The sequence below is a fragment of the Arthrobacter sp. QXT-31 genome, from assembly GCF_001969265.1.
Lineage (GTDB): Bacteria > Actinomycetota > Actinomycetes > Actinomycetales > Micrococcaceae > Arthrobacter.
The window spans coordinates 1423150-1537016 of the sequence record NZ_CP019304.1; the positions used below are offsets into that span (position 1 = coordinate 1423150).

The window sequence follows — 113867 nt, forward strand, 5'->3', positions numbered from 1 at the left end:
GGAGTGGCCATGAGCGAGCATCTGACAAACCGCGGCGTGCCGCACATCGTGCTGGAGCGGGACCGGATCGCTGAGCGGTGGCGCACGGGACGGTGGGACTCCCTGGTGGCCAACGGCCCTGCCTGGCACGACCGCTTTCCGGGTATGGAATTTGACGATCTCGAGCCAGATGAGTTCGCCCCGAAGGAGCGGGTCGCGGATTACTTCGAAGCCTACGCGGCCAGGTTCAACGCCCCCATCCGGTGCGGTGTTGAGGTGAAGTCCGTGCGAAAGAAGGCGGGCGCAACCGGTTTTCAGGTGGACACGTCAGAAGGAGTTTTCGACGCCCGTTACGTCGTGGCGGCGACCGGGCCGTTCCAGCGGCCGGTCATTCCCGCGGTCGTCCCGGAGAGCGCAGCACTACAGCAAATCCACTCCAGTTCCTACCGGAATCCGCAGCAGCTGCCGGCCGGCAAGGTTTTGGTCGTGGGTGCCGGCTCGTCCGGTGTTCAAATCGCCGAAGAGCTTCAGCGGTCGGGCCGCGAGGTCTTCCTGTCCGTCGGCCCGCACGACCGGCCCCCGCGGCAGTACCGCGGCAAGGACTTCTGCTGGTGGCTCGGAGTCCTCGGCAAATGGGAAATGTCGGCTCCGCCGAAGGGGGCCGAGCACGTCACGATCGCCGTCAGCGGGGCAAACGGCGGCCATACCGTAGACTTCCGCGCCCTCGCTGCCGTGGGCGTCACGCTGGTCGGCCGGACTGCTTCCTATGACAACGGCATCATGCGCTTCGCAACGGATCTTGCCGTGAATGTCGCGGCAGGTGACGCCAACTATTTATCAGTGCTTGACGAAGCCGACGAGTACGTTGCCCGCAACGGCCTGGACTTCCCGGAAGAGCCTGAAGCGCGTGTTCTCGGAGATGCCCCGGACAGCGTGACCAACCCGCTTCTCGAGCTCAATCTCAGCGCTGCAGGCGTCACCTCAATCATCTGGGCGACAGGGTTCGCGGTCGATTACAGCTGGCTGAAGGTTGACAACGCCGTCGACGCCAGCGGAAAGCCAAAGCACCAGCGCGGTGTGTCTGCTGAGCCAGGTGTGTACTTCCTCGGACTGCCCTGGCAATCCCGCCGCGGCTCAAGCTTCATTTGGGGAGTATGGCACGATGCTGGTTACGTGGCTGACCAGATCATGATCCAGCGGGGCTACGCAGCCCACGTGAACGACAAGCCGCTCGAGCGGGCACAGACATCGACCGACGACTCTCCTGCCAGCATCCTGGCTGAGAAAGCGGCGGTCTAAGGCGTTCCGGACGCGAGCGGGCGCTCCAAGCCCTAAGCCAGTGAACGAATGGGCAGGGCACTACAACCTTCCGGACGGCCACCACATGTCTTAGGTTTAGTGCCCTGCCCTTTTACGCGGGTCGCTCCTGCTGAACCCGGCCGCCTGGGCGGCTCGAGTGAGCCGCCTCGATCTGCTGCCTCACGACCTGTCCAACAGCACGCAGGCGGGCAGTGGGACGCTGCGTCTCAAGACGCGCCACAACGGTCTTCAAATGTGGAACATCGTCCTTGATTTCCACAGTGGCGATCTGCCCGCCGTCGTACGTCATGCCGTGATGGGGTCTCTGGTGCAGGATGGAATATCCGTGTCCGTGGGCGACGAAGGTCCGCACGGTCTCATAACTGCCGGACCGGAACTTGACGTTCGGTTCGTGGCCGCCCTTGCGCACCAGCGAGAGCATCACGTCCCGCGTGTAGGGCAGGTCCAGGAGAACAAACGGTTCGTCCTTGAGGTCGGTCAGGGCCAGCGCTCCCGCGCCGGCCAGCGGGTGATCCGGGGGAAGCGCCAAATACGGCCTGGAGCGGTCAACGACCGTGGTGGCGATGCCCTCGGGCAGGCCCATGTCGTAGCACAGCGCCAACTCGACCTGCCCATTGAGCAGCGCGTTGGCGCATCCTGCGGTGTCGGCCTCCATGACCTCCAACTCCAAGGCGGGGTGCTCATCGTTGAGGCGCGTCAGCAGTCCGGGCAGCAGGAAGGGGGCGAGGGTGCTGAAGCAGGCCATTCGGATGCGGCCTGTGACACTTTTTTGCTCACCCCGCGCATGATCAAGGCTCTCCTCGACGTGGGCCAAAATCGACTGGGCATCCCGGAGAAACAACTCCCCTGCCGACGTCAGCACCAGCCCCTTGGAACGCTGGCGAATGAAGAACTGGGCACCCACCGATCGCTCAAGCTGGGCTATCGCCGCTGATACCGCCGACTGGGCGACGTTAAGCCTTCCGGCGGCCGCTGTCATCGAAAGCTGCGCCGCCGCTTCCGTGAAGTACCTGAGCTGAGTAAGGGTCACATCCATCCGTTCAATGTAGGCCACTAGATCGAAAAAATCGATACGAAAGAGCGGAAATGACTGTTGGACAGATGAGTTGCACGGCCGTGAAGCTTGAAGAACCCCCTTAGCCACCCCTCCACGAGTTAGGAAGCACAATGAAGCACCAGCGTCTGCGCACCTTCAACACCAAAGAAACTTATCCAGAGCAGAACCTGGACAACGATCTGTGCCAGGCAGTGGTTGCCAACGGCGTTGTCTACCTCCGCGGACAAATCGGCCAAGACCTGGACACCCGGGAATCTGTCGGTATCGGGGACGTGGAGGCCCAGACCGAAAAGGCCATGGCAAACATCGACATGCTACTGAAGGAAGCCGGCAGCAGCCTTGAGGACATCGTCAAGGTCACCGTCTACATCATCGACCCGCGGTACCGCGAAACCGTCTACAGGACCATGGGCCGGTGGCTCAGGGGCGTCTTTCCGGTTTCGACCGGCATCGTCGTCCAGGCCCTCGCCCGCCCAGAATGGCTCGTCGAGATCGATGCCACAGCCGTGCTGTCGACGGGAGCGTCACAGTGACTTTCAGTATTGCCGCCACAGATGGCCACGGTCGCTTCGGCATCGCTGTCAGCTCCTCCTCACCAGCCGTGGCAGCGCGCTGCGCCCACTTAAGGGACAACATCGGAGCCGTCAGCTCTCAAAACATCACCGATCCGCGCCTCGGCAAACTCCTGCTGGACCGGCTCCAGTCGGGTGCATCCGCCCGGGAAGCCGTCGACACCGTCGCACTGGAGGCACCCTCGGTTGATTACCGTCAGCTTGTGGTTCTCGACGCTCATGGCGGTTCTGCAGTGTTCAGCGGTGCACATACTCTCGGGGTCTATGCAGAAGGGCGGGGCAGCTACAGCGTCGCGGCCGGCAACATGCTTGCCAACCGGGAAGTCCCGCAAGCAATGTGCGATGCCTTTGAGGCCTCGGTCGGGGAACTTGAAGTCAGGCTCCTGCGCGCACTCCGGGCAGCGCTGGAGGCCGGCGGGGAGAAAGGTCCCGTCCGTTCAGCCGGCATCTCCATCGTCTCCGGCCACGGCTGGCGTGACACCGACCTGCGGGTCGACTGGCACGAAGAACCCATCAACGAGCTGGACAGGCTGCTGCAGGTGTGGCTTCCCCAGCGTGAGGACTACGTGGTGCGCGGGCTGGATCCTGCATCATCCGTCGGATACGGGGTGCCCGGCGATGACCGCTGAACCTGTAACGGCAACAGCGATGCCGGATTCCACCGGAGAACAGGCACGGGTGCTGGCGGCGGTGGCCGCCGCCCACCCGGCACTCGTGCACCTCTCCGAGCAGCTCCATGCAAATCCGGAATTGGGCTGGCAGGAACACCAGGCCGCCGGATGGACCGCAGACTACCTTGAGGCGAACGGCTTCACCGTCGAGCGTGGGTACCTCGGCTTTCCCACCGCCATCCGGGCCTTCTACGGCACAGGGAAGCGCAGGGTTGGCCTGATGGCCGAATACGACGCCCTTCCCGGGCTCGGCCATGCCTGCGGCCACAACATCATCACGGCCACCTCCTGTGGTGCGGCGTTGGCGCTGAAGGACTTCGCTGCCGAACGGAACCTCACGGTGGAGCTCTACGGAACCCCTGCAGAGGAAGGTGGCGGCGGCAAGATCGAGTTGCTCAAGCGTGGCGCCTTCGCCGGTCTGGACCTGGCCATGATGACCCACCCGAGTCCGGTGGACTCCGCGGAGGCGCGTCCCTACGCCGTTGCCCACAGCCACGTGGAATACCACGGCAAGTCAGCTCACGCGGCTGCCTACCCCGAGCAGGGCGTGAACGCCAACGACGCCTTTGTCGTAGCCCAGGTCGCGCTCGGCCTGCTTCGCCAGCAACTGCCCGCCGGTACCCGTGTCCACGGCATCCAGACCAGGGGCGGGGAAGCGCCCAACGCCATACCCGAAAAGACGGAGGGCCGCTGGTACGTACGGGCAGAGACATTGGCTGATCTCGAGCCTCTGGAAAAGCGCGTTTACCAGTGCTTCGAAGCCGGCGCACTGGCCACCGGATGCGAACTTTCGATAACCCCGGAATCCGAGCCGTACTCCGAGTTCCGCACCGACGTCCGGGCACTCGAGCTCTACGTGCGGCACGCCAAGGCGCTGGGCCGGGACTTCAATGCCCCCGCTCAGCAGGCCACCATGAACCGGGCGTCAACAGACATGGGAAACGTGTCCCAGATTGTCCCGGCCATCCACCCGTACATCGGCCTCGGGTGTTTCCCCGCCGCGAACCACCAGCCCGAGTTCGCAGCGTTCTGTGTAGGCGACGCCGCCAACCGCGCCATTAAGGATGGCGCGACGGCCCTGGCCCTAACCGCCCTTGACTATCTGGGAACCCCTCAGTAAACCACCGACCTAGGAAGCCACACCATGACGCATGAAACGACTCCCACAGGCTCCGGACCAGTTGGCCGGCTGGAGCGCGACAGCCTGGGGGAAAAAGTTGTTCCCGCTGACGCCTACTGGGGCATCAGCACCCTCCGCGCTGTCGATAATTTTCCGGTCAGCGGCCGCAGCATCGGCAGTTTCCGTTCCCTGGTGTGGGCGATGGGGGCGGTGAAATACGCGGCCGCACGGGCCAACGAATCCCTCGGCCTGCTCCCGGCCGACAAGTCAGAAGCGATCCAGACAGCTGCCCTCGAGGTGATGGAAGGCCAGTTCGATTCCTCCTTCGTCGTCGACAGGATCCAAGGCGGCGCGGGAACCAGCACCAACATGAACGCCAACGAGGTCATCGCCAACCGTGCCCTGGAGATTCTGGGCCACAGCAAGGGTGACTATGCGCAGCTGCACCCCATCGATCACGTAAATCGCAGCCAAAGCACCAACGATGTCTACCCCACCGCGGTCAAACTTGCACTGCAGCGGGACCTGATAGAACTGTGCTCCGAACACGGCAGGCTCAGCGAAGCCTTCGACGCCAAAGCAGAAGAATTCGCCGCCATCGTCAAAGTCGGACGGACCCAGCTTCAGGACGCAGTACCCATGACCCTGGGGCAGGAATTCGGGGCGTTCGCCGAGACACTGCGCGAGGACAGGTACCGGCTTGAGGAGCTGCTGCCCCACCTGCGCGAATCCAACCTCGGCGCCACAGCCATCGGCACAGGGATCACCGCTCCCCCCGAATACCGGGACGTTGTTGTCGCCGAGCTGGCCCAAGTCGCCGGGTTGGACGTCGTCTCGGCGGCGAATCTCGTGGAAGCCACCGGCGATACCGGGGTATTCCTCCTGGCCTCGGGGGTGCTGAAGCGGGCTGCGGTGAAGCTATCCAAGGTCTGCAACGACCTGCGTCTGCTGTCCTCCGGGCCACAGTCCGGATTCGGCGAGATCCTCCTTCCCCCCGTCCAAGCCGGATCCTCCATCATGCCCGGCAAGGTGAACCCAGTCATCCCGGAAATGGTCAATCAGGTAGCGTTCCGCGTCGTCGGCGCGGACGCGACGGTGACCATGGCAGTCGAAGCGGGCCAGCTGCAGCTCAATGCCTTCGAGCCCGTTATGGCTGACGCGCTGCTGGAATCAATAGCCTGGCTAACGGCGGCGTGCCGGCAGCTACGTACTCACTGCGTCGACGGCATCACGGCGAACAGGCCTCTGCTTGCAGAGCGAATGGCGGAGTCCATCAGCGTCGTCACCGGCCTCGCGCCCCTGCTCGGCTACACGACAGCCGCGGAGTTGGCCAAGGAAGCGTTGACTTGCACCCGCAATATTGCAGAGCTCGTCCTATCCCGCGGCCTCCTCGACGAACAGGAACTCGAAAAGGCTCTTTCGCCGGCCGTCCTCGCCGGACTCAAGTGACCGCAACGGACGTGGTCGCTCCGTTTTCGCGGGGCGGCTCATCCGGCATATGCCAACAGCTCTTCGCTGCCTCTCCCCCGGACGCCGCTAGGGCGGCCATCCACCCATCCGTTCCAAGAAATACCAAGCTTTTTACAAGTTGCCTGAGCGAATATGTTTCGAGGGTATACGCGAAGTTGCCAGAACTGCAGCAGCACGGGCTTTGATTTCTCGTATCCAGTAGGGAACGTCGCTGGGGACTGGCATAGGCAAACAACTCCAATACGAGTGGTGAGGCTGGTGGCCATCCCTATGCAAAACGACGTGAACTACAGATTTTTCCCCACGGTCGGGCGTGGTAGAGGCCACTGGGCTTCCTGGCTCAATGTACGGCGGGCAGGCGGCCCCCCACCTGTTCTTCGTCTGCACGGGTCGCGACATCTGAGGCTCCCCGCACTGCTGGCCGCGCTGTCGCTTGCGCTGGGCGTCCTGGTGGTGCCCGTTACGGCGTCAGCCGCCGAAGGTGATGTTGGGGTGGAGGGTTTGTCGCATTCGGGGACGGGCACGCCGACGGGTACGAAGCGGCAGACGAATGCGTTGTGGTTCAATGACGGGTTGTGGTGGGGGAACCTGTGGGATACCGCGAGCTCGGATTTTCATATCTTCCGGTTCAATGCCGCGACGAGTTCGTGGGTGGATACGGAGGTCGCGACGGATACCCGTGCGAACACCCATCATGACGTGTTGTGGGACGGGTCGACGTTGTATGTGGCCAGTTACCGGTTCGTCAATGACGGCCTGCCGGCCGAGCCGAATTTCCCGTCGACGATGCGCCGGTACAGCTACAACTCCAGCGCCAAGACGTACACGCTGCTGGGTTCGTCCAACATCAACAACCACCGGGTGGAGACCCTGTCGATCGATAAGGACTCGACCGGGCGGCTGTGGGCCACGTGGCAGCAGGGCAACCGGATCTATCTGAACGTCACCGGCACCAACGGCGCGACCTGGGGGACCCCGTTCGCCCATCCTGCGTCGCTGGCCAACGTGTCGGTGGATGACAACTCGGCGCTGATCGCCTTCGGGCCCGGCAAGATGGGCCTGATGTGGAGCCGGCAGGTCGGGGACGCCAGTGACGGCATGTACTGGAGCTCGCACGTGGATGGAGCGGGCAATACCTCCTGGACTACGCCGGTTGCGGCGGTCAAGGGCCAGCGCACCGGTGATGACCATATGAACCTGAAGTGGCTGGACTCCTCCAGCAGCCGGGTGTTCGCCGCGATCAAGACCTCGTTCACCTCGGCATCCCAGCCGCTGATCCAGCTGTTGGCGTTCAACGGCACGGCGTGGTCCGCGACCACGATCGCGACCGTGGCCGAGTGCCCGAACCGGGTGATCGTGATGATCGATGAGAGCGCGCAGAGGGTCCGGACCTTCGCCACCTACCCCAAACCGTCCGGCACGACGAACGCCGGGGTCTGCACCAGCTCGGGAGGTGCGATCTATGAGAAGTCCACGCCCCTGGACAACATCAGCTTCACCACCACGAAAACGGCCCGGATCGTGGACGCCGACCAGTACGTCCACAACGTGACCTCGACCAAGCAGAACCTCAACAGCACCGCACGGGGCACCGCCAACAGCGGCCTGCTGCTGCTCGCCGACGTCAACGCCACCAGCCGCTACTGGCACTACTACGACCCCACCGGCGGCGCCGGCGGCGCTATCAGTCCGTCCATCCGCAGCGCGGCGGACGTCGTCGCGTCCGGTCCCGACGGAGTGCTGTGGAACTACCCGGCCACCGGCCGGGGTGGGTTCCAGGCCCGGCAGAAGATCGGCGTCGGCTGGTCCGCCCTGAACAAGGGGTTGGTGACGGACTGGAACAGCGACGGCGTCTTCGACCTCATCGCCCAGTGGAAGAACGGCCGGCTGAGCCTCTACCCCGGAAGGCCCGGCGGCGGGTTCGCCGCCGCCCGGTCCATCGGCACTGGCTGGGGCGGGTACCACGTCACCGTCGGCCGCTGGCGCACAAACGACAGGTATCCGGGAATCCTCGCGTACGACGCCGCAGGGACCCTCTGGTACTACGGCAACAGCACCGGATCATTGCTGTCGCCCCGGATCACAACCGGGACCGGGTGGGGCGGCCTGTACCTCACCATGACCGACTTCGATCAGGACGGGGAGCAAGACCTGCTGGCCAAGCGCAGCGACGGGAGGCTGCTGCTGTATCGCTCCACCGGAACCGGAGGCTTCGTCTCAGAAGCAAGGCCCACGGTAGGCACCGGCTGGAACAGTATCAACAGCATCACCGCAGTCGACGGTTTCACCACAGGTGGTCACGGACTCATGAGCCGGCTCAGCGACGGCCGCCTCGCCCGCTACCCCTTCAGCAAAGGTACTTGGGCTGCCCGCACCATCGTCGGCTCCGGCTGGGGTAACTACAACATCTTCCGCTAGAACCAGCAGGGCGGGGACGGTCACCGGACCCGGCGGCACTTACGCCGTCGGGGTCCGTCAATTGAATCTAAGGGGAGAAATGAATACTTCTCGGATTGCCGCCGGAACTGCCGTCTTGGCGCTGTTGCTCACTGCGTGCTCCGGCCCGGCGCCCCAGGCGGCACCCACAGCCTCAGTTGCCCCGGCATCGACGCCTAGCGCAACACCGACCCCGGCTCCGGCCGCTACCGGTACCGGTACTGAGAACGAACGCGGCCAGCTGGTCACGAAGATCGGTGAAGAGGCCATACTCGTTACCGACGGCTACGACGCCCCTCCCACCCTTACCTTCAAGGTGACGTCCATAAAGCCGATCAAATGCGACGCGCCCAACGCGCCCCGGCCAAATGGGACTGCCATCGCGGTGGCCCTGGAAATCGTTGCCTCCCCAAGGTTCTCGGGACCGCTGAAAGTGGATGGCCAGTCAGGGATGATCAGCTTCGGCCCGCACTACTGGAAGGGCTACGCCTCCGGCGGCACCCGGATGACTACCGTTCAATCCGCCGTCGAGCATGGCTGCCTTGCCGACAAAACCAAGCTTTTGCCCCGCTATTTCGGCAAAGGCGAAAAGCTGACCGGTCTGGTCATCCTTGACGTGACGACGCCGGCTGGCGAAGTTTCGTTCGTCCCGAACGGCATAGGGGGCTGGGTCTGGAAGTACCCCGCAACATAATCAGCGACCCGGGTCGTACGTTTGAATTTCAATGCGGGGTCGAATGCGCGCTGGGGGCGTCGTCACGACGGCTGGTATTCGCGGTGGAGCATGCGCATGTGTTCCTCGGCCAGTTTGATCATGGCCTGGGTGGCCGGGGAGAGGCTGGCGGGGTCCCGGCTGATGATGGCGAAGGTTTCGATCAGGGGTGGGTCGAGGCTGACCCAGTTGAGTTTTTTTGTGTAGCCGAGGGCTTCGGCAACTGGAACGGAGACCACTGCGCCGGCCGTGCCGCTGGCAGCCACCGATAGGGCGGCGGAGCCCGTTTCGACTTCGATGTCGGGCGTGAACGGAATGCCGAGGGTTTGGGCCCGCTCGCTGAGTTGGCGCCGTGTGGGGTCGTTCTGCGCCCATCCCGAGTCAGGGAGCACGAGCGGGCGCTGCAGCAGCCCTTCGATGGTGACCGGTTCGGTTAAGGCCGGCTTGGTGTGGAAGTAGGCTGCTTCACAGGACCACAGGACGTCACTGATGGTGAGCCCGCGGGCGTCGATCGGCAATGCGACAACACCGGCTTCAAGCCGCCCGGCCCGGACCTGGTCAGCGACTTGGGCGGAATTCCAGCCCACTACCCGCACATGGATATTCGGGTGCAGTGTTCGGAAGGCCGGGATTAGCCCGGACAGGACGTATTGGCCGCTGTTGAACATTCCGAATGCGACGGTGCCTTCTTCGCGGTCCCGGATTCCGGTGACCGACTCCATGGCCGCCTCGTAGTCGCGTGCGACTTTACGGGCGTGGGGCAGGAATCGTTGGCCGGCTTCGGTTAGCGTAAGTCCCTGCTTGGCGCGGGTGAAGAGGGCGACGCCGAGGCCCTGCTCAAGTTTCCGAATCTGCTCGGACAGTGTTGGCTGGGAAACCCCCAACTCTTCGGCGGCCTGCGTCAAAGACCCCGCAGCAGTCGCTGCCAGGAAGTAGTTAACCTGAAGGATGGTCACCAATGGCCCCTTTCATTGCGTGCTGCCAGTCTATAGGCGTCCTCTCTGCATGGCATAGACGCGACCTATAGGTAACCGAGCCCCATGCGTCATTAGAGCAACTTAAGCCGGAAACTTGCGTCAAGTCCCTTGTAATCTAAAGGTGAACTTGGTTACATCTTCTCTATCCCCAGAAAAAACCTATGGATAGCCGGGAGGCCATGTCATGGAAACCGCAACAGTGCCCGCCACGTCACCGCCCAGTTTGGGTGCCGTGCAGGTGGCGGGGCTCCACAAGTCCTATGGCAAGCACACTGTGCTTACCGACGTAAACCTGCAGATGACCGAAGGCGAGGTGGTCTCAATCATCGGCCCCTCAGGGGCCGGCAAGAGCACCTTCCTTCGTTGCCTGAACTACCTGGAAGTCCCGACGGCGGGAACGATCACCATCGGCGGAACAACAGTGGACGCAAGTGCCAAGCGCCCGGACCGTGCCAGTCTGGACAGGCTCCGGCGGGTCACGGGAATGGTCTTCCAGGGATTCAACCTGTTTCCCCACCTGACCGTGATGGAGAACATCACCCTTCCCCAGATGAAGGTCCTGGGCCGCAACCGCGAAGAGGCCCGCGCCGTCGCCGACTCACTGCTGGCCAGGGTAGGCCTGACAGCCAAGAGCGACCAGCACCCCTCCCGCCTTTCAGGCGGGCAGCAGCAGCGCATTGCCATTGCCCGCGCCCTGGCTCTGACTCCCAAAGTAATGCTGTTCGATGAGCCCACCTCCGCGCTTGACCCGGAGCTGGGACTGGAGGTCCTCGCCGTCATGCGCGACCTCGCCGACGAAGGCATGACCATGATCGTGGTCACCCACGAAATGCAGTTCGCCCGCGACGTCTCAGACCGGGTGATGGTCATGGCCGACGGACGGGTACTGGAGCTCGGGCCAAGCCAACAGGTGATGACCGCCCCTACGCACGAACGAACAAAGAAGTTCCTTCGCGCCGTACTGGACCGGTGATCGGCATGCTCACGCAGATCGCCTCCGGCATCGGCCTCACCGCCTACATCACGCTGGCTTCCCTGGGCATCGGCGGAGTGGCCGCCTTGCCGCTGGTCGCCGCCCGCCGCTCCACCTGGCTCCCCCTCCGGGCCGCAGCAACCGTCTACATTGACGTCGTCCGGTCCATTCCGCCCATCACTTGGCTGTTCCTCATCTACTTCGGGCTTCCCCAGTACGCCCTCCGGCTGGACTCTGTAACCGCCTCCATCCTGGGCTTCTCCGTGATCGCTTCGGCCTACATGGCAGAGACCTACCGGTCCGGCCTGCTCGGCATTCACCGTGGCCAGTGGGAAGCCGCCACAGCCTTGGGCATGGGCTTCTTCGCCACCGCTCGAAGCATCATCACCCCGCAGGCCTTCCGGGTTACACTCCCGGCAGTCGCCGCCTACGCCATCGCCCTGCTCAAGGACTCGGCTTTGGCCTCCACCATCGGCGTCCACGAAATCACCTACCAGGCCGGAGCGGCGTCACGCGCCACCTACGAGGGCCTGCTCGCCTTCTGCATTGCCGGAGCTCTCTACATCGCCATGAGCGCGCCCCTGGCCCTCGCCGCCCGCCGGGTGGACCGCACCCTTCGCCAGAAAGTGGAGGTGGCCTGATGACCATTCTTGACCAATGGATCGCATGGCTTCCCGCCCTGTCCCCCGGACTCGGCGTCAGCCTGAGCCTGACTGGCCTCTGCCTTCTGCTCGGCATGCCTTTTGGCCTGCTGCTGGCACTGGCCGTTGAAAGCAAGGCCACGCCCCTGCGCATCGCAGCCCTGATTTTGGTTGAAATCGGCCGGGGCGCCCCCGCCCTGGTGCTGCTGTACCTGCTGTACTTCGGACTGCCCGAAAACGGCATCACGCTCCCGGCCTTCGCCACAGCGGTGGTCTCCCTGTCCTGGACCACCGGAGCGTACTCCAGCGAACTGTTCCGTTCCGGGCTCGCCTCGGTGCCCAAGGGGCAGCGTGAAGCCGCAATGACCTCGGGGCTGCACGGCTGGACCGGATTCCGCTACATCATCCTCCCCCAGGCCATCCGGATATCCACACCACCGCTTGCCAGCCTGGCCGTCACCATCTTCCAGACCAGTTCACTGGCCTTCGTCATTGCCGTGCCCGAGCTGATGTCAAAGGCCTACGCACTCGGCTCGATCACCTTCGAATACCTCAGTATTTTCTGCTTCACCTCCGTGCTGTACGGCTCGATCACCCTGATCGCCCTCGCTTTCGTCCGGCTCGGCGAACGCCGCCTCAACCACTACCTCTAACCCCACACCCCCAACAAGAAGGACCCACCGTGAAGACATCCCCCGCATGGATCCGCAGGACCGCTCCCCTCAGCGCAGCAGCCGGCCTGCTCGCACTCGCCCTCTCAGGCTGCAGCCCCACCGCAGGTGCCGCCGTCGACCCCTCCTGCACACCGAAGCACCAGTTCAGCACCATCACCAAGGGCACGCTGACGGTATCCACGTATGATTTCGCCCCGCACATGAAACTCGACGGCACCAAGCTCTCAGGCGTCGAAGGAGACCTCCTCAATGAGATTGCCAAGAGGGAATGCCTCACCGTGACCGTCGAAGCCTCCGGGGGCGCCGGCGCCGCCATCCCGGCCGTGCAGGCCAGCCGGTCTGACCTGGCCGCCGGCGACTGGTGGCGCACCAAGGCCAGGGCAAAGCTTGTGGCCCTGAGCAACCCTGTCTATCTCGACCAGGGAGCCCTGGTATCGGTCGCCGGCTACAAGACAGTCGCGGAACTCGACGGGAAGAAGATCGGCTCCGTGTCAGGAAACCTCTGGAACGACGAGTTCGCCCAGGTCTTTGGCGACAAGTTCTCCGTCTACCAGGACCCGGAAGCCGTCTTCAACGACCTCGCTGCAGGCCGCATTGACGCCGTCATCGACAGCGTCGGCGCCACCACAGCCCGCTTCGAAGCCAACCCCATCAAAGACGCGAAGATCGTCCCGCTCCAGCCCGATTCCCGTATCCCCGTGACGGCACACCCGGGCCAGCTGAACTGGCCCACCAAGCTGGACAACACCGAACTCACCAAAGCCCTCAACGAAAACATTGAGGAGCTGCGCAAGGACGGAACCATCGCCGAACTGCTGAAGAAGTACGGCATGGACCCCAGCGCCGCCGAAGTCGGCGAACCGAACATGCTCTAAACCAGAACCCCGCACAAGATTAAGGAACAGCCTAATGACTGAACTCACGGAACGGGTCGCGCTCGTTACAGGAGGTGCCCGGGGACAGGGCGCCGCACACGCTGAAGCTCTCGCCTCGTCGGGGCTTCGGGTGGTGATAGCCGACGTCCTGGACGAGGCCGGCGAAAAGACAGCGGCCGCTCTGGCGGAGAAGGGCCACGCCGTACGTTACATCCACCTTGACGTCACTGACGAGGCGGCCTGGGCGGCCGCCGTCGAAAACATCGAAAAGCACGACGGCGGACTGGACACCCTGGTCAATAACGCCGGCATCATCCGGGTCACCCCGTTGAACGAGCTGAGCCTGGCCGAGTGGGACCTGGTGCAGAAGGTAAACACCAGCTCTGTGCTGCTCGGCATGAAAGCCGCATTCCCCGCCATCGCCCGGCGCGGCGGGGGCACGATCATCAATGTCGCCTCCACCGCCGCCCACCGCGGCGCGGAAGCGTACGGCGCCTACTCCGCGTCAAAGGCGGCTGTCCTGGCCCTCACCCGCGCAGCTGCCTTGGAATACGCACCGCACAACATCAGGGTCAACTCGATCAGCCCCGGCGGCGTTGAAACACCCATGAACGATGACGAACCCGCCGGCGGCACTTCCTCCAGCACCCCGCTTGGCCGCCGGGCACGGCCGGAAGAAATCTCGCCGCTGGTGGTGTACCTGGCCACAGACGCGTCCTCCTTTGCCACCGGGGCGGACTTCCTGATCGACGGCGGGGTGACCGTACGGTGACGGCCGTCCGGCAGTTTCACCAGAACGCCAAAGCGGCATGACACCCAGGCGCCGGCCCGGCAATCCCGGCCGGCGCCTGGTTGCCGGCAGGACCGGCCGCCGTTACCGGCCCTTCTGTTCCCCGGGCCTGCTGTTCTGCAGAAGCGAAATATGCCGGTGCGCATGCTTAATGAACTCGCGGGTTGCGGGCGACAATGAGCCGTTGGTCCGGGTGATGAAGGCAAAGTGCTCGTGGAAGGCCGGCTCGAGCGGGACATACCCGAGCCCGTGCTGCTGGAGCATGGATTTGGCCACGTGGTAGGACACCAGCGAGTCCCCTACGCCCTGGGCCGCCAGCTCCACGGCGTGCGTTTGGAACTCCACCTCGGCGATGGGATCCAGCGTGACCCCTGCATGCTGGGCGCGTTCGGTCACGGACAGCCGCAGGGGATCCGAATCGGACCACCGCGCCTCCGACAGGATCAGGGGCGCTGTCGCCAGCTTTTCGATCGACATGGGACCTTGCAGGCGTCCCGGGTCGGCGCTGACGTAGACCACCTCGTCGCGAAGCACCGGAGGCCCGACCGAAAGACCCCTGTCGTCCACCGGAAGCTGCACGAGTCCGGCTTCGAGCTCGCCGGAGCGGACGGCGTCCGCGACTTCAGAGGAGTTCAGGCCCACCACACGGATCTTGACCAGCGGATACTGCTCGTGGAAGTCGCGGATCAGGCCCGTCAGCAGGTAGAGGTGTGCGCTGTTGAAGGTGCCGAAAGACACCGTGCCGCCCTGCAGGGTGCGCACTTCGCGGACCAGGTCTGCCAGGCTGTCCACCTCTGCGAGCGCCCGCTGGGCGCTCGGCAGGAGCAGCCGCGCGGCTTCGGTGAGTTGCAGCTCCCTGTTGGTGCGGGTGAACAGCTTCACGCCGAGGCTCTGTTCCAGCCGGCGGATCTGCTCGGAGAGGCTCGGCTGGGCGATGTGCTCGGCCTCCGCGGCCGCCGACAACGTCTTGTGCTTAGCGGCGGAGAGAAAGTAGCGAAGCTGCTGCAGCGTCAGATTAGACATAGGCATTTCCTTGAGGAAGGGTCGTGAATTGAGTCTACACCTCGGGCAAAAGCGTACGTACTGTTGATTTCACAGCCGGTGACGGCAATCACATACCCAGCCGACTCCGGCTTATTTTCCACTGACTTAGGACCATTCATGACTGCGATTACTGCTCCGTCCGGGCATCTCATCGACGACGGGCCGCTCACCAGGTACCACCGCCGGCTCATCGCCGCCTGTTCGGGTGGCCCCTTCCTCGACGGTTACCTGCTCAGCATCGTGGGCGTGGCCCTGGCCGGTGCCAGCGCCGAACTCGGCCTCGGGTCGGCCGAACTTGGCCTTGCCGGAGCGGCATCGCTGGTGGGCCTGTTCCTTGGAAGCCTGCTGCTGGGCCCGATCACGGACCGCATCGGCCGCAAGATGATGTACACCGTGGACCTGCTGGCGATGGTCGTTGCCTCGGCCGCCTGCCTGTTCATCAGTGACGGTTTCCAGCTCATCCTCCTCCGCTTTGTCGTCGGCCTCGCTGTCGGCGCCGACTACCCCATCGCCACCGCGCTCCTGACCGAATGGATGCCCAAGAGGCGCCGGGGCGCCATTATCGGATGGCTTTCAACCATCTGGCTTGTAGGGGCAATCGTCGCCTACCTCGTAGGCTTCCTGCTCTCCACAGTGTTCGGGCCCGAGTCCTGGCGCTGGATGCTCGCCAGCGGCGCCGTGTTCGGCCTCATCGTGATGCTCCTGCGTTTCGGCGCCCACGAGTCCCCGCGCTGGCTGGTCGCCAAGGGCCGGTTCGACGAAGCCCGCGACGCCCTCTCCAAAGCGCTCGAACGCAACGTCACCATCGAGGAAGTGCACGCCCTCGTCAGGACGGATGAACCCGAGTCCAAGGCAGGCTTCGGTTCACTGCTCAAGGCCCCCTTCCTTAAACGAACCCTGTTCTGTGGCCTGACCTGGATGTGCATCGCACTCCCGCAATTCGCCCTCTTCACCTACGGGCCCATCATCCTGGCCCAGTTCGGCCTGGCCCACGGCGGCGCCGAAGAAACCCTCGGCCAGATTGTCCTGAATCTGGGTTTCCTCATCGGCACCCTCCCGGCCCTCCGGTGGGTTGAGACCCTTGGCCGCCGTCCCCTGATGATCTGGACATTCGTGGCAGCAGCAGTCTTCCTGCTCCCGCTCGGGCTGTGGCCGGAAGGACCCAGCTGGTTCGTGATGGTGTTCTTCTTCCTGTTCACCGTGGCCAGCGGCGCCGGAACCATCCTCGTCTTCATCTACCCCAACGAGCTGTTCCCCACCAGCGTCCGCGCGTCCGCCGTCGGGCTCGCCACCGCTATCAGCCGCATTGGTGCAGCCATCGGCACCTACATGGTCCCCCTGTCGCTCAGCGGTCTGGGCACCGGCCCCACCATGATGATCGGCGTCGGGCTGACCCTCCTGGGCCTGGCCATCAGCATCGCCTGGGCCGAAGAGACCCGCAACAAGTCCCTCACCTCACTGACCACCAAAATCCTGACCACGGTCAAGGGTTAAGAAATCCAAGGAACAGTCACCATGAACAAGACATCCCCGCGCGTCGCCCTCGTCACCGGAGCCGGCAGCGGCATGGGCCGCAGCACCGCCGAAGCCTTCCTGAACGAAGGCTGGCACGTGATCGCCGTCGACGTTACCGCCCCCGAATTCAACGGCCACTCCGCACATGTCACACCCGTGATCGCCGACGTACGGGACCGCGCTTCGCTCGAGGAAAAGCTCGACGACGTCCTCCCGGACTTGGGCGGCGCGATCCACGCCGTCGCCAACATCGCCGGCGTCTACCCGCCGTCCACCTTGGACACCTACACCGAAGAGCTTTACCGCCTGGTCTTCGACGTCAACGTCCTGGGCATCCTCAACGTCATGGCAGCCGCCAAGCGGTCCATGCCTGAAGGGTCCGCAATCGTGAACTTCGCCTCCGTGGACGGCTACCACGTCTCCCCCGGCCAGCTGGTCTACGGAGCTTCCAAGGCCGCCGTCATCATGATCACCAAGGCCACCGCACTGGAACTCGCGGACCGCAAGATCCGCGTCAACGCCATCGCCCCGGGCTGGGTGGACACCCCCGGAAACCGCGCCACCGGACGCATGGAAGCCGCCGCCGCCTCCATCCCGGTAGGCCGGGTCGCGCAGCCGGAAGAAATTGCCCGCTGGGCCTGGCTCCTCACCGGCAGCGACGCGGCCGGCTTCATGACCGGCGAGACCGTCACCCTCTCCGGCGGCGATGTCATCCGCTAAACCGCGGCCACTTTCCACCTGCAAACTTCTACCTGAACGGAATTCACCATGACCCGCTACTGCATCATCGGCGCCGGCGCCGCAGGCATCTCAGCACTCCAGCAACTGCGCCAGGCCGGCTACGACGTCGACTGCTTCGAAAAGAGCGGCCGCGTTGGCGGCCACTGGCACACCGACTACGAGGCGCTGCACCTCATTACCGCCCGGGACATGACCCACTTCGAAGACTTCCCGATGCCGGCGCACTACCCGCACTTCCCGCGCCGGGACCAGGTCCGCGACTACATCGAGTCCTACGCCCACCACCACGGCCTCTACGACATCATCCAGTTCAACACCGAGGTCCTCTCCGTCACCCCCGTCCCCACAGAAGGGCCCGTCGGTTCAGCAGGGTGGACCGTCACCACCTCCAACGGCTCGAACGTCTACGACGGCGTCATCGTCGCCAACGGACACCTCTGGGACAAGAAAGTTCCCCGGTTCCCCGGCGAATTCACCGGAAAGCAGCTCCACTCCAGCGAGTACAACAACGTCAAAGACATCGACGGCAACCGCGTCCTGGTGGTCGGAGCTGGCAACTCCGGCTGCGACCTCGCCGTGGACGTCGCCCAGCACCGCCTCGAGGCAGACATCGTCATCCGCGAAGGGACCTACTTCCAGCCCAAAGCCTACTTCGGCAAACCCCGCCAGGAACTGGACTTCCTCAAGCAATTCGCTCCGGACGAAGTAGACCTCATCAGCCGCCTCCTGGCCCGGGTATCCATCGGCGAATGGAGCGACTACCCCGGCATGCCCGAACCCAAGCACCGCACCTTGGCCGAAGGCAGCACCGTCGTCAACAGTCTCCTGCCGTATTGGGTTCAGCACGGCCGCGTCGGCATCGTTCCGGGCATCGAACGCTTCGAGGGCAAGACCGTCCACTTCACGGACGGCACGGCCCGGGAATACGACACGATCCTCTGGGCCACCGGCTTCCACTCGAGCGTCCCCTTCCTTGACGCCAACCTGGTCCCCCGCCGGAAGGGTGCGCCCATCCGTTACGGCGCAGGGATCATCCCCGAAGGACTGGAAAAGCTGTACTACGTGGGCATGATTGCACCCCGTGGCCCGCAGATCCCCGTTTACGGCATGCAAACCAAACTCGTGGCCAGGATGATCGGCCTGCACGAGAACGCCGGCGAGCACGGCGCCAATATTGGCGCCTATATCTCCGGACTGCAGGACTCCGAAGACCGCATCGATATCGTCCGCGCCATCTGGGAGGACCAAATGAAGGACACTGAACGGCTCCTGGCCGCCTTCGCGGCCGCCCATTCCCCCGCCGTTCCGGCGGCTTCAAACGCCTAAGCCGCCAACCGCCGTCGTACGTCATCCAGCCCCAGCCAGACAGAAAGAGCTCCCCGATCACCATGACAGCGCAGTTGACGGATACGGAAACAGTTCAAACCGCCGACGCTCCCACCACCAAATCTGCCGGCCACGTCATTGTCGATTCGCTCGTGGCCCACGGCGTGAAGCGGAGCTACGTGGTTCCCGGGGAGAGCTTCCTCGATGTCCTGGACGGGCTGCACGGCTCGCCGATCCAGACGGTCGTGTGCCGCCATGAAGGCGGCGCGGCGTACATGGCCGAGGCGGACGGGAAGATGAACCAGGTGCCCGGCGTCGCGATGGTCACGCGCGGGCCGGTGCCGCCAACGCCCACGTCGGGTTGCACACAGCCTGGCAGGATTCGACGCCGATGGTCCTGTTCGTGGGCCTCATCCCGTTCGGGCACAGGGACCGGGAAGCGTTCCAGGAGTTCGATATCAAGGCCTGGTTCGATACTGGCGCCAAGCGGGTCATGGTCCTTGACCATCCGGAGCGGGCGTCCGAGATCGTGGCGGAAGCGATGTTCGCGGCCATGAGCGGACGTCCCGGTCCTGTGGTGGTGGGCCTGCCCGAGGACATCATCCGCCAGCAGATCGAGCCCGCCCTGCACCCCACCATTCCGGTGGCGACGGGCGGGATGACCAGCTTTGATGCCAAGGCTGTGGAAGCGGCCCTGGTGTACTCCTCCAAACCCCTGTTCGTCACCGGAGGCAATGACTGGTCCCAGGCCGCAGCGGACCAGCTGACCGCATGGCTGGAAAAGCACCACATCCCCTCGGCTGCCGAATGGCGCACCCAGGGAACCGTTCCCTTCGATTCACCCTCCTACGTGGGGCCAATCGGCTACGGCCGCCCGCGTCCCACCTACGACCTTCTGGAAGAAACAGACCTGCTCGTCTTCGTTGGCACCGTTCCCGGGGACGTCATCACCGACGGTTTCGTGTGCCGGCAGGACTGGAACAAGAAAAACTTCCTGGTCACCATCGATCCGGCCCTCCGTGGCCGCTCAGGCCCCGTCTCCTGGCAGATCGTGGCCAAACCCGACGTATTCGTCCGCGACCTCGTGGAAATCGAACTGCCCTTCCGCGAAGACTGGAAAGTGTGGACGCACCGGATGCGGGGCGAGCAAATGGCATTCGCATCGCTCCCCTCTTCAGAGCCACGCCCGGGCCCAGCCCGGATGGACACCCTCATGGCCCACCTGGTTCCAGGCCTTCCCGAGGACGCGATGGTGAGCTTCGGAGCCGGCGAACACACCAACTGGGCACACCGGTATTTCCCCACCCGACGCTACGCCTCCATGCTCAGTGCAAGGAATGGCTCCATGGGCTACTCCATCCCCGCAGCGATCGCCGCATCCTTGGCTCATCCTGGCCGCAGGATAGTCACCGTTGCCGGCGACGGCGAATTCCTGATGAACGGCCAGGAACTGGCCACCGCGGCGCAATACGGAGCCACTCCCCTGGTTATCGTCATGGACAACCAGGAATACGGCACCATCCGCACGCACCAGGAACGCCACTATCCCGGCCGCGTCTCCGGAACCCAACTCCGGAACCCTGACTTCGCGATGATGGCTTGCGCGTTCGGCGGGTTCGGCATCCGCGTCGAAGAGGACAAGGACGTCCCTGCAGCACTGCAAGCGGCACTCAACGCCATCGAGAAAAACCACGTTTTCGCCCTGATCCATCTCGTGGTGGAACAGCGCGTCAAGGCCTACTAGCATCGTTCACCGCCCAAGGAGTCCCCCATGAAATCCCGAACCGCCCTGCTGGACCGCAAGCCTTTACTGGCTGCCTCTTCGCCTGCACGCCTCCGTTCGCTCGTCGTCATCAACGCGGTACCGATGGGTCCGGACTGCGACGACGACTGTCCCTTCTGCCAAGGTCCCGAAACCGACTGACCCTCAGGCCCTTCGCACCACGTAGATGGCCCCGGTGGAGATGTCCTCTTCGAGTTCCTCGAGGGAGCGTCCATGGGTCTCGGGGACCTGGGTTGCGATGAAGATGATGGCCAGCACCCCGACCCCCGCGAAGAGGAAGAAGGTGGTGGAGATCCCAAGAGCGGTGACGACGGAGGGAAAGTAGAGACTGATGACGGCGTTGGCGATCCAGAGGAAGAACACTGCGATGCCCATGCCGAAGGTGCGGATTTTCAGCGGGAAGATTTCGGAGAGTGTCACCCATACCGCGATATTGAGGAAGGTCTGCATGGAGCCAACAAAGCCCACGACAAGGAGCAGGATCACCCAGGGCCGGTAACCGGCATCCGCCGGGATGGCGAACGAACATGTGCCAATGAGCAGGTGCATCGTGGTTGTCAGGATGAAGCCGGTCAGCAGGAGCTTGCGGCGTGCAATACGCCCCATCATGGCCAGTCCGGCGATGCTTCCGACGACGGAGATGACGCCGGGGGCGATGTTGGCCACGAGCGCTCCGCTTGCGTCAAAGCCGGACTGCGTGAGGACCGTTTGGCCGTAGTACATGATCGAATTGATGCCCGTCAGCTGCTGTGCGACGGCCAGCCCGATGCCGATGAGGATGATTCGCAGGATCCATGGGTTCCGCAGGGCACCGATTCCGTCGCCCTCGGTGTTTTTCTCCTCTTCGGTGAGCTGGCGGACCTCCGCGAGTTCAGCTTCGGCGCGGGATTCCGGCCGTACCTGCTTGAGGACGGCGAGCGCTTCAGCCTCCCGTCCCTTGGACAAGAGCCAGCGCGGACTTTCAGGTACGCCCAACATGCCGATGAAGAGGGCGGCAGCAGGAAGTGCCGCAACCGAGAGCATGATGCGCCAAACACCCTCATGCTGGCCCCAAAGGCTGCCGATAATGGCATTCGCAATGAAGGCGGCCAGTGCCCCCACCACGATCATGAGTTCATTCCTGCCGGCCAGCGTGCTCCTTTGTTCGGCCGGCGCGATTTCCGCGAGGAACACGGGAACCACAACCGACGCTCCGCCCACGGCCAGGCCGAGAATAAACCGTGCGACGGCCATCACCTCGAAATTTGGCGAGAACACGCAGGCCAGCGTTCCGGCAAAGAACATCATCGCCAGTGCAAGGATCGTGATTCGGCGGCCCAGGACGTCCGCGAGACGGCCACCTGACACGGCCCCGATCGCTGCCCCGACAAGCAGGGAACTTGTCACCACTCCCTCGGTGAACGAGCTGAGCCCCAGCTCCGCCTTCATGGGCTCCAAGGCGCCGTTGATGACACCGGTGTCGTACCCGAACAGAAGGCCGCCCAGGGTGGCGATAACGGTGACAAGGCCCAGGCGCTTCGTATGTAAGCCAGAAGCGGGTGCCGGCCGCGCCTGTGAGATCTGCGTGTCTAGCATGAGACTCCTTTGTCGTCGCCCGGCATCTACAGCGCTCTAGATAGAACGGACCTGACAGGCTGTTAATGGGACGAGGGTGAATAACAGAATAACCAAAAACTTTGCCGGGACGTGACCTCGGCCACGTGCCCAGGGGGCCAAGGGGCTGTGCCACCGCCGTGTTGCAGCGCTTTTTACCGCTACCGGATGAAGGTGCCTGCCTGGCGCCGGCGGGTGAGCAAGCCCTTTCGTTCCAGGTAGGTCCATGCGCTGCGCACGGTGGCGACGGCGAGGTTCAGCTCCCTGGCCATGTCTGAGTCCGGCAGCAGTTTTGTTCCGTGGCTGATGGATCCATCCGCAACTGCGCGTTCCAGGCTCTGGGCGAGTTGGTAGTAAAGGGGTTCCGGACCGCTGCGTTTCAGCTGCAGCAGCTGTGAGTAGGGTGCTCCCGCCCCGGGCGCCCCCATGCTGAGGGCACCCGAGGCAGCGTTGCCGGTGTTGTCAGCGCGCATCAGCAGCGGCCGGCGCGGGTTCGGCGAACCGGAGGCTGTGGACTCCGCAGCCCCCGAGGTAGTTGCGGGTCCGCTGGGCGATGGGCAGGGGCGCGTCGGGCGGGCATGGGAACATGTCCTGTTCGACGATGGCGAAGACATCCACTCCGCGTTTGGCGACGGCTTCGAGCAGCGGCGGGAATTCCGGCACGCCGAGGGGCGGTTCGGTCATGGCGCCGAGGGTTACGGCTTCGCTGAATGAGAGGTTCCCGGCCTGGACCCTGGCGACAACCTCGGGGTTGACCTGCTTGAGGTGCAGGTAGCCGATGCGCTCCGGGTGGCGGTTGATGATAGCGAGGTTGTCTCCCCCGCAGTAGGAGACGTGGCCGGTGTCCAGGCAGAGGTTCACGTATTCCGGGTTGGTGTTCTCCAGAAACCGGATGATGTTCTCCTCGGTGTCCACGTGGCTGTCCGCGTGCGGGTGGTACTGGAGGTGAACCCCGTATTCCTCGAACATTGCCTTGCCGAGCCGGTCCGCGCCGGAGGTTTTCGCTGCCCACTGTTCGGCGGTCAGCTCGCCGGGCTCAAGTTCTTCACCCGTGAACAGGTCGCGCCACATTTCGGGAAGGACGACGACGTGTTCCCCGCCGAGCGCGGCTGTGAGGGCGGCGACGTCGGTCACCTGGTTCCACACGGCGTCCCAGGAGCCGGGCTGGTGGAGCCGTTCCGAGACCGTGCCGGCGGAGAGCCGCAGGCCGCGGGATCCGAGTTCGTCCTTCAGCTGGGCCGGATCGGTGGGCAGGTATCCGTAGGGGCCCAGTTCGATCCACTGGTAGCCTGCGGCGGCGACTTCGTCGAGGAAGCGGGTATAGGGGACCTGGTTGGGGTTGTCCGGGTACCAGACGCCCCAGGAATCGGGGGCAGTGCCGACGCGGATGGTGGCCATAGGTGTTCTCCTGTCTAAAAGTCCGTTGTCGGGGTTAGGCCGGCTGGGGGTGGTTGATGTCCGCGGTGGTGTTGGTCTCGGCTGCTTCCAGGGCTGCTCCGACGACGCCCATCATGGCCAGTGCGGTGTTGAAGTTGGTGTCCATGGTGCGGTTGTCGCGGACACAGCGGAGGAACTCCTGGATCTCAGCGACGAAGGCTTCGGCGTAGCCGGTGCCGACCCCGGCGCCGGGCATGGCGGCGACGTCGTTGAAGTAGGGGTGTTCGGGTCCGGTGAAGATCCGGCGGGGGCCGTTGACGGCTGCGGCGGCGGTGCCGTTCTGGAAGAGGTGGAACTCGCCGGCGCTGATCGAATCGAAGAGCGCGTGCCCTTCGGACCCGAACACTTCCACGCCCAGGGAGTTGGGGATGCCGCTGGCGATCCGGCTGAGGCTGATTTGGCCGACGGCGCCGCCGTCGAATTCGACGGTGACCAGGGCGACGTCGTCATTGGTGACGGGACCGCGTTCGCTGGTGGTGGTTCCGCCGTGGCCGATCGCACCGGCTGCGGGCTTGGGGCGTTCGGTGATGACGGTCCGCAGCGTGGAGTTCAGAACCCGGCTGACGGGCCCGACGACGAACTGGGCAGCGTCGATGGCATGGGCTCCGATGTCCAGGAGGGCTCCGCCGCCGGACTGTTCCTGGGAGTAGCGCCAGGACAGGGCGCCGGAGGGGTCAGCGGCGTAGTCAGCGTTGTACCAGGCACGCACGGTGTGGATCTGGCCGACGGCGCCGTTCTCCACGGCCTGGGCGAGCGCGGCCAGGCCGGGCAGGCGGCGGAAGGAGAACCCGACGCCGGTGACGGCGGTGGAGGCCTGGGCGAGGTCGGCGAGCCAGGCAGCTTCCTCACGGGTGCGGCCGATGGGCTTCTCGGCGAAGAGGTGCTTGCCGGAGGCGATGACCTTGGGCAGGATCTGGGCGTGCAGGTGGTTGGGCAGGGCGACGCTGACGGCATCGATTTCCGGGTTGGCCAGGAACGCGTCGATGTCGGCGACGGCGTTGGCGAAGCCGTAGCGCTTGGCGACGGACTGGGCGAGTTCGAGGTTGGGGTCGGCGATGGTGTGCAGCTGGACGTCGACGTCGGCGAGGTCGCGGGCCATCATGGCGTTGCGGTAGCCGAAGGCGTGGGCCTGGCCGGCCATGCCTGCGCCGATGATGCCGATGCGGAGCGTGGTAGTCATGTGTTCTTCTCTTTCTGGCCTAGCGGCCGGTTCTTTCTGGCCTAGCGGCCGATGCTGTGGAGTTCGTGCTGGAGGGCTTCGAGTTCGGCGCCGCCGGACATCTGCTGGGCGAGGTCGGCGATGGTGATCTGGTCTTTGGAGTAGTCCCCGATGGTCCGGCCGCGCTGGAGGAGGACGAAGTGGTCGCTCACCGGGTAGGCGTGGTTGGGGTTGTGGGTGATGAAGATGACCCCGAGGCCGCGGTCCCGGGCCTGGACGATGTACTTCAGGACGACGCCGGACTGCTTGACGCCCAGCGCGGCGGTGGGTTCGTCCAGGATCAGCACCCGCGCCCCGAAGTACACTGCCCGGGCGATGGCCACGCACTGGCGTTCGCCGCCGGACATGGTGCCGATCGCCTGCTCGGGGTCGCGGATGGTGATGCCCATCTTGGCCAGTTCCTCGACCACGATGTCCTTGCTCTTGCGGGGTGTGAGGAAGCCCCGCCGGGTGGGCTCGGATCCGAGGAAGAAGTTCCGCCAGATCGGCATGAGCGGTGAGAGTGCGAGGTCCTGGTAGACGGTGGCGATGCCGCGCTGCAGGGCGTCCCGGGGTGAAGCGAACCGCACCTCTTCGCCGTCGACCATGAACTGGCCGCTGTCGGGGGCGTGGACGCCGGAGAGGGTCTTGATGAAGGTCGACTTGCCGGCGCCGTTGTCGCCGAGCACGGCGGTAACTTCGCCGGCGCGGACGGCGCAGGTGACGTCCTGGAGGGCGCGCACGTGGCCGAAGTTTTTGCTGATGTTGCGGACTTCGAGAATGGGGGTTGTCATGATCCCACCGCCTGTGACTTCTTCTTGAGGTAGAGGTTGATGAAGACGGCGACCAGGAGGATGGCGCCGAGGAAGAACTTGAACAGTTCGCTGGGGAACCCGGCCAGGGGCATGCCCTGCTGGACCATGCCGAAGATCAGGGCGCCGATGGATGCGCCGAGGATGGAGCCGGCGCCGCCGGTGAGGAGGCACCCGCCGATGACGGCGGCGATGATGAAGTTGAATTCGGCCCCGATACCGGTGGTGACGGTCGCTGAGGAATAGCGGACGACGGTGAGCTGGCCGACGAGCCAGGCTGCTGCTGCGGTGCCCATGAAGAGTCCGATGCGGACCTTGGCGACCGGGACGCCGACGGCCAGTGCGCCGGTGGCGTTTCCGCCGACGGCGGCGATCCAGTTGCCGATTTTGGTGCGGTTGAGGAGCACGATGCCGACGATGGTCAGGGCGATCCACCAGATCAGGGAGACCTGGAAGCCGCCGACCGAGGAGCCGAAGAGGGCCTTGGCGCTGTCGAAGCCGTTGTACTCCGAGATGCCGGAAACGGTGACCTGCTTAGTGAGGTTGGTGGTGACGGCGTAGTTCAGGCCCCAGAGCATGAACATGGTGCCGAGGGTGATGATGAAGCTGGGGAGCTTGGTTTTCTGCACCAGGAAGCCGTTGAAGAAGCCGATGGCGAGGGCGAAGACCAGCGAGGCGGCCATACCGAACCAGATGTTGGTGTTCAGCTGCGTGGTCACCAGGGCGGTGACAAGGGCGGTGGAGCCGGTCATCACGCCGGTTGAGAGGTCGAATTCTCCGCCGATCATGAGCAGTGCGACGGCAACTGCCATGATGCCGAGGGTCGCTGCTGGGTCCAGGAAGTTGCCGATGCCGGCCTGGCTGGCGAAGGCCGGGGAGATAATGGCGAAACCGGCAAAGACGACGACGGCCGCGAAGGCGGAGCCGAACTCAGGAGACATGAAGATCCGCCGGAACCGGCCGACGGTCAACTGCCGGTCGTCGGCGTCGTGAGATGCCTTCGAGGGCGCAGGTTGGGGCGCATCCACACCGGACAGGGGCGTGCTGTGTGCGTTGAGGTTTTGTGCCATGGTCATCGCGTTCCCTTGCTGACGAGGTCGGTGACGGTGTCTACGTTGTCCTTCGTGATGAAGGCCGGGCCGGTCAGTACCGGCTGGCCACCGCCGACGGTGTTGGCATTGTCGTGGTTGAGCACCAGGAAGGCGATCGGGAGATAGCCCTGCAGGTACTGCTGCTGGTCCACCGTGAACAGGATGTCCCCGGCCTTGACGGCGTTCAGCACATCGCTGCTGATGTCGAAGGTGCCAAGCTTTGCGGCGCTTCCGGCGTCCTTCATGCCGGCCAGTGCCGCTGTGGCCACCGACGGCTCCAGGGCCAGGATCGAGTCGAAGGACTTGTCACCCAGCAGCTTGGACTTCACTGTGGCCTGGATGCCCTGCGGGTTGTTCAGGTCTACCTGGAGCTTTTCAATCTGGCCGCCGAAAGCCTTGGCGGCTCCTTCGCAACGCTGCTCGAGGCCGATGTTGCCGGCCTCGTGGATGATGCAGAGCCCCTTCTTGCCCCCGGCCTCGGCGAGTTTCTGCCCGGCTCCGGTACCGGCCGCCGTCTCCGTCTGCCCCACATGCTCCAAGGCGCCGAGCTTGGCCGCGACCTCGGCGCCGGAGTTGATCGTGACAATGGGAACGTTTTTGGACTTGGCCTCCCCCAAGGCAGATCCCAGGGCGTCGGGGTTGGCCAGGGAGACGACAACGCCATTGGGGTTCTTTGCCAAGGCAGCCTGAAGAAGTGTTGCCTGCTTGGAGCCCTCCACGTCTCCCGTAATGCTGACGTTGACACCATATTGTGCGGCCGCGTCCTCGGCGCCGCGCTTGACGACATTCCAGAAAGAACCGTCCGGGTTGCCATGGATAACGACGGCGTAGGACAGGTCGCGCTTGGCGCCGCCGGCGGCGGCGTTCGCCGCACCGCCGGTCTCAGACGCCTTGCCGCCGGTGCCGCAGGCGCTCAGCCCTAATGCGAGTGTGGCCACACCAACAGCTGCCACAGACTTCCAACTCTTCATCGAGTTCCTCGTTTCAAATAACGGCCGATGTGGACGGCCGAACAGCGCCCCTGAATCAGGATTCGCGCCGGCGAACCGGCTTTTCCGCTTGCTATCGTCTGATTATCTAGAGCGCACTAGATGTGATGGTGCTAACAATCTAGAGCGCACTAGAAATGTTTGTCAAGACAACACTAGAATGAGCTTGAAGGAGGGTCCGTGAACGTAACGATGTCCGATGTTGCCCGCGCTGCGGGAGTCTCGCCCGCACTGGTTTCCCTGGCATTCCGGGATGCCTACGGCGTCAGCAAGAAGTCCCGCGAGCACATCCTGAAAACGGCTGCGAGCATGGGGTATGAACCCAACCGGGTCGCGTCAAGGCTCGCGAGCAAGTCAGACGGCACCATAGGCGTCTTCCTCCTCGACCTCCACAACGAGGTCTTCGCCGACATGTTTGATGGCATGCGGGAAGCGGCGCAGCCGCACGATCGCGAATTGGTTCTGTCCGTGGGCTCCGTTGGGGGCGCTCTCGACCGTCCGGCGCTCGATTCCCTTGTCAGGACCCGAGTGGATGTTGCAATTGCTGCGGGCCTTCTCCTGCCGGACAAGGAACTGGCTTCGTATCTGGGGCGGCTTCGCCTCGTCAGCGTGGCCCGAACCGTCCCTGGCTTCGACGCGGTCGCATCGGATAACAAGCTGGGCGCCACGATGGCGGTGGAGCATCTGCTCGAGCTCGGCCACCGACGCATCGTGCACCTGGCTTCGCCACCCACAGACGGTTATCTGGAGCGCCGCCACGGGTACATCCGGGCGATGGAAAAAGCGGGGCTCAAACCCCAGACCATCACATGCGACTACAGCAGGAGTGCCGCCGCAGCCATCGCAGCACCGCTGTTGGACTCGGCAGAGCGCCCCACAGCCATCTTCACCCACAATGACCAGACAGCGCTGGGCGTCCTCGACGCCGCCCATGCGCTGGGACTGAAAGTGCCCGAAGACATCACGGTCGTCGGCTACGACAACACTTCCGCGAGCCAGTTGCCCGGCGTCGACCTGACAACCGTGGACCTTCACCCCGTCGACCTAGGGCGACGGGCCGCCGAGGTGGCAATTCTGAGATCAATGAACCCGACTATGGAGCCCATGGTCGAAGTATTCAGCCCGTCTTTGATCGTGCGGGCCTCCTCGGCGCCCCCTCCGGCGTGAGCCCGGAGAGGGTGCGCGGATGGGGGTGTGGCGCGCCCGCTAAATCGGCTGCGTCGTCAAGAGAGTGAGCCCGACTTCCTGAACGGTGGTGATTCCGCCGAGCAGGGAAAGGGAGCCCACAGTGGCCTGATGTGCTTCCGGGCTGGCGGCCGAGCAGGCGTCCTCGACCAGAAATACTTTGTATCCGAGATCAACTGCCGCACGGGCGGTGCTTTCGACGCTCAGGTTGGTTGCCACTCCGGCGAATAGCAAGGTGTCGATGTTCCGTTCGGAGAGCAGCTTATGCAGTTCCGCGTTCATGCCACCCACCGAGGCGTGCGTGATGACAGTGTCATTCGCCGTCGGCGCGAGAGGTTCAACGATCTGGGCAAGGGCGCTGCCGTCCTTGAGGGAGCCGCCCTGCCGCACCTCCTGCAGCAGCGGTGAGTTCGGTACGAGGTTGCTGTAGTCAGGAGCGAAGGCAACCCGAGTGTAGATTACGTGGATTCCGGCCTTACGGGCCGCGCCCAGCAGGTTACCGATTTTCTCGATGACACCGCGGCGCCTGACCTCCTCGTGGAAAAACGATGCAAAGGCCCCCTCCTGCGCAACAATGTCTCCCTGGCAGTGGACAGCGATAACAGCTGTTCTTTCGGCAATGAGTTCCATTGGTTTTCCTCCCAGCTTCCCGGCACCACAACGACTCGTGTTCATAGACTGACAGATGAGGGTGCCTGCGGCAGGCATCTCTGCCGTGTCTTGGCTTACCGGGATCTAGTCCAGCCGCACGCCCCGGAGCAGCGCGAGCGTTCCGCCCACTACAAGGGCTGAGGCGAGGAAGACTCCGGCGGCACCGAGCCCTGCTGCCACCACACCGATGGTACTGGGCAGCACCACCTGCCCCACCCGGTTCCCGGCCAGTCGGAGGGCAAGCGCCCGGCCACGCTGGCCTTCTGGAGCCTGGGACGAGAGCCAGGACATGGTGAGGGGCTGGCCGATGCCAAGGCCCAGCCCGAGAACGGCCATGACAACAAATAACAGCCAGGCCGGCATCGGAATGGCCGCCGCCGCCAACGCGACCGTGGACAGGGCAAGGCTCAACACCAGCAACCTCATGCGGCCGATCCTTCGCGAGACCCGTCCCAGGAGGAGCCGGGAGACCATGGAAAACACCGCGCGGACTGTGAGCATGGCGCCGACAGTTGCGGCCGTCAGGCCGCGGTCGGTACCCAGGGCAGGGAGGTAGACCATGATCAGGTCCACCACGGCCAGGACAGTGGCACTGGTGGCCAAAGCCCGGGCAACACCGGGAGCCTTGAGCAAGGAAACAGCACTGGCTTTGCCGCCATCTGCCGCGGTAGCCCTTCTCTTGCCTCCGTTGACCTCCACGGAGAGCACGAAAGTAGTCACAAATAGCACCAGGCTCATGCAGACGGACAGGAGGAAGATCGCCTGGGTGTCGGGGCGGACGGAGGCGCCGCCCACCAGGGCAATGGCCATGGGTCCCAGCGCCTGCCCAAGTGATGCGGCGAATGTCAGGTACCCGAAAGCTGAGTCCATTCGGGAGGAGGCCGCGTTATTGGCTATCACCGCTTGCTGTCCCACCACACAGGCCAGCTGGCCGGCGCCAAGCAGTGCAGTTCCGATGACCAGCGCGACGATCGATGATCCTGCCAGCAGGAGGAAGGACGAGCAGGCAAGGACGACGCCGGACCCGATCGCCATCAGCCGGCGTTCACCCAGGCGGTCCACCAGACCGCCGGTGGGGACGGCGAGCAGCAGGGGAAAGACTGCGTAGCTGGCTGCCAGAAGCCCCAAGGCAAAGTCGGGAACGTCCAACTCGAGGGCCCGGTAGGTGGCGGCCGGGCGCACGAGGAACGTGACGGCCTGGATCAGCGCGGAGTGCGTGAGAAGGGCGGCAGCCGAGCGGCGTCCAAGTTCACCAATCATGAGATGCCAAGACCGCTGCCGGAAATCACCCGCAGTGCCGCATCCCGGGCGGCGATGACATGCTCGAAGGCGGTTTTGGCGGCCTGCTCCGGGTCACCGCCCGCCACGGCGTCCACCAGCGTCCGGTGCTGGGTGAGGGCCTGGTCCCGCCGTTCCTGGGTGCTGTTGGTGAAGTGCCGGTACCGCTCCATCTGGCTGGAAATCTGGTCATGGAACCGTCGGGCCCACGAGTTTCCGGCAATTTCGGCAATCTTCGCGTGCAGCGCCATGCCTTGCTGCATCGCGTCGTCGGCGAACTCCACCATGGCGGCATTCCGGGCAAGGATGCCATGGAGCGCTTCAATGTCGGCCGCCGTCGCTTTCAGGCAGGCATTCCGCGCCATCAGGGATTCCATTGCGGCTCGAACCTCATACAGTTCGGAGATCACTGCTTCGTCGAGTTCCGGAACCAGCACACCGCCGGTGGCCTGCTGCTCCAGCAGGCTCTCGGAAATCAGGCGCCTGATCGCTTCCCGCAGGGGCGTGCGGCTGACCCCGAGCGCCGCCGCCATCGCAGGTTCGTATATCCGTTCCCCGGGTTTCAGCTCAAGCGTCAGGATCTGCCGCTTCAGTTCGGCATAAGCGACATGGGCGCCGGTATTCCGGGCAGGGGTATCAGGCACGAACTCGACCTCCACAAAGAAACGTACTTGTATACAGTTATACAGCAATGCCTATAAGGCTGGGGGTGGCGAGTAGCCCGGAAGTGCCGTCCCGCCCCTCCTTTATTCAGGCCAGCGGTTATTCAGGCCAGCGGTGGACCCGCATCCCCGTGGTCGGCGGGGCGATCGCAAGCAGGACCCGGGGCGGCGACGCCGTCTGGACCGGCTCCAGGTCCCCGAGGAATCATGTCAAGATGCCCGCCTGGGTTGATTCGTGGAATCATTTGATTTTGCCCGGATGGCGGGCTGCTTCTTGGGGGCTTGCTTGGCGGTGGTCAGGGTCAGGAGCTCTGTGCAGAGGGCCTGGATCTGGCGTTGGATGGCGGCCGGGTTCAGTGGCCGGTTTTCACGTTTCAGGCGGGCTTTGGTGGCTTTGGTGACGGTGCCGGTGTCGGCCAGGACGCGCTGGAACGGGGTGGCGGGCGCGTCGTAGGTCTTGGTGACCTTCGCGCCGGTCCGGACTTTCGCGACGAGTTTTTGCTGGGGTCCGAAGTGGTTGGTCAGCAGCCGCTGGAGCGCCCAGATCCGGTTCAGCAGTTCCAGCTCGCCGGGTGTGTCGTAGCGGTGGTAGCCGACGGTCTGACGGATGACGTGCCAGTTCTTCTGCTCGACATGGGCGCCGTCGTTCTTGTTCCCGGACCGGGACCGGGTGAAGGTCAGTTTCTCCTGCTCACACCAGCGGAAGAGTTCCCAGTTGATGAACTCCGAACCGTTGTCCGAATCGATCCCCAGGATCGGAAACGGGAACGCGGCGGTGGCGTCCTTGATCGCCGCGAAGACCCATTTCTGCGCCTTGTTCCGCACCGACCGGGTCTCCGTCCAACCGGTCGCGATGTCAGTGATATCAAGGGTGAAGCAGAACTCGCCCTGGTTATTGCCGCCCTCGTGGCCGACCAGATCGATCTCCACGAACCCGGGCACCGCATCATCCCACTCGGCCCAGGTCCTCACCGGAATCGAGTCCTTCAGCAGCGTTCCAGGTTTGGTGTGGGACCGGCCGCGGGGCTCCAGTTTCGCCCGGTCGGCCTTGAGCCGGCGGTCGATGGTCGCCGGTGAGATCGTCAGCAGCTGGGCCGCCGTGGCGGCGTCAATGCGGAGCTCTTTAAACCGCCGCAGCCGCGGGACCAGGTCCGGCAGCGCTGCTGCGAGGAGCCGCCCGCAGGGCGTTCCCTGGACCGCCCAGCAGAACCGCAGCGCCTCGATCACCGGTTCCCCGTACAGAGGCGGCCGAGTCGGCCTGGGCAGCACGGCCCTCAGTACCAGCGCCTGCCGCAGGGCCTTGCGGGCGTGGTCGCGGTGCCATCCCGTCGTCGCGCACAGCTCATCGAGAATCTGCTTCTTCACGGCCCGGTCCGAGCGGGCGTAGCGGGTGGCGATGACCTTCGTGACAGCCCTGCGTTCACTCATCGAAAGCTCCATGGCTCACAGTGCCGACACGGCAAACGCCACCCCGGCGGACACGCCGCTACGCGGGCATTCTCAAATGATTCTTCGAATACCGCTACGCGGGCATCTTTCATGAGTCAACGCGAGGTCTTGCTGCCAGCGGCCGGGACGCGCACGATGAGTGCATGCGTACATGGGCCGGTCCCAGCATGCTTGGGGGGAGAGAGATGGGCACGGACGCTGACGCCCGGACACGGACGCTGAGCGGAGACCGTCGATTTTTCCCGTTGCCGGTGTATCAGTCATGGGCTGATGTGGTTTTCCTTCATTGGAGGATTCCGGTGGCAGTAGCGGGCCCTTACATGCCCCCGGGTGTGGAGCCTGACGTGCATGCCGGGTCGACCTGGGTCGGCCTGATCGGCTTCCGGGTTACGGGTACCTGCCTGGGGCCCCGCCTAGGTCTCCCCTATGCCGGAGCGTTCACCGAGGTCAATGTCCGGCTGTACTCCCGTGACGCTGCGGGGCGGCACGGGGTGGTGTTCCTGTCCTTGGACGCGGACAGGCTCGCGTTCGTTCTGGCCGCCCGTGCCGCCGGAGTGCCATACGTATGGTCCCGCTGCCGCCCCACGGCGATGCGCGGCACCTCCCGGGGATACGGATACGAAGTGGAGCGCTTCCGCGGGCAGGCAAAGTCTTCTTTCGGCGCCTATCCGGACATGGACCACCCGGCCCTGGACGGATTGTCATTCTGGCTCACAGCCCGGTTCGGACTCCATACCCGTGCGGGGCGGCGGGTCTTTTACCTGCCCATTGCCCACCGGCCCTGGCCGCTGTACTGCGCTGCGGCAGCCGCATGGGAAGACGCACTGGTCTGCGCCGCCGGAATCACGGTCCACGGCCCGCCTGACTCAGTGCTGTACTCCCCCGGCGTCCGGACGCAGTTCGGGCAGCCCCGGCAGGTTCTCGGCTGACCCTGGCAGCGCCAACCCGACGTAACGGATTCCTCGCAACGAGTGTCGGATGGCGCACTCACGTTGCTCCCCCGCCGGAACGGGCCGCCAGGCGGTCGGCTACTGCTTGAATAAACCCTTCGGTAGTGACGGCTTCGGCGTGAGTGGGGACTAACCGGGCCAGGTCGGCAGTCATCGTTCCCTCCTCAACGGTTTTGACCGTGGCAAGCTCAAGATCGGCGGCGAAGCCGGCCAGTGCAGTGTTGCCGTCCAGGGCCGCGCGGTGTGCGAGTGCGCGGGTCCAGGCGTAGATGGTGGCGGTGGGGTTGGTGGAGGTGGTTTCGCCGGCTTCCCGGCGGCGGTGGTGCCGGGCGATGGTCCCGTGGGCGGCCTCGGTGAGCTGGATGCTGCCGTCCGGGGAAGTGAGGACGGAGGTCATGAGTCCTGGGGAGCCGAAACCCTGGGCGACGATGTCCGACTGGACGTCGCCGTCGTAGTTCTTGCAGGCCCAGACGTAGCCCCCTTCCCATTTAAGGGCGGAGGCCACCATGTCATCAATGAGCCGGTGCTCGTAAAAGAGTGCGGCTGCTTCGAAGCTGGACTGGAACTCGTCGGCGTAGACGCTCTCAAAGACGTCCTTGAAGTGTCCGTCGTAGGCCTTGAGCACGGTGTTCTTGGATGAGAAGTACACCGGGTAGCCGCGTGTGAGCGCGTAGGCGAAGCAGGCCCGGGCGAAGTCGCGGATGGAATCGGTGTAGTTGTACATGCCCATAGCCACTCCTCCACCCTTCGGGAAGGCGGCGACCTCGTGGCTGGTGGCCGGGGACCCGTCGTCGGGCGTGTAAGTCAGCGTGAGCCGCCCGGCGCCGGGGACCGCGAAGTTCACCGCCTTGTACTGATCGGCGTGGGCATGGCGGGCGATGACGATCGGCTTAACCCACCCTGGGACGAGCCGGGGCACGGAATCGATGATGACGGGTTCGCGGAAGATGACCCCGTTCAGCTCATTTCGCAGGGTGCCGTTGGGCGAGGGCCAGAGCTTGGTGAGCCGGTACTCCGCCGCACGCGCGGCATCCGGCGTGATGGTGGAGCATTTCACTCCCACCTGGTGCTCGGCGACAGCCTTCGCGGCCTGGAGCGTGACGCTGTCCCCGGTCCGCTCGCGGTTGCGGAGCGAGAGGTCAAAGCGCAGGATGGGCACCTCGACGTTCGGGGTGATGAGTCTGTCCTTGACGAGGGTCCACATGGTGTGGGCCATCTCGTCGCCGTCGATTTCAACGATGGGCTGGTTGACGCTGACCTTGTTCATGCTGTTTCGGGTTCCTTTGCAGGTGAGGCTTCGATGGTGGTGCGCAGCAGGGAGGGGATGACGCCGCCGACGCGGAGCAGGGCAACGTCGAGTTCGGTTTCGACGGCGGCGCTTGCGTTGAACTCCTCGGTCCGGCCGTCTGCGAGGTGCAGGACAACACGGATCCGGGTGCGCGGGGCAAGTGCGCCGGCGGGTGCAACGATCTCGATCCGGTCCCCGGGCCGCAGATCCTGAAGCCTGCCGCGGACATTCTCGGGGGCGATAAGCGGCAGCACACCCATTCCGATGAGGTTGGAGCGGTGGATCCGCTCGAAGCTGCCTGCGATGACCGCCCGCACACCGAGGAGCCTCTGGACTTTGGCTGCCCAGTCGCGGGAGGAACCGGTGCCGAACCTTTCGCCGGCGATGATGACCGTGGAGTTCCCTTCCCGGCGGTATCGGTCGGCAGCCTCTGGCAGTGGCAAGACCTCGCCGCTGGGGCCGTGCACGGTGTGGGCAACCGGCAGGCCGCCGGGGATTGCGGTCCCGAGGTGGTTGTTGACGGTCTTGTTGTGGAACCCGCCGCGGAGCATCACTTCCCAGTTGCCGCGCCGCGAGGCAAAGACGTTGAGATCGGCCCGGTCTTCGCCGCGTTCCACCAGGAAGTCTGCCACGAGGCTGTCTGCCGGGATCGCGCTGGCCGGGGAGATGTGGTCTGTGGTGATGTCATCGCCAAGGACCAGCAGGGGGTGGGCGATGTAGTGGCCCAGCTGGCTTCCCTGGTCTGGCGAGGCAAACGGTGGCCGGCGCAGGATTGTGGAGCCGGGGTCCCAGGGGAAGAGCGGCGTGTCGGGTGCTTCGAGCCGGGACCACATGGGATTCCGCACGGCCACCGAGAAGTCCCTGGCGAAGTCCAGCGGGTCTTGTCCCGCTTCCCACGCCACATCTATTTCCGCCTGTGTCGGCAGCAGGTCAGCGAGCCTGACCGGTGCACCTTCCGCGCCGCTCCCGGCACGGAAATCGTAGGAGGCCAGGTCGACGTCCGCCCGGCCGGCCAGGGCGTAGGCCACGACGAGGGGCGGGGACATGATGAAGCCGAGGTCAAGGTCCGGATGTACCCGGCCAGGGAAGTTGCGGTTGCCGGAGAGGATGGCCACCGGGCGGATCCTGCCTTCGTCCAGGCTTGCCCTGATGCGGTCGGGAAGGGGGCCAGGGTTGCCAATGCAGGTAGTGCAGCCAAAACCAACGATGTCGAAACCGACCGCACCGAGGTCTTCCAGCAGGCCGGAGCGCTTGAGGTAACTGGCCGCCGCGGGCGACCCCGGGGCGAGTGAGGTTTTGACCCATGATGGCAGGCCCAGTCCCAGCTTTCGGGCCTTGGCGGCAACCAGGCCGGCAGCGATCAGCAGCTTGGGGTCCGTGGTGTTGGTGCAGCTGGTGATCGCGGCCAGCGCAACGGGGAACAGCGGCAGGTCCCCGGCATGTTCCCGGAGGGGATTTTCGGTGTGCAGGACCGCCGGTATCTCTGCCAGCGCGAGCAGGTCCTGCGGGCGGCGCGGCCCCGCAGCGCGCAGTTCGATGGCTGCCAGATCAACCGTGATGGTGGAGGTGTAGTCGGGCTCAGCATCCGGGTCGAACCAGAAGCCGCAGGCCCGGGCGTAGGTTTCCACGAGGGTGCGTTGGAATTCGCTGCGGCCTGTTTCACGCAGGTAGTCCAGGACGTTTGCGTCGATCGGGAAGTAGCCGGTGGTGGCCCCGTATTCGGGCGCCATGTTGGACACCACTGCCCGCTGCCCCACCGTCAGACCGGCCACACCGGGACCGTAGAACTCCACGAATTCACCCGATACCCCCATGGCACGCAGGCGCTGGGTGACGGTCAGGGCCAGGTCAGTTGCAGTAGCACCGGGAGGGAGGGCGCCCGTCAGCCTGACACCGATGACGTCCGGAATCCGGAGGGTGGTGGGCATGCCGAACATAACAGTCTGGGCTTCAAGGCCGCCGACGCCCCAGCCAAGTACGCCAAGGCCATTGATCATGGGCGTGTGGCTGTCCGTGCCGATCATCATGTCCGGGACTGCCCACGGCAGGCCGCCGTCGTGATCTTCAACCGTGGTGACTACCGTGGCCAGCTGCTCGAGGTTGATGGTGTGCATGATGCCGGTGCCCGGCGGGTTGATGTGGACTGTTTCCATCGCCTGGGATGCCCACTTCAGGAAACGGTAGCGCTCCCGGTTCCGCCGGTATTCGTGGACCAGGTTGCGGCCGGCTGCGTCCGGACGGCCGTACTCCTCAACGGCCAGCGAATGGTCGATCGAAACGTCCACTCGGAGCATGGGGTTCAGCGTGGACGGATCCACGCCGGCTTCCGCGAGCGAGTCCCGCATTGCCGCCACGTCCACCAGGGCTGGGGTGCTGGTGGTGTCATGCATCAGCACCCGCTGCGGCCAGAACTCCAGTTCCTCTTCAGAGCTGCGGGCCCGGAGCCAATTGCGCAGGTTCCCGACCGTCCGGGCGGCTTCCGCCGGCACTGACCTGCGGAGGGTGTTTTCCGCCAGCAGGCGAAGCACCATGGGCAACCGGTGGAAGTCCGGGCCCAGCGCGGCCCGGACGTCGGTAATGCGGAACCTGCGTCCCCCTACCGCAATGGCCTGATGACCAATGGTGGTTCCGGTTTGGAGCGTCATTGCAACACCTTCTCTTCGCTTTCCTGCCCCGACCGGGTAGCAGGACGTGCCGTTTGGAGTACCCAAACCGACGCTTGCTGCTTGCACTTGGGATGTTGTCCCACCGCCCCTCGTCAAGCGGACCGGTGGACAGATATAGATCATAGCTTATAAGCTACAGCGGTGGCGCTAATCACATAAAGGGCCGCTGCTGTACTCCCCGAAAGGAAGGAAGGGCGATGGAGCCCCATCCGACGTCTGTTAAGAAAACCTCCCGCATGAAGCAGGTGGCACGCGCCGCCTTCGCCGTCCTGGGCATCACCGCCGTCGCCCTGGCCTCCGTGAACGCGTCGGCAAGCGGCTCCGGAGATGACGCCCGCAACCGGCTCACCCTGATCGCGCCCGCAGGTGCGGGAGGCGGCTGGGACGGAGCAGCACGTGAAGCTCAGCAGGCAATGCGCGCGCAGGGCCTTGTCAACAACGCGCAGGTGGTGAACATCCCCGGAGCCGGAGGAACCATCGGCCTGACGAAATTCGCGGGGATGGAAGGCGAGAGCAGCACGCTGATGCTGATGGGCATCACCATGCTGGGCGCGATCAACATCAATGGCTCCGACACCACCCTGGAGGATGTCACGCCCATCGCCCGGATCACGGAGGACTACGACGTCCTGGTGGTTCCCGCCAACTCGCCCTACAACTCGGTGGATGAGTTGGTATCCGCCTGGAAGCGGAACCCCGGTTCCTTCGCTTTCGGCGGCGGTTCGCTCGGCAGCGTCGACCAGATGATCATTACGCAACTCGCCCAAGCCGGCGGCATCGAACCCACTGCGGTCAACTACATCGCATACTCCGGCGGCGGTGAACTGGCCACCTCGCTCATGTCCGGAACCATCAAAGCCTCAGTAAGCGGCTACGTGGACTTCGCGGACCAGATCGAAGCCGGACGCCTGAAGGCCCTCGCGGTCTCGGCCCCGGAACCGGTGGAGTCGATCGACGTGCCCACACTGAAGGAGCTCGGCTACGACATCAGCTTGACCAACTGGCGCGGGATGGTTGCCGCCCCCGGCATCACGCCCGAACAGAAGCAGGTACTGCAGGACATCGTGACCGAAGTGGTGCAGACCCCTGAGTGGAAAGACGCCATAGAGCGGAACCAGTGGACTGACAGATTCCTCGCCGGAGAGGAATTCGAACGGTTCATCGCCGACGAGAGTGAAGCCGTGAACAACATCTGGAACGAACTCGGCTACTGACCTCCCTGCCATCACACACAACGCTGGAGAAGACATGACAATCCTGGTCGGATACACAAAAACCCCCGAGGGCAACGCCGCCCTCAGCCACGGTCTGCAGGCGGCTGAACTTGCCGGTAAGCCCTTGGCCATCTTCCCTCTCGGGGAAATTCATCAGACTGCCACCCGCGAGGCCGGGGACGCCGCCGTGCACGAGGCGGTCGAAGCCGGTGCCACACTCCTGCACCGGGACCCGCAGGGACGGCACCCCGCTGAAGAACTCCTGGACAGCGCCATGGAAACCGGTGCCACCCTTGTGGTGATCGGCGTCCGCAACCGCTCCCGGGTCAGCAAAGTCATCCTCGGCTCCGATGCCCAGAGCATCATCCTCGGCTCGACCGTTCCCGTCCTGACTGTAAAGGCGGCCTCCGATGATCACTGAAGCAGGCAACAACGCCGAAGCTGCCAGGGAACTCCTTCCCTCTGACGGTCCGGCAAACAGCAGGCACGGATTCTGGGCGGGCCGCAGCGGCCTGGCGGTAGCGGGGATCCTCGCTGCGATCGGCGCCTACCTCACTGCGGGCATCGTGACCATGGACGTGCCGGAAGGGGCCAAAGCTCCGGGGCCGACGTTCTTTCCCATCCTCATCGTCATCGCCATTTTCGTTCTGGCCGTTCTGCTGACAGTACAGACTCTGCGGAAGCCCGAGCACGTCGCGGAAGCCGACACGGGACACCGCTTCCATACTGACTGGAAATCCCTCGGGCTCGTCTTCGGCGCTTTCCTGGCATTCGCGTTGCTGCTCATCCCGGTCGGCTGGCTCCTCTCCGCGGCAGTGCTGTTCTGGGGGGTATCCCGCGCATTGGGAAGCAGGCGCCCTTTGTTCGACGTCGGCCTGTCTCTGGTCTTCTCCTCGTGCATCCAGCTGGCATTCGGCGCCGGCCTGGGCCTTAACCTGCCCGGCGGCATCCTGGAAGGAATCTACGGCTGATGGAATCCCTTAACCTGCTCCTGGAGGGCTTCTCACAGGCCTTCACACCCATGAACCTGCTCTGGGTCTTTGTCGGCGCTTTCCTGGGCACCGCCGTCGGCGTCATCCCGGGCCTGGGCTCCTCGATGGCCGTCGCGCTCCTGCTTCCGGTGACATTCAGCCTTGACCCCGTGGGCGCTTTCATCATGTTCGCCGGCGTCTACTTCGGCGGGCTCTTTGGCGACTCCACCATGGGCATTCTGATGAACACCCCGGGCGGCTCAACCGCCATCGCCACCACCTTTGAAGGCCACCGGATGGCCAAACTCGGTCGGGCACCTCAGGCGCTGGCAACCTCCGCGATCGGTGCCTTCATCGGCGGCCTCATCGCCACCACGCTGGTGGTGTTCTTTGCTCCCAAGCTTGCCGACATCGCCGTGATGTTCGGCCCTGCCGAATACTTTGCGCTTGCCGTCTTCGCATTCATCGCCACCGCCTCCGTGGTATCAGACTCAGCCATCAAAGGCCTGTCCGCCCTCGCCATCGGCCTGGCCCTCGCAATCGTGGGTATCGACGGCATCTCCGGAGCGTCCCGCTTCACCGCCGACGTGCCCCAGCTCTTTGACGGAATCAGCATCATCGTCATCACGGTCGGCATCCTGGCCCTGGGCGAAGTCTTCCACGTTGCTGCTCGCATCCACCGCGATCCGAAGCTCTCAGCAATCGCCGTGTCCGGCCGCCCCTACCTTTCAAAGCGGGAATTCCGTGAGGCATTACCCGCGTGGCTCCGGGGTACGGCCTTCGGCGTGCCCTTTGGTGTCATTCCGGTGGGCGGCGCCGAAGTGCCCACTTTTATGGCCTACGGAACTGAGCGCCAGCTGGACCGCAAGCGCCGCGAACCGCAGTTCGGCAAGGGGGCGATCCGCGGCGTCGCAGCACCGGAGGCAGCCGGCAACGCCACCTCCGGCACCGCGATGGGCGCCCTCCTGGCACTCGGCCTGCCCACGTCAGCCACGGCAGCAATCATGCTGGCAGCGTTCCAGCAGTACGGGCTGCAGCCCGGACCGCTCCTGTTCGAACGCAACGCCGACCTGGTGTGGGCCTTGCTGGCGAGCCTCTTTATCGGTCTGGTGGTCCTGCTGGTCCTTAACCTTCCCTTCGCCCCGCTGTGGGCCAAGCTGCTGCTGATCCCCAAGCACTACCTGTATGCCGGCATCACAGTCTTTTGCGGCCTCGGCGTCTACGCCACCAGCGCAGCTGTTGCCGACCTTTACATCGTGCTGGCCATCGGAGTCCTTGGTTTTGTTCTGCGCCGGTACGGCTTCCCGCTGGCTCCCATCATGATTGGCGTCGTCCTCGGCCCCCTGGCCGAGACCAGCCTGCGCAACGCCATGATGTCCAGCGGCGGCCAGGTTTCAGTCCTGATCGACAGCCCCGTCACATGGACGCTCTACGGGATTCTGGCCATGGTGCTCGCCTACACACTCTGGCGCCGGATCACTGCCCGCGCCCGCCAGGACGTCTAGCAACTCCCGACGCTCACCGAGTTCCGGGGTGGAGCGCGCCACGGCGCCTCCACCCCGGTCTCAACCAGGTAGGGCGGGGAACCGCGAGGCGGTAATGTAGCCCATAGCCTATGAAGTAGGAAGGCGCGTAAGGAGCACACCGTGTCAATCCCTCCCATTGCACTGACGAAAAGCGCCTACGCCTACGACGAATTGCGCCGCCGCATACTTACCGGCCAGATCAAGCCGGGCTCAGTCTTCAGCCAGACAATGCTCGCCCAGGAACTCGGAGTCAGCACCACTCCCCTGCGCGAAGCCCTCCGCAGGCTCGCCGCCGAAGGCATGGTGCAACTTGACTCGCACAGGGATGCCAGAGTCACCCCCCTCACCGCAGACGAAGCGCGCAACCTCTACGTCATCCGGGAAAACCTCGACCCGCTGGCCGCAGCGCTGGCCGCCACAAGCCGAACACCGGATGACGTCTCGAGTATCGAAGCGGCATTAAAGCGGCTCACTCCGCTGAGTGATTCCAGCGATTTGGATGCACTGACAGCACACCGCAACTTCCACCGTGCCATCTACGTGGCATCCCACAACCCTCTCCTCATCGGAATCCTCGAGGGTCTGTGGGATAAAGCAGACCAGTACCGCCAGATTGGATTGCAAAACCAGCAGGACTCCTCAGCGGACCAGGACCGCGTCCAGCAGGAACACGTCCAGATAGCCGAAGCCGTTATTGCCGGTCAGGCCGATCGTGCCCGTGAAGTCATGCAGCGGCACGTCCTTGGAAGCCTGGGCCGGAGGGCAATCGATGTCCTCGAAGGGCCCAAATAGCTGGAAGAGCCAGCTCACGCGCCGCGCCATCTAGCGGTTTTGAGAACCATGACAGCCGGTGGGTCTGTGTCGTTGGGAGCATCCGCTTGTTGTCCGCACCGGGGGCCGGGCGCTCCTGTTACCAACGCGTACTGTGCCTCCCCCAGCCGGGTCGCCGTGACCGTTGGGGGCCGGGCGCAGGGCGTCCGACGGCGGCACCCGGCATGCTTCCGAATGTTTCCAGCATGTTAACTGGGGCGGGAATTTGTGCCTCCGAATTTCTCACGTAAATGTTTATGGATCCCTCGCGTAAACGAATTCCCTCACGTAGTTTTGCTTGTGAAAGGAACGCAGGTGACCGGCATCACACCGGATGACCTGCACCGGAGACGAACAGTTCCGGCAGCGACGCCGGCACCGAGAATCCAGGGACCTTTCGGCCTTGTGGCCCCCACGGAAACACCACCACCGCCCGTACCGGGTGTGCGCGGTCTTTTCGTGCCTCGGGCATCCTCATTTTCGTTCTATCTAGGAGATAAGCATGACTCTTGATATTGAATCTTCGACTGTTGTTGGGGTGGCGCATCCGTTGGATCCGTTGTCGCGGGAGGAGATTTCGCGTGCGGTGGGGATTTTGAAGGCTGGTCCTGCTGCGGCGGAGTCGTTCCGTTTTATCAGTGTTGAGCTGCGTGAGCCGTCCAAGGCTGATCTGCGCAATGGTGTGCAGGTGGTCCGTGAGGCGGACGCGGTGCTGGTGGACCGGGCGGTCGCGCGGTCGTACGAGGCGGTCGTGAACCTGGAGACGGGCACGGTGGATGCGTGGAAGCAGCTGGCGGAGAATGTCCAGCCGCCGTTCATGCTTGATGAGTTCGCCGAGTGCGAGGAAGCGTGCCGGAAGGACCCGAACGTTATCGCCGCGTTGGCCAAGCGGGGCCTGACGGACCTGGACCTGGTCTGCTTCGAGCCGTGGAGCGTGGGGTATTTCGGTGAGGACAACGAGGGCCGGCGCCTGATGCGTGCCCTGGTCTTCGTCCGGGACGAGGCCGATGACAGCCCGTACGCGCACCCGATCGAGAACTTCATTGTTTTCTATGACCTGAACGCCGGGGAGGTCGTCAAGCTCGAGGACGACCAGAAGATCCCCGTCCCTCCGCCCGGGGCAACTACCTGCCCAAGTACGTCGGCCCGGCCCGCACGGACCTGAAGCCGATCGAGATCACCCAGCCCGAGGGCGCCTCCTTCCAGGTCACCGGCAACCACGTGCGCTGGGCCGACTGGTCCTTCCGGGTCGGTTTCACCCCCCGTGAAGGCCTGGTGCTGCACCAGCTGAAATTCCGTGACCAGGACGTGGACCGCCCGGTCATCAACCGCGCCTCCCTCTCGGAAATGGTGGTCCCGTACGGTGACACCGCCCCGGTGCAGGCGAAGAAGAACGCGTTCGATTCCGGTGAGTACAACATCGGCAACATGGCCAACTCCCTGACCCTGGGCTGTGACTGCCTGGGCGAGATCAAGTACTTCGACGGTCACTCCGTCGATTCCCTGGGCAACCCGTGGACGATCGAGAACGCGATCTGCATGCACGAAGAAGACGACTCGATCCTGTGGAAGCACTTCGACTTCCGTGAAGGACCGCCGAGACCCGCCGCAACCGCAAGCTCGTGATCTCCTTCATCGCCACGGTCGCGAACTACGAATACGCCTTCTACTGGCACCTGTTCCTGGACGGGTCCATCGAGTTCCTGGTCAAGGCCACCGGCATCCTCTCCACCGCCGGCCAGCAGCCCGGGGAGAAGAGCCCGTACGGCCAGTCCCTGAACAACGACGGCCTCTACGCCCCGATCCACCAGCACATGTTCAACGTCCGCATGGACTTCGAAGTCGACGGGCCCAACAACGCCGTCTACGAAGTGGACATGGCCTACCCCGAACACAACCCCACCCACACCGCGTTCATGGCCGTGGACCGGCTCCTGGAAACCGAGAAGGCCGCGATCCGCAAAACCGACGAGGCCAAGCACCGGTTCTGGAAGATCGTCAACCACGACTCCAAGAACATCGTCAACGAACCGTCGCCTACCGCCTGATCCCCACCAACGGGATCCAGCTCGCCGCCGGAGACGAGTCCTACGTCTCCCAACGCGCCCAGTTCGCCCGGAACAACCTCTGGGTCACCGCCTACGACCGGACCGAACGCTTCGCCGCCGGCGAGTACCCCAACCAGGCCACCGGCGCCGAGGACGGCCTGCACATCTGGACCCAGAAAGACCGCAACATCGTCGATCAGGACCTCGTGGTCTGGTACACCTTCGGCATGCACCACGTCGTCCGCCTCGAAGACTGGCCCGTCATGCCCCGCCAGAACATCGGCTTCATGCTCGAACCCCACGGCTTCTTCAACCAAAACCCCACCCTCAACCTCCCCACCGAAACCCGCACCACCAACGGCGGCCACTGCTCCACCGGCAACAACCACTAACCACCAGCACCAAAAACCAGCAACACAGCACTAACCACCACACAGACGGTCCCCGGGCGCTGCCCCACGGCGGCACCCGGGGACTGCGCACATGCTTCGCAGTTCCCTGCGGAAAGGAACAACATCATGAAACTGCAAGTTGCCATCGACCTCCTGACCACCGAAGCTGCCCTCGACCTGGCCGGCAAGGTTGCCGAGCACGTCGACATCATCGAACTGGGCACCCCGCTGATCAAGGCCGAAGGCCTCTCCGTCATCACCGCAATGAAGAACGCCCACCCGGAGAAGATCGTCTTCGCCGACCTGAAGACCATGGACGCCGGTGAACTCGAAGCCGACATCGCCTTCAAGGCCGGCGCCGACCTGGTCACCGTTCTCGGCTCCGCCGACGACTCCACCATCGCCGGTGCGGTCAAGGCAGCCCAGGCCCACAACAAGGGCGTCGTCGTCGACCTCATTTGCGTGACAGACAAGGTCACCCGCGCCCGGGAAGTCCACGCCCTGGGTGCCAAGTTCGTTGAGATGCACGCCGGCCTGGACGAGCAGGCCAAGCCCGGCTTCGACCTGAACGGCCTGCTGCGCGCCGGAGTAAAAGCCGGCGTTCCGTTCTCCGTGGCAGGCGGCGTGAAGCCCAGCACCATCGATGCTGTCCAGCAGGCCGGCGCCGATGTCGCCGTCGTCGGCGGTGCCATCTACAGTGCAGCTGACCCCGCACAGGCAGCAAAGGAACTCCGGGGCGCTGTTATGTGGCGTCCCGCCGGTTAGGCCGGAGTGAGCCGCCGTTCGTGAGACCCTCGCACAGCTTCAGAAGCTGTGTCCCGACATGTCGCATCAGGACTAGGCAAAGAGCTGCGCGCTGATGCTCCTCCTTGTTCGACGTGTCGGGCCGCTGATTTGTCCGCCTGAATTACACCCCAACCTGACAATAGAAGCCGCAAAGCACGCGGGAGGGCGGATTAGCGGCGTCCTGTGGATCCCCGAACACATCAAATGCGGCTCAGAACCGTATAGCCGCAGGCAACGTCCGAGGCGGTTTCGACGGTGAATTGTCCGGGTCCGGTTCTGGTCACCCTGATGCCGTGATTTATTGCAAGGGCACCAGGAATGAGGCTTGCAACGGGTCGGGCGGGTGCCGCCTGTAGTAGCTCCCTCACGAAGGCCGGTGTGGCTGGTTTATTTACTGCGTGAACACCGTTCATGCAGTAAGGGACGGGAAAAGAAGCTGCTCGTTGCTTCGTCATGACCCGCAGTTTGTGCTGGAGAGCCAGCGGACTGACCTCGTCCTGAGTCGTCCGCTGGCTCTCACCTTGCCTAGCTAGCGCCCTAGCTATGGCTGGTGGAGATTTGTTCTACGTTCCGGTCAGGGGCCTCTGTTACTTCGCTATTTGTATGGCCTGCGAGGATCGAGTCCACCTCAGCTTTTTCTTTGGTACCCCACGTTTCGCGCGTCGTTAGTACGCCGAGCAGCCCGATGATGCCTACAAGAACGTACAGGGACGCGCCGCCGGCCCATCCGAAGTTCGCTGCCAGGAGTACTGCCAGGAAGGGGGCAAGCCCTGAGATTGAGGCTGCTACCTGGTAGCCGATGGAGGCGCCGGAGGTCCGTGTGTTGGTCCGGAAGAGTTCTGCGAACCAGGCTCCTTGCGTTCCGGTGAAGGTGGCGTGGATGATGCCGATGCCGATGACGAAGGCGAGCACGATCAGGACGGGGTTACCGGTGTTGCTGAGCATGAACATCGGGAAGCCGAAGACAATCACGGCGATTGCGCCGCCGAGGTAGAGCTTGCGGCGGCCGATGTGATCGGTCAGGCTGCCTGCGAGCAGGGTAACGGGGATCGCGATGAGGCTGGCGACGACGATGCCGGTAAGGCCTACGGCGCGGTCTGCGGGGTTGTTTTGGGTGATGTAGGAGAGCAGGAACGTTGCGGTGACGTAGTAGGCGCAGCTTTCGACGATACGCAGGGAGATCACGCGCAGGATGTTGCGCCAGTCGTTCTTGAAGACTGTTGCCAGGGGATTCTTCACAATCGCGCCGTGGTGCTTGGCGTTGACGAATTCCGGGGATTCTTCGAGTTTCATCCGTACGACGAGCCCGACCACGATGAGGACGGCGCTTGCCAGGAAGGGCAGCCGCCACGCCCAGTCGGTCTGCAGGGACGCGGAGAGCAGGAAGGCAGCGTTGGCCAACGTGATGCCGAGCGGGTTTCCGGCTTGAGGGATGGCGGCGAAGCGCCCCCTCTTCTTCCAGGGCGCGTGCTCGAATGTCATCATGACTGCTCCGCCCCACTCCGCGCCGAAGGCCAGCCCTTGGATCATTCGAATGATAATGAGCAGGATGGGAGCGAGAATGCCGACTTGGTCGTATGTGGGAAGGCAGCCGATGAGCACGGTGGCGATTCCCATGGTCAGGAGCGCTCCTACGAGCACGGGCTTGCGTCCGTGTTTGTCACCGAGGTAGCCGCCGATGGCGCCGCCCAGGGGTCGCATGAAGAAGCCCACTGCGAGAGTGGCGAAGGCGAGCAGTGTCCCGACGACAGGGTCGGTGTTGGGGAAGAAGACCTTGCCAAAGTACAGTGCGGCAGCGGTGCCGTACGCGACGAAGTCGTAGTTCTCGACGCAGGTGCCGGCGGCGGACGCGAGGGCCGTCTTGAATTTTCCTGGGGACCCATGGGCGGCTTGCTGGGAGCGGTCGGAAAGTTGTGCCGTCATCGTGATATCTCCTTTGATATTTTCATTGTGTCTTTTGGGTTTGGGTGGTGCAGGTTTAGATGTCGTGCGCCAGCTTCCTGGCTCCCATAAGTTCGAGTTCCCGCAGTTTTGCTACCCGCCGTCTGGTGTCTTCGTCGTCGTCGAACTTCGCGACGAGGAAAGCCTCGAGGACTTCTTTGGCTGTGGCGCGGCCGACGAGCCAGGCCCCCATGGCGATGACGTTCGCGTCGTCGTGCTCCACGGACTGATGCGCTGAGTAGACGTCGTGGCCCAACGCGCAACGTATGCCCGGGATCTTGTTGGCTGCCATCACGGCCCCAACGCCTGTTCCGCAAACCAAGACGGCTTTGTCGGCTTCGCCGGTGAGGACAAGTTCGCAGGTGGCGCTGGTGATGTCAGGAAAGTCAACGGGCGACTCGTCGGGCGCGCCGCGATCGATGACCTCGTGGCCGAGGCCTTCCAGGACTGAGCGGACGAAGTCCTTCAGCGGGAAGCCGGCGTGGTCATTTCCAAGAACGATTTTCATGTGACTCCTAGTGGTGGGAAAGGAAAGGGGCTGGCGACTTGTGATCGTGGTCACGCAGGCTTGGTAGTTCACGGCGCCAGGGAATGGATTCCACGGCGCCGGCGCGGGTCACTGCGATCGATGCCGCCCGGCCGGCAATGGCCATCGCGGCAGGGAGTTCGCAGTCAGCAGCCAGGGATGCGGCGAGGTATCCGACGAACGTGTCGCCCGCGGCGGTCGTGTCCACGACGGATACTTCAGGTGCCGGTATGTGAACATGCCGGCCGCCGAGGAAAGTGACGGCGCCTTGCGCTCCCGCAGTGCACAGCACTGCCGGTCCCAGGACGGGCGGGAGGATCTCCGTCAGGTCGGCGAGGTCGCCCGATGCATCGGCCAGACGGGCGAGGTCCTGAATTTCCTGCTCATTGACTACGAGTAGGTCAATGTCATCGAATAGCCCTTCAATCTCGTGTGGAGATGGAGCAGCGTTGAGGATGACGAAGGCGCCGCGGAGCTTGGCTGCACGCGCGGCGTGCCGAACGATGTCCCGGGGAATTTCCAGTTGGAGAACCAGCACATCATTGGGAGTCATAGTCGCCAGCCCTGCGTCCACATCGGCGAATGACAGTGCAGCGTTCGCTCCGGGGCTGAGGATGATCTGGTTTTCACCCAGGTCATCTACGGCGATGACTGCTGTTCCAGTGGCAGCGGAATCCACCAGCTTCACGTGGCTGCCGTCGACATTGGACTCGGCCAGCACCTGCAGGATGGCCGCCCCGTGGGCATCATGCCCAACACAGCCCACGAGCTTTACGCCGGCCCCCGCCTGGGAGGCGGCCACCGCCTGGTTGGCTCCCTTGCCGCCCGGGCTGAACGTAGCGTCCGATCCCTGGATTGTTTCACCGGCGCGGGGAAAGGACGGGACCCGGATGTTTTGATCGATGTTCAGGCTTCCGACCACGAAGACCGTGTTCATAGCTTTGCTCCTTGGTGACTTCCGGCAATACACGATCAATATCCCTAAGGCTTGGTCGTGGCCTTATGGAAAGGTTTCCATGGAAAGGTTTCCATGAGTATGCCCATGCGTTTTTTGGATGTCAACAGGGACCCCGCCCCCAACTGCCTGACACGCCCCAGGCCCCGCTTGGCTCCTTGCCAGGGCGCCGCCCTCGCACTACTGTTGAAACGTTTCCACGGGGAGGGGTGAGCCAAGTAGCTACCATCAAGGACGTCGCAGAGCGCGCAGGCGTTGCCTTGGGCACGGCTTCGCGGGTATTGAGCGGAAGTAGCCACACGTCGCAGGATTCCCGGGCGAGGGTCTTGGCAGCAGCTGCCGAACTTAACTACATCGCGAATGGGCCGGCACGGTCCCTGCGTCGATCGAAGACGGACGTTATCGGCCTTCTTGTGTCCGACATCCGCAATCCGTTCTTCTCCGAACTTGCTCATGCCGCGGAACAGGAGGCGAGGAAGCATGGATACACAGTGCTTCTTGCCAATGCCAATGAAGACGCCGCCCAGGCCGACGAGTACCTTCGAACCTTCGCCGCTCAACGCATTGACGGTCTTCTCTTGGCCCCGCAGGGAGGCCGGTCTGGGCAGTTGGACGGCCTGTTGGCCTCGGGGCTTCCTGTTGTTCTTCTCAACAGAAAAATGGAGGGTATCGACGCGCCGCTTTTTGCAACAGACAATGCCGGAGGCGTTGCCAGCGTCTTGACATGGCTCCAATCCCGAGGGCATCGTGACGTGGCATTCGTGGGCGGACCGCAGTGGATCTCCACCGGTTCCGAACGAAGGGCCGCCTACCTGGCTGGCCGCGAGGCTCACGGTATCAGCCTGGACGACGCATTGGTCGATGCCGGCGACTTCCTTGCTGACGGCTCAGAGGAGGCCATGTACCGGATTCTGGATCGAGGTGCCCGCCCGACAGCCGTATTCGGGGCTAATGGACCCACAACACTTGGCGCAATGCGCGCGCTCAGGCGAAGGCTCGGGGCCAAACAGGCATCCCTGATAGATATCGTCTCATTTGACGATCTCGATTGGTTCGAGTTTGTCGTTCCCGCCGTCAGCGGGGTGCGCAACGATGCTGCAGCCATCGGAAGGCTAGGCGTCCAGGGACTTCTGGGCCTGCTGGCCGGGCGCACCGTCGCCTCCCAGCGGGTAGCTACGTCGTTCGTTGACAGGGCAGGACCCGGCGCGGGGCTGTTCGAATCCGGAGAAACGCGATCCAGAGCCCTACCCGCGAGCTAACACGAAATCCAACCGGGAGAACTATTTCGGCTTCCAAACAAGCCACACTCCAACCTGACGTCAGGAATGTAAGAAAAGAACGTCAGGACAGAATCCCAAACGGATCTCCCGACACCCCTTATTGAAACTCAGAGAGCCCACCTGACACTTTAAACCGTCTTGGTTCACACCGGCAGTGCTATGCGCTGACCGGGCCCCCTGGCGCAGCGGCTCGGGCTGCATGTCCACGACTGACGCTTCGCCACATGAGCACAGCCATGACGAACGCCCAGCCAGCAGTGAGTACCAAGGCGGCACCCCTGGCTGGTGAATCAAACAGGCCAACATACGGCACCATCAGGCCGTGGATAATCCACGAGACTCCCGCCGCTGCGGCGAGCCAACCCGGCCAGCGGTAATACGCGCCGCTCAGCACTATGGCCAAACCGAAGAAGATGAGCGTAAGTCCGAGCAGAATGTTGGAATAGCTCTGGAGGGCATACTCGGTCCACCTCAAGGCCATGGCTGCCGAAAGGATGGATTGTTCCTGATCGGCAGGCGCATCGACCCACGTGTCCACGGCCCATTTGAGACCAATCCCGTCCACTGCCTGAAGCATGGTGATGGCTGCCGCGGTCAGGACCACTCCTATCAGTCCGAAGCGGGCTAGCGCAGTCGGGCCTTCACGCTGGGCAGTCATGGCAGAATGCAGTGCGACGAGACCGCCGAAAAACGCTAAAGCGGCTACCCACTGGATAAAGTGGATGGCGATCCAGCCGTCGGTCAGCGCATACTCCCTAAAGACCGCCTCGTGGTTCATGGGGTTTTCCCTGGACGGATGCACTGCCGTGGCTGCCAGCAACAGGATGACGCCGAGGGGAAGCGCCACTGCTCCGGTCCTCGCCCACAGTGCTTTTGATTCCGACCGCGTTTCCATCGCTTCTCCTCTCCGAACTGGCGGCATCCAGGCCATGACCGCGGTCCACAGGACGCATCGCCAGGCTTTTCATCTGTTCCATCCGGGTGGAGCGGGTGAGAGCTCTTCACCCGTAGCAACAGGTTACGAGCTTCGAGGGAGAAGGTATACGAAGTACGTTTCGGGTCAGTCGCCTCAAACGAATGTCGACATCTCAAGGCGGAACTCGACCCGGAAGGGATAGTGGTCGGTGAGGTGCCAGGAGATACAGGCCGGCGTCAGGATCGCCTCGCAATCCGCAGGCGAAAGGCAGACTAAGAGCCCCCTGTCGGATTCGAACCGACGACCCCCGCTTTACAAGAGCGGTGCTCTGGCCAACTGAGCTAAGGAGGCGTGCCCGTCAGGGCAGGCGCCGCAACGGCGCGCTACATAAGGGTAGCCCAAGGACCGCCCGCCCGTAAAAACAGGAAGGTGGCCCGGCCCCGGGAAAAATCCGGGAGCCGGGCCACCACCGTGTTAAGGCAGGAACGTTTAGGCCTTGGCCTTGATGGCCGCCTCGACGAAGGCCGGGAATTCGGTCTGGGCGCTGTCGCCCTTGCCCCACTGCTTGCCGTCAACGATGACCGTCGGCGTGCCGGTCACGCCAATGGCCGCGGCTTCCTGGGTGGTGTACTTGACCCACGGACGGTACGTCTTGTTCTCGACGCAGGAGTCGATGCTCTTGGCGCCGACCTCCGTGGCCAGCTTCTTCAGTTCGTCGTCGGAGAGGCCGGCGCCGCCTTCGGCCGGCTGCTTGTCGAACAGCGCGTCCACAAACGCCGAGTACTTCTCCGGGGATTCGTTCACCACGCAGGCAGCGGCGTTGGCTGCACGGGAGGAGTAGTTGGTGGTGGAGCGGCTGTCCAGGAAGCCCAGGGCACGGTATTCCACGGTGATCTTGCCTTCGTCGCGGAGCTTCGTCAGGGTCTCGTTGTACGTCGCCTCGAAGTTCTTGCAGACGGGGCAGATGAAGTCGATATAGAGGACCACCTTGACCGGCTTGCCGGCCTCGGCTTCCGCGCCCGGCGCCGTGATGGTTGCCGGCGCCGAGGCGGCCGGGGACGGAATGTCCGCCACGTTCACGGTTGCGGGCTCGGACTTGGCCACCTCAGTGCCTTTGAGCAGCGTGATGCCGCCGTGCACGTTGCCGTTGGCCGGCGTCGGGCCCTGGTCAGCCACGGGGGCGTTGTTCCGGATGTTGCTGGTCACCACCAGCGCGATGACGGCGAGGATGGCCACGACGGCGACCACGATGCCCCAGCCAATGAGCAGTTTGTTCCGCTTATCCTTCTTAAGCTGCGCCTCGCGGATTTCGCGGGCCTTTTCGCGGGCCTCAGCCGTGCGTTCTGCTTTGGACTTGCGGGGTTCGTTTGCGGGGCTCATCAGTTCCTCGTGTCGTGCGGACAGGTGCGACCACTTCGGGGCAACTCCCCCAGTTTAGGGGAGAACACCGGAGCTTGCGCCTTCAAGCATTCCTTTTCAGCCTGACCAACGGACGAATGGCCGGGAAGATTCCAGCCCGTTAAGGTTGATAAGAGCCATAAGCAACCTTAGGGAGCCCCCATGCACGGAGCTGTAAGCGACAAATCCGACACAAATACGGAAAGCGCGGCCGTGCCCGGCAGCAGCCCGGACGCCATCAAGGACGCCGGCCAGGACACCACCAAGTACGACTTCATGGTGGTCTCCAACCGACTGCCCGTGGACCGCTGTGCGCCCGGCGAGCCCGGCGATGACGGCTCCGGGTGGCGGCGGTCGCCCGGCGGCCTAGTCACCGCCCTCGCCCCCATGATGACCAGGACGGACGGCGCCTGGGTGGGATGGCACGGCGCCGCCGATGAAACCGTCGAGCCGTTCAGCCACGGCGGCATGGACCTGGTCCCCGTCCAGCTCAGCAGCGACGATGTTGAGCTGTATTACGAGGGTTTCTCCAACGCGACCCTCTGGCCCCTGTACCACGACGTCATCGCGCCTCCTGAGTTCCACAGAACCTGGTGGGACGCCTACCGCACGGTGAACAGAAGGTTCGCCGACGCCGTCGTCCGTACCGCCGATGAAGGCGCAACTGTCTGGGTGCAGGACTACCAGCTCCAGCTGGTGCCGCGGATGCTGCGGCAGGCGCGGCCGGACCTCAGGATCGGGTTCTTCAACCACATCCCCTTCCCGCCGCCGGAAATCTTCGCCCAGCTCCCCTGGCGCCACGCCATCATTGACGGGCTGCTGGGAGCGGACCTGGTGGGCTTCCAGCGCAGCAGCGACGCCGGCAACTTCATGCGTTCCGCCCGGCGCTTCCTCGGCGCGAGCGTCAAGCAGCAGCAGGTTCACGTCAAGGACGGCAACGGCGACCTCACCCACATCGCGCGGGCCCAGGCCTTCCCCATCTCCATCGACGTCCAGCACATTACTGAACTGGCGCAGAAGCCCGAGATCATCGAGCGCTCCCGCCAGATCCGGCAGGACCTCGGCAACCCCAAGACCATCCTCCTGGGCGTGGACCGGTTGGACTACACCAAGGGCATCGGACACCGCCTCAAGGCCTACGAGGAACTCCTGAACGAAGGCAAGCTCAAGGTGGGCGACGCGACGCTGATCCAGGTTGCCAGCCCCAGCCGCGAGCGCGTGGAACAGTACCGCCTACTGCGCGAGGAGGTCGAAGGCACCGTGGGCCACATCAACGGCACCTACGACACCATCGAAAACACGGCCGTCCGCTACCTGCACCACAGCTACCCGGTGGAAGAGATGGTGGCGCTGTACCTGGCGGCGGACGTCATGCTGGTCACCGCCCTCCGCGACGGCATGAACCTCGTGGCCAAGGAATACGTCACCGCCCGCACCAACAACGACGGCGCCCTCGTCCTCAGCGAGTTCGCCGGCGCCGCCGACCAGCTCAAGCAGGCACTGCTGATGAACCCGCACGACATCGACGGGCTCAAGGACGCCGTGATGCGGGCCGTCAACATGGCCCCCAGGGAGGCCGCACGCCGCATGCGCTCCATGCGCAAGCAGATCCTGGACCACGACGTCGACCACTGGTCGGCCGACTTCCTGAACGCACTCAACGAGAAGGTGGTCCGCGATGACTCCTGAGGCAGAGCACACCGAGGCCGGCAGCACCCGGCTGACCCTGTCCCCCGAACTGCTGGAGGCGGTGCGCCGCATCGCCGGGACCGAGCAGCTGCTGGTGGCCATGGACTTCGACGGCACCATCTCACCCATTGTGGACCACGCCGGGGATGCGCGCCCGCTCCCCCGCTCGGCTGCCGCCTTCGCCGAACTGACCGCACTGCCGCGCACGACGACGGCACTCATCTCGGGGCGGGCACTGGACAGTTTGCGTGCGGTCGCCTCCCCGCCGGAGGAGACCCTGCTGATCGGAAGCCACGGTGCCGAGGCGTGGCTGGGTCCCGGCTCCGCCCCGCTGACCCTCGACCCCGAGCAACTGGCCCTCCTCGACGAGGTCAGGGCTGTCCTGGCCGAGATCGTGGCGGTGGCACCCGGCACTCTGCTGGAGGAGAAGCCAGCCGGCGTCGTCCTGCACACCCGACTGGCGGCGGACGACGTCGCGGAGGATGCCGTCGCTGCCGCCCGCTCCGCGCTTCAGGACCGCCCCGGCGTCTACCTCAAGAACGGCAAGCGGGTCCTCGAAACCTCCGTGGTGCACGCGTCCAAGGGCGAGGGCGTCGACTTCCTCCGCCAGGCGACCGGGGCCACAGCCGTGCTCTTCGCGGGGGACGACACTACCGACGAGGACGCCCTGGGCCGCCTCGGGCAGGACGACGTCGGCGTGAAGGTGGGCCTCGACTTCACCCAGGCGCAGTTCCGGGTGGAGGCTCCGGTGCACATCGCCGAACTCCTCGAGGCCCTGCTGCGGGAACGCCGGAAGGCCGTCACCGCCAGTTAGGAAGCACCAGTGGGGTATGTCATATGTGACGTCCGTAACATTTTGTCCGATTCAAGATAAACCTGACATACTCTTCTTTGTGATGTGGCGCACAGGAACCGTGCGGCGTCACTCGATGCTCCTCGGCCCCGGCCGGGGAGTCATCATGTAGGGCACAACTGAATTACATGAACCATTCACAACGGATCGTCCGGCACGTACCTGCCGGTGAAGGGATTGATAACTGTGGCAACAGTTACTTTTGACAACGCTACGCGTCTGTACCCGGGCACAGAAAAGCCCGCTGTTGACAAGCTCAACATCGAAATCGCCGACGGCGAATTCCTGGTCCTCGTGGGACCCTCCGGTTGCGGTAAGTCCACCTCGCTGCGCATGCTCGCCGGCCTTGAGGACGTCAACGCCGGCCGCATCCTCATTGGCGATCGCGATGTCACCGACGTTCCGCCGAAGGACCGCGACATCGCGATGGTTTTCCAGAACTATGCGCTGTACCCGCACATGACCGTGGCGGACAACATGGGCTTCGCCCTCAAGATCGCCGGCGTCAGCAAGGAAGAGCGCGCCGAGCGCGTCCGCGAAGCAGCAAAGCTCCTGGACCTCGAACAGTACCTGGACCGCAAGCCCAAGGCCCTCTCCGGCGGTCAGCGTCAGCGTGTTGCCATGGGCCGCGCCATCGTGCGTAACCCGCAGGTCTTCCTCATGGACGAGCCGCTCTCCAACCTGGACGCCAAGCTCCGCGTCCAGACCCGCACCCAGATCGCTTCCCTTACCCGCCGCCTTGGCGTCACCACCGTTTACGTGACGCACGACCAGGTCGAGGCCATGACCATGGGCGACCGCGTCGCAGTCCTCAAGGACGGCCTGCTGATGCAGGTGGACACCCCGCGCAACCTGTACGACCGCCCCAAGAACGTCTTCGTTGCAGGCTTCATCGGCTCCCCCGCCATGAACCTGCTGGAACTCCCCGTGGTCGACGGCGGCGTCCAGTTCGGCGGCACTGTTTACCCCGTGCCGCACGAGATCCTCGACGAGGCCCACGGCCGCACCGTCACCCTGGGCACCCGCCCCGAAGACCTCGAGACCGCTGCCCAGGGCGAAGGCCTCCAGGTTGAGGTCGACGTCGTCGAAGAACTTGGTGCCGACGCGTACGTTTACGGTCACACCACGCTGGACGGCAAGAGCCACGACATCGTAGCCCGCGTCGACGGCCGCCGTCCCCCGATGAAGGGCGAGTCCATCTGGGTCCGTCCGCAGTCCGGCCACGTGCACCTGTTCGACACCAAGACCGGTGAGCGCCTGGGCGACTAATCCCCACCGGCACCCTAACCTCGCTCCGCATCGGCCAGGGAACCCTGCCGGCGTGGGCCCAACGCAAACGGCGGCGGTCCTCCCCAACTGGAGGGCCGCCGTCGGGCTTTAACCGCCGCCCTTTTAGGCACCCCCTGCAAAATACGGAAGAATTGACCCATGACCGAGGAACGCAACGCGCAGTGGCACGACGAACCCACCGACTACGGGCAGATCGGCAAACTGCCGCGCTTCGAGGCGGCCAGTGCCAACGATGACAAGGCAGCCTCGGTCGCCAGCAACCTCAACATCACCGCCGCTGCCGCCGATCCGGAGCTCCTGGACCTGCCCTGGCACATCGCGCTTGAAGACTGGCCCGCGGAGCACCTGGCCGCGCTCCCCCGCGGTATTTCCCGGCACATCGTGCGGTTCGCCCACCTCGGCGGCTCCGTCATCGCCATCAAGGAAACGTCCGAGCACGTGGCCCGCCACGAGTACCACATGCTCCGCAAGCTCGCGCGGCTGGACGTGCCCTGCGTGGAGCCCGTCGCCGTGATCACCGGCCGCACCACGCCCGACGGGCGCCCCCTGAACCCCGTCCTGGTGACCCGCCACCTGAAGTTCTCCATGCCGTACCGGGCGCTGTTCTCGCAGATGCTGCGCAAAGACACGCTCACCCGGCTCATCGACGCCCAGGCGCTGCTGCTGGTCCGGCTGCACCTCATCGGCTTCTACTGGGGCGACGTCTCGCTCTCCAACACCCTGTTCCGCCGGGACGCCGGCGCCTTCGCCGCCTACCTGGTGGACGCCGAAACCGGCGAACTGTACCCGGACCTCTCCACCGGCCAGCGCGAGTACGATCTGGAGATCGCCCGCGTCAACATCGCCGGGGAGCTCATGGATCTGCTCGACGGCGGCCTGATCGAGGAGAAGGTGGACCCGGTGGCCACCAGCGAACTCATCATGGAAAGCTACCGGCGCCTGTGGAGCGAGCTGACGGCCAAGGAATCCTTCGAGCTGGGCGAGCGGTGGCGCGTCGGCGCACGCATCCGCCGGCTCAACGAACTCGGCTTCGACGTCGAAGAGTACGCGATCAAGACCACCCAGAACGGCTCCACCATCCAGCTGCAGCCGAAGGTTGTCGACGCCGGCCACCACATGCGCCGCCTGCTGCGCCTGACGGGGCTGGACGCCCAGGAGAACCAGGCCCGCCGCCTGCTCAACGACATGGACTCGTTCCGGGCGGACAATAACCCGGACATGGACGAGGAATACAGCGCGCACCTGTGGGTCAGCCAGATCTTCGAGCCGATCGTCCGGTCCATCCCCCGCGACCTGTCCGGAAAGCTGGAACCCGCCGAGGCCGTCCACGAGGTCCTGGAGCACCGCTGGTACATGTCCGAGAAGCAGGAACGGCACATCCCGCTGGCCGAGGCCGTGCAGTCCTACATCGACTCCATCCTGCGCCACCGCCGTGACGAGGCCGCCATCATGCTCAACCCGGACACGGAACTGCTGAAGATCCTCTCCGTCGAGACCGAGGAGTCCCGGTACGGCGGCGACGAGTCAATCGACGAATACCCCGACGCCGACGACTGAATTCCCTTGCCCCGGGTTTCCGGGCCTGTGTTTTCCGGGTCTGGGTCAGATGGCCTTGCCGGGGTTCAGGATGCCGGCAGGGTCGAAGAGGTTCTTGATCCGGCGCTGCAGCTCCCTGAGCGGCTCGGGCTGTTCCAGGCCCAGCCAGCGCAGCTTGTACTGCCCCACGCCGTGCTCGCCGGTAATGGTGCCACCCATTTCCAAGGCCACCACAATGGACTCGTCAAGGGCCTTGTTCAGGCGTGCCATGGCGTCAACATCAACCTGGGCGTTCACCCGCTCGATCCAGAACGTCGGGTGGAGGTTGCCGTCGCCCGCATGGGCCACCACCTTAAGGCGGACGCCATGAACCTCAGCCAGCGCCTCAAGCGCCGCCACGTAGTCCACCAACCTGGAGCGCGGCACGGCAACGTCCTCGCCCACGCGGTACTCGTCATCCAGCTCGACGCCCCTGCTGTTGCGCCGCAGCTCCACCAGCCGCTCTGCCTCGGCACTGGCCTCGGTGGTGACCACGGCACCGCCGGCCGCCAATACCTGCCGCACGACGTCGGCCTCCGCCGCCGCTCCAAAGCCGTCCGTCTGGACCAGGAGCAGCGAAGCTCCCCGCGACACCAGATCCGAGCCGTGCAGCTCGTCCAGTTGGGCAAGCGAACCGCCGTCGAGCAGTTCCATGATGGCCGGCTGGACGCGGGCCTTGCCGACGGCCAGCACACCGGCGGCCGCCTGGCGGAAGTCAGGGTAGAAGGCGGCGATGGTGTGCACCTCGCGGGGCAGGTACTTCAGCCGGACCGTCGCGCCGACCACGATGCCCAGCGTGCCTTCCGACCCCACGAACAGGCCTGTGAGGTCGTAGCCGGCCACGCCCTTGAAGGTCTGGTGTCCGGTATGCAGCAGCGAACCGTCCGCGCGCACCACGTCCAGGGCCAGCACAGAGTCCCTTGTTACGCCATACTTGGCACACCGCAGGCCGCCGGCGTTGGTGGCCACGTTACCGCCGATGGTGGACATCCTGAAGCTGGCGGGGTCGGGAGCGTACATGAGCCCGTGCGCCGCGGCGGCGTCGTTCAGGTCGGCGTTGATGACGCCGGGTTCGACGACGGCGGTCTCGTCATCCGCGTTGAGCTCCAGGATGCGGTTCATCCGCTCCAGGCCAAGGACGACGCATCCCTCGCTCGCATGGGCGCCTCCCGAGACTCCCGTCCCGGCGCCCCGCGGCACCAGCGGCACGCTCCTGGCAGCACAGGCTTTGACGGTGGCCTGGACGTCATCGACGGACTCCGCGAGCACCACGGCAGCCGGGAGCCGGTAGTCCACCACGGGGGCCTGGTCCACTGCGTATGCGGCAAGCGAGGCCTCGTCCCGGAGAACTTTGCCCGGTCCCAGGATTGATGTCAGTTCGTCGGCGATGCTGCCCATGGATCTCCCGTTCACGTACTTTGCTTCAGTCTAAGTGCCGGCGGCCGCCCCTACTCTGCGGCGCCGCCATGAACCTCGCGAACCGGCTCAGCACCTCCGGCCAGTCCGTTTCCCAGCTCGTACGGGTGCCGGCAGGATCCTCGGCGCCCTCCCAGCCGTCGTGGACCACCCGCACCTCGGTGCCTTCCTTGACGCCGCGGAATACCACGCGAAGCTCGGTGGACCACAGGGCGGTACTGCCTGGGTACCAGGATGCGTGGAAGGACAGCGGCGGCTGCCAGTCGTCAATGGTTCCCCAGGTGGTGCTCCGCCCGTCCTCGGCTGACTCCAGGATCAGGTTCTCCTCGAACTCCACGTAGGAGCCGGGTCCGTACACGCTGTTGGTCTCCATTGGCCACCAGAGATGCGTGTGGTCAGTGAAGCCCATAAAGGCCCGCGACACTGGCCCTGGGACGACCACCGTGCAGATGACGGGTTCCAGGCTGACTGCAGGCTCCGGAACGTCGCTGCCGGGGGCGTGGCTGAAGAGGTTTTCCATCCCTACCAACTTTACCGGCCCCCAACAAGCCTGCTCCTCACCTCTGCCCAGGGGCCGAGGACGCGTTTAGGAAAAGCCGGCAGGATCTGAGGAAGCGTCGGTGTAAAACCCGCAGGATCTGAGGACGCGTATAGGAAAAGCCGGCAACATCTGAAAGAGCGTTTCGGAAATAGCCGCAGGATCTGAGGGAGGGTCGGTGAAAAACCTGCAGGATCTGAAGGAGCGTTTCAATCGATCAACTGATCCTGGAACGCTCTATCACTACCGACGGCTTCTAACCCAACGCGTCATCAGATCCTGGCGTCTCAAACGCGACGCTCTCTCAGATCCTGCCGTTTCAGAGCAAACCCTCAGTCAGCTCCTGTCGCCTCAAGCCAGACGCGCCCTCACGTGTGGTCGTGGGACTGAGGACGCGTTTGGGAAATGGCGGCAGGGTGTGAGGACGGGTCCGGTGGGCTGGGCGGTTAAATGGTTCAGGCCCCGACGTTCATCGTCGGGGCCTGAACCGTAAATAGTGTCCGGCGGTGACCTACTCTCCCACACCCTCCCGGGTGCAGTACCATCGGCGCTGTGGGTCTTAGCTTCCGGGTTCGGAATGGGACCGGGCGTTTCCCCCACGCTATGACCGCCGTAACCCTGTTACCCGGACCCCCTGGCGTGTGCCGGCGGGGGTGGGAAGACTGTGGTTACCAACTTGTGGTGACGTATTCAGTTGTTTTGGTTCCTGCCAGGCAAACCCGGGGGGTTTGTTGGTTGGGAACCACATAGTGGACGCAAGCAGTTGTGTTTCTTGGTGGGTCAAGTTGTTGGCCTATTAGTACCGGTCAGCTTCACGAGTCGTTAGTCCTCGCTTCCACATCCGGCCTATCAACCCAGTGGTCTGGCTGGGGGCCTCTCACACAAAAAGTGTATGGAAATCTCATCTTGAAGCGAGCTTCCCGCTTAGATGCTTTCAGCGGTTATCCCATCCGAACGTAGCTAATCAGCGGTGCACTTGGCAGTACAACTGACACACCAGAGGTTCGTCCGTCCCGGTCCTCTCGTACTAAGGACAGCCCTTCTCAAATTTCCTGCGCGCGCAGCGGATAGGGACCGAACTGTCTCACGACGTTCTAAACCCAGCTCGCGTACCGCTTTAATGGGCGAACAGCCCAACCCTTGGGACCTACTCCAGCCCCAGGATGCGACGAGCCGACATCGAGGTGCCAAACCATGCCGTCGATATGGACTCTTGGGCAAGATCAGCCTGTTATCCCCGAGGTACCTTTTATCCGTTGAGCGACGGCCATTCCACAATGTACCGCCGGATCACTAGTCCCGACTTTCGTCCCTGCTCGAGATGTCTCTCTCACAGTCAAGCTCCCTTGTGCACTTACACTCGACACCTGATTGCCAACCAGGCTGAGGGAACCTTTGGGCGCCTCCGTTACTTTTTAGGAGGCAACCGCCCCAGTTAAACTACCCATCAGGCACTGTCCCTGACCCGGATTACGGGCCGAAGTTAGATGTCCAAAGTGACCAGAGTGGTATTTCAACGATGACTCCACCCGAACTGGCGTCCGGGCTTCAACGTCTCCCACCTATCCTACACAAGCCACTCCGAACACCAATACCAAACTATAGTAAAGGTCTCGGGGTCTTTCCGTCCTGCTGCGCGTAACGAGCATCTTTACTCGTACTGCAATTTCGCCGAGTTTATGGTTGAGACAGCGGGGAAGTCGTTACTCCATTCGTGCAGGTCGGAACTTACCCGACAAGGAATTTCGCTACCTTAGGATGGTTATAGTTACCACCGCCGTTTACTGGGGCTTAAATTCTCAGCTTCGCCCTGAAGGGCTAACCGGTCCTCTTAACCTTCCAGCACCGGGCAGGAGTCAGTCCGTATACATCGTCTTGCGACTTCGCACGGACCTGTGTTTTTAGTAAACAGTCGCTTCCCCCTGGTCTCTGCGGCCCCGATCCCCTCCCGGCAGCGTGTGCCGTTCAAGGTTGGGGCCCCCCTTCTCCCGAAGTTACGGGGGCATTTTGCCGAGTTCCTTAACCATAATTCTCTCGATCGCCTTAGTATTCTCTACCTGATCACCTGTGTCGGTTTGGGGTACGGGCGGCTAAAACCTCGCGCCGATGCTTTTCTAGGCAGCATAGGATCACCGAATCCCCCCTTTACGGGAGTCCCGTCAGATCTCAGGCACATGAACAGCGGATTTGCCTACCGTTCGCCCTACATCCTTGGACCGGGACAACCATCGCCCGGCTCGGCTACCTTCCTGCGTCACACCTGTTAATACGCTTGCCTCCCAGGATCAGGTCCCGCGCTCCACCAAAACCCTTCCGTCCAAAGGACGGTCAGGCAGGTCTCGGGCGGTTAGTATCCCCTGTTCAACATGGGCGGTTTTTCGCCGGTACGGGAATATCAACCCGTTGTCCATCGACTACGCCTGTCGGCCTCGCCTTAGGTCCCGACTTACCCAGGGCAGATTAGCTTGACCCTGGAACCCTTGATCATCCGGCGGACGGGTTTCTCACCCGTCTTTCGCTACTCATGCCTGCATTCTCACTCGTGTAGGCTCCACCGCTGGTTTACACCGCGACTTCACCGCCCACACGACGCTCCCCTACCCATCCACACTCCTGAACCACAAAGGCTTAGAACATGTGTGAATGCCACAACTTCGGCGGTGTACTTGAGCCCCGCTACATTGTCGGCGCGGAATCACTTGACCAGTGAGCTATTACGCACTCTTTTAAGGATGGCTGCTTCTAAGCCAACCTCCTGGTTGTCTGAGCAACTCCACATCCTTTCCCACTTAGCACACGCTTAGGGGCCTTAGTTGGTGGTCTGGGCTGTTTCCCTCTCGACTATGAAGCTTATCCCCCACAGTCTCACTGCTGCGCTCTCACTTACCGGCATTCGGAGTTTGGCTGACGTCAGTAACCTTGTAGGGCCCATTAGCCATCCAGTAGCTCTACCTCCGGAAAGAAACACGCAACGCTGCACCTAAATGCATTTCGGGGAGAACCAGCTATCACGAAGTTTGATTGGCCTTTCACCCCTACCCACAGCTCATCCCCTCCATTTTCAACTGAAGTGGGTTCGGTCCTCCACGACGTCTTACCGTCGCTTCAACCTGGCCATGGGTAGATCACTTCGCTTCGGGTCTAGATCACGCCACTGCAACGCCCTGTTCAGACTCGCTTTCGCTACGGCTTCCCCACACGGGTTAACCTCGCGACGTAACACTAACTCGCAGGCTCATTCTTCAAAAGGCACGCCGTCACAACTACAAGGCTGCTCCGACGGATTGTAAGCACACGGTTTCAGGTACTGTTTCACTCCCCTCCCGGGGTACTTTTCACCTTTCCCTCACGGTACTGGTCCGCTATCGGTCATTAGGGAGTATTTAGGCTTATCAGGTGGTCCTGACAGATTCACACGGGATTTCTCGGGCCCCGTGCTACTTGGGATACTCATCAAAGGCGGTGCACAGCATTACGGTTACGGGGCTAACACCCTCTACGGCCGGCCTTTCAAGACCGTTCACCTATACCAGCACCCTCACCTCCCCGGTCCGGCAGAACCAGGACAACAAGTCCCACAACCCCGCCCATGCAACGCCCGCCGGCTATCACACATGGAAACGGTTTAGCCTGATCCGCGTTCGCTCGCCACTACTAACGGAATCACTGTTGTTTTCTCTTCCTGCGGGTACTGAGATGTTTCACTTCCCCGCGTTCCCTCCACGCACCCTATGTGTTCAGATGCGGGTCACCAGGTCACTCACGCGCCTGGCGGGGTTTCCCCATTCGGACACCCTGGGATCACAGTCCGGTTATCGACTCCCCCAGGCTTATCGCAGATTCCTACGTCCTTCTTCGGCTCCTAATGCCAAGGCATCCACCGTGTGCTCTTAAAAACTTGACCACAAAGATCAAAAACATTTTCTCGAGAGAACCACAGAAACCACCACCACCCCAAAGGCAGGCCAGATCCAGGTTCTAATATCTTGGAAATTGCTTCTTATACAAGATGCTCGCGTCCACTATGTAGTTCTCAAACAACAACCCCGTACCACACACCCACACACACACAGTGCATGCGATCGGTGCAGCCAGGAAACCAGAAACAAACAACCCGGGAAAGAACAACCCCTCCCGGCCCTGTTGCCTCAGGACCCAACAGTGTGCCAAACACCAAACCAAACAACCCCCGCCCCGCCGTTCCAGGACAGCACCCGCAAAGGCACCGACCGTACTAAACCAGGGACAACGAACCGTCCGGCAGCTATTTATTGATATTCCACCCATGAGCACCCGCCACAGAACATCCGTCTGTGCTGCGGGCCTTTACTCCTGACAGCACCAGCCACCAGGCATACACCCGGCCACCATGCTGTAGGTGCTCCTTAGAAAGGAGGTGATCCAGCCGCACCTTCCGGTACGGCTACCTTGTTACGACTTAGTCCCAATCGCCAGTCCCACCTTCGACGGCTCCCTCCCACAAGGGGTTAGGCCACCGGCTTCGGGTGTTACCAACTTTCGTGACTTGACGGGCGGTGTGTACAAGGCCCGGGAACGTATTCACCGCAGCGTTGCTGATCTGCGATTACTAGCGACTCCGACTTCATGGGGTCGAGTTGCAGACCCCAATCCGAACTGAGACCGGCTTTTTGGGATTAGCTCCACCTCACAGTATCGCAACCCTTTGTACCGGCCATTGTAGCATGCGTGAAGCCCAAGACATAAGGGGCATGATGATTTGACGTCGTCCCCACCTTCCTCCGAGTTGACCCCGGCAGTCTCCCATGAGTCCCCACCATCACGTGCTGGCAACATGGAACGAGGGTTGCGCTCGTTGCGGGACTTAACCCAACATCTCACGACACGAGCTGACGACAACCATGCACCACCTGTGAACCGGCCCCAAAAGGAGAAACCACATTTCTGCGGCGATCCGGTCCATGTCAAGCCTTGGTAAGGTTCTTCGCGTTGCATCGAATTAATCCGCATGCTCCGCCGCTTGTGCGGGCCCCCGTCAATTCCTTTGAGTTTTAGCCTTGCGGCCGTACTCCCCAGGCGGGGCACTTAATGCGTTAGCTACGGCGCGGAAAACGTGGAATGTCCCCCACACCTAGTGCCCAACGTTTACGGCATGGACTACCAGGGTATCTAATCCTGTTCGCTCCCCATGCTTTCGCTCCTCAGCGTCAGTTAATGCCCAGAGACCTGCCTTCGCCATCGGTGTTCCTCCTGATATCTGCGCATTTCACCGCTACACCAGGAATTCCAGTCTCCCCTACATCACTCTAGTCTGCCCGTACCCACCGCAGATCCGGAGTTGAGCCCCGGACTTTCACGGCAGACGCGACAAACCGCCTACGAGCTCTTTACGCCCAATAATTCCGGATAACGCTTGCGCCCTACGTATTACCGCGGCTGCTGGCACGTAGTTAGCCGGCGCTTCTTCTGCAGGTACCGTCACTTTCGCTTCTTCCCTACTGAAAGAGGTTTACAACCCGAAGGCCGTCATCCCTCACGCGGCGTCGCTGCATCAGGCTTGCGCCCATTGTGCAATATTCCCCACTGCTGCCTCCCGTAGGAGTCTGGGCCGTGTCTCAGTCCCAGTGTGGCCGGTCACCCTCTCAGGCCGGCTACCCGTCGTCGCCTTGGTAAGCCATTACCTCACCAACAAGCTGATAGGCCGCGAGTCCATCCAAAACCGCAAAAGCTTTCCACCCCCCACCATGCGATGAGGAGTCATATCCGGTATTAGACCCAGTTTCCCAGGCTTATCCCAGAGTCAAGGGCAGGTTACTCACGTGTTACTCACCCGTTCGCCACTAATCCCCGGTGCAAGCACCGGATCATCGTTCGACTTGCATGTGTTAAGCACGCCGCCAGCGTTCATCCTGAGCCAGGATCAAACTCTCCGTTGAAGTAAAACAGACACAACCAGGCACAATGGAAATAACACCACACCCGGCTGCACAAAATTTGAAACCAGCCAAAACACCAGACCACACCACGGGGGTGGGCGGCCCGGCAATTCAACCAATCAATAAAAAATCGGTATCAATAAACTTGGCACACTATTGAGTTCTCAAACAACAGACACACCCGGCACCACCCAAACCAACGTTCAGGATCGCTCCGGAGCAACTTTTCAAACATACCCGCTCGCTTCGTCCGAGTCAAATCGGCGGTTTCCGTCCGGCCCAGCCTGTGGCTTCCGGATCTCCCTGCCGATTCGCTCCATGGAGCGGCGCGGAAATAAACTCTACCACTACCTCCCCGGAATGCCAAGTGGGCCGAAGCAACGCCGGGGAGGCCCCGGAATCTCAAGGGATTCCGGGGCCTCCCCCTGGTCGTGGACCGAGGAACCAGAGTGACTCAGACGAGCGGACCGCCCGGCAAAGCCGACTTCCCGGTGTCACCCTTCGGCTTACCACCGTCCGGTTCAACAGCCGGAGCCTCAGCACCCTTAGGCTCAGCAGCCCGGGTCACAGCACCGCCCGGACCGGCAGTCGGGGAAGCGGCAACACCGGATCCAACCTCACTGGCTTTCGCCCGGGCCGCGGCCGACGTGGTGATCACACCGGAGTCGGCCGGCCGGAAGTACGCAGCACCCAAGGGCGGCAGCGTCACCGTCAGAGTGGCAGGCTGGCCGTCAATCCCCTCGTCCTCTGCAACCAGGGTGCCGCCGTTGAGGACGCCCGATCCGCCGTACTCCTTCGAGTCGGTGTTGAGGACCTCGGTCCACGCTCCGGCGGACGGCACGCCAAGGGCGTATTCCTTGTGCGGGCCGCCGGAGAAGTTCACGGCGAAGACCAGTGGGTTGCCCTCGGTGTCCCACCGGACAAAGGTCAGGACGTTGCGGTCGGCGTCTGCCCCGTTGATCCACTGGAACCCGCCCGGCTCGTTGTCCCGGGAGTACAGCGCCGGCGTCGACCTGTAGAGCTCGTTCAGGTCCTTGAGCAGCAGCTGAACACCGCGGTGTGCCGGAATCTCGGCGAGCCACCAGTCGAGTCCATGCTGTTCGGACCACTCGGCTTCCTGGCCGAATTCGGTGCCCATGAAGATCAGCTGCTTGCCCGGGTGCGCCCACTGGTAGCCGAGGAAGGCACGGAGGTTGGCCAGCTGCTGCCAGCGGTCACCCGGCATCTTGCGGAGCATGGAACCCTTGCCGTGGACAACCTCATCGTGGCTGATCGGCAGCAGGAAGTTCTCGGTGGAGGCGTAGACCATGGAGAACGTCACCGTGCCGTGGTGCCACTTGCGGTTGACCGGGTCTTCGGAGGCGTACTTGAGGGAGTCGTGCATCCAGCCCATGTTCCACTTGAGCCCGAAGCCGAGGCCTCCCTGGCTTGTCGGCGCCGTGACGCCGGGGAAAGCGGTGGATTCCTCGGCGATCATCACGGCACCGGGGTGGGTTTTGTACACGGTGGCGTTGGCCTCCTGGAGGAACGAGATGGCCTCCAGGTTCTCGCGGCCGCCAAAGCGGTTGGGTTGCCACTGCCCGTGTTCCCGGGAGTAGTCCAGGTACAGCATGGAGGCGACGGCGTCCACGCGCAGGCCGTCGATGTGGAACTCGTCGAGCCAGTAGAGCGCGTTGGCCACCAGGAAGTTCCGGACTTCGGTGCGGCCGAAGTCGAAGATCAGGGTGCCCCAGTCCGGGTGCTCGCCCAGGTTCGGGTCGGCGTGTTCGTAGAGCGGCTGCCCGTCAAACTGCGCCAGGGCCCAGTTGTCCTTCGGGAAGTGTGCCGGCACCCAGTCCAGGATGACGCCGATGCCTGCCTGGTGGAGGGAATCCACGAGGTAACGGAACTCATCGGGGTGCCCGAAGCGCGAGGTGGGCGCGTAGTAGGAGGTGACCTGGTAGCCCCAGGAGCCGCCGAAGGGGTGCTCGGCCACGGGCATGAACTCGACGTGGCTGAAGCCGAGCCACTTCACGTATTCCACGAGTTCCTTGGCCAGTTCGCGGTAGCCGAGGCCCAGGCGCCAGGATCCGAGGTGCACCTCGTAGACGCTCATCGGCGAGTTGTGCGGGTCCCGTGCGGCGCGTTCCTTCATCCAGTCCGCGTCCTTGAACTGGTAGTGGGATTCAACAACCCTCGAGGCGGTGAGCGGGGGCACCTCGGTGCCGAAGGCCAGGGGGTCGGCCTTTTCCACCCACCAGCCGCCCTTGGTCTTGATTTCGAACTTGTAGCAGGCGCCGGCCTGCACCCCGGGGATGAACAGTTCCCAGACGCCCGAGGAACCGAGGGAGCGCAGCGAGTTTTCCCGTCCGTCCCAGGCGTTGAAGTCGCCCTTGACCCGGACCGCTTCCGCGTTCGGCGCCCACACGGCAAAGGACACGCCGTCGATGTCGCCCAGCGAGGACTTGTAGTGCTGCACGTGCGCGCCCAGCACAGTCCACAGCTTCTCGTGGCGTCCCTCGCCGATCAGGTGCAGGTCCACTTCGCCCACGGTAGGCAGGTAACGGTACGGATCATCCACGGTTATGGGTTCGGCACCTTCGTAGGTGACCTCGAGGCGGTAGTCCGGCACGTGGCCGTGCTGCAGCGGTTCCAGGACCGCCACCCAGACGCCTTCGGACTCGTGGGTCATGGGCACGGTTCCGGCCTGCGTCACCACGTTGACCGCTTCCGCGAGGTGCTTGACGGTGCGGATGGTCACGTGACCGTAGTTGTCCAAATGCGCACCAAGCACCGAGTGCGGGGCATGGTGTTCACCGGCCGCGACGCGTGAGAGCGTGTGCGCGTCCACGTGCAACGGTGCGTGGGGACTGTCGGTATGTGCAGAGCCTGTCATCTTCTTACCTTCCGCTGCTGCTCCGGCCGGTTCGCCGGAGCTTTTAGTGCTGAGGAGCCGCCTGGCCGCATTCACCGGAATGGCCAGCCAGCCCGGTCGGTTGCGCAACTCGTACACGACTTCGTAGAGCGCCTTGTCCAGCCACAATGCCACAAACAGCGGCGAATTTCGGTCCACCGTTCCGGGAGCGACCTCGGCGTAGCCTGCCAGGAACGCCTCCGTGCAGTCGTCCACCCAGGACTCGGGGACGCGGACACCCGGCTGTTCCCGCTCGGCAGCGCCCGCGGCATAGTCGAAGGAGCGCAGCATGCCGGTCACGTCCCTCAGCGGGGCGTCGGGGAAATTGCGCTCGGAGATGGGCCGGAGCGGCTCCCCCTCGAAGTCAAGGATGGCCCAGCGGTCACGGCCGCCTTCGGCGCCGGGCACCTGGAGGATCTGGCCGAGGTGAAGGTCACCGTGGATGCGCTGCAGCGCACCGGCGGGAGTGCCTTCCAGCTCGCTGAGCAGGCGTTCCAGCCCTTCCTGGTAAGGTCCGACGGCGGGCGCAGCCTCCATCCACATCTGACGCATGCGCTGGGCTACTCCGGGGGCAATATCCCCACCAGGAACCGCTTCGGCCGAGACACCCAGCGTTTCGGCGAGCCTGCGGTGGACAGTTGCCGTGGCATGGCCGAGGGCATGCGCCTCGGCGGTGAAGTCCACTCCCCCGGCCGCCGCGTCGACCGCGAGCCGCCACGCGTCCCGGCCCCCGGCCAGGAATTCGTGGGCCACCGCCAGTTCACCCTGGGCGGGGCCGCCGCCCGCGGCCCCTTCCTGGGGAAGCTGGCTCTGCGGGTACCACTCGCCCGTGACCCAGCCCAGCGTGGCCGGGACCTCCGGGGTTCGCGCCGCGGACAGGGCGGCCCCGACTTCCACTTCGGGGTTTTTACCGGCCGAAAGCACACGGAAGAACTTCACAATGGCCGCGGAGTCGCCGTCGTCCACTATCACTGAAGTGTTGGACTGTTCACCGGACAGGACACGGACAGTTCCGGTGGCCTGCGGCAGCGGCTGGCCGGCTCCGGATAGGTGACCGGTGACGGTGCCGGCGGTTTTTCGTGACCGGATCAGGTCCAGCCACGCGCCGATGAACGCGGGGTCGTGGACGGCGTCGTAAACCCAGCGGTGCCCCTGCTCCGCGTCGTCACTTTCACCGATCAGTGCCCGTTCAGCACCGGGCAGCGGCTGGCTGCGGTAGCTGAGCGGGATCTGCACAACATCGGTGCGGGAAACGCCGTCGGCCGTTGTGGAGACGATGGAGGCGAGGAACACCTCCAGGCCGGCCTTGCCGGTGGCGTCCTCCAGCAACAGGCCGCCCACCGGCGCCAGGGTGAAGTCCGGGGACTTCACCGGAAACCATCTCTGGGCCGGGAGCCAGTCGCGGAGCAGTTGTTCGAGTGTGGGTGTCAGCATGGTTTGGGTCATCTCATCCCTCAATCGACAGTATCGGCATCGCTTGCGTAAAGGGTGAAGCTGGGTTGGAGGCCATGGACCTCAGGCGCAGCCAGAAGAAGTCGTGGCTGCCCAGCGTCAGTGTCAGGTGTCCGTCGTCGCCGATGCCGGGGAACGGCTGTCCCCCGAAGACATCCCGCAGGCCCCGTCCGGAAAAGTCCGGAAGCCTCAGGGTGGAGGACACCGGGTGCTGCGAAAGATTGAAGACGCAGAGGATGGTTTCAGCCGGTTCGCCGGCAGCGTTGCCCTCCGGAAGTTCGCGCAGGTAGGCCAGCACCACCTCGTGGTCCGCCTCCACGTGCTTGAACGCCCCGAGCCCGAACGCCGGATGGTTCTTCCGCACGCTGAGGATCTGCCGGGTCCAGCGCAGCAGCGACCCGGAGTGGGCGGCTTCGGCCTCGACATTGGCCATGGCGTAGTTGTAGACCAGCGATTGGATCACCGGGAGGTACAGCTTGCCGGGATCGGCGTTGGAGAACCCGGCGTTGCGGTCGGGGTTCCACTGCATCGGGGTGCGGACGGCGTCGCGGTCCTCGAGCCAGATGTTGTCGCCCATCCCGATTTCGTCCCCGTAATACAGGAAGGGGCTGCCCGGCAGGGACAGCAGCAGGGCGTTGATGAGCTCGATTTCCGCCCTGGAGTTGTCCAGCAGCGGCGCCAGCCTGCGCCGGATGCCGATGTTGGCCCGCATGCGCGGGTCCGGGGCGTACCAGCCGAGCATGGCGGCACGCTCATCGGCGGTGACCATTTCCAGCGTCAGCTCATCGTGGTTGCGCAGGAACGTCCCCCACTGGGCACCCTCAGGAATGTCCGGGGTGTCGTGCATCGTCTCGATGATGGGGGCGGCCTTCTGGTCCCGCAGCGCATAGTAGAGCCGCGGCATGATCGGAAAGTGGAACGCCATGTGGCATTCCGGTTCCTCCTCGGTGCCGAAGTACTCCACCACCTCGTTGGGCGGCTGGTTGGCCTCGGCGATGATCACCCGGCCGGGGTAGCTTTCGTCCACCATCTTCCGCAGCCTGCGCAGGAACTCGTGCGTTGCCGGGAGGTTTTCGCAGTTGGTCCCCTCCTCCTCGTACAGGTACGGGATGGCGTCCGCCCGGAACCCGTCGATCCCCTGGTCCAGCCAGAACCGCACGACGTCGAACACGGCGTCGATGACCTTCGGGTTTTCGAAGTTCAGGTCGGGCTGGTGGCTGAAGAACCGGTGCCAGAAAAACTGCCGCCGGATGGGGTCGAAGGTCCAGTTGGATTCCTCCGTGTCCACGAAGATGATGCGCGCATCCTGGTATTTCTCGTCCGTGTCGCTCCAGACGTAGAAGTCGCCGAACGGGCCCTCGGGATCCTTCCTGGACTCCTGGAACCAGGGGTGCTGGTCCGAGGTGTGGTTCAGCGGAAGGTCGATGATGACCCGGACGCCCCGCGCGTGGGCCTCGGCCACCAGTCGCTTGAAGTCGCTGATGGTGCCGAACTCGTCCAGCACGGAGTTGTAGTCCGAGATGTCATAGCCGCCGTCCCGGAGGGGGGACTGGAAGAACGGCGGGAGCCACAGGCAGTCCACGCCCAGCCACTGCAGGTAGTCGAGCTTCTCGATCAGCCCGTGGAAGTCGCCCGAGCCGTCGCCGTTGGCGTCCGCAAAGCCCCGGACCAGCACTTCGTAAAACACCGCTTTCCGGTACCACAGCGGGTCATGCTGCAAACCGGGTGCATTGAGCTCGAACGTGCTCTTGGGTGTGAAGTGCTGGGTGGGGCTCTGCGGACTGAAGCTCACTGGCGGCTACCTCCGGATGCTCAGGATGTGTGCAGGTTCAACATGCGCATCCAGCCTCACGTAGTTGTACTCCCCCCATTCCCACGACTGGCCGGTGATCAGGTCGTCCACCCAGAAGCCGCCGTTCGGGGTGAGCTCGCTCGGGTCAAGCCCCAGCGCAGCCAGGTCCAGCGACACCATGCCTTCCCGTGCGCTGTGCGGGTCCACGTTGACCACCACGATGATGGTGTCCCTGGTGCCGTCCGGGAGGGTCTTGTGCTTGGAGTAGACCACCGTGGCGTCGTCCGTGCACTGGTGCAGGGTGAGGTTCTGCAGGTCCCCCAGCGCCGGGTGGGCCCTGCGGATTTCGTTGAGCTTGGTCAGGTACGGCGCCAGCGTCCGGCCGGAGGCGTTCGCCGCGTCCCAGTCACGGGCCTTGTACTCGAACTTCTCGTTGTCGATGTACTCCTCGGCACCGGACCGGGCCACGTGCTCGTACAGCTCGTAGCCGGCGTACACGCCCCACAGCGGGCTCGCGGTTGACGCGAGGGCAGCCCGGATCTTGAACGCCGCCGGACCGCCGTACTGCAGGTACTCGGTGAGGATGTCCGGAGTGTTGACGAAGAAGTTGGGCCGGAAAAAGGCAGCCGATTCGTGGCTGACGTGGTGGAAGTACTCCTCCAGCTCCTTCTTGGTGTTGCGCCACGTGAAGTAGGTGTAGGACTGCTGGAAGCCGGCCCTGCCCAGGGCGTGCATCATGGCGGGGCGGGTGAACGCTTCGGCCAGGAAGACGACGTCGGGGTCCTTCTTGTTCACCTTGGCGATGAGCCATTCCCAGAACCACACCGGCTTGGTGTGCGGGTTGTCCACCCGGAAGATCTTCACACCGTGGCTGACCCACAGCTGGACGATCCGCAGGATTTCCTTGGACAGGCCCTCGGGGTCGTTATCGAAGTTGAGCGGGTAGATGTCCTGGTACTTCTTCGGCGGGTTTTCGGCGTACGCGATGCTGCCGTCCACGCGGGTGGTGAACCACTCGGGGTGCTCGGTGACCCAGGGGTGGTCCGGTGCCGCCTGGAGTGCCAGGTCGAGCGCCACCTCGAGGTTGAGCTCATTGGCCCGCGCCACGAAGGCGTCGAAGTCCTCAAAGGTTCCGAGGTCCGGGTGGATGGCGTCGTGCCCGCCTTCCTTGGCGCCGATGGCCCACGGCGAACCCGGATCGTTCGGTCCGGCAATCAGGGTGTTGTTGGGGCCTTTGCGGTGCTGCACGCCAATCGGGTGGATCGGCGGCATGTAGATGACGTCAAAGCCCATGCCGGCGACGGCGTCCAGCCGCTGGGCGGCGGTCCGGAAGTTGCCGGACGTCCACTCGCCCGTGTCGTGGTTGCGCACCGCGCCCTCGGAGCGCGGGAAGAATTCGTACCAGGATCCGCGGCCGGCGCGGTCCCGCTCAACCAGCAGGGGGAACTGTTCGGAGACGGTGACGAGCTCGCGGATCGGCTCGCGGTCAACGACGGCGGCGACGTCGCGGCTGAAGCCGGCGGCCAGGCGGTCTTCGGGCGACAGAGAGGTGTCGGACAGGACGGTGGCCGCCGAGCGCAGCGTCTGGCGGTCAGAGTCGTTCCGGGCCGGCTCCTCGGCTGCCTCCGACAGCAGTGCCGCCCCTTCCGCCAGCATCAGTTCGACGTCGATGCCCGCGTCCACCTTTACCTCGGCGTTGTGGTGCCACGTGCCGTAGCGGTCGTGCCACGCCTCGATGACGAAGGACCACTTTCCGGTGGAATCCGGGGTGATCAGGCCTTCCCAAAGGTCGGTGCCCTTCCCGCGGTCACCGGCCGGGGGCTGCAGCCGGACCCGCTGGCGTTCATTGCCCTTCGGATCCAGGAGGACCGCGCTGACGCCCAACTGGTCGTCGCCCTCGCGGAAGGACCTGGCGCTGACCACGATCCCTTCACCAGGCAGCGCCTTGGCCGGGAACTTCCCCCCTTCGACAACAGGCTGAACGTCCGTGATGGGGAAGCGGCCAAACCGGAGGCCTTCCGTGATCGAAACTTTCGGCGTTTGCTTTGCTGGGGCACTGGTTCGCGTGTTTGTCGTCACAAGCTCGACGTTAGCGAGAAATGGGGCGGATTGCTAAGCCTGCGAACTTAATTATTGAGGCGATTCGTCATTTACCGGAAAGTAATCGAATGCAGTTCCTGCCGTTCACCTTGTCCATTAGTGTGGCGCAGGTGAAGGCAATCCGCAGATTTACTGTCCGTACCGTTCTTCCCGAGCCGATCCGGCCGCTGGCAAGGTTGGCAACCAACCTCCGCTGGTCCTGGCACCGGCCCACCCGGGAACTCTTCGAAAGCCTAAACCCGCGGGTCTGGGCCCAGTGCGGCAACGACCCCGTCAGCTTCCTGGGCCTGGTGGGCCGCGAAGAGATGCACCGGCTCGCGACGGACAAGGACGTGGTGGCCAGGGTCCAGGCGGCAGCCGCGGACCTGGACCGGTACCTGACGGAACCCCGCTGGTACCAGGGGCTGGGCAGCGACGCCCCCGCCTCCATTGCCTACTTCTCCCCCGAATTCGGCATCACCGAAGTGCTGCCGCAGTATTCGGGCGGCCTCGGCATCCTCGCCGGCGACCACCTGAAGGCCGCCTCCGACCTTGGCGTGCCGCTGATCGGCGTCGGCCTGCTCTACCAGGCCGGCTACTTCAAGCAGTCGCTCTCCCGTGACGCCTGGCAGCAGGAGACCTATCCCGTCATCGATCCCGACGGCCTGCCCCTGACGCTGCTGCGGGAGCCGGCCGCGGACGGCAACGGCAAGCCGCTGGAAATTTCCCTGCCGCTGCCCAACGGACGGCACCTTGCCGCACACATCTGGCGTGCCGACGTCGGACGCGTCCCCCTGCTGCTGCTGGATTCCAACGTCCCCGGAAACGACGACGCCGCCCGCAGCATCACCGACCGCCTGTACGGCGGCGGCGGCGACCACCGCCTGCAGCAGGAGCTGCTGCTCGGCATGGGCGGGGTCAAGGCGCTGCGCGCCTACCAGAAGCTCACCGGCACGCCCGCCCCGGAGGTGTTCCACACGAACGAGGGCCACGCCGGGTTCCTGGGCATCGAACGGATCCAGGAACTGATGTCAGGCGAGCAGGCGCTCACCTTCGACGAGGCCCTCGCCGCCGGACGCTCGTCCACCGTGTTCACGACACACACGCCGGTTCCGGCCGGCATCGACCGCTTCGAGGCCGCGCAGATCCAGCACTTCTTCGAGGCCGGCCTGGCCCCGGACGTCCCCACCTCACGCATCCTCGACCTGGGCCGCGAAAACTTCCACGAGGGCAACCCCTTTGTCTTCAACATGGCCGTGATGGGCCTGCGCCTCGCGCAGCGGGCCAACGGCGTGGCCAAGCTCCACGGCGAAGTCTCGCGTGGCATGTTCTCCGCACTGTGGCCGGGATTCGACCACTCGGAGGTGCCGATCACCTCCGTCACCAACGGCGTGCATGTGCCCACGTGGGTGGATCCGCGCATCTCGAAACTCGCCCGGGAGCGGTTCGGCCCCGACACCGAGCTGACGGGCCGCTGGGACCTGGCATACAACGTGTCCGATGCCGAGGTCTGGGCGCTGCGACGGGAGATGCGCGTTTCCCTCGTGGAGGACGTGCGGCGCCGGCTGCGGGCCGCGTGGAAGAAGCGCGGCGCAGCCGATGCGGAGCTGGCCTGGACCGATTCCGTGCTGGACCCGGACGTCCTGACCATCGGGTTCGCCCGCCGCGTGCCCACCTACAAGCGGCTGACCCTCATGCTGCGGGACCCGGAGCGGCTGAAGGCCCTGCTGCTGCACAAGGATCACCCCATCCAGCTGGTCATCGCCGGCAAGTCCCACCCGGCGGACGATGCCGGCAAGAAGATGATCCAGGACCTGGTCCGGTTCACCGACGATCCCGCGGTCCGGCACCGCATCGTCTTCCTGCCGAACTACGACATCGCCATGGCCCGCACACTGTTCCCCGGGTGCGACGTCTGGCTGAACAACCCGCTGCGGCCGCTCGAAGCCTGCGGCACCTCCGGCATGAAGGCCGCGATCAACGGTTCCCTGAACCTGTCCGTCCTGGACGGCTGGTGGGATGAGATGTACGACGGCGAGAACGGCTGGGCGATCCCTACGGCCAACAACGGCGCGTCCGCCGACGAGCGGGACGACATCGAGGCGGCGGCGTTGTACGAGCTGCTCGAGACGCAGGTGGCGCCGCGGTTCTACGGCAGCACCGTCTCCGAGGCGGCCGGCGCCGCCGGGCCGTCGGAGTCCAGCCACGAGAAGATTCCCACGCACTGGGTCTCCATGATCAAGCACACGCTGGCCCACCTTGGCCCGGCCGTCTCGGCGGAACGGATGCTGCAGGACTACGTCAACGTCCTGTACCGGCCGGCGGCGGTTTCGGGCCGCGAGGCGGTGGCGGGTTCCTACGCCCAGTCCAAGGCGCTGGCAGCATGGATCGCCAAGGTCCGCGCGGCCTGGCCCCAGCTGCACGTGGAGCACGTGGACTCGCTGGGCGTCTCGGAGGACCCGCAGATCGGCGACACCCTCCAGGTAAACGCCTACGTCGGGCTGCACAACCTCTCGCCGCAGGACGTCGCCGTCGAGGTGGCGTACGGGCAGGCAGCCGACAACGACGAACTGGCCAACGTGACGCTGGTGGAACTGGAAGCCAAGGAGGAACTCGGCAACGGCCGCTACCTCTTCGCCGGGTCCATCGTGATCGACCGCTCCGGTTCCTTCGGCTACACCGTTCGGGTGCTGCCCAAGCACGACGCCCTCGCGTCCAAGGCCGAGCTGGGCCTGATCGTCAACGCCTAGACGCTCCTGATGTAGCCCGCGGCGCAGTTGCGCCGCGGGCTACAGCAGCACAGCTATGACCGCCAGGTCCTTGCCGGCGTAGCTCTCGGCGTCCTGGAGGATCTCGCAGATGACGCCGAAGGTGCGGTCGCTGCGGAAGGCCGGCGGCACCTGCCAGATCACCGTCAGTGGCTCCGCGCCGTCGTCGGAAATGGCGTCAGCGAAGTCGTGGAGTGAGTCGTTGAGCGCATCCAGGTTCACGCCGAAGTGTTCCGGAAAGTCCAGGGCCTCGCCGAAGGCGGCAAGCACGGACTTCTTCGAATCGGCAGCCGGAACCAGCAGGCTGCGGCGGCCGGCGTCCGCCGCCTGGTCCTTCAGTTCCTCGAGGGTCCAGGTGTCGCCGGAGTAGATCTTCATGGTGCTATTTGCCTTCTGCTATGAACTTGAACGTTTCGTAGTGGTCTGCCGTGTAGTACTTGTCGCCGGCCTGTCCCGCCACGATCCTGCGGGCTCCCCGGTCCGATTCGCCGGGCGTGGGAACCGTGTACTCCTTGTAATACCCGCTGGCCTTGCGGGGCAGGATGCGCTCGAAGTTGCCGAACGTCACGCCGTCGCGCGTGTACGGGTAGGGTCCGCCCTGCCGGATCAGTGCGAGGGTCCGCCGGCCTTCGGCGGGCAGCTGGGACTCCCGGATGGCGGGGAGGCCGGCAGCGTTAGGTGCGCCGGTGGCTTTGGACGACGACGGCGGTGCTGCGGCGGGTGCCGACGTCGCGGAAGTGGGTGCCGGCGTCGAAAAGGCGGGGGCCGGCGTCGCGGTTTCCTGCAGTCCCGCGCTCTGCCCACCCGTCCCGGGGGGTGCGCCGCCCGGTGCGATGAAGAGGTTGAAGACTGCGAGGGCAGCGACGGCGAGCCCCAGCAGCAGCGTTCCGAGAGCCCAACGCCTGCGCATGCCTGTTTCCCCGAAGCCTATGTGCGGTAGATGTTGATGGTGTAGGCCTGCACCTCGTCAGGCTCGCCGGACGCGACGAGGGTGCCCTGGCGCCGGTCGTGAAGCTCGGACGTGGTGAGGCGAAGGTCGAACACCCGCTTGCCGGTGCCGTCGTCGTTGGCCACCCGTGGAAGGGTGACCTCGATGTCCTCGGGGCCGCCGTTGACCACGATGAGTCCGGCCACGGGTCCGTCGTCAGACCCGAGGAGCAGCTGAACTACCCGGTTCCCGTTGTCGTTCCAGCGGTCCATGGACATGGGCTGCCCGTTCCGGTCATACCAGTACAGATAGGAGCGGGCGTCGCGGACCGGGTAGTCGTGCGGCTGGGCGGCCAGGAACTCCCCGCGCAGCCGGATGACACGCTTGGTGCTGCGGAGCATGGCGTGGGATTCCGGCGTGCTGGTCCAGTCAACCCAGGTGAGCGGGTTGTCCTGGCAGTAAGCGTTGTTGTTGCCCTGCTGGGTGCGGCCGAGCTCGTCCCCCGCGGTGATCATGGGGACGCCGAGGGAAATCATGAGCGTGGCCATGAGGTTGCGCTTGCTTTGGGCCCGGCGGGCCAGGATGTCCTCGTCCTCGGTGCGACCTTCGAAACCGTGGTTGTAGCTGCGGTTGTCGCCGTGCCCGTCCCGGTTCTGCTCACCGTTCGCCTCATTGTGCTTGCGGTCGTAGGATACGAGGTCGGTCATGGTGAAGCCGTCGTGGGCGGTGATGTAGTTCAGCGAGGCCAGGCGCGTACGGCCCGACGGTTCGAACAGGCTGGCTGAACCTGACAGGGCATCGGCCAGCCGGGCCACGGATCCGCCCCGGCCGCCGTTGTCGAGGGCGGCCCGGTCGGCTACCCAGAAGGAACGCACAGCGTCGCGGTAGTGATCATTCCAGTCCACCCAGCCGACGGGGAAGCGTCCGGTCTGCCAGCCGCCGTATCCGATGTCCCACGGTTCGGCGAACAGCTTGACCTTGGAGAGCGAGGGGTCCCCGGCAACGGCTTTGAGGAAGTCGTGGTGGGGATCGAATTCGTTGGCTGCGTTCCGGCAGAGCGTGACGGCCAGGTCAAAGCGGAAACCATCAATGTGGAACTCGTCCACCCAGTACTTCAGCGAGTCCACCACCATTTGGATGACGCGCGGTTCGGCGAAGTTGAGTGTATTGCCGCAGCCCGTGGTGTCAACGTATTTGCCGTGGCCGTCGGTGCGGTAGTACTTCTGCTCGCCGAGCCCGCGGAAGCTCAGGGTGGGACCGTCCGGACCACCTTCTGCGGTGTGGTTGTAGACGACATCAAGGATGACCTCGATGCCGGCCGCATGGAGCAGCTTGACCATGTCCTTGAACTCATCCTGGACAGCCTGCGGCCCGGCTTCCTGGGCGGCCTTGGTGGCGTACGCGGGGTGCAGGGCAAAGAATGCGGCCGTGTTGTAGCCCCAGTAGTTGGTGAGGCCGAGGTTCTGGAGGTGTGGCTCGTCCAGGTGGAAGTGCACCGGCAGCAGTTGCAGGGCGGTAATGCCAAGTCCCGTGAGGTGCTCGATCATGGCGGGATGGGCCATGCCGGCGTACGTGCCGCGCAGCGCCTCTGGAATGTCCGGATGCAGCATGCTCTGCCCGCGGACATGTGCCTCGTAGACGATGGTGCTGCGCCACGGGGTGTCCGGCTTCTGGTCGCTGCCCCACTCGAAGTCGGAAGAAGTCCTGACGCTGGTCAGGAAGCCGTCGCGTTCGTCGACGGCGCGGCCGTAGGGGTCGAGCAACAGCGGCTGGCCGCCGTCGCCGTCAAAATCGACTGTGGGGACCGCAAGCGGGAGGGCCTGATCGCCTTTCGGGGAGGCTTTCGGAGCCGCGCGGAAGCCGTACCGGGTTCCCACCGGAAATCCGTCCACCACGCCGTGGTGGATACCGCTGGGGAGAGCGGACAGGGCGTGCAGGCGCCAGCTTTGCCCGGGTGCCTGGTACGCCACCTCGAGCGTGGTGATGCCGGGCGCATAGACCGCGACGCTTGCGCGGCTGCCGGATTTGCCCACCGGAGCGTGGCGCGCTTCGCGGACCCCGAGGGGAAAGGCCTGGGAGTCGTCCACCGTCAGGGCTGTGTCTAAGAGGGGCATTACCATCAATTAAAGCTTAGCCGTCACAGCAAAATAGCTGATCTTGTCCCGCATGTTACGCGTAGAGGGCTGTGGCGGCACTGCTGAATGCTAAATGACGCACTGACGTGGAGGTTTTCGTGAAGATTGCATTGGCCCAGATCATCACCGGAAGGGATATCGCCGGGAACCTCAGTGTGGTTGAGGAATACGCGCGCCGCGCCAAGGACGGCGGGGCTGAGATGGTCGTCTTCCCCGAGGCCACGATGCGCGCGTTCGGCAATTCCCTGCTGGACATCGCCGAACCCATAGACGGCCCCTGGGCCAGCCGTATCCGCTCGATAGCTGACGAGCTCGGGATCGTGATTGTTGCCGGAATGTTCACCCCCGGTTCACCATCCCCTGAAGGACAGACGAAAGTCCGCAACACGCTGCTGGTGACCGGGCCGGGCGTGGAAGCCAGCTACGACAAGGTGCACCTCTTCGACGCCTTCGGCTTCCTGGAGTCCGATACCGTGGACGCCGGGACCGGCCCCGTGACGTTCGACGCCGGCGGCCTCACCTTCGGCCTGGCCACCTGCTACGACATCCGCTTCCCGGCCCTCTTCACGGCCAACGCCGAGCGCGGAGCGGTCGCGAACATCGTCTGCGCCTCCTGGGGTGCCGGTCCGGGCAAGGTGGATCAGTGGCAGTTGCTGGCCCGCGCCCGCGCGGTGGACACCACCACCTATGTCCTCGCCTGCGGCCAGGGTGACCCCGCCACCATGGGCGTCGAGCCCCGCGGCGCAGCGCCCACCGGCGTCGGACACAGCGCGGTTGTCTCACCTTTCGGCGCGGTCCTTGAAGAGCTCGACGGCGCCCCCGGCCTCCTGTTCGCTGACCTCGATCCCGCACTGGTCAAGGAAGCCCGCACCAAGCTCCCGGTCCTGGCCAACCGCCGCGAGTTCTAGAAAAAACCCTCCCTCACCTCCTGCCGCCCACACCCAAGCCCTCCATCAGCTCCTGCCACCCAAACCCAAACGCTCCATCAGCTCCTGCCACCCAAACCCAAACGCTCCATCAGATCCTGCCGCTAGATCGACAACGCTCCCTCACGACGTGAAGGAGCGATTGCCGTTTGGCTGCGAAAGCTGATGGAGCGTTGGGCTTTTTCCTGCGAAAGCTGAGGGAGCGTTTTGGACAGCGGGGCGCGGCGGGATCGGCCGCCGGCGCGTGGGCTTACTTGGAGGCGCGCTGGCGGGAGACTTCGTAGAGGGAGATGCCGACTGCCATGGAGGCGTTCAGGGATTCCATCGCGGAGTCGATCGGGATGGAAACGATCTGGTCGCAGTTCTCCCGGACGAGGCGGCTCAGGCCCTTGCCCTCGGAACCGACCACGATGCAGACCGGTTCAGTGGCGAGGGTGAGGTCCGGCAGCGAAACGTCGCCGTCGCCGTCGAGCCCCAAAACGAAGACGCCCATGTCCTTGAACTGCTTGAGGGCATTGTTCAGGTTGGAGGCCCGGGCCACCGGGACGCGGACGGCAGCGCCGGCGCTGGTCTTCCAGGCCGCAGCCGTGACACCGACGGAGCGGCGCTCGGGGACGATGACACCGTGGCCGCTAAATGCCGAGACCGAGCGGATGATCGCGCCGAGGTTGCGGGGGTCAGTGATGCCGTCGAGGGCAACAAAGAGGGGCGCGTTTGCGATGTGGCCCTTCTTCCAGCCGGTAACTGTCTCTTCGGCCAGCTCGTAGGCATCCTGGTACTCGTACGGCGGGATCTGCAGCACGAGGCCCTGGTGCACGGCGTCGTCGGTCATCCGGTCCAGCTCGGGCTTGCCGGTTTCCAGCAGCGGGATGCCCCGTTCGGCGGCGATCTTCAGCGATTCCTTGACGCGGTCGTCCATCTCGATGCGGATGGCCACGTGCAGCGCCTTGGCCGGAATGCCGGCGCGGAGAGCCTCGACGACCGAGTTGCGGCCGGTGACGACTTCCTCGGTGGCACGCCCCTTCGGGCCCGACCGGGCACCGGCGCTGCGGGTGCCGCTGCCTGACCGCTTGGCTGCGGAACGCTCGGCGAGCTGCTTGTTCTTGTACGCCTTGTGGTACGGGCGGTCCTCGGCCTTGGGGGTTGGCCCCTTGCCCTCGAGGGCCTTGCGGCCGTGGCCACCGGTTCCGGTGGTGGGGCCCTTCTTGTTCTTGCGGATTGCGCCCGGGCGACCGTTGTTGGCCATGATTCCACCTTGTTTGTATTGGGTAAGTCTGCACTCCAGTCTACTGACTGGCGTTAAATCGTCGGTCAGGCGGGCCAGCGGCCGGGAATGCTAGCCGCGCTGCAGGCTCCACGTGGCGCCGTCGGCGTTGTCCTCCACCAGGATGCCTGCCGCCGCAAGGGTGTCGCGGATGGCGTCCGAGGCGGCCCAGTCCTTCCTGGAGCGGGCTTCGGCGCGGGCGGCGAGCTGCGCCTCAATCAGCGTCCCAAGAGCACTGGTGGTCTGGTCGTCAACTGCCGGCTGCGCGGCAGCGCTGATGCCCAGGACCCGCAGCATCTCGGTCACGCCTGCAAGCGCCTGCCGCGTTGCCTCGAGGTCGCCGTCGGTGAGCGCCGAGTTACCGGAGCGGACGGTGTCGTGCAGCACGGCGAGGGCCTGCGGCACGTTAAGGTCGTCATCCATGGCCGCGGCGAAGGCGTCCGGTACCGTGCCGTGGCTGCCAAACAGCAGGGCACCGTCGGAAGACAGCGCCCGGAGGGCGCGGGCAATGAAGCCGTCAATGCGCTCGACGGCGGCTGCGGCCTCCTGCAGCGACGTCGGCTGGTAGTCCAGCACCGAACGGTACTGCGCCTGGCCCAGGTAGTAACGGACCACGCGGGGCGGCGCGAGCTCCAGCATCTCCGCCGGGCTGACCGTGTTGCCGACGGACTTCGACATTTTTTCGCCCTGGTAGGTGACCATGCCGTTGTGCATCCAGAAGTTGGCGAAGCCATGGCCGGCCGCCTGGGACTGCGCCATCTCGTTTTCGTGGTGCGGGAATCGCAGGTCCAGGCCGCCGCCGTGGATGTCGAACTCGGTGCCGAGGTACTTCGTGACCATCGCCGAGCATTCGAGGTGCCAGCCCGGACGGCCGGCGCCCCACGGCGAAACCCAGCTCGCCGTCGTCGGCTCGCCTTCCTTGTGCCCCTTCCACAGGGCAAAGTCGCGGGGGTCCTTCTTCCTGTTGCTGAATTGAGGTTCGACGTCCGTGGCCCCCTGCATGTCGTCGATCTTCTGCCGCGTCAGGGCACCGTACTTATGCCAGGAGCGCACATCGAAGTAGACGTCACCGGAGCCGTCGAGGGCAGGGTAGGCGTGGCCGCGGTCAATCAGCAGCTGAATGAGCGCGTGCATCTCCGGAATGTGGCCCGTGGCCCGCGGCTCGTAGGTGGGGCGGGAGACCCCGAGGGTGTCGTAGGCCTTGAGGAACTCCTGCTCATAGCGGTAGGCCAGCGCCCACCACTCCTCCTCCGGCACGGCGCCGGGTTCCTGCTCGAAATCCGGGTGAAAGGAGGCCTCGGACTTGGCGAGGATCTTGTCGTCAATGTCAGTGACGTTCCTGACCACCGTGACGCGGAAGCCGCGGTATTCCAGCCAGCGGGTGAGCTGGTCGAAGGCGATGGCGGAGCGGATGTGCCCCACATGCGGCATGCCCTGCACCGTGGCACCGCAGTAATACAGACTTACCTTGCCCGGTGCCAGGGGAACGAAGTCGCGGACTTCGGCGGATGCAGTGTCGTAAAAGCGCAGGGTCACCGCTCCAGATTAGCCGATGCCAATGTTCCCGCTTACTTGCAGACCTCGCCGATCCTGTTGTTTTGCCTGGCAAGCTCCGCCGTCTGCTCGGAGGTCTTGGTTCCCAGCGATGTGCCTGCCACCTGCTTCATGATGTCGGCCATCTTCTGGATGGGGTCCGCAACTTCCTGGGCCACCTTGTCGGCGACCTCCTGGTAATGCTTGGCGATCTGGTCGGCCTGCTGCTGCTGGTTGCCCGTGGGCTTGAACGTGTCCCCCTGCAGGAACTTGCAGCTTTCCTCGACGCTCATGCGCGGGCTGCCGGCACAGCCGGCCAGAAGCATCCCTGCGATCACGACGGCGGGAAGCAACTTTTTCACGGCGGGTCTCCTGGGATTGCGGTACTGGTGCTTATTCCAGCGTAGGCGATGCTGCCGGATGGGCAGCGGCGATGTGGGTCAGCTGGCCGGCGGGGCAACTCGCCGGCCGGGCAACTGGACGGCAGGGCTCTACACGGCCGGGTAGACGAGGGCCGTGGCCACAGCGGAGATTCCTTCGCCGCGCCCGGTGAAGCCGAGGCCGTCGCTGGTGGTGGCGCTGACGCTGACGGGGGCGCCCGCGGCCTCGGTGAGAACACGCTGGGACTCTTCCCGGCGCGGGCCGAACTTGGGCCGGTTGCCGACGAACTGCACGGCGATATTGCCGATCTCGAAGCCGGCTGCCCTTGCGATGCGGGCAGCTTCGGCCAGCAACGTAACCCCGGAGGCACCTGCGAATTCGGGGCTGTCCGTGCCGAAGTGGGTGCCCAGGTCACCGATGCCGCAGGCGGAGAACAGTGCGTCCGCTGCTGCGTGGGCGACGGGATCGCCGTCGGAATGGCCGGCGAGGCCCCGCTCCCCCTCCCAGAAAAGCCCGCCCAGCCAAAGGGGCTGCGGGTCGCTCTCCGGAGCAAAGGCGTGCACATCGATGCCGATGCCTGTCCGGGGCAGGAGCGGGGTCCGCGAAGCGTTGTTGGTCGGATTCGTGCCGTTCATTGAGCCTTCCGTCATATGGTGTGTCAGCCCTCCACCCAGCGGGCGCCGAGGGGTCCCTCGAGCAGACCCTCAGCGATGATGAGGTCAAGGGGGGTGGTGATTTTCAGGGACTGGCTGGCGCCGCGGACGGCGTGCACTGGCACGCCGAGAAGCTCCACCAGCATGGCGTCGTCGGTGACCGCGGCCGCCTGGCGCTCATCGAAGCCCTCGGCTGCCTCATGCGCTCGCCGCAGCACGGGGAGCTGGAAGCCCTGCGGGGTCTGTACTGCCCTGAGCTCCTCGCGGGGCGCGGTTCCGGTCACGAGTTCCGGTGCGACATCCGCGGCCTGCCCCTCGGTCGCGGCGACCGTCTTGACCGTGTCCACCACGGGAATCACCGGAATCACTGCTTCGGCGCCGGCGGCGAGGGCCTGGGCCACGCGGTGGAAGACGTGCTCCGGGGTCAGGGCACGGGCGGCGTCATGAACCAGAACCGCCTCGGTGCCCTCCTCCACGGCGGCCAGTGCGGAACGCACCGAATCCGCCCGGGAGGCACCGCCGTCGACCATTGTCAGGAGCGGCCCGCCGTCCACCAGCTCCACGCGGAAGTCCTCACAGAGCCGGCGGAGCTCCTCGTCGCCGGCCGGAAGCGCGATGCACACCTGGCTGGCGATGCCAGCCGCGACGATGCCGCGAAGCGCATGCATCAGGATCGGTTCACCGCCCAGCGGCACGGCCGCCTTCGGCATGCCGTAACCCAGCCTCTGCCCGGAACCGGCGGCGACGAGGATCACGGCGGTAACGGGGCGCTTGGGTGCAGTGTTCATGCGCTCTAGCCTACGTCCCTGCGGGATCCCCCTCCATCACCCCAACCATTACCTAGGTGGGGATGAGCCAGACGTTTTCGGGCAAGAAGAAACCCCGGCGGCACCTTGCCACCGGGGTTCAATTCTTCTTAGGAAGCTCCTGCTACTTAGGAAGCCAGGACCTCGTCGAGAACGCTGGCAGCCTTCTCTTCGTCGGTCTTTTCAGCCAAAGCCAATTCTGAGATCAGAATCTGCCGGGCCTTGGCCAGCATTCGCTTCTCGCCTGCGGAAAGGCCCCGGTCGTGATCGCGGCGCCACAGGTCGCGGACGACCTCTGCAACCTTGATGACGTCACCGGAAGCAAGCTTCTCCAGATTTGCCTTGTAACGACGCGACCAGTTGGTGGGCTCTTCAGTGAACTCGGCACGAAGCACATCAAACACGTGCTCCAAACCGTCTTTGCCCACTACGTCGCGTACCCCAACGAGGTCAACGTTTTCTGCTGGAACTTCAATGGTCAGATCACCCTGAGCCACCTTGAGCTTGAGATACATCTTCTCTTCGCCCTTAACAGTGCGCATCTTGATCTCTTCAATTTTTGCTGCACCGTGGTGAGGGTAAACTACTGTCTCGCCGACCTCAAAAACCATGTGGACTTTCCCCTTTCCCGCAGACCAGTTTATCACGATTAAGGCATATGACTGGCATGGATACGGGTCGGGAACCCCGTAAATCCGCGGAAAATGGCCGAAATCAGCCCCTCAGACCCCTTGACGAATGCGAACAATAGTGCATCGCATGCGCGCCCACAAGCGCTACGCGCGGGTAGTTGGGCACCCTCCTGGAGGCTTTGTGGGGCACGCAAACCGGCATCGCAGAGGCCAGTCATGTGGAGGGGCCGAATCCTTGTTTGACCCTCTTTGCCGATAGGCTATGCCTGAAAACTGTTTCAAAGACTTTTCTAGGAGTGCGTGACGTGCGTTTCACTGCGATGAACCGGGGCCAGAGCGGCAAGATGGCAATGGCGGCAGCCGCCCTGAGCATCGGGCTGCTGGGCCTGACGGGCTGCGGCTACGTCAACGCCCAGCAGACCTCTCACCAGTACGCCGCCTCCGACGGAACGCGAGCCGACGTCGGCCCGGTCCAGCTCCGGAACATGCTGATCGTGTCCGCGAACGAGAACCAGCCGGGCCGCGTCATTGGCGCCGTCTACAACTCCTCCTCGGAGGACGTCAAGGTCACCCTCAAGGGGGCCGAAGGCGCGCAGACTGAAGTTCCGGTCAAGAAGAACTCCTACACCCTCCTGAACGAGTCCGCCGACGAAGCCATCCTGAGCTCGGCCGGCGGCCGCCCGGGATCCCTCGTGGACATCCAGGTCACCGAAGACGGCACCAACGTCAACAAGACCGTCAAGATTCCTGTGGTGGACGGTACCCTGCCGGAATACGCTGCCTACCTGCCGGGCGGCGCGCCCACCGAGTCTGCCACCCCGACCCAGACCGCAACGCCGAGCGAGGGCGGCACGCACGCACCTGCCGAAGGCGGCCACTAATAGGGCAAGGCCACTAGGGCTGCAACACGCAGAAGGAGGGGTTCCCGGCCGGGAACCCCTCCTTCTTCGTGTTGTCAGTGCTTCCTGCAGTATGCGCGGTCCCGTGGACCACTCCCCCGCCGGCAGCTGGCTATTACGGTTCGAACTTGTAGCCCAGCCCGCGCACGGTGACCAGGTAACGCGGCAGGGACGGGTCCGGCTCGATCTTGCTGCGCAGCCGCTTCACGTGGACGTCGAGCGTTTTCGTGTCGCCCACGTAGTCGGAGCCCCACACCCGGTCGATCAGCTGGCCGCGGGTCAGCACGCGGCCGGAGTTCCGCAGCAGCATCTCCAGCAGTTCGAACTCCTTCAGCGGCAGCGACACCTGTTCGCCGTCGACACTCACCACATGACGTTCAATGTCCATCCGGACGGGGCCGGCATGGACGGTGGAGGAGATGAGTTCCTCCGGTTCGCCCTGGCGTCGCAGCACCGCGCGGACACGGGCCACCAGCTCGCGGGAGGAATAGGGCTTCGTGACGTAGTCGTCGGCACCCAGCTCCAGGCCGACGACCTTGTCGATCTCGGTGTCCTTGGCGGTCAGCATGATGACCGGAACGGTGGAGCGCTGCCGCAACTGACGGCAGACCTCGGTGCCGGACTGTCCCGGCAGCTGGAGGTCGAGCAGCACGAGGTCCGCCCCGTTGCGGTCGAACTCCGTAATGGCGTCGAGGCCGTTGTCCACAACCTCTACTTCGAACCCTTCCTTGCCCAGAAGATAGGACAGGGGGTCGCTGAACGACTCCTCATCCTCGACAATAAGAATCCTGCTCAAGCGTTAGCTCCTCGTTCGTGGACGCCGGCGGCGTCGTGTACTTCCTTGGCCTGTTGCGGCCGGTCAGGCTGGCCCTGCGATGAGGCGGGGGCCTGTGCCTTGGCTTCCTGGACAGCTGCGCGATCGGTCTGGGCGGCACCATCGGACTGGGGGGCAGACTCGTCCTCCTGCCCTTCCATCTCCGGCAACCGCAGGGTGAACGTCGAGCCCTGGCCTGGCTGGGACCAGAGCGTGACTTCGCCGCCGTGGTTGGACACAACGTGCTTGACGATGCTCAGGCCGAGGCCGGTTCCGCCGGTGTGGCGGGACCGGGCGGAATCCACCCGGTAGAAACGCTCGAAGACCCGTTCCTGGTCCTCGGGCGAGAGGCCTTCGCCCTGGTCCGTGACCGAGACGGAAACCAGCCCCTCCTTGGACCGCACGCCGATGCCTACGCGGGTATTTTCCGGCGAGTACCGGATCGCGTTGTCGATCAGGTTGCGCAGCGCCGTAACCAGCAGGTCGCGGTCACCGTACACCTTGGCCTGGGCGCGGCCGCCAATGACGATCTGGATGTTCTTGCTCTCGGCCGGCAGCTGCGACCGGTCCACGGCTTCTGCAATGACGTCGTTGATGTCCACAGGGTGCCCCTGCTGCGCCACATTCGCGCCCTGCAGCCGGGAGAGCTCGATGATGTCCTGCACCAGCGCAGCCAAGCGGGCAGACTCCTTGTGCATGCGCTTGGCGAAGCGGCGGACGGCATCCTCGTCGTCCGCCGACGATTCCAGCGCTTCGGCCAGCAGTGAGATGGCGCCCACCGGGGTCTTCAGTTCGTGGGAGACGTTGGCCACGAAGTCGTTGCGGATCTCCTCGGTGCGGGTGATCTCGGTGCGGTCGTCGGCCAGCAGGACAATGTATTCCTCGCCGAGCATTGCTGCCCGGACCTGCACAATGATGGTGCCCTGCCCGAGCGGTCCCCGCGGCAGTTCCAGCTGCCGCTCAAGGATCACGCCGTCACGCCGGACGTTCGCCGTCATGTCCAGCAGCTCGCGGTGCACCACCGTGTGCCCGCGCACGAGGCCGTAAGCGTAGGCCGCCGGGCTGGCCCGGACGACGCCGTCGATTGCGTCCACCACCACGAAAGCCTGCCCGACGACGGCGAGGACCTGCGCGGAGCCCTGGGGCAGCGCCGGTTCGTCGTACTCAATCTCCACGAGCTCGCGCTGCTTCTCGCTGGCACGGAAAGCGAGCACGCCAAAGACGCCGAACGACAGGCCCAGCAGGCCGGCGATGACACCTAAGAGCATTGGATCCACGCCTCCAGCTTATGCTTCCGGCAAGCCCCAATATCCGATAAACAGCCCAAGCGGTACGGATTCAGCTAACGTTCATCTTGGGATGTGTAACAGTTCACCGAACACTGGAAGAGTGTGCGGTTGGACTGCCGGAACGGTGACACGAAATTCTGACCGCCGCAGCGGGGCGGAGTTTCCGAGGAAAGGACGCCTACGTGCGCAAGGTTTTTCAGGAGGAGCTGGCCCATGTGGGCGAGGACCTCATCGAGATTTCAAAGCTGGTCAGCGAAGCGATCGGCAAGGCAACCACGTCATTCGAGAGTGCCGACGTCGATCTGGCCCAGGACGTCATCGCCGCGGACGCCAGGATCGACTTCCTGCAGAACAGCCTCGACGAGCGCGCCATCGACATCCTTGCCCTGCAGGGGCCGGTGGCCAGCGACCTGCGCATGATCGTCGGGTCGCTGCGGATGAGCGCATCCCTGGAGCGCATGGGCGATCTAGCCCGCCATATCGCCCAGCTCGCCCGGCTGCGCTTCCCCGCCAACGTGATTCCGGAGTCGCTGAGCGGGACCTTCAAGAGCTTCGCGGAGCAGGACATCGAGATCGCGAACAAGCTCACCCAGCTGCTGGAGACCCGCGACCTCGAGGTTGCCCGGGACATTCTCAAGGCCAACTCCGCGGTGAACGACCTCCACCTCAGCGTCTTCAAGGCGATCGCCCGCCCGGACTGGCAGGAATCCCCCGCCACCACGGTGGACGTGGCCCTCGCGAGCCGCTACTTCGAGCGGTTCGCTGACCACGGTGTTTCCGTGGCGCAGAAGGTCACCTACCTCGTGACCGGTGCATGGCACCCGAACAGCATCGAGCACGGCTGATAATTCCCGCCTGTACTTAAACGGACGACGCCGGCTGGTCACCTGGGGTGACCGGCCGGCGTCGTCCGTTTTGGTTTAGTCAGAGCCAGCGGAGGCCGGCGGGCTACTTCTTGCCCTGGTTGGCCACGGCCAGGATGGCCTCGGCTGCTGCCTCGGGGTCGAGGTAGGTTCCCCCGCGGGTGATCGGCTGGAAGTTTTCGTCCAGGTCGTAAACCAGCGGGATGCCGGTGGGGATGTTCAGGCTGGCAATGTCGTCGTCGCTGATGCCGTCCAGGTGTTTGACCAGGGCGCGCAGGGAATTGCCGTGGGCGGTGACAAGGACCGTCTTGCCGGCCTTCAGGTCTTCCTTGATGTCCGATTCCCAGTACGGGAGGAGGCGGATGAGGACGTCCTTGAGGCATTCGGTGCGGGGCAGGTCATCGCCGAGGTCCGCGTAGCGCGGATCGCGGGACTGGGAGAACTCGCTGCTGTCGTCCAGGGGCGGCGGCGGGGTGTCGTAGGAACGGCGCCACAGCATGAACTGGTCCTCACCGAATTCGGCCAGCGTCTGGGCCTTGTCCTTGCCCTGCAGCGCACCGTAGTGGCGCTCGTTCAGGCGCCAGTCGCGCTTGACCGGGATCCAGCCGCGGTCAGCCTTGTCCAGGGCGATGTTGGCCGTGTTGATGGCACGCTTCAGGAGCGAGGTGTAGAGGATGTCCGGGAGAATGTTGTTCTCAACCAGGAGCTCTCCACCGCGTGCTGCTTCCTCGCGGCCCTGGTCGTTCAGGTCAACGTCCACCCAGCCGGTGAACAGGTTCTTGGCGTTCCATTCGCTGTGGCCGTGGCGCAGCAGAATCAGCTTGTAAGTCATGATTTTCATCCTAGCCGAGCGCGGCCAGCGGGCGCCGAGAGTTACATCACGCGGCAGTGCGGCCCGATAGGCTAAGGCCGTGGTGCAGAAAGCAGAGCGGGTGGTGACCAGCCGGGGAAAGCCGGTGGGGAACGTGACCCGCGGAACCACCAACCCGAACCGCATGCGCCGGCTGGACCGGTGGCTGGCCGGGCCTCAGGCCTGGCGGCTCCGGCGGGCGGCTGACCCGCTGGTGGTGGACCTGGGTTACGGCGCTTCGCCCGCCACCGCCGTCGAACTCTTCGAACGCCTTCAGGCGGTACGGCCGGATGTGCGCGTCTGCGGGATCGAGATCGAACCCGAGCGCGTGCGTGCCGCGAAGCCCCTGGAACGGCCGGGCCTGAGTTTCCGCAACGGGGGATTCGAACTTCCGGTACCCGGGAATCCGGTGTTTGTGCGCGCCTTCAACGTGCTGCGGCAGTACGAGGAAGGGGATGTCCGGCGCATCTGGGAGCTGGTGCAGGGCCGGCTGGCTCCGGACGGCCTGTTCATCGACGGAACGTGCGACGAGATCGGCCGCCGCTCCGCCTGGATTGCCCTTGATGCGGAGCGCCCGGTCAGCCTCACCGTGTCGGTGCGGTTCGGCAGTTTCAGGCTGCCGTCCGAGGTTGCCGAGCGCCTGCCCAAAGCCCTCATCCACCGCAATGTTCCCGGCGAACGCATCCACACGCTGCTGCAGTCGATGGACCGGGCCTGGCTCGAGGCCGCGCCGCTGGCGCCTTTTGGAAACCGCCAGCGGTGGACGGCCATGTGCAGGGCACTGCTCGACGGCGGGTGGCCGGTGCACGATGGCCCCTCGCGTTGGCGCCTCGGGGAACTTACCGTCGGGTGGGAGGCAGTGGCACCGGACGCTGGTTACCAGGGGCCGTAGGGGCCCATGTTCCTGCTGCCGCCGCGGCCGGCGTCCTTCACAGCGGGCCGCACATCGGCCAGGTAGACGGAAGCTGCGACGACGGCGGCGAGGCCGAACAGGCCCAGCGGGCCCAGGAAACCACCGGATCCCCCGCCCAGCACGGACAGTGCCCCGACAGCCAGGCTGCCGCCAGTCAATGCCAGCCAGAACGTCTTGGTGCGCTTGCCCACGGCCTCGAAGGCGTTGGCCCGGTGGCGGACGCAGTCAAAGAAGGCCCAAACCTCGAGGGCGAGTGCTATCAGCCCCAGGATGTAGTAGACCGTGCTCTCAACGTAGAAAATCAGTAGTCGTCCGTCCACCAGCCCAGCCTATCGGTCCAGGGCGTCCAACGCCTGCTTCAAATCGGCCCAGAGGTCCTCGACGTTTTCGATGCCGACGCTCAGCCGGACCAGGTTCTCGGGGACGCTGGCGGGTTCCGCGGCATGCCGGCGCCGGCGCTCGATGAGCGATTCAACCCCGCCGAGGGACGTGGCCGGCAGCCACAGGTGCAGGCCACGGACCAGCCTGTCCGCAGTTTCCGCGGCGCTCAGCCCGCCTGCAGCGGCAACCTGGACGCAGAGGATGGAACCAAAACCCGTCATCTGGGACTTGGCCAGATCGTGTCCCGGGTCGGACTCCAGGCCCGGATACCGCACGCTCTCCAGGGCGGGGTGCGCGCTCAGCCTCTCGGCGAGCACCGCGGCCGACGCCTGGGAGCGTTCAATCCGGAGGGCAAGGGTCCGCAGGCCCCGCAGCGCCAGCCATGCCTCGAAGGGCCCGGCGATTCCGCCATGGATGATGCGGTGGTGCAGCAGGGTTTCACGCAGTTTCGCATCCCCGGTCACCAGCGCGCCCAGCACCACGTCGGAGTGGCCGGCCAGGTATTTGGTCACCGAGTGAAGAACGACGTCGGACCCCAGGCTGAGCGGCTGCTGCACCAGTGGCGTGGAGAAGGTGTTGTCCGTGACGACGATGGCGCCGGCGTCGTGGGCGGCCTGCGTGAGTGCACGGATGTCAGCGATGCCGAGCATCGGGTTGGTGGGGCTTTCCAGCCACAGCATGTCCGCAGGCTTGCCGCCCTGCGGCGCTATCTGGGCGCGGACTGCATCGGTGTCCGCGATGTCCACGGTGCGGAGTTCGAGCAGGCCCTTTTCCGCCAGTTCGGCGGCCATCACCAGGGAACCGGAATAGCTGTGGGACGGCATGACCAGGACACCCCCGTTGGGGATGAGTGACAGAGCGGAACTGACAGCGGCCAGGCCGGAGGAGTAGAGCAGGCCCGGGAGCGAGGCACCTTCGAGCTGGCCAAGGGCCTCCTCGAACGGGTCCCACGTCGGGTTCGAGTAGCGGCCGTAGCCCCGGTCGCCGTCGTCGAGCGCGCCGGTGCCGAAATATGTGGAGGAGAGCACGATGGGCGGGTTGACCGGCGCATCGTGTTCACGGGGCGGGCGGCCGGCGGCCACAACCACCGTTTCGGCAGACAGTGAGGCGGCGTGCTGATCGGAAAGGCTCATGTTCAAAGGGTACGTTGGGTGCCTGCCCGCTGAAAAAAGCGCTGCCGCCTGCCGCTTCTGACCGCCTGCCCGCGCCCCCGGCGGGCTTTTTCGTCGGTGGATATCGGTAGGCTGGATAAGTGAATATGCAGAGCCCCGGACTTTTCATCGCCTTCGAGGGCGGTGACGGTGCCGGCAAGTCAACACAGGCGGCCCGGCTGGCCGGGTCGCTCGAATCCCGCGGCCTCACCGTGCTGCGGACGCGGGAGCCCGGCGGAACCCCGATCGGCGAGAAGCTCCGTTCCCTGGTGCTGGACCACGGCCACGGCCATATCGATGCCCACACCGAAGCCCTGATCTTTGCCGCGTCCCGGGCGGCCCACGCCAGCCAGGTCATCAGGCCCGCACTGGCCCGTGGCGAGGTGGTACTGACGGACCGCTACATCGACTCCTCCGTGGCCTACCAGGGCGCTGGCCGTGGCCTCGGCGCGGACGCTGTGCTGAGCGTCAACGAGTGGGCGACGTCGGGGCTGCGGCCGGATCTGACCGTGCTCCTGGATGTCCACCCGGCCGAGGGACGCAGCCGCCGCACCGCCGGCGACGCCGCCGAGGACCGAATGGAGTCCGAAGCCGACGAGTTTCACGCGCGGATCCGGCAGGCATTCCTGGACCTCGCCGCGGCCCGGCCGGAGAACTACCTGGTACTGGAGGCCGGCCTGCCCGTCGAGGAAATCGCGGGACTCATCCTGGGGCGGGTCGAAGAGCTCCTTGCAGCAGCCGGCAGGCGGCCATGACCGTCTGGGATGACCTGCAGGGGCAGACCGCCGTCGTCGCCCAGCTGCGGCAGGCGGCCATGGGTGAAGGGCTCACCCACGCCTGGCTGTTCACGGGGCCCCCGGGGTCCGGCCGTTCAAATGCCGCCAAGGCCTTCGCCGCCGCGCTGAACTGCGACCAGGACGACGTCTCGATGCGCGGCTGCGGCACCTGCGCGGCGTGTCTGACCATCCTGGGCGAGACGCACGCCGACGTCTCCTTTGTCCGCACCGAAAAGGTGACCATCACCATTGAGGAGGCCCGCGAACTCGTGGCCACCGCGGGCAACCGGCCGTCCTCGGCCCGGTGGCGGATCATCGTGGTGGAGGACGCCGACCGCATGGCGGAGCGCACCACCAACGTGCTGCTCAAGGCCATCGAGGAGCCCACGCCGCGGACCATCTGGATGCTGTGCGCCCCCTCCCCCGCCGACGTCCTGGTGACCATCCGGTCCCGGTGCCGGGCGGTTGCCCTGCGGCTGCCGCCCGCCGCGGATGTCGCGGCGCTGCTGGTGAAGCGCGACGGCGTGGATCCGGCTCTTGCCGAGCGTGCAGCACGCGCGGCCCAGTCCCACGTGGGCATCGCCCGGCGGCTGGCCCGCGACGCCGAAGCCCGGGAGCGGCGGCTGGAAACCGTCCGGTTCCCGCTGGGGCTCCGGGGCATCACGGCGGCCGTGATGATGGCTGACAAGCTCGTGAAAATCGCCACCGAGGAGGCCACGAGCTCCAACGAGGAACGTGACGCCGCCGAAAAGGCTGCCCTGCTGGCCACCCTGGGCGCGCCGGAGACCGGAACCCTGCCGCCCGCCATGCGCAGCCAGGTGAAGCAGCTCGAGGACGATCAAAAGCGGCGTGCGAAGCGCTCCATCACCGATTCCCTGGACCGTACCCTGACCGACCTACTCTCGTTCTACCGGGATGTCCTGATTATCCAGCTGGGGAACGCAGTGGAACTGGTGAACGTTGAGCTGAGGAGCGAGCTGGAAGAGTTCGCCCAAAGGTCCGGGCCGGAAGTGACCCTCGCCCGGATGGACGCGATCAACAACGCCCGCAAGCGCATCACCACCACCAACGTCGCTCCGCTGCTGGCCGTTGAGTCAATGGCCGCAAGCCTGATCCAGTAGCCACGCCACCACCCGCAATTTGCCTGACCGAGCTGACGCCGCCTACAAGGAGAAACCGCATGATGTCTGCACCGCCTCTGTCCTCGCGACCCCGGACCCTCGCGGCCGGGATGCGGGCGGCCGGCGCCATGGCGCTGGCCGTGCTGCTGGCATCGTGCAGTGCCCTGGGCACGTCCAAAGACGACTCCTCCCAGAACAGCTCCACCGGACAGGCCGACCCCTCCATAGCGGCGGCCGCCCCCGAGGAGCTCAAGGCCTTCTACTCCCAGAAGATCATCTGGGAATCCTGCGAGGACAAGCTGCAGTGCGCCAAAGTCAAGGTGCCTGTCGATTACGCGAAGCCTGCCGGCGACACCATCGAACTGGCTGCCGTGAAGATCTCCACGAGCGGGGACAAGAAGGGCAGCCTGCTGGTCAACCCGGGCGGTCCGGGCGCGTCCGGCTACGACTTCGTCAGGGACGCCGGCAACAGCCACTTCTCCGAGAGCGTGCGCGCCAACTACGACCTCGTGGGCTTCGATCCGCGCGGCGTCAAGCGTTCCGCGCCGGTCACGTGCCTCACCGACAAGGAGCGGGACGAGGTCCGGGCCAAGATCTACACGCCTGACACCGACGCCGGGCTCGCCACGCTCCTCGCGGACAACAAGGCCATCGCGGCCAAGTGCGCGGAGCAGACCGGTCCCGTCCTCGGCCACATCGACACCGTCAGCGCAGCCAAGGATCTGGACGTCCTGCGGGCCGTGCTCAACGACTCCAAGCTGAACTACGTGGGCTTTTCATACGGGACCTTCCTCGGCTCCACCTACGCATCGTTGTTCCCTGACAACGTGGGCCGCCTGGTTCTCGACGGCGCCATCGACCCCACGCTCAGCGCCGAGGAACTGACCCTGGGCCAGGCCCGGGCTTTCGAAAAGGCGCTGCGCGCCTACGTTGAGCATTGCCTGGGGGACGAAGGCTGTCCCCTCAGCGGCACGGTCGACGACGGCGTGCAGCAGATCCGCGACCTCATCAACTCTGTGATCGAGACTCCGCGCAGCGCCAAGGACGGCAGGCAGGTGGGCGGCAACCTCTTTGTCAGCGGCCTGATTGTGCCGATGTACGGCAACGAAAGCTGGCCGGCCCTGACCCAGGCCCTGGAAGCCGCCATGAAGGGCGATGTCAGCCCCATGCTCCGCCTGGCCGACCTCGGCGCGGACCGCTCCCCCAGCGGCAAGTACACGTCCAACACGGCATTGGCCTTCGGCGCGATCAACTGCCTGGACTACCCCATGAGCAGCGATCCGGCTGCCATGCGCGCAGAAGAGCAGCGGCTCCGCGAGGCCTCCCCCACCCTGGGTTACTTCTTCGCCTACGGTGGTGCGAACTGCGCCGACTGGGCGTACAAGAGCGTCCGTACCCCGTCAGCCGTCAAGTACAGCGGTTCCGCACCCATCGTCGTCATCGGTACCACCGGAGACCCGGCAACGCCGGTGGAATGGGCCAGCGAACTGCGGAAGCAGCTGGGCAACGCATCCCTGCTGACGTTCAAGGGTGAGGGCCACACCGCCTACGGACGGTCCAACAGCTGCATCCGGGACGCCGTGGACAAGTACCTCGTGGACGGCAAGGAGCCGGCGGACAACACCGTCTGCTGATCCGGGCCGGCCTCAGAGCCGGGACGCCCGCCGCTCCAGAAGGGCCGGGAAATCCTTGATGGAAGGCACAACATCGGTGGCACCGGCGCCGCGAAGCGCAGCCTCGGAATGCGATCCGGTGAGTACCCCGGCCGCCACCGACGCGCCGGCGCAGAGGCCGGAATGGATGTCCGCCGTGGAATCCCCCACGACGGCGACCTTCCGGACATCGTCGATGTCGAGGGCCAGGACTGCTGTCAGGACCATATCCGGGAACGGCCTGCCCCGGCCGGCATCAGCAGGGCACAGGCTGAGGTCGGCCAGCCCCATCCAGCCGAGCGACTCCAGCACCATGTTCTGGGTGTGTCGCCCGAAGCCGGTGGCCAGGCAGACCTTGATGCCGGCGTCCCGGAGCCAGCCGATGGTTTCCTCCGCCCCGGGGACGGCCCGGACCCCGCCGTCAGCGATGAGCTCGTCACAGTTCAGCTCGAACCTCTTGTTGGCGCTGGCAGCTGCCAGCGGGTCGTCGAACAGCTCGCTGAAGACCGTCATCCGGGAGATGCCGGAGCGCTCCCGGGCGTAGCGCAGCATCCCTTCGAAGCGGACAGAGCCCGCCGGGACTCCCTGTTCCACCAGCGTGCGGGACAGCGCCCGGTCCATGAGGCCGCCGTCGTACACCGTGGTTCCCACCATGGCCAGCACGGCCAGCCGGACGGGCTGTCCATGCTCCGCCGCGTCCGCGTTCATCAGAAGCGCGCTGTGCAGTGCGCTGCCGGTTGAGATTGAGCTGTCTGGTGTCATGGTCGAGCTCCTTTGCCGCTGGAGCGCAGGCGTACTGCGCCACACTGTGGGACCCAGCATCGCGGCCGTTGCTGTTGCAGGCCTGAACCGAATCCGACGGCGGAATGAACGTCCCGCCAACGTCAATCGCAGCCTGCGGACGCTCATTTTGACCCGGACGCGGGGACTCTATTACAGTTGTCTCTTGCATGAACCGGCCGGTTTTCCGGCTGATTGGTGCGGTGCTTCCTTAGCTCAGTCGGTAGAGCGTTTCACTCGTAATGAAAAGGTCATCAGTTCGATTCTGATAGGAAGCTCGGGAAGAACCCCGTATTGTCGCTGGTTTTATGGCGGTACGGGGTTTTTTGCTGGTTAACCTCCAATGCGCGCGTGCACCTACGGCCTCAGTTGCCGGTCCTGCGCAGTAGCCTGCGGAGCCAAAACCACAGGAGAAGTACCAGGACGTGGATTGCCGAGATCTCGCCGCTCAGGTGGAGGGGCAGGAGCCATCTTCTCCGAAGACCACGTCGTGAACGGCCAAGTGCAGCCTTGGAGGATCAGACTACGCGCCCCTGCCGCCTCGCCACCAAGGGTTAGTACAAGGAATTTATAAACCTCGACGGCCTCCACCAAAGCCGCGCGCCTTTTCTTGAGCCAAGATTGAGCGGCATCCGAGGGGTCCTTGAGTCAAGTGAAGCATAGTGTTGGGTGCCGGTTTTCTTGAGCCAAGATTGAGCGGCATCCGAGGGGTCCTTGAGTCAAGTGAAGCATAGTGTTGGGTGCCGGCAGGGACGCCGGTGATGCGCCGACAAACAACCCCAAAAACGTCCCCTCCGTCGTCTGGCCCCAGAACCGCGGCGGAGGGGGCCCATCGGAAGGCAGCACGCCCGTGCAAAATCACCGGCTGATGGCTGAAGCATCTGAGCCTACCCTGGACGGGCAGTACCTCCGGCGTCTGGCAGAAGTGTGTTCGCCGGATGCGGCTGACTCCTTCGCGGACAACTACGGGGCCCTCCTCCGCCAGCGCGTTGACCGCATTATTCGGACCATCGGCGTCGGGGACCGGGGGAAGGCGGTGGATGCCGCACTCAGCCTCCAAACGGCGTCGGCCATGGCAGGTGCCCTGCGCATGAGCCACCTGTGCGCCAAACTCGAGAAGGCCCTGGTCGCCGCTGACCTGACAGCTGCCGCAGGCACGGCGCGGGAAATCGACGTTCATTTGCCGGAACTGCAGGGAGCCCTCCTGGGACGCCCACGCCTGGTTTGCCATGCCAGTCCGGACACCACACCGTCCTGACGAAGCCCCTTGCCAGCACCTCAGCCCCGGGCACATGCCGCGGCCACAAAGTCATAGATCTGCGCACGCAACGTGGTACCGGCGGGGATCTTCAGCAGCCCCGTGCGTCCTCCCACGCTCACGTGCAGGGGCAGCAGCGTGCCCACCTTGTCCTCGGCAATGGCATGCGGATCGCAGCGTGCAGGCCGGATCCGCAGGCGCAGCTCAGAGCGACCCGCCCCCTGCACGATCCGGACATCCCGCGGCCACGGCTCCTCCGCCGGCTCAGCAATCAGGGTGGTTCCGTCGATGCTCCCGATGGTCAGCGGCCGCCCCGCGGCGTCATTGCTCGCCGTGCTCGTTCCCTTGGGCGTGATGACCAAGCGGACGACGGCGGTGCTGCCGTCCGCGGCAGCCTCAAGGCGGGGGTCCAGGAGAATGTCCGCGACGGCGGCCGCGTCCGACGCCAGGCACAGTTCCGCGTTGTTCCGCTCAAGGACCCTGAAGGGGTCGGCGGCCACCGGCTCCGTCTCCCGCAGGCCCGCCTGCCCGGGCTCGGAATACCTGACGCGGGCGGTTGGCTGCTGCCCTGCGGTTTGGCCCTGGCATACGGGGGACGGTAGCCGGACCGGAAGACTCTTCGGCTGGTTGGGCGGCAGTTCCAGGCTGCCGCCGGCTGGCTCCCCCAGCATGTCCCCTTGGAACAGCGGGGACGCAAGCTGCGCACCGGCCACGGTCAGGGAACTGCCGGACACGTTGGTGAGAAGGAGCTGGATGGCCTGCTTTCCGTACTGGTCTCGTGACTGGTTCACCTCCACCGTTATCGGCAGTTGCTGAACTGACTCGCGGGGTTCCGGGGGCTCCGGCGGTGTGCAGGCCGGCAGCGCAGCAATCGCCGCCGCCAAGGCGATGGCCACGACTACGAGCCCCCGGCGTGGGTGATGTCCGCGGGCACGGGACCTGCGCGCATGGGTCCCGGGCACAACAGAGCACGGGCCGCAGGCCTGTCGTTCATGCAACAGGTCCACGGCCAGTGCTTCCAGTGTTACCTGGTCTTAGTGCTGTGCGGTTCTAGAACTGGCCGGTCGGACCGGTGTCCTTGACTTCGCCGCGCCAACCGCCGGTTTCGGTGCCGCGTGATTCGATGAAGTCCTTGAACTTCCGCATGTCGGCCTTGACCTGCATCTCGTCGATCTTGAATGCAGCCCCTGCCTTCTCAGTCACGGTTTCCGGTGCCCATTCGAAGTGGACCTTTACCTTGCAGTGATTGGCGTCCAGAGGCGTAAACCTAATGATGCCGGCGTGGGACTTGCCGTCCGTGCTCCGCCAGGCAATCCGGTCATCAGGCTCCTGATCCACAATTTCTGTATCAAATTCCCGCTTCACACCGCCGACCTTCGTAACCCAGTGATTGGTGGTGTTGCTCAGCTGGGTTACGGATTCCACACCAGACATGAACTGCGGAAATGATTCAAACTGCGTCCACTGGTTGTAGGCCGTATGGACCGGAACTGCGACATCAACGGTCTCTTCAACAGTTTCCATCTGCTTCCTCCTGTCATAACGGGGTGGCCCGAAAGGGGGCCATCGGCAGTTGCCGCCGTCTCCAACAACAGCCGCCACCTGAAAGGTAGGTCCGCCGCTCGCCTGTGTCCAGACCCTAAAAATGACTGGATCAGGGAAATCCGGAGGTGCTGGTTACCTTATCCAGAAGCCCTAGAGTGGGGCCATGGCAGATGCAATGCAGTCCCTGACTGACACTTTCAAGAATGTGGGCGTGGCCAGGTCCTACGGCGACCCGGTGCGGCTCGGCGGGAAGGAGATCGTTCCCGTTGCGCTCGTTTCCTTCGGATTTGGCGGCGGCACCGAAGGCGGTGATCCGGAGGCGGCGGGTTCCGGCGGCGGAGGCGGCGGATTCGTTTTCCCTCTGGGCGTCTACGTCCAAAACGACGGCGGCCGGCTGGTCTTCCGCCCGAACCCCCTGTCGGTGACGGCTTGCTTGGTCCCGCTGGTCTGTGCCGTCGGCTTTGCGCTGCGCGGCGCACTGCGGGCGCGGGGGTAGCCTCCCTGTTCAGCCGGGAAACGGCAGCTTCGACGGGCGCCGCTACGCCACGCCGTCGGCGGTGCTCCGGTCCCTAAGGTGGGCCAGCAGAGCCTTTTCCGGGCTGCCCGGGTTTTCTTCAAGGTGGCGCAGCAGGCTGATGCGCACATCCGGACCCGTGGCAACCTCAGACAGAACGTCGACGATGACGTCCATGACCTGACGTCTCATTGTCCGATCCTCAGCAGCGCGCGTCATGGGCACCTCCCGTACTGCCGCGAACGCTTCCCCCCGGTTTGTTGTTTTCGATCGAGACTATTCTCTCGAGCAAATCGTTGCTCCCGGCGGCCCCGCTTGCCGTGGAGACGCAGGGGAACCAGTGGGGCCGGCCCTTGCCTGGCCGGCCCCACTTGCAGATCCCGATGCTGTGAAGTCAGGTCAGACCCGGCTTCTGCGTGTTACGGCGCCGTAGATCAGCAGCACGATCACAGCTCCAAGGATGGACAGCAGCCAGGTCCGCAGGTCGAAGAAGTCACCCAAGCCACCACCGAAGATTAGCGAACCGATCCAGCCGCCGAGGATGGCCCCGACGACACCCAAGACGAGGGTGACTATCCAACCGCCGCCCTGCCTCCCGGGAAGAATGGCTTTTGCAATGGCCCCCGCAATCAGACCGAGCAGGAGAAATCCAAGAATTCCCATGATGCACTTTCCTTTCCACCAGACAGGTACCGCGGGTGTGGCACCAGCTATAGAGATGAGTTAATCAGCATGCTTAGTAGCTGGCAAGCATCCGTTGCCCGTGACGTCAAAATTCTCTTGTCAGGCCTTTGCCGGCGGTGCTATAAAAATCGGTATCAGTCAGCATTGGAACTCAGGTCAAGGAGGATCCCCGGCAGGAAGTCAATTGCCTCATGGACCGGGACGGGATACCGGTAAACGCAAAGCTGCTTATTGGGCGGTGAGCTTAGAGAGAACGCCACAGCACAAATTGTGCAGGTGCAGCATCATCAGCGTGCGGATCCTAATCCCGCTAAGTGGTCCCCGGTTGCAGGAGCAGCCGGGGACCACATCACCCTAGCTGCAAAGGGGCAGCGGCAGCATCCGGAGTCATTGAGCTTGTTGTGGTGAATTCCAGTGGATCAGGCGACACTCGTCAACTATGCGTTCGGCTATATCGCAATTGCGATAGCCGTTTTTCTTATGTTCCTGCCGGTGATCGCCAGTCTGGGCCTTCTTCTGCTCGTGGCCGGCGCCGTGCAAGTCATCGTTCTGCTTCTCAATGCAGTGGCCATTGGCCTCTATAAAGCTGTCCTCAGGATGTATCACCACCTTCTGGACAGGTGGCAGAACCGCCCGCGCGGCAGGCTGACCGCACACTAAGGCGGAAGAGCGCTCCGGCGCTGGCGTCTCCCCATATCGCCCGCCCCACGCGAGGGCGTGCTGAGACCTGCGCGCCGGTACATATGATGGCTGTCATGGAGGAGGAACTGGAGCGGGCCGCCCAGGCCCTGTACGCGCTTCCCTTTGACGAGTTTGTCGCCGCCCGCACGGCCGCCGCGAAGGACGCCGCCACATCCAACAAACCTCTTGCCCAGGCGATCCGGAGCCTGCCGAAGCCTTCCGTGGCGGCATGGGCGGTCAACATGCTGGCCCATCACCACCCCGGCGCCGTACAGCAGCTGCGGACTCTCGGACAAACCATGCAGGAGGCGCAGGCTTCGCTCGATGCCGCAGCACTGAGGGAACTCGCCAAGGAACGGCGGAAGCTCCTCGGCTCCGCCGTGGGTGAAGCCCGGCTCGCCGCTGAGGAGCAGGGCCGGAAGGTCAGCGATCCCGTGGCCACGGAGGTGGAAGAGACACTCCGCGCTGCCACTGCCGATCTGGCCGCTGCCGCCGCCGTCGAAAGCGGACTGCTGCTCCACGGGCTGTCCGCCGACGGCGTGGACCAGGTTGACCTGAGCAACGCGGTGGCCGTTCCGTCCGCGCTGGGCAAGCTGCCGCCGCCACGCCCGCTGGCTGTACCGGGTGCGGCACGGCGTCCGGCGGACGGGGCACAGCGCCCGGCTGGCGGGGCACAGCGCCCGGCTGGCGGGGCACAGCGCCCGGCTGGCGGGGCAGCGAAAGGGCGCCGGGAAGAGCCGGCGGCCTCGGAAGCACCGGCGACTCAGCGCACACGGACCCGGCCGACGAAGGCCGCAGCCCGGACGGATACCGGCGCGGCAGCCCCAGAGCGCGAAAAGCCGCGCCTCCGCGCCGTACGCACCTCTCCCCGTCCCGTCACGCCGTCCCTGTTGGAGAAGGCCGAGGCAGCGCTGGCGGAGGCGGAGGAAGCTGCTGCCGATTCCGCCGCCGAGGCTGCACGCCGCGCCCAGGCCCAGGAGGAAGCCGCGGCAGCCTTCGTCCGGCTCACCGCAGAAGTCAACGAGGCACGGCAGCGGCTCCGGACACTGGAACTCTCGCTCGACGCCGCCCGCAAGGAACGCGAGACCGCTGCCGCAGAGGCGAAGCAGTACGCCCGGGCAGCGGAGAAAAGCGAGCGTTCAGCCTTGCTGGCGAAGGAACGTGTGCTCCGGCTCAGCAACACGCCGGACTGAACTGCCAAAAATGTCAGACCCCGGTTGCACCATGGAGCCATGGAAAATAATCAGGAATTCCACGTAACGTACTTCGACGCAGACTCCGGCCGGATCCGCAGCGAGGTCTTCGACACCGTGGCGGCGGCAGAGCGTTTCGCCAGCCGCAACATCACCGGCGAGGACAGCTGGGCCATCATCGACGCCGTCGCGGTCCAGCAGGAGCAGCTCGCCGCCTAGCTGTACTAACCCGGCCCCCGCCGGCTGACCAGCGAGGCCTCCTTAACGCTGAGAGGCCCCGCCTGTCGCTTGAGCGAACGTGGCGGGGCCTCTCAGCTGGCAGCCTGCGACTTACCGGGCCCGAGGACCCGGGCGAAGCCCCGGCGGGCTAAGCGAGGTCAGCGGGCTGCTCGGGGGCCAGAGGCTAAGCGAAGTCGGAGACAGCCGGGTCAGGCCCGATCCTGCCGCTTCCTTCGGCGGTGCGGTCCAGCCCGTTGATGGCCTCGACGTCGGCAGCATCCAGGGTGACGTTCAGGGCGTCAAAGTTCTCGCGGATCCTTGACTCGGTGACGGACTTGGGAATGACGACGTTCCCGATGGCCAGGTGCCAGGCGATAACCACCTGTGCCGGGGTGGCGCCGTGCTTCTGCGCGATACCCGCAATAACCGGATCCTCCAGCAGCTCGCCGCCCTGGCCCAGCGGAGACCATGCCTGGGTCAGGATGCCCCGGGAGGCATTGAACTCGCGCAGTTCCGACTGGTTGAAGTACGGGTGCAGTTCCACCTGGTTGATGGCGGGAACCACGCCGGTTTCATCGATGATCCGCTGCAGGCCTTCGATGGTGAAGTTGGAGACGCCGATGGACTTGACCTTGCCGCGCTTCTGAAGCTCGATCAGAGCCTTCCACGTGTCCACGTACTTGTCCTGCTTGGGCTGGAGCCAGTGGATCAGGTACAGGTCCAGGGTTTCAAGGCCCAGGCGCTCCAGGGACTCCTCGAACGCGGCAAGCGTTGAGTCGTAACCCTGGTCGGAGTTCCACAGCTTGGTGGTGATGAAGATTTCCTCCGGCGACAGCCCGGAGCTCGCGATCGCCCGGCCCACACCGGATTCGTTGCCGTAGATCATGGCGGTATCGATGTGGCGGAACCCGGCCTGGAACGCCTGGAAGACAACCTTCTCGGCCACGTCGTCTTCAACCTGCCAGACCCCGTAGCCCAGCTGGGGAATGGTGTTGCCGTCATTGAAAGTCAGTGTTGGTGAAGAAGTCATGTCTCCATCCTGCCAACAACAGAACTTGAAGCCCGCCGAATATGGTGAAGCTAAGCTAGCCGCGTAACGGACCGCCTCCGGGAATATTTCCGCGGCGTGCTAAACGCACGGTGTCAGGACTCGGAAAGTTTCCGCTCGGCGTCGGCCACCTGCTCAAACACACTTTCCGCACGGCGCCAGACGGAGGCCGCACCAACGGGTACCGGCCCCACGGCAAGCCGGAGCATCGCGGCCGCCTCGGCGGTGGCAGCCAGCGAATTGCCGGCCTTGGACAGCGCACGGTGGACGCCGGACAGGGAGTGCGGAATATCCAGGCCGTCGCTGGGCGAGCGCCGCTGCGCCTCGACGCAGATCTCCCTGACCCGGCCGGAGAGGCCGGCCAGCTGGTTGGCTATCTCGACCAGCTCCGCGTACAGCTGTTCGTCCTCCACGCCCTCAAGCACCTGATGGTACCGGTCCAGGCCGCGGTGGAACCGGTCATGGGCGCGGCGCCAAAGGCCCTTGCCCAGTTCTGCGTCGTCTTTCCGCCCCTGCCGGGCGGCCGTGAAAAATCCCAAAGAGGCCTACAGGTACTGGCCGGGGCCGTGGTCGGAGTCTTCCTTCCGGCCCGGGTGGAGCGGGTCGGCACCGGGCTGGGGCGCCCTGGCGCGCTGCGGTTCGCCGTTTTCACCGATAACGACGCCGGGCGCGATGACGGTGCCGGGCGGCAGCTGCCGGAGCTGCATCTGGGCCAGGGTGTGTTCCCGGGCTGCGTGCTGGGCGGCAATGGCGGTCTGGATGCCATGGAACAGGCCTTCCAGCCAGCCCACCAGCTGGGCCTGGGCGATCCGCAGTTCGGCGTCAGAGGGCGTGGCGTTGTCCGGGAAAGGCAGGCTGATCCGTTCCAGCTCCTGCACCAGTTCCGGCGCCAGCCCGTCTTCAAGCTCCTTGATGGAGCGCTCATGGATTTCCGCCAGACGGCCCCGGGCAGCGTCATCCAAGGGCGCCGACTTCACCTCTTCCAGCAGTTGCCGGATCATGGTGCCGATCCGCATCACCTTGGCGGGTTCATCCACAAGGTCCTGCAGGTTGGCGGCTTTGGGCTTTTCGGCTTCGACCGGACCGTCAGCGGCGCCAGCGTCCAGGGTGGTACCTTCCACCGGCTCCTCGTCCTCCGCCGCCACAGCAGGCTTTGCTGCCTGCTGCCCGTCTGGTTCCGACGCGGGCTGCCTGCCCGGCTGGCCGGGCTGCACGGCGGCCTGCGGATCCGCCGTCTGGATGCGTTGAGTGTCTTCGGGATCGCTCATGCGTTCATACTCTCACGCGCCCGGAACGCGGAGTCCGTCAATGAAGCTCCTTGACCAGGATTTCGCCTTCGTCCTTAGCGAAACCGCAGCCGCCGTAAAGATCAGCCAGCCACAGGAGAACCGAGTGGCCGGCCGGGACGTTCCGGGCGCCGTCGGGGGTTAGATCCCCCGACGGCGCAATGGCCGGATCTTCGTCAAAGAGGTTGCCCGTGGCTGCCAGCGCGGTAGGCGCCGGCAATCACCGGCACGATCCTGCGGATGGCCAGTCCGGGGACTGCCGCGGTCAGCAGCACCTGCCCTGCGGGTTGGTGTCCTGGCGGTCCGTCCTGTCCCGCCAGAACGTCCGCTCGTCCATGGGAGGCGTGCTGTGGCCTGCCGCCGCATGGTGCTCCAGGTACTTCCGGTAGGCGTCGGCACCCATGACCCCTTGCAGGTACCGGGCAATGCCGCGGAAGGCTCCTGCCACCGGATGCAGCAGCCCGGCCGGTCCGGAGCTCATCAGTGGTGGCCTGCCCGTTCGGTGCGCAGGTCCGCGGGAAGCTTGTTCCACTCCGCCATGAGCTCGCGCTCGGCCGGGGAGGGAACCAGCCCGGCGGGTGCGTATACCCGCGACGGGTGCGGCCGGTCCTCGTTATTGACGTTGGGGACGCCGGCCGCGGTGTTCCTGAAGGCCTTCACGGTGGCGGCCACCGCCGTGACGATCACGATGATGCTCAGGACGACGAAGATGACGGACAGCCAGCCCTGGATCATGGTGTTGCGGACCACGGCTTCCATGGCCGCCGTGGTCTTGGCCGTGCCGAAGGACGTCTTCCCCTCAGCCAGTGCCTTGCTGAAGGCGGCGTTGTTGGCGAAATACCCCACCGCCGGGACGGACGAGAAAATCTTGTGGATGCTCGCCGTGATGGTGACGACCGCCGTAAAGGCCAGCGGCACGGCGACAATCCACAAGTACCTGAACGTGCCGCGCTTCGCGGCGATGGCCATGCACACCGCCAGGGCGATCGCGGCCAGCAGCTGGTTGGCGATGCCGAACAGCGGGAACAGGGTGTTGATTCCGCCCAGCGGGTCGGTGACGCCCATCAGCAGCACGGCTCCCCAGGCGCCCACCATGACGGCTGTGCACAGCCACGCGCCCGGCCGCCAGGAGGCTTCCTTGAACCTGGGGGCAAAGTTGCCGATCGAATCCTGCAGCATGAACCGCGCAACGCGCGTTCCGGCGTCGACCGCTGTGAGGATGAACAGAGCCTCAAACATGATGGCGAAGTGGTACCAGAAGGCCATCATGCCGGGGCCGCCGATGAACTGCTGCATGATGTGGGCGAGGCCGACCGCCAGTGTGGGCGCACCGCCGGAACGCGAGACGATGCTCTCCTCGCCGACGTTTGCGGCTGTCTGGGCCAGGACGTCAGGGGTGATGTTGACGCCGGCCAGGCCGAGGCTGTTGACCCACTGGGCCGCCGTCTCCACCGTTCCTCCGGTGAGCGCCGCGGGGGCGTTCATGGCGAAGTAGATGCCGCGGTCGATGGAAATCGCTGCGACGAGCGCCATGATGGCCACGAAGGACTCCATCAGCATGCCGCCGTAGCCGATGAAGCGGGTCTGCCGCTCCTTCTCGATGAGCTTGGGCGTGGTGCCGGAAGAGATCAGGGCGTGGAAGCCGGACAGCGCGCCGCAGGCGATGGTGACGAACAGGAACGGGAACAGTGCTCCGGAGAAGACAGGCCCGTTCTCGCGGCCCGCGAACTCGCTGAAGGCGGGAACGGCGATTTCGGGGCGCACGACGATGATGGCCACGGCCAGCATCACGATCACGCCGATCTTCATGAACGTCGAAAGGTAGTCACGCGGTGCGAGCAGGAGCCACACCGGAAGGATGGCGGCGATGAAGCCGTAGATGATCAGGCCCCAGGCGATGGTGACCTTGTCCAGGTGGAAGAACGCGGCGCCCCACTCGGTGCCGGCCACGGCGCCGCCGCCGATGATGGCAGCCATCAGCAGCACGAAGCCGATGATCGAAACCTCCATGACCTTGCCCGGCCGCAGGTACCGCAGGTACACGCCCATGAACAGGGCGATCGGGATGGTCATGCCTACCGAGAAGACGCCCCAGGGGCTCTCCCCCAGCGCGTTGACGACGACGAGCGCCAGGATCGCGACGATGATCACCATGATGAGCAGGGTGGCGATGAGAGCGGCCGTACCGCCGATGACGCCGAGTTCCTCACGTGCCATCTGGCCGAGGGAACGGCCGCCGCGGCGCATGGAGAAGAACATGACCATGTAGTCCTGGACGGCGCCGGCCAGGACAACGCCGATGATGATCCAGATAGTGCCGGGGAGGTACCCCATCTGGGCGGCGATGACGGGGCCCACGAGAGGGCCAGCCCCGGCAATGGCCGCGAAGTGGTGCCCGAAGAGGACGTTGCGGTCCGTCCGGACAAAGTCCTTGCCGTCGGCCTTGTACTCTGCCGGCGTGGCGCGGCGGTCATCCGGCTTGAGCAGATACCGCTCGATGACCTTGGAATAGAAGCGGTAGCCGATCAGATAGGTGCACACCGAGGCAAACACGAACCAGATGGCGTTGACGGTTTCGCCCCTGATCAGGGCAAGCATGAACCAGGCCACGCCGCCCAGCAGGGCGATGGCCACCCAGGTGGCAATTTTTGCAGGGGTCCATCGGCGCTCCTCCGCGTCGCGGACCGCATCATCAACGGACGCCGGCGGCAGCGCTGCGTCGGCGGCGGGATTGGGGTCCTCGGCCGCTGTTCGGGTCCCGTCCTCAGGCGTGGTGCCCATGTCTCCTCCTTGAGAGTCCCAGCTGGCACAGAGTGTGCCACCGGCACCCTACCAGCGGGTAGGACAATAGGCTTGGCCATTCAGGGCGCCCTACAGCAGGAATCGCCGAACGGTCCCGGTGCCGCGGTGAGCGGACGGCCCGGGCCCGTCCTTGCCGGATGTCAGAGCGGCCCGGAGGCCTGCGCAAGCTGCAGCATCCTGGCCTCGCAGAGGTCCAGCCAGCGGATCTCGGCCTCCGTCTGGAAGACCAGCGAATCCAGCACCAGCAGCCAGGCCGTATCAGCGGCCCGCTGGTTTGCGGCGGTGTCCCGCCGGGACTTCGTGTAGTCCTGCAAAGCGCGCATGGACGCTCCACGCTGGGCCTGGATAATGGCTGCCACGTCCACCCCCGGAAGGGTGACGGCGAGCGCCAGCTTGATGGCGAGTTCGTTCCGGGGCGGGTTGCTGCGCTCCACCGGCGCCTCAAACCAGCCCTGCACCTCCGCCTTACCTGCTTCGGTGATGCTGTAGACGACGTGGCCTTCGCCGTCGCCGCCGTCGTTGCTGACCAGGCCGTCGCGTTCCAGCCGGTCCAGGGTGGTATAGACCTGCCCGATGTTCAGCGGCCAGGCGGATCCGGTGCGGTCTTCGAATTCGACCCTGAGTTGGTAGCCGTAACGCGGCTGGTCCTGCAGGAGGGCGAGGAGGCTATGGCGGATGGACATCAGGCTCTCACATCACCAGCAGGACCTTGCCCACGTGCTCGCCGGAGTCGAAGTACCTGTGCGCCGCCCTTGCCTGATCCAGCGGGAAGGTCTTGGCCACCAGCGGGTGGATGCGCCCGTCAGCGACGAGGGGCCACACGGAGTCCCTGACCGCCGTCATGATGACGCCCTTTTCGGCAGCGGGGCGGGGGCGGAGCGCTGTGGCCACCACGGCAGCACGCTTGCGCAGCAGCTGTCCTAGGTCCAGTTCCCCCTTGGCACCGCCCTGCAGCCCGATGACGACGAGCCGGCCGTAATCCGCCAGTGCGTCAACGTTCTTCTGCAGGTACTTGGCGCCCACGACGTCCAGGATGACGTCGGCACCCTTGCCCCCGTTTTGGGCGCGGAGGCTCTCGGCGAAGTCTTCCTCCGCATAGTTGATGGCGATGTCGGCACCCAGGAATGCCTTGGCGGTGCTGACTTTTTCGTCGGTGCCCGCAGTGGTGGCCACGGTGGCGCCCAGGGCCTTGGCCAGCTGGATTGCCATGGTGCCGATTCCTCCGGTGGCACCGTGGATCAGGACCGTCTCCCCCGGCTGCAGCTGCGCGGTCATGACCAGGTTCGAGTACACGGTGGCCGCCACCTCAGGCAGGGCGGCAGCGGTGACCAGGTCCACGCCGTCGGGGATCCTCAGAACCTGTTCCGAGGGCACAGCGACCTGCTGCGCATAGCCGCCGCCGGCCAGCAGCGCCACCACCTTGTCCCCGATGGAAAACGGCTTGGTGACGCCGGGCCCGAAACCCGCGATCCTGCCGGAAACCTCCAGGCCGGGGATCTCCGAGGCACCCGGCGGTGGCGGGTAGTAGCCCCTCCGCTGCTGGACATCGGCGCGGTTCAGGCCGGCCGCCACAACGTCGATAAGGACCTCGCCCTGGCCCGGCTCGGGAGCCGGCACCTCGCGGATTTCCAGCACTTCCGGCCCGCCGGGCTCCGAGATAAAGACGGCTTTCATGGCGAACTCCCGATTTCTAGCTGATTCCTGCCCCAAAAATACTGTGCAGCGGCAACAACTGCCACGCGGCGGTTTTTGTTGGAGCCAACTGCCTATGAAACACTACTAGTTAGGGAAGGTTGTCCGAGCGGCCGAAGGAGCTGGTCTTGAAAACCAGTGTGCGGTAACCCCGTACCAAGAGTTCGAATCTCTTACCTTCCGCGCAGGGACCGCCGCCGTGCAGAAAGCACTGCGACGGCCAATTAGAAGGCCGTCCGGGCCAACCGAAGGGTTGGTTCGGCCGGCCTTTTGCGTGGGCCGGCAGGGCCTTTTTACCCTGGTAAGTGGTGGCCCTGACCGGCGGCAGGTAGGGGTGCGGACGGTGGGCCCGAAAATCAGGTAATCCGAGTACCTGCCCGGCAAAATTCGAGTACGCGCCACTCATGCGCAGCAAGGGCCCGAAGGCGTTCACTGTAACCAGCACCGCTCTTTCCCTCGATCGTGGGACGGAGTTTCCGCATCCACCGTTGCATGTGGGGGTCGAGGTCATGGGCAAGGCCGAGAAGCAGGGCCTGAGGTATTCGGACTACTACTGGTGCATGTCGCTGAAGGACTTCACCGAGTGGGTCGAGGCCGACGACGACCAGGAGCCGGGTACTTCCTACTCGGAGCAGCGCTGACGGTTTTGGGCCCTGCCCCTTATTGAAGGCCCTGCCCCCATTGAAACTGTCACACCCCCGGCATAGTCTCGGCTCTGTCCGTAGTACCTCCATGACCTGCGGTGACTTCCCGCAAAGCACACCAGGAGCACACTATGCCCACACCTGAAATCACGCCCGGCGCACCCTGCTGGATCGACCTCATGACCACCGACAGCAACCAGGCAAAGCAGTTCTATGGCGAACTGTTCGGCTGGGATTTCCAGACCGGTGACCAGGAAAAGTACGGCGGGTACATCACCGCCACCAAAAACGGCAAGAACGTCGCCGGCATCATGCAGAAGATGGAGGACCAGGCAGCCATGCCTGATACCTGGTCCGTATACTTGCGCACCGACGACGTCGCCGCCACAGCCGCGGCGGCCACGGCCAGCGGCGGCCAGGTCCACATGGAACCGATGGACGTTCCCGAACAGGGCAAGATGGCCATCCTGGGTGACGCCTCCGGAGCCGCCGTCGGCGCCTGGCAGCCGCAGGAGATGCGCGGCTTTGACCTTGTTGCCGAACCCGGAGCGGCGGCCTGGCACGAACTCCACACCAACGATTACGCCGCCGCGGTGAAGTTCTATCAGGACGTGTTCGGCTGGAACACCGACGTCATGAGCGACACCCCAGAATTCCACTACACCACGCTGGGGTCCGGCCGGGACGCCAAAGCAGGGATCTACGACGCCACCTCCGACCTTCCCGCCGGGGTCCCCTCCAACTGGGTGGTCTATTTCGCCGTCGAGGACGCAGACGCCTCGATCGATAAGGCCGTCAGCCTGGGTGCGACCCTCGTCGACGGTCCGGATGACACCCCCTTCGGCCGGCTGGCCACCCTGACGGACCCCACCGGGGCAAGGTTCAAGCTCATCGCCGACACGGGCCAGGGCAACGCGGCCGACGCCGGGACTGGCGGACAGGGCGCCCTGTAACCGATCGCAGATGCCGGCCGGCAGCTTCCCCGGGAAGCCGCCGGCCGGCATTTTTTTGGGCTGATTGAGGACGCGTTCGGGATCAAGCGGCAGGAGGTGAGGAAGGGTTCTGGGGCAGGCCGAGGATGGCGCGGGCGATCTCGTCGGCGTCGCGCAGGGTGCGCTGGCCGCTCGGGTACACGGGACCCGCGTTCTGGACTGCCTCGGCGGCGATGGCCGTTCCCCACTGGGAGGCCGAGAGCTGAAGCCCCAGCACGTACAGCCTGTCGTTGACCTCGCCGTTCGCTGCCACCGGGCGGTAGGGGTGCGGGCGGACGTCGAGCCCGGAGGCCTGCACCGGCGTGCCTTCCACGGTCATCATGGTCCGCGGCCGCACGATCCCGTCGGCGAGGAGCTGTTCCAGCAGCGGCGACTCGTTGAGGGCCACGCGGTTGGCCGGCGCCAGCGCCTCCACCAGCGTGCGTGCCTGGGCGGCACCGCCCCGGACCCACGGCGAAGCGGCGGTAAAGGTTCGCTTTCCGCGGTCCACGCCAAACTTGGGGTCCGGGCCCACGAAGCTGACAATTCCGGCGCGCGCCAAAGCCGCCAGCTGCTCGGCACGCAGCGCCGGAGGACCGCTGGCCAGGCCTTCCACGAGGGACTCAAACCAGCCCCGCAGCCCGGCGACCCACGACTCATCGGTGATCCCGCCGTCGGCCACCACGGTTTTCAGCACGGCGCGGCCGCGGTGCAGCGCGCCGATGGCCATCTTGACGGGGTCGTCCTCGCCGAGCGCTGAGCGCCGCGCGTCGTCGTCGAGGTAATCCACGACGGCGGCATCCAGCTCGGCGCGCGAGGCAAAGCTCCGCCCGGACAGCGGGGCGGCAAGGCCGCGCAGGTCCAGCCGGCTGCCCGGGTGGACATGGCGGCCGACGACGGCGTTGAAGTCTTCCTCCCACCGGCCCGTCGTGTGGGCGTGCGGGTGCAGTGCCTCGTCCAGCTCCTTGAGGAACGCGTCATGGTCCTGCACGGCGTCCGGCTGCGAGCGCACCAGCGTGCTGTAGTAGGTCCAGAGTGCGTCCCGGTGCAGCAGCGGCCAGAGGTCGAGGTCGAAGGCCGGAACAATCCCCGCCGCGGCGAACCTCCTGATGGCCTTCCCGGTGAAGTAGCGGAGCCTAACCGACGCCGGATAGTAGCCAGCGAGGTTGGCCTTGGACCGGTACGGTGTTCCCCGCCGCGATGCGGCCAAAATGAAGGGCTCCTGCCCCGAGGGCAGGTATTCGAGGCCATCCCCGGACTCCACGAATATTCCGCCGCGGCCTTCCGTGAGCTGGCCCATCACGTCGAAGAAGTTCAGGCCCATCCCGCGGACCAGGACCGGCTCCTGCGCGGGGATCACGCCCCAGTCCACGTCGGCCGGAACGGCCGGGGGCAGATACCGCAGGCCGAACTGGGTGGCGGCTGCCTGCAGTTCGCGCTGCTCCGGACTGAGGCGGGACGCGAGGTGTCCCAGCGCGAGGACCACGGAATCGACGGTGAGGGTCGCGCCGTCGTTCACTTCGCCGGTGTCCAGTTCGACCTCGAACCTTCCGTCCTGCCGCCGCCGCGCGGCGGTGGCCGTGGCCCGGTGCACGTCGATGGTGACGCCGTCCGGCAGGGCGGCGAGCAGTTCCT

Annotated in this window: 100 protein-coding genes, 3 tRNA genes, 3 rRNA genes and 2 pseudogenes (2 of these 108 only partly in view); 50 read left to right on the forward strand and 58 right to left on the reverse strand. The window is 64.7% G+C overall.

What is annotated here, in order from left to right; translation table 11 throughout:
* Positions 1-1278: the 3' portion of a flavin-containing monooxygenase gene (locus BWQ92_RS06405; RefSeq protein ID WP_076798794.1), read on the forward strand. It extends 48 nt beyond the left edge of the window; 1278 of the gene's 1326 nt are visible here — the last part of the coding sequence; its start codon lies off the left edge, out of view; it ends in the stop codon at positions 1276-1278.
* 112 nt (positions 1279-1390) lie between these two features.
* Here the strand turns inward: BWQ92_RS06405 and BWQ92_RS06410 are convergent, their stop codons facing one another.
* Complete coding sequence (locus BWQ92_RS06410; RefSeq protein WP_076798795.1) at positions 1391-2335, reverse strand: LysR substrate-binding domain-containing protein; 945 nt, start codon at positions 2333-2335, stop codon at positions 1391-1393.
* A 131-nt stretch (positions 2336-2466) separates the two neighbouring features.
* Here BWQ92_RS06410 and BWQ92_RS06415 point away from each other — a divergent pair, with 131 nt between their 5' ends.
* The 6 genes from BWQ92_RS06415 (at position 2467) to BWQ92_RS06440 (ending at position 9319) form a co-directional block, all read left to right on the forward strand.
* Positions 2467-2889, forward strand: coding sequence for a RidA family protein (locus BWQ92_RS06415; protein WP_076798796.1), 423 nt, complete (start codon positions 2467-2469; stop codon positions 2887-2889).
* A complete protein-coding gene (locus BWQ92_RS06420; RefSeq protein ID WP_076798797.1) occupies positions 2886-3557 on the forward strand; it encodes a DUF1028 domain-containing protein in 672 nt (223 codons plus the stop codon). The genes BWQ92_RS06415 and BWQ92_RS06420 overlap by 4 nt, the downstream gene beginning before the upstream one ends.
* A complete protein-coding gene (locus tag BWQ92_RS06425; RefSeq protein WP_076798798.1) occupies positions 3547-4719 on the forward strand; it encodes a M20 family metallopeptidase in 1173 nt (390 codons plus the stop codon). Before BWQ92_RS06420 ends, BWQ92_RS06425 begins: the two co-directional genes overlap by 11 nt.
* Positions 4720-4743: 24 nt before the next feature.
* Entirely contained in the window at positions 4744-6168 is a 1425-nt protein-coding gene (locus tag BWQ92_RS06430) for an aspartate ammonia-lyase (protein ID WP_076798799.1), read from the forward strand.
* A 672-nt stretch (positions 6169-6840) separates the two neighbouring features.
* Complete coding sequence (locus BWQ92_RS24210; protein ID WP_236783129.1) at positions 6841-8607, forward strand: FG-GAP repeat domain-containing protein; 1767 nt, start codon at positions 6841-6843, stop codon at positions 8605-8607.
* A 79-nt stretch (positions 8608-8686) separates the two neighbouring features.
* A complete protein-coding gene (locus BWQ92_RS06440) occupies positions 8687-9319 on the forward strand; it encodes a hypothetical protein (protein WP_157365114.1) in 633 nt (210 codons plus the stop codon).
* 62 nt (positions 9320-9381) lie between these two features.
* Here the strand turns inward: BWQ92_RS06440 and BWQ92_RS06445 are convergent, their stop codons facing one another.
* Complete coding sequence (locus BWQ92_RS06445) at positions 9382-10293, reverse strand: LysR family transcriptional regulator (protein WP_076803550.1); 912 nt, start codon at positions 10291-10293, stop codon at positions 9382-9384.
* Between the two features lie 205 nt (positions 10294-10498).
* On the opposite strand from BWQ92_RS06445, the gene BWQ92_RS06450 reads away from it, so the two are divergent.
* The 5 genes from BWQ92_RS06450 to BWQ92_RS06470 are packed head-to-tail and all read left to right on the forward strand — an operon-like array spanning position 10499 to position 14249.
* On the forward strand, positions 10499-11287 hold the full coding sequence (locus tag BWQ92_RS06450) for an amino acid ABC transporter ATP-binding protein (RefSeq protein ID WP_076798801.1): 789 nt from the start codon (positions 10499-10501) through the stop codon (positions 11285-11287).
* A gap of 5 nt (positions 11288-11292) precedes the next feature.
* Complete coding sequence (locus tag BWQ92_RS06455; RefSeq protein WP_076803551.1) at positions 11293-11928, forward strand: amino acid ABC transporter permease; 636 nt, start codon at positions 11293-11295, stop codon at positions 11926-11928.
* Positions 11928-12581, forward strand: coding sequence for an amino acid ABC transporter permease (locus BWQ92_RS06460; RefSeq protein ID WP_076798802.1), 654 nt, complete (start codon positions 11928-11930; stop codon positions 12579-12581). The genes BWQ92_RS06455 and BWQ92_RS06460 overlap by 1 nt, the downstream gene beginning before the upstream one ends.
* A gap of 29 nt (positions 12582-12610) precedes the next feature.
* Positions 12611-13477, forward strand: coding sequence for a substrate-binding periplasmic protein (locus BWQ92_RS06465; RefSeq protein WP_083706233.1), 867 nt, complete (start codon positions 12611-12613; stop codon positions 13475-13477).
* A gap of 34 nt (positions 13478-13511) precedes the next feature.
* Positions 13512-14249: an SDR family NAD(P)-dependent oxidoreductase gene (locus BWQ92_RS06470; protein ID WP_076798803.1), complete on the forward strand. Its 738-nt coding sequence runs from the start codon at positions 13512-13514 to the stop codon at positions 14247-14249.
* A 102-nt stretch (positions 14250-14351) separates the two neighbouring features.
* Here BWQ92_RS06470 and BWQ92_RS06475 read toward each other — a convergent pair whose 3' ends face one another.
* Positions 14352-15290, reverse strand: a complete 939-nt coding sequence (locus BWQ92_RS06475; protein WP_083706234.1) for a LysR family transcriptional regulator — start codon at positions 15288-15290, stop codon at positions 14352-14354.
* A 138-nt stretch (positions 15291-15428) separates the two neighbouring features.
* Between BWQ92_RS06475 and BWQ92_RS06480 the strand changes: the two genes are divergently transcribed.
* From BWQ92_RS06480 to BWQ92_RS23490, 5 genes and pseudogenes are all read left to right on the forward strand, one after another.
* A complete protein-coding gene (locus BWQ92_RS06480) occupies positions 15429-16805 on the forward strand; it encodes an MFS transporter (RefSeq protein WP_076798804.1) in 1377 nt (458 codons plus the stop codon).
* Positions 16806-16826: 21 nt separating this feature from the next.
* On the forward strand, positions 16827-17546 hold the full coding sequence (locus BWQ92_RS06485) for an SDR family NAD(P)-dependent oxidoreductase (RefSeq protein ID WP_076798805.1): 720 nt from the start codon (positions 16827-16829) through the stop codon (positions 17544-17546).
* A 48-nt stretch (positions 17547-17594) separates the two neighbouring features.
* Positions 17595-18893 (forward strand): flavin-containing monooxygenase, encoded by a 1299-nt coding sequence (locus BWQ92_RS06490; RefSeq protein ID WP_076798806.1) that lies wholly within the window; start codon positions 17595-17597, stop codon positions 18891-18893.
* A 62-nt stretch (positions 18894-18955) separates the two neighbouring features.
* Positions 18956-20637, forward strand: a pseudogene (locus BWQ92_RS06495) (thiamine pyrophosphate-dependent enzyme).
* A gap of 27 nt (positions 20638-20664) precedes the next feature.
* Positions 20665-20817 carry a hypothetical protein gene (locus tag BWQ92_RS23490; RefSeq protein WP_157365115.1) on the forward strand — a complete coding sequence of 51 codons (153 nt, stop codon included), beginning with the start codon at positions 20665-20667 and terminating at the stop codon, positions 20815-20817.
* Positions 20818-20820: 3 nt separating this feature from the next.
* On the opposite strand, the gene BWQ92_RS06500 is transcribed toward BWQ92_RS23490, so the two are convergent.
* The 7 genes from BWQ92_RS06500 to BWQ92_RS06530 all read right to left on the reverse strand — a co-directional run bounded on the left by BWQ92_RS06500 (position 20821) and on the right by BWQ92_RS06530 (position 27778).
* Positions 20821-22251, reverse strand: coding sequence for a sugar porter family MFS transporter (locus tag BWQ92_RS06500; protein ID WP_076798807.1), 1431 nt, complete (start codon positions 22249-22251; stop codon positions 20821-20823).
* Positions 22252-22430: 179 nt separating this feature from the next.
* On the reverse strand, positions 22431-22742 hold the full coding sequence (locus BWQ92_RS06505; RefSeq protein WP_076798808.1) for a winged helix-turn-helix domain-containing protein: 312 nt from the start codon (positions 22740-22742) through the stop codon (positions 22431-22433).
* Entirely contained in the window at positions 22732-23667 is a 936-nt protein-coding gene (locus BWQ92_RS06510) for a sugar phosphate isomerase/epimerase family protein (protein ID WP_076798809.1), read from the reverse strand. Before BWQ92_RS06510 ends, BWQ92_RS06505 begins: the two co-directional genes overlap by 11 nt.
* A 34-nt stretch (positions 23668-23701) precedes the next feature.
* A complete protein-coding gene (locus BWQ92_RS06515) occupies positions 23702-24886 on the reverse strand; it encodes a Gfo/Idh/MocA family protein (RefSeq protein ID WP_076798810.1) in 1185 nt (394 codons plus the stop codon).
* A 41-nt stretch (positions 24887-24927) separates the two neighbouring features.
* Positions 24928-25698, reverse strand: a complete 771-nt coding sequence (locus BWQ92_RS06520; protein WP_076798811.1) for an ATP-binding cassette domain-containing protein — start codon at positions 25696-25698, stop codon at positions 24928-24930.
* The gene (locus tag BWQ92_RS06525; RefSeq protein WP_236783130.1) at positions 25695-26792 is read right to left on the reverse strand and encodes an ABC transporter permease; all 1098 of its coding nucleotides are present in this window, start codon (positions 26790-26792) and stop codon (positions 25695-25697) included. The genes BWQ92_RS06520 and BWQ92_RS06525 overlap by 4 nt, the downstream gene beginning before the upstream one ends.
* Positions 26789-27778 (reverse strand): sugar ABC transporter substrate-binding protein, encoded by a 990-nt coding sequence (locus tag BWQ92_RS06530; RefSeq protein ID WP_076798812.1) that lies wholly within the window; start codon positions 27776-27778, stop codon positions 26789-26791. Before BWQ92_RS06530 ends, BWQ92_RS06525 begins: the two co-directional genes overlap by 4 nt.
* A gap of 198 nt (positions 27779-27976) precedes the next feature.
* Between BWQ92_RS06530 and BWQ92_RS06535 the strand changes: the two genes are divergently transcribed.
* Positions 27977-28963 (forward strand): LacI family DNA-binding transcriptional regulator, encoded by a 987-nt coding sequence (locus BWQ92_RS06535; RefSeq protein ID WP_236783131.1) that lies wholly within the window; start codon positions 27977-27979, stop codon positions 28961-28963.
* Between the two features lie 39 nt (positions 28964-29002).
* On the opposite strand, the gene BWQ92_RS06540 is transcribed toward BWQ92_RS06535, so the two are convergent.
* From BWQ92_RS06540 to BWQ92_RS06555, 4 genes are all read right to left on the reverse strand, one after another.
* Positions 29003-29611 carry a cysteine hydrolase family protein gene (locus BWQ92_RS06540; RefSeq protein ID WP_076798813.1) on the reverse strand — a complete coding sequence of 203 codons (609 nt, stop codon included), beginning with the start codon at positions 29609-29611 and terminating at the stop codon, positions 29003-29005.
* A 105-nt stretch (positions 29612-29716) separates the two neighbouring features.
* Positions 29717-30892 (reverse strand): MFS transporter, encoded by a 1176-nt coding sequence (locus tag BWQ92_RS06545; RefSeq protein ID WP_076798814.1) that lies wholly within the window; start codon positions 30890-30892, stop codon positions 29717-29719.
* On the reverse strand, positions 30889-31554 hold the full coding sequence (locus BWQ92_RS06550; protein ID WP_076803556.1) for a GntR family transcriptional regulator: 666 nt from the start codon (positions 31552-31554) through the stop codon (positions 30889-30891). Before BWQ92_RS06550 ends, BWQ92_RS06545 begins: the two co-directional genes overlap by 4 nt.
* 228 nt (positions 31555-31782) lie before the next feature.
* Entirely contained in the window at positions 31783-33000 is a 1218-nt protein-coding gene (locus BWQ92_RS06555) for an integrase catalytic domain-containing protein (protein ID WP_216639975.1), read from the reverse strand.
* A 206-nt stretch (positions 33001-33206) separates the two neighbouring features.
* Here BWQ92_RS06555 and BWQ92_RS06560 point away from each other — a divergent pair, with 206 nt between their 5' ends.
* Complete coding sequence (locus tag BWQ92_RS06560) at positions 33207-33950, forward strand: DUF2071 domain-containing protein (protein WP_076803557.1); 744 nt, start codon at positions 33207-33209, stop codon at positions 33948-33950.
* A gap of 58 nt (positions 33951-34008) precedes the next feature.
* On the opposite strand, the gene BWQ92_RS06565 is transcribed toward BWQ92_RS06560, so the two are convergent.
* The gene (locus BWQ92_RS06565; protein ID WP_076798816.1) at positions 34009-35238 is read right to left on the reverse strand and encodes an NADP-dependent isocitrate dehydrogenase; all 1230 of its coding nucleotides are present in this window, start codon (positions 35236-35238) and stop codon (positions 34009-34011) included.
* Positions 35235-37904 (reverse strand): aconitate hydratase AcnA, encoded by a 2670-nt coding sequence (gene acnA, locus BWQ92_RS06570; RefSeq protein WP_076798817.1) that lies wholly within the window; start codon positions 37902-37904, stop codon positions 35235-35237. The genes BWQ92_RS06565 and acnA overlap by 4 nt, the downstream gene beginning before the upstream one ends.
* 218 nt (positions 37905-38122) lie before the next feature.
* Between acnA and BWQ92_RS06575 the strand changes: the two genes are divergently transcribed.
* From BWQ92_RS06575 to hxlA, 9 genes and pseudogenes are all read left to right on the forward strand, one after another.
* Positions 38123-39139 (forward strand): Bug family tripartite tricarboxylate transporter substrate binding protein, encoded by a 1017-nt coding sequence (locus tag BWQ92_RS06575; RefSeq protein WP_076798818.1) that lies wholly within the window; start codon positions 38123-38125, stop codon positions 39137-39139.
* A gap of 34 nt (positions 39140-39173) precedes the next feature.
* Entirely contained in the window at positions 39174-39560 is a 387-nt protein-coding gene (locus BWQ92_RS06580; RefSeq protein ID WP_076798819.1) for a universal stress protein, read from the forward strand.
* Positions 39550-40110, forward strand: a complete 561-nt coding sequence (locus tag BWQ92_RS06585) for a tripartite tricarboxylate transporter TctB family protein (RefSeq protein ID WP_076798820.1) — start codon at positions 39550-39552, stop codon at positions 40108-40110. The genes BWQ92_RS06580 and BWQ92_RS06585 overlap by 11 nt, the downstream gene beginning before the upstream one ends.
* Positions 40110-41615 carry a tripartite tricarboxylate transporter permease gene (locus tag BWQ92_RS06590; RefSeq protein WP_076798821.1) on the forward strand — a complete coding sequence of 502 codons (1506 nt, stop codon included), beginning with the start codon at positions 40110-40112 and terminating at the stop codon, positions 41613-41615. The genes BWQ92_RS06585 and BWQ92_RS06590 overlap by 1 nt, the downstream gene beginning before the upstream one ends.
* 141 nt (positions 41616-41756) lie before the next feature.
* Entirely contained in the window at positions 41757-42428 is a 672-nt protein-coding gene (locus BWQ92_RS06595; RefSeq protein WP_076798822.1) for a GntR family transcriptional regulator, read from the forward strand.
* Between the two features lie 520 nt (positions 42429-42948).
* The gene (locus BWQ92_RS24215; protein ID WP_236783133.1) at positions 42949-43611 is read left to right on the forward strand and encodes a hypothetical protein; all 663 of its coding nucleotides are present in this window, start codon (positions 42949-42951) and stop codon (positions 43609-43611) included.
* Between the two features lie 56 nt (positions 43612-43667).
* Positions 43668-44072 (forward strand): copper amine oxidase, encoded by a 405-nt coding sequence (locus BWQ92_RS24415; protein ID WP_250637856.1) that lies wholly within the window; start codon positions 43668-43670, stop codon positions 44070-44072.
* Positions 44069-44886, forward strand: a pseudogene (locus BWQ92_RS24220) (copper amine oxidase). Before BWQ92_RS24415 ends, BWQ92_RS24220 begins: the two are co-directional and overlap by 4 nt.
* 126 nt (positions 44887-45012) lie before the next feature.
* Entirely contained in the window at positions 45013-45651 is a 639-nt protein-coding gene (gene hxlA / locus BWQ92_RS06605) for a 3-hexulose-6-phosphate synthase (RefSeq protein ID WP_076798823.1), read from the forward strand.
* Between the two features lie 558 nt (positions 45652-46209).
* Here the strand turns inward: hxlA and BWQ92_RS06610 are convergent.
* The 3 genes from BWQ92_RS06610 to BWQ92_RS06620 are packed head-to-tail and all read right to left on the reverse strand — an operon-like array spanning position 46210 to position 49076.
* Complete coding sequence (locus BWQ92_RS06610) at positions 46210-47595, reverse strand: MFS transporter (RefSeq protein WP_076798824.1); 1386 nt, start codon at positions 47593-47595, stop codon at positions 46210-46212.
* A gap of 55 nt (positions 47596-47650) precedes the next feature.
* Positions 47651-48121, reverse strand: a complete 471-nt coding sequence (locus BWQ92_RS06615; protein WP_076798825.1) for an RpiB/LacA/LacB family sugar-phosphate isomerase — start codon at positions 48119-48121, stop codon at positions 47651-47653.
* 7 nt (positions 48122-48128) lie between these two features.
* On the reverse strand, positions 48129-49076 hold the full coding sequence (locus BWQ92_RS06620) for a ribokinase (RefSeq protein ID WP_076798826.1): 948 nt from the start codon (positions 49074-49076) through the stop codon (positions 48129-48131).
* 65 nt (positions 49077-49141) lie between these two features.
* Here BWQ92_RS06620 and BWQ92_RS06625 point away from each other — a divergent pair, with 65 nt between their 5' ends.
* Complete coding sequence (locus BWQ92_RS06625; protein WP_083706235.1) at positions 49142-50353, forward strand: LacI family DNA-binding transcriptional regulator; 1212 nt, start codon at positions 49142-49144, stop codon at positions 50351-50353.
* Positions 50354-50531: 178 nt separating this feature from the next.
* Here the strand turns inward: BWQ92_RS06625 and BWQ92_RS06630 are convergent, their stop codons facing one another.
* From BWQ92_RS06630 to BWQ92_RS06640, 3 genes are all read right to left on the reverse strand, one after another.
* A complete protein-coding gene (locus BWQ92_RS06630; protein WP_157365118.1) occupies positions 50532-51269 on the reverse strand; it encodes a hypothetical protein in 738 nt (245 codons plus the stop codon).
* Positions 51270-51567: 298 nt separating this feature from the next.
* Positions 51568-51641, reverse strand: a tRNA-Thr gene (locus BWQ92_RS06635).
* Between the two features lie 138 nt (positions 51642-51779).
* On the reverse strand, positions 51780-52670 hold the full coding sequence (locus BWQ92_RS06640) for a DsbA family protein (protein WP_076798829.1): 891 nt from the start codon (positions 52668-52670) through the stop codon (positions 51780-51782).
* A 180-nt stretch (positions 52671-52850) separates the two neighbouring features.
* Between BWQ92_RS06640 and BWQ92_RS06645 the strand changes: the two genes are divergently transcribed.
* From BWQ92_RS06645 to BWQ92_RS06660, 4 genes are all read left to right on the forward strand, one after another.
* Entirely contained in the window at positions 52851-54377 is a 1527-nt protein-coding gene (locus BWQ92_RS06645; protein WP_087873688.1) for an alpha,alpha-trehalose-phosphate synthase (UDP-forming), read from the forward strand.
* Positions 54367-55191 (forward strand): trehalose-phosphatase, encoded by an 825-nt coding sequence (otsB, locus tag BWQ92_RS06650; RefSeq protein WP_076798830.1) that lies wholly within the window; start codon positions 54367-54369, stop codon positions 55189-55191. Before BWQ92_RS06645 ends, otsB begins: the two co-directional genes overlap by 11 nt.
* A 225-nt stretch (positions 55192-55416) precedes the next feature.
* Positions 55417-56499, forward strand: a complete 1083-nt coding sequence (locus BWQ92_RS06655; RefSeq protein WP_076798831.1) for an ABC transporter ATP-binding protein — start codon at positions 55417-55419, stop codon at positions 56497-56499.
* A 159-nt stretch (positions 56500-56658) separates the two neighbouring features.
* Positions 56659-58077, forward strand: coding sequence for a DUF4032 domain-containing protein (locus BWQ92_RS06660; protein ID WP_076798832.1), 1419 nt, complete (start codon positions 56659-56661; stop codon positions 58075-58077).
* Positions 58078-58122: 45 nt separating this feature from the next.
* On the opposite strand, the gene BWQ92_RS06665 is transcribed toward BWQ92_RS06660, so the two are convergent.
* The 8 genes from BWQ92_RS06665 to BWQ92_RS06700 form a co-directional block, all read right to left on the reverse strand.
* Positions 58123-59493: an FAD-binding oxidoreductase gene (locus tag BWQ92_RS06665; protein WP_076798833.1), complete on the reverse strand. Its 1371-nt coding sequence runs from the start codon at positions 59491-59493 to the stop codon at positions 58123-58125.
* 25 nt (positions 59494-59518) lie between these two features.
* The gene (locus BWQ92_RS06670; protein WP_076798834.1) at positions 59519-60031 is read right to left on the reverse strand and encodes a hypothetical protein; all 513 of its coding nucleotides are present in this window, start codon (positions 60029-60031) and stop codon (positions 59519-59521) included.
* Positions 60032-60547: 516 nt separating this feature from the next.
* A 5S ribosomal RNA gene (rrf, locus tag BWQ92_RS06675) occupies positions 60548-60664 on the reverse strand.
* 161 nt (positions 60665-60825) lie between these two features.
* Positions 60826-63953: ribosomal RNA gene (locus BWQ92_RS06680) — 23S ribosomal RNA — on the reverse strand.
* Positions 63954-64438: 485 nt separating this feature from the next.
* Positions 64439-65964: ribosomal RNA gene (locus BWQ92_RS06685) — 16S ribosomal RNA — on the reverse strand.
* Together the 16S, 23S and 5S rRNA genes form the textbook arrangement of a ribosomal RNA operon.
* Positions 65965-66418: 454 nt before the next feature.
* Positions 66419-70303 carry a 1,4-alpha-glucan branching enzyme gene (locus tag BWQ92_RS06690; RefSeq protein WP_076798835.1) on the reverse strand — a complete coding sequence of 1295 codons (3885 nt, stop codon included), beginning with the start codon at positions 70301-70303 and terminating at the stop codon, positions 66419-66421.
* A gap of 1 nt (position 70304) precedes the next feature.
* Entirely contained in the window at positions 70305-72101 is a 1797-nt protein-coding gene (gene treS / locus BWQ92_RS06695) for a maltose alpha-D-glucosyltransferase (RefSeq protein WP_076798836.1), read from the reverse strand.
* 6 nt (positions 72102-72107) lie between these two features.
* Positions 72108-74180 (reverse strand): alpha-1,4-glucan--maltose-1-phosphate maltosyltransferase, encoded by a 2073-nt coding sequence (locus BWQ92_RS06700; protein ID WP_076798837.1) that lies wholly within the window; start codon positions 74178-74180, stop codon positions 72108-72110.
* Between the two features lie 131 nt (positions 74181-74311).
* On the opposite strand from BWQ92_RS06700, the gene glgP reads away from it, so the two are divergent.
* Positions 74312-76930 (forward strand): alpha-glucan family phosphorylase, encoded by a 2619-nt coding sequence (glgP, locus tag BWQ92_RS06705; RefSeq protein ID WP_216639993.1) that lies wholly within the window; start codon positions 74312-74314, stop codon positions 76928-76930.
* A 39-nt stretch (positions 76931-76969) separates the two neighbouring features.
* Here the strand turns inward: glgP and BWQ92_RS06710 are convergent, their stop codons facing one another.
* The 3 genes from BWQ92_RS06710 to glgX are packed head-to-tail and all read right to left on the reverse strand — an operon-like array spanning position 76970 to position 79996.
* Positions 76970-77326 (reverse strand): barstar family protein, encoded by a 357-nt coding sequence (locus tag BWQ92_RS06710; protein ID WP_076798838.1) that lies wholly within the window; start codon positions 77324-77326, stop codon positions 76970-76972.
* A gap of 4 nt (positions 77327-77330) precedes the next feature.
* Positions 77331-77858: a ribonuclease domain-containing protein gene (locus tag BWQ92_RS06715; protein ID WP_076798839.1), complete on the reverse strand. Its 528-nt coding sequence runs from the start codon at positions 77856-77858 to the stop codon at positions 77331-77333.
* Between the two features lie 17 nt (positions 77859-77875).
* Positions 77876-79996, reverse strand: a complete 2121-nt coding sequence (gene glgX, locus BWQ92_RS06720) for a glycogen debranching protein GlgX (protein ID WP_076798840.1) — start codon at positions 79994-79996, stop codon at positions 77876-77878.
* A 113-nt stretch (positions 79997-80109) separates the two neighbouring features.
* On the opposite strand from glgX, the gene BWQ92_RS06725 reads away from it, so the two are divergent.
* Positions 80110-80919, forward strand: coding sequence for a carbon-nitrogen hydrolase family protein (locus tag BWQ92_RS06725; protein WP_076803560.1), 810 nt, complete (start codon positions 80110-80112; stop codon positions 80917-80919).
* A gap of 268 nt (positions 80920-81187) precedes the next feature.
* Here BWQ92_RS06725 and rlmB read toward each other — a convergent pair whose 3' ends face one another.
* The 6 genes from rlmB to BWQ92_RS06755 form a co-directional block, all read right to left on the reverse strand.
* Positions 81188-82183 (reverse strand): 23S rRNA (guanosine(2251)-2'-O)-methyltransferase RlmB, encoded by a 996-nt coding sequence (rlmB, locus tag BWQ92_RS06730; RefSeq protein WP_076798841.1) that lies wholly within the window; start codon positions 82181-82183, stop codon positions 81188-81190.
* A gap of 90 nt (positions 82184-82273) precedes the next feature.
* On the reverse strand, positions 82274-83737 hold the full coding sequence (cysS, locus tag BWQ92_RS06735; protein WP_076798842.1) for a cysteine--tRNA ligase: 1464 nt from the start codon (positions 83735-83737) through the stop codon (positions 82274-82276).
* Between the two features lie 32 nt (positions 83738-83769).
* Entirely contained in the window at positions 83770-84096 is a 327-nt protein-coding gene (locus BWQ92_RS06740) for a hypothetical protein (RefSeq protein ID WP_076798843.1), read from the reverse strand.
* A 129-nt stretch (positions 84097-84225) separates the two neighbouring features.
* Positions 84226-84750, reverse strand: a complete 525-nt coding sequence (gene ispF, locus BWQ92_RS06745) for a 2-C-methyl-D-erythritol 2,4-cyclodiphosphate synthase (protein WP_076798844.1) — start codon at positions 84748-84750, stop codon at positions 84226-84228.
* A 23-nt stretch (positions 84751-84773) separates the two neighbouring features.
* The gene (gene ispD / locus BWQ92_RS06750; RefSeq protein ID WP_076798845.1) at positions 84774-85556 is read right to left on the reverse strand and encodes a 2-C-methyl-D-erythritol 4-phosphate cytidylyltransferase; all 783 of its coding nucleotides are present in this window, start codon (positions 85554-85556) and stop codon (positions 84774-84776) included.
* A 146-nt stretch (positions 85557-85702) separates the two neighbouring features.
* A complete protein-coding gene (locus BWQ92_RS06755; protein WP_003801164.1) occupies positions 85703-86185 on the reverse strand; it encodes a CarD family transcriptional regulator in 483 nt (160 codons plus the stop codon).
* A gap of 341 nt (positions 86186-86526) precedes the next feature.
* Between BWQ92_RS06755 and BWQ92_RS06760 the strand changes: the two genes are divergently transcribed.
* Positions 86527-87087 carry a hypothetical protein gene (locus BWQ92_RS06760; protein ID WP_076798846.1) on the forward strand — a complete coding sequence of 187 codons (561 nt, stop codon included), beginning with the start codon at positions 86527-86529 and terminating at the stop codon, positions 87085-87087.
* 133 nt (positions 87088-87220) lie between these two features.
* Here the strand turns inward: BWQ92_RS06760 and BWQ92_RS06765 are convergent, their stop codons facing one another.
* Together BWQ92_RS06765 and BWQ92_RS06770 are read right to left on the reverse strand one after the other, a co-directional pair.
* A complete protein-coding gene (locus tag BWQ92_RS06765; RefSeq protein WP_003801167.1) occupies positions 87221-87901 on the reverse strand; it encodes a response regulator transcription factor in 681 nt (226 codons plus the stop codon).
* Positions 87898-89187 carry a sensor histidine kinase gene (locus tag BWQ92_RS06770; RefSeq protein WP_076798847.1) on the reverse strand — a complete coding sequence of 430 codons (1290 nt, stop codon included), beginning with the start codon at positions 89185-89187 and terminating at the stop codon, positions 87898-87900. Before BWQ92_RS06770 ends, BWQ92_RS06765 begins: the two co-directional genes overlap by 4 nt.
* Positions 89188-89390: 203 nt before the next feature.
* On the opposite strand from BWQ92_RS06770, the gene phoU reads away from it, so the two are divergent.
* Positions 89391-90053 (forward strand): phosphate signaling complex protein PhoU, encoded by a 663-nt coding sequence (gene phoU, locus BWQ92_RS06775; protein ID WP_076798848.1) that lies wholly within the window; start codon positions 89391-89393, stop codon positions 90051-90053.
* Positions 90054-90156: 103 nt separating this feature from the next.
* Here the strand turns inward: phoU and BWQ92_RS06780 are convergent, their stop codons facing one another.
* A complete protein-coding gene (locus BWQ92_RS06780; RefSeq protein WP_076798849.1) occupies positions 90157-90903 on the reverse strand; it encodes a phosphoglyceromutase in 747 nt (248 codons plus the stop codon).
* Between the two features lie 79 nt (positions 90904-90982).
* On the opposite strand from BWQ92_RS06780, the gene BWQ92_RS06785 reads away from it, so the two are divergent.
* The gene (locus BWQ92_RS06785) at positions 90983-91813 is read left to right on the forward strand and encodes a class I SAM-dependent methyltransferase (RefSeq protein WP_172804257.1); all 831 of its coding nucleotides are present in this window, start codon (positions 90983-90985) and stop codon (positions 91811-91813) included.
* Here the strand turns inward: BWQ92_RS06785 and BWQ92_RS06790 are convergent.
* Positions 91798-92154 (reverse strand): DUF2516 family protein, encoded by a 357-nt coding sequence (locus tag BWQ92_RS06790; protein WP_076798850.1) that lies wholly within the window; start codon positions 92152-92154, stop codon positions 91798-91800. The genes BWQ92_RS06785 and BWQ92_RS06790 overlap by 16 nt on opposite strands.
* A 9-nt stretch (positions 92155-92163) precedes the next feature.
* The gene (locus tag BWQ92_RS06795; RefSeq protein WP_076798851.1) at positions 92164-93348 is read right to left on the reverse strand and encodes a trans-sulfuration enzyme family protein; all 1185 of its coding nucleotides are present in this window, start codon (positions 93346-93348) and stop codon (positions 92164-92166) included.
* 125 nt (positions 93349-93473) lie between these two features.
* Here BWQ92_RS06795 and tmk point away from each other — a divergent pair, with 125 nt between their 5' ends.
* The 3 genes from tmk to BWQ92_RS06810 all read left to right on the forward strand — a co-directional run bounded on the left by tmk (position 93474) and on the right by BWQ92_RS06810 (position 96897).
* Entirely contained in the window at positions 93474-94121 is a 648-nt protein-coding gene (gene tmk / locus BWQ92_RS06800) for a dTMP kinase (RefSeq protein WP_377958377.1), read from the forward strand.
* On the forward strand, positions 94118-95263 hold the full coding sequence (locus tag BWQ92_RS06805) for a DNA polymerase III subunit delta' (RefSeq protein WP_076798853.1): 1146 nt from the start codon (positions 94118-94120) through the stop codon (positions 95261-95263). The genes tmk and BWQ92_RS06805 overlap by 4 nt, the downstream gene beginning before the upstream one ends.
* 62 nt (positions 95264-95325) lie before the next feature.
* Entirely contained in the window at positions 95326-96897 is a 1572-nt protein-coding gene (locus tag BWQ92_RS06810; RefSeq protein WP_076803562.1) for an alpha/beta hydrolase, read from the forward strand.
* A gap of 12 nt (positions 96898-96909) precedes the next feature.
* On the opposite strand, the gene BWQ92_RS06815 is transcribed toward BWQ92_RS06810, so the two are convergent.
* Complete coding sequence (locus tag BWQ92_RS06815; RefSeq protein ID WP_083706237.1) at positions 96910-97677, reverse strand: HAD family hydrolase; 768 nt, start codon at positions 97675-97677, stop codon at positions 96910-96912.
* 223 nt (positions 97678-97900) lie between these two features.
* Here BWQ92_RS06815 and BWQ92_RS06820 point away from each other — a divergent pair.
* Positions 97901-97973, forward strand: a tRNA-Thr gene (locus tag BWQ92_RS06820).
* 590 nt (positions 97974-98563) lie between these two features.
* Complete coding sequence (locus BWQ92_RS06825) at positions 98564-98953, forward strand: Hpt domain-containing protein (RefSeq protein ID WP_076798854.1); 390 nt, start codon at positions 98564-98566, stop codon at positions 98951-98953.
* 20 nt (positions 98954-98973) lie between these two features.
* Here BWQ92_RS06825 and BWQ92_RS06830 read toward each other — a convergent pair whose 3' ends face one another.
* Together BWQ92_RS06830 and BWQ92_RS06835 are read right to left on the reverse strand one after the other, a co-directional pair.
* On the reverse strand, positions 98974-99744 hold the full coding sequence (locus BWQ92_RS06830; protein WP_236783135.1) for a hypothetical protein: 771 nt from the start codon (positions 99742-99744) through the stop codon (positions 98974-98976).
* A 259-nt stretch (positions 99745-100003) separates the two neighbouring features.
* Positions 100004-100477 carry an SRPBCC family protein gene (locus BWQ92_RS06835; protein ID WP_076798856.1) on the reverse strand — a complete coding sequence of 158 codons (474 nt, stop codon included), beginning with the start codon at positions 100475-100477 and terminating at the stop codon, positions 100004-100006.
* Between the two features lie 184 nt (positions 100478-100661).
* Between BWQ92_RS06835 and BWQ92_RS06840 the strand changes: the two genes are divergently transcribed.
* A complete protein-coding gene (locus tag BWQ92_RS06840; protein ID WP_076798857.1) occupies positions 100662-100994 on the forward strand; it encodes a spore germination protein GerW family protein in 333 nt (110 codons plus the stop codon).
* A gap of 42 nt (positions 100995-101036) precedes the next feature.
* On the opposite strand, the gene BWQ92_RS23495 is transcribed toward BWQ92_RS06840, so the two are convergent.
* Together BWQ92_RS23495 and BWQ92_RS06845 are read right to left on the reverse strand one after the other, a co-directional pair.
* A complete protein-coding gene (locus BWQ92_RS23495; protein ID WP_157365119.1) occupies positions 101037-101204 on the reverse strand; it encodes a hypothetical protein in 168 nt (55 codons plus the stop codon).
* A gap of 207 nt (positions 101205-101411) precedes the next feature.
* Entirely contained in the window at positions 101412-101675 is a 264-nt protein-coding gene (locus BWQ92_RS06845; protein ID WP_003801204.1) for a GlsB/YeaQ/YmgE family stress response membrane protein, read from the reverse strand.
* A gap of 435 nt (positions 101676-102110) precedes the next feature.
* Between BWQ92_RS06845 and BWQ92_RS06850 the strand changes: the two genes are divergently transcribed.
* The 3 genes from BWQ92_RS06850 to BWQ92_RS06860 all read left to right on the forward strand — a co-directional run bounded on the left by BWQ92_RS06850 (position 102111) and on the right by BWQ92_RS06860 (position 103789).
* Entirely contained in the window at positions 102111-102356 is a 246-nt protein-coding gene (locus BWQ92_RS06850) for a hypothetical protein (protein WP_076798858.1), read from the forward strand.
* A 95-nt stretch (positions 102357-102451) separates the two neighbouring features.
* Complete coding sequence (locus BWQ92_RS06855; RefSeq protein WP_076798859.1) at positions 102452-103570, forward strand: hypothetical protein; 1119 nt, start codon at positions 102452-102454, stop codon at positions 103568-103570.
* A gap of 39 nt (positions 103571-103609) precedes the next feature.
* A complete protein-coding gene (locus tag BWQ92_RS06860; protein ID WP_076798860.1) occupies positions 103610-103789 on the forward strand; it encodes a hypothetical protein in 180 nt (59 codons plus the stop codon).
* Positions 103790-103973: 184 nt separating this feature from the next.
* Here BWQ92_RS06860 and BWQ92_RS06865 read toward each other — a convergent pair whose 3' ends face one another.
* The 8 genes from BWQ92_RS06865 to BWQ92_RS06900 all read right to left on the reverse strand — a co-directional run bounded on the left by BWQ92_RS06865 (position 103974) and on the right by BWQ92_RS06900 (position 110599).
* Complete coding sequence (locus tag BWQ92_RS06865) at positions 103974-104819, reverse strand: aldo/keto reductase (protein ID WP_076798861.1); 846 nt, start codon at positions 104817-104819, stop codon at positions 103974-103976.
* A gap of 113 nt (positions 104820-104932) precedes the next feature.
* Positions 104933-105376 (reverse strand): hypothetical protein, encoded by a 444-nt coding sequence (locus tag BWQ92_RS06870; protein ID WP_076798862.1) that lies wholly within the window; start codon positions 105374-105376, stop codon positions 104933-104935.
* Positions 105377-105382: 6 nt separating this feature from the next.
* The gene (locus BWQ92_RS06875) at positions 105383-106105 is read right to left on the reverse strand and encodes a bacterial proteasome activator family protein (RefSeq protein ID WP_083706238.1); all 723 of its coding nucleotides are present in this window, start codon (positions 106103-106105) and stop codon (positions 105383-105385) included.
* Positions 106106-106142: 37 nt separating this feature from the next.
* Positions 106143-106343 carry a hypothetical protein gene (locus tag BWQ92_RS06880; protein WP_076798863.1) on the reverse strand — a complete coding sequence of 67 codons (201 nt, stop codon included), beginning with the start codon at positions 106341-106343 and terminating at the stop codon, positions 106143-106145.
* 45 nt (positions 106344-106388) lie between these two features.
* Complete coding sequence (locus BWQ92_RS06885) at positions 106389-106604, reverse strand: YbdD/YjiX family protein (RefSeq protein ID WP_076798864.1); 216 nt, start codon at positions 106602-106604, stop codon at positions 106389-106391.
* Complete coding sequence (locus BWQ92_RS06890) at positions 106604-108904, reverse strand: carbon starvation CstA family protein (protein WP_236783136.1); 2301 nt, start codon at positions 108902-108904, stop codon at positions 106604-106606. Before BWQ92_RS06890 ends, BWQ92_RS06885 begins: the two co-directional genes overlap by 1 nt.
* Positions 108905-109065: 161 nt before the next feature.
* A complete protein-coding gene (locus BWQ92_RS06895) occupies positions 109066-109608 on the reverse strand; it encodes a PadR family transcriptional regulator (protein ID WP_076798865.1) in 543 nt (180 codons plus the stop codon).
* A 7-nt stretch (positions 109609-109615) separates the two neighbouring features.
* Entirely contained in the window at positions 109616-110599 is a 984-nt protein-coding gene (locus tag BWQ92_RS06900; RefSeq protein ID WP_076798866.1) for an NAD(P)H-quinone oxidoreductase, read from the reverse strand.
* 113 nt (positions 110600-110712) lie between these two features.
* Here BWQ92_RS06900 and BWQ92_RS06905 point away from each other — a divergent pair.
* From BWQ92_RS06905 to BWQ92_RS06910, 3 genes are all read left to right on the forward strand, one after another.
* Positions 110713-110800, forward strand: a tRNA-Ser gene (locus BWQ92_RS06905).
* 221 nt (positions 110801-111021) lie between these two features.
* The gene (locus tag BWQ92_RS23155; protein ID WP_083706239.1) at positions 111022-111258 is read left to right on the forward strand and encodes a hypothetical protein; all 237 of its coding nucleotides are present in this window, start codon (positions 111022-111024) and stop codon (positions 111256-111258) included.
* A gap of 134 nt (positions 111259-111392) precedes the next feature.
* The gene (locus tag BWQ92_RS06910) at positions 111393-112214 is read left to right on the forward strand and encodes a VOC family protein (RefSeq protein WP_076798867.1); all 822 of its coding nucleotides are present in this window, start codon (positions 111393-111395) and stop codon (positions 112212-112214) included.
* An 82-nt stretch (positions 112215-112296) separates the two neighbouring features.
* Here BWQ92_RS06910 and BWQ92_RS06915 read toward each other — a convergent pair whose 3' ends face one another.
* Positions 112297-113867, reverse strand: partial view of an FAD/NAD(P)-binding protein gene (locus BWQ92_RS06915; protein ID WP_076798868.1) — the 3' portion only. It continues 403 nt past the right edge of the window; 1571 of the gene's 1974 nt are visible here — the last part of the coding sequence; its start codon lies off the right edge, out of view — the gene reads right to left on this strand; it ends in the stop codon at positions 112297-112299.

Excerpts from the sequence above, each read along its gene's own strand:
- BWQ92_RS06410 (WP_076798795.1), bottom strand. The coding sequence starts at position 2,335 with ATGGATGTGACCCTTACTCAGCTCAGGTACTTCACGGAAGCGGCGGCG.
- BWQ92_RS06415 (WP_076798796.1), top strand. The coding sequence starts at position 2,467 with ATGAAGCACCAGCGTCTGCGCACCTTCAACACCAAAGAAACTTATCCA.
- BWQ92_RS06425 (WP_076798798.1), top strand. The coding sequence starts at position 3,547 with ATGACCGCTGAACCTGTAACGGCAACAGCGATGCCGGATTCCACCGGA.
- BWQ92_RS06430 (WP_076798799.1), top strand. The coding sequence starts at position 4,744 with ATGACGCATGAAACGACTCCCACAGGCTCCGGACCAGTTGGCCGGCTG.
- BWQ92_RS06440 (WP_157365114.1), top strand. The coding sequence starts at position 8,687 with ATGAATACTTCTCGGATTGCCGCCGGAACTGCCGTCTTGGCGCTGTTG.
- BWQ92_RS06450 (WP_076798801.1), top strand. The coding sequence starts at position 10,499 with ATGGAAACCGCAACAGTGCCCGCCACGTCACCGCCCAGTTTGGGTGCC.
- BWQ92_RS06455 (WP_076803551.1), top strand. The coding sequence starts at position 11,293 with ATGCTCACGCAGATCGCCTCCGGCATCGGCCTCACCGCCTACATCACG.
- BWQ92_RS06460 (WP_076798802.1), top strand. The coding sequence starts at position 11,928 with ATGACCATTCTTGACCAATGGATCGCATGGCTTCCCGCCCTGTCCCCC.
- BWQ92_RS06470 (WP_076798803.1), top strand. The coding sequence starts at position 13,512 with ATGACTGAACTCACGGAACGGGTCGCGCTCGTTACAGGAGGTGCCCGG.
- BWQ92_RS06475 (WP_083706234.1), bottom strand. The coding sequence starts at position 15,290 with ATGTCTAATCTGACGCTGCAGCAGCTTCGCTACTTTCTCTCCGCCGCT.
- BWQ92_RS06480 (WP_076798804.1), top strand. The coding sequence starts at position 15,429 with ATGACTGCGATTACTGCTCCGTCCGGGCATCTCATCGACGACGGGCCG.
- BWQ92_RS06485 (WP_076798805.1), top strand. The coding sequence starts at position 16,827 with ATGAACAAGACATCCCCGCGCGTCGCCCTCGTCACCGGAGCCGGCAGC.
- BWQ92_RS06490 (WP_076798806.1), top strand. The coding sequence starts at position 17,595 with ATGACCCGCTACTGCATCATCGGCGCCGGCGCCGCAGGCATCTCAGCA.
- BWQ92_RS23490 (WP_157365115.1), top strand. The coding sequence starts at position 20,665 with ATGAAATCCCGAACCGCCCTGCTGGACCGCAAGCCTTTACTGGCTGCC.
- BWQ92_RS06500 (WP_076798807.1), bottom strand. The coding sequence starts at position 22,251 with ATGCTAGACACGCAGATCTCACAGGCGCGGCCGGCACCCGCTTCTGGC.
- BWQ92_RS06505 (WP_076798808.1), bottom strand. The coding sequence starts at position 22,742 with ATGCGCGCTGACAACACCGGCAACGCTGCCTCGGGTGCCCTCAGCATG.
- BWQ92_RS06510 (WP_076798809.1), bottom strand. The coding sequence starts at position 23,667 with ATGGCCACCATCCGCGTCGGCACTGCCCCCGATTCCTGGGGCGTCTGG.
- BWQ92_RS06515 (WP_076798810.1), bottom strand. The coding sequence starts at position 24,886 with ATGACTACCACGCTCCGCATCGGCATCATCGGCGCAGGCATGGCCGGC.
- BWQ92_RS06520 (WP_076798811.1), bottom strand. The coding sequence starts at position 25,698 with ATGACAACCCCCATTCTCGAAGTCCGCAACATCAGCAAAAACTTCGGC.
- BWQ92_RS06525 (WP_236783130.1), bottom strand. The coding sequence starts at position 26,792 with ATGACCATGGCACAAAACCTCAACGCACACAGCACGCCCCTGTCCGGT.
- BWQ92_RS06530 (WP_076798812.1), bottom strand. The coding sequence starts at position 27,778 with ATGAAGAGTTGGAAGTCTGTGGCAGCTGTTGGTGTGGCCACACTCGCA.
- BWQ92_RS06540 (WP_076798813.1), bottom strand. The coding sequence starts at position 29,611 with ATGGAACTCATTGCCGAAAGAACAGCTGTTATCGCTGTCCACTGCCAG.
- BWQ92_RS06545 (WP_076798814.1), bottom strand. The coding sequence starts at position 30,892 with ATGATTGGTGAACTTGGACGCCGCTCGGCTGCCGCCCTTCTCACGCAC.
- BWQ92_RS06555 (WP_216639975.1), bottom strand. The coding sequence starts at position 33,000 with ATGAGTGAACGCAGGGCTGTCACGAAGGTCATCGCCACCCGCTACGCC.
- BWQ92_RS06560 (WP_076803557.1), top strand. The coding sequence starts at position 33,207 with ATGGGCACGGACGCTGACGCCCGGACACGGACGCTGAGCGGAGACCGT.
- BWQ92_RS06565 (WP_076798816.1), bottom strand. The coding sequence starts at position 35,238 with ATGAACAAGGTCAGCGTCAACCAGCCCATCGTTGAAATCGACGGCGAC.
- acnA (WP_076798817.1), bottom strand. The coding sequence starts at position 37,904 with ATGACGCTCCAAACCGGAACCACCATTGGTCATCAGGCCATTGCGGTA.
- BWQ92_RS06575 (WP_076798818.1), top strand. The coding sequence starts at position 38,123 with ATGGAGCCCCATCCGACGTCTGTTAAGAAAACCTCCCGCATGAAGCAG.
- BWQ92_RS06580 (WP_076798819.1), top strand. The coding sequence starts at position 39,174 with ATGACAATCCTGGTCGGATACACAAAAACCCCCGAGGGCAACGCCGCC.
- BWQ92_RS06585 (WP_076798820.1), top strand. The coding sequence starts at position 39,550 with ATGATCACTGAAGCAGGCAACAACGCCGAAGCTGCCAGGGAACTCCTT.
- BWQ92_RS06590 (WP_076798821.1), top strand. The coding sequence starts at position 40,110 with ATGGAATCCCTTAACCTGCTCCTGGAGGGCTTCTCACAGGCCTTCACA.
- BWQ92_RS24215 (WP_236783133.1), top strand. The coding sequence starts at position 42,949 with ATGACTCTTGATATTGAATCTTCGACTGTTGTTGGGGTGGCGCATCCG.
- hxlA (WP_076798823.1), top strand. The coding sequence starts at position 45,013 with ATGAAACTGCAAGTTGCCATCGACCTCCTGACCACCGAAGCTGCCCTC.
- BWQ92_RS06610 (WP_076798824.1), bottom strand. The coding sequence starts at position 47,595 with ATGACGGCACAACTTTCCGACCGCTCCCAGCAAGCCGCCCATGGGTCC.
- BWQ92_RS06615 (WP_076798825.1), bottom strand. The coding sequence starts at position 48,121 with ATGAAAATCGTTCTTGGAAATGACCACGCCGGCTTCCCGCTGAAGGAC.
- BWQ92_RS06620 (WP_076798826.1), bottom strand. The coding sequence starts at position 49,076 with ATGAACACGGTCTTCGTGGTCGGAAGCCTGAACATCGATCAAAACATC.
- BWQ92_RS06625 (WP_083706235.1), top strand. The coding sequence starts at position 49,142 with ATGGAAAGGTTTCCATGGAAAGGTTTCCATGAGTATGCCCATGCGTTT.
- BWQ92_RS06630 (WP_157365118.1), bottom strand. The coding sequence starts at position 51,269 with ATGGAAACGCGGTCGGAATCAAAAGCACTGTGGGCGAGGACCGGAGCA.
- BWQ92_RS06640 (WP_076798829.1), bottom strand. The coding sequence starts at position 52,670 with ATGAGCCCCGCAAACGAACCCCGCAAGTCCAAAGCAGAACGCACGGCT.
- BWQ92_RS06645 (WP_087873688.1), top strand. The coding sequence starts at position 52,851 with ATGCACGGAGCTGTAAGCGACAAATCCGACACAAATACGGAAAGCGCG.
- otsB (WP_076798830.1), top strand. The coding sequence starts at position 54,367 with ATGACTCCTGAGGCAGAGCACACCGAGGCCGGCAGCACCCGGCTGACC.
- BWQ92_RS06660 (WP_076798832.1), top strand. The coding sequence starts at position 56,659 with ATGACCGAGGAACGCAACGCGCAGTGGCACGACGAACCCACCGACTAC.
- BWQ92_RS06665 (WP_076798833.1), bottom strand. The coding sequence starts at position 59,493 with ATGGGCAGCATCGCCGACGAACTGACATCAATCCTGGGACCGGGCAAA.
- BWQ92_RS06670 (WP_076798834.1), bottom strand. The coding sequence starts at position 60,031 with ATGGAAAACCTCTTCAGCCACGCCCCCGGCAGCGACGTTCCGGAGCCT.
- BWQ92_RS06690 (WP_076798835.1), bottom strand. The coding sequence starts at position 70,303 with ATGACCCAAACCATGCTGACACCCACACTCGAACAACTGCTCCGCGAC.
- BWQ92_RS06710 (WP_076798838.1), bottom strand. The coding sequence starts at position 77,326 with ATGAAGATCTACTCCGGCGACACCTGGACCCTCGAGGAACTGAAGGAC.
- BWQ92_RS06715 (WP_076798839.1), bottom strand. The coding sequence starts at position 77,858 with ATGCGCAGGCGTTGGGCTCTCGGAACGCTGCTGCTGGGGCTCGCCGTC.
- glgX (WP_076798840.1), bottom strand. The coding sequence starts at position 79,996 with ATGGTAATGCCCCTCTTAGACACAGCCCTGACGGTGGACGACTCCCAG.
- rlmB (WP_076798841.1), bottom strand. The coding sequence starts at position 82,183 with ATGGCCAACAACGGTCGCCCGGGCGCAATCCGCAAGAACAAGAAGGGC.
- ispF (WP_076798844.1), bottom strand. The coding sequence starts at position 84,750 with ATGAACGGCACGAATCCGACCAACAACGCTTCGCGGACCCCGCTCCTG.
- ispD (WP_076798845.1), bottom strand. The coding sequence starts at position 85,556 with ATGAACACTGCACCCAAGCGCCCCGTTACCGCCGTGATCCTCGTCGCC.
- BWQ92_RS06755 (WP_003801164.1), bottom strand. The coding sequence starts at position 86,185 with ATGGTTTTTGAGGTCGGCGAGACAGTAGTTTACCCTCACCACGGTGCA.
- BWQ92_RS06760 (WP_076798846.1), top strand. The coding sequence starts at position 86,527 with ATGAACCGGGGCCAGAGCGGCAAGATGGCAATGGCGGCAGCCGCCCTG.
- BWQ92_RS06770 (WP_076798847.1), bottom strand. The coding sequence starts at position 89,187 with ATGCTCTTAGGTGTCATCGCCGGCCTGCTGGGCCTGTCGTTCGGCGTC.
- BWQ92_RS06780 (WP_076798849.1), bottom strand. The coding sequence starts at position 90,903 with ATGACTTACAAGCTGATTCTGCTGCGCCACGGCCACAGCGAATGGAAC.
- BWQ92_RS06795 (WP_076798851.1), bottom strand. The coding sequence starts at position 93,348 with ATGAGCCTTTCCGATCAGCACGCCGCCTCACTGTCTGCCGAAACGGTG.
- tmk (WP_377958377.1), top strand. The coding sequence starts at position 93,474 with ATGCAGAGCCCCGGACTTTTCATCGCCTTCGAGGGCGGTGACGGTGCC.
- BWQ92_RS06805 (WP_076798853.1), top strand. The coding sequence starts at position 94,118 with ATGACCGTCTGGGATGACCTGCAGGGGCAGACCGCCGTCGTCGCCCAG.
- BWQ92_RS06810 (WP_076803562.1), top strand. The coding sequence starts at position 95,326 with ATGTCTGCACCGCCTCTGTCCTCGCGACCCCGGACCCTCGCGGCCGGG.
- BWQ92_RS06815 (WP_083706237.1), bottom strand. The coding sequence starts at position 97,677 with ATGACACCAGACAGCTCAATCTCAACCGGCAGCGCACTGCACAGCGCG.
- BWQ92_RS06825 (WP_076798854.1), top strand. The coding sequence starts at position 98,564 with ATGGCTGAAGCATCTGAGCCTACCCTGGACGGGCAGTACCTCCGGCGT.
- BWQ92_RS06835 (WP_076798856.1), bottom strand. The coding sequence starts at position 100,477 with ATGGAAACTGTTGAAGAGACCGTTGATGTCGCAGTTCCGGTCCATACG.
- BWQ92_RS06840 (WP_076798857.1), top strand. The coding sequence starts at position 100,662 with ATGGCAGATGCAATGCAGTCCCTGACTGACACTTTCAAGAATGTGGGC.
- BWQ92_RS23495 (WP_157365119.1), bottom strand. The coding sequence starts at position 101,204 with ATGAGACGTCAGGTCATGGACGTCATCGTCGACGTTCTGTCTGAGGTT.
- BWQ92_RS06845 (WP_003801204.1), bottom strand. The coding sequence starts at position 101,675 with ATGGGAATTCTTGGATTTCTCCTGCTCGGTCTGATTGCGGGGGCCATT.
- BWQ92_RS06855 (WP_076798859.1), top strand. The coding sequence starts at position 102,452 with ATGGAGGAGGAACTGGAGCGGGCCGCCCAGGCCCTGTACGCGCTTCCC.
- BWQ92_RS06860 (WP_076798860.1), top strand. The coding sequence starts at position 103,610 with ATGGAAAATAATCAGGAATTCCACGTAACGTACTTCGACGCAGACTCC.
- BWQ92_RS06865 (WP_076798861.1), bottom strand. The coding sequence starts at position 104,819 with ATGACTTCTTCACCAACACTGACTTTCAATGACGGCAACACCATTCCC.
- BWQ92_RS06875 (WP_083706238.1), bottom strand. The coding sequence starts at position 106,105 with ATGAGCGATCCCGAAGACACTCAACGCATCCAGACGGCGGATCCGCAG.
- BWQ92_RS06885 (WP_076798864.1), bottom strand. The coding sequence starts at position 106,604 with ATGAGCTCCGGACCGGCCGGGCTGCTGCATCCGGTGGCAGGAGCCTTC.
- BWQ92_RS06890 (WP_236783136.1), bottom strand. The coding sequence starts at position 108,904 with ATGGGCACCACGCCTGAGGACGGGACCCGAACAGCGGCCGAGGACCCC.
- BWQ92_RS06895 (WP_076798865.1), bottom strand. The coding sequence starts at position 109,608 with ATGTCCATCCGCCATAGCCTCCTCGCCCTCCTGCAGGACCAGCCGCGT.
- BWQ92_RS06900 (WP_076798866.1), bottom strand. The coding sequence starts at position 110,599 with ATGAAAGCCGTCTTTATCTCGGAGCCCGGCGGGCCGGAAGTGCTGGAA.
- BWQ92_RS23155 (WP_083706239.1), top strand. The coding sequence starts at position 111,022 with ATGCGCAGCAAGGGCCCGAAGGCGTTCACTGTAACCAGCACCGCTCTT.
- BWQ92_RS06910 (WP_076798867.1), top strand. The coding sequence starts at position 111,393 with ATGCCCACACCTGAAATCACGCCCGGCGCACCCTGCTGGATCGACCTC.